The sequence below is a fragment of the Brevibacillus sp. HB1.3 genome (genome assembly GCF_013186635.1).
Lineage (GTDB): Bacteria > Bacillota > Bacilli > Brevibacillales > Brevibacillaceae > Brevibacillus > Brevibacillus brevis_D.
On the sequence record NZ_JABMIT010000008.1, the window covers coordinates 57672 to 171853 of the forward strand.

At 47.2% G+C, this 114182-nt stretch carries 126 protein-coding genes and 1 riboswitch (2 of these 127 cut by a window edge); of the genes, 26 read left to right on the forward strand and 100 right to left on the reverse strand.

From position 1 onward, the window contains the following. The 5 genes from HPY31_RS28875 to HPY31_RS18800 all read right to left on the reverse strand — a co-directional run. Nucleotides 1-707 carry the 5' portion of a hypothetical protein gene (locus HPY31_RS28875; protein ID WP_253901868.1) on the reverse strand. Its footprint begins 166 nt before the window's first position, so only the first 707 of its 873 coding nucleotides appear in the window; it begins with the start codon at nucleotides 705-707; the stop codon falls past the left edge of the window. A gap of 306 nt (nucleotides 708-1013) precedes the next feature. Continuing rightward, nucleotides 1014-1418, reverse strand: a complete 405-nt coding sequence (locus HPY31_RS18785) for a ubiquitin family protein (protein WP_172141958.1) — start codon at nucleotides 1416-1418, stop codon at nucleotides 1014-1016. 13 nt (nucleotides 1419-1431) lie between these two features. Further along, a complete protein-coding gene (locus HPY31_RS18790; protein WP_371811746.1) occupies nucleotides 1432-1752 on the reverse strand; it encodes a deaminase domain-containing protein in 321 nt (106 codons plus the stop codon). Nucleotides 1753-2016: 264 nt separating this feature from the next. After that, complete coding sequence (locus tag HPY31_RS18795; RefSeq protein WP_172141960.1) at nucleotides 2017-3252, reverse strand: IS110 family RNA-guided transposase; 1236 nt, start codon at nucleotides 3250-3252, stop codon at nucleotides 2017-2019. A gap of 186 nt (nucleotides 3253-3438) precedes the next feature. After that, entirely contained in the window at nucleotides 3439-3699 is a 261-nt protein-coding gene (locus HPY31_RS18800; RefSeq protein ID WP_172141961.1) for a hypothetical protein, read from the reverse strand. A gap of 164 nt (nucleotides 3700-3863) precedes the next feature. Between HPY31_RS18800 and HPY31_RS18805 the strand changes: the two genes are divergently transcribed. Continuing rightward, nucleotides 3864-4079 carry a helix-turn-helix domain-containing protein gene (locus HPY31_RS18805; RefSeq protein ID WP_172141962.1) on the forward strand — a complete coding sequence of 72 codons (216 nt, stop codon included), beginning with the start codon at nucleotides 3864-3866 and terminating at the stop codon, nucleotides 4077-4079. Here HPY31_RS18805 and HPY31_RS18810 read toward each other — a convergent pair. The 17 genes from HPY31_RS18810 to HPY31_RS18890 all read right to left on the reverse strand — a co-directional run bounded on the left by HPY31_RS18810 (nucleotide 4076) and on the right by HPY31_RS18890 (nucleotide 20388). Then, on the reverse strand, nucleotides 4076-4369 hold the full coding sequence (locus HPY31_RS18810) for a hypothetical protein (protein ID WP_172141963.1): 294 nt from the start codon (nucleotides 4367-4369) through the stop codon (nucleotides 4076-4078). The genes HPY31_RS18805 and HPY31_RS18810 overlap by 4 nt on opposite strands. A gap of 69 nt (nucleotides 4370-4438) precedes the next feature. Further along, nucleotides 4439-5593 (reverse strand): phage/plasmid replication protein, II/X family, encoded by a 1155-nt coding sequence (locus tag HPY31_RS18815; protein WP_172141964.1) that lies wholly within the window; start codon nucleotides 5591-5593, stop codon nucleotides 4439-4441. 547 nt (nucleotides 5594-6140) lie between these two features. Continuing rightward, nucleotides 6141-6311 (reverse strand): IDEAL domain-containing protein, encoded by a 171-nt coding sequence (locus tag HPY31_RS18820; protein WP_172141965.1) that lies wholly within the window; start codon nucleotides 6309-6311, stop codon nucleotides 6141-6143. A 30-nt stretch (nucleotides 6312-6341) separates the two neighbouring features. Further along, nucleotides 6342-7151, reverse strand: coding sequence for a recombinase family protein (locus tag HPY31_RS18825; RefSeq protein WP_253901869.1), 810 nt, complete (start codon nucleotides 7149-7151; stop codon nucleotides 6342-6344). Between the two features lie 187 nt (nucleotides 7152-7338). Further along, complete coding sequence (locus HPY31_RS18830) at nucleotides 7339-7848, reverse strand: HGGxSTG domain-containing protein (RefSeq protein ID WP_216675717.1); 510 nt, start codon at nucleotides 7846-7848, stop codon at nucleotides 7339-7341. 100 nt (nucleotides 7849-7948) lie between these two features. Continuing rightward, nucleotides 7949-8155, reverse strand: coding sequence for a hypothetical protein (locus HPY31_RS18835; protein ID WP_172141968.1), 207 nt, complete (start codon nucleotides 8153-8155; stop codon nucleotides 7949-7951). Between the two features lie 125 nt (nucleotides 8156-8280). Continuing rightward, nucleotides 8281-8445, reverse strand: a complete 165-nt coding sequence (locus HPY31_RS18840; RefSeq protein WP_172141969.1) for a hypothetical protein — start codon at nucleotides 8443-8445, stop codon at nucleotides 8281-8283. A gap of 4 nt (nucleotides 8446-8449) precedes the next feature. Then, a complete protein-coding gene (locus HPY31_RS18845; RefSeq protein ID WP_172141970.1) occupies nucleotides 8450-8917 on the reverse strand; it encodes a hypothetical protein in 468 nt (155 codons plus the stop codon). A 195-nt stretch (nucleotides 8918-9112) separates the two neighbouring features. Next, on the reverse strand, nucleotides 9113-9622 hold the full coding sequence (locus HPY31_RS18850; RefSeq protein ID WP_172141971.1) for a hypothetical protein: 510 nt from the start codon (nucleotides 9620-9622) through the stop codon (nucleotides 9113-9115). Between the two features lie 4 nt (nucleotides 9623-9626). Beyond that, nucleotides 9627-10184: a nucleic acid/nucleotide deaminase domain-containing protein gene (locus tag HPY31_RS18855; protein ID WP_172141972.1), complete on the reverse strand. Its 558-nt coding sequence runs from the start codon at nucleotides 10182-10184 to the stop codon at nucleotides 9627-9629. An 890-nt stretch (nucleotides 10185-11074) separates the two neighbouring features. Further along, on the reverse strand, nucleotides 11075-11596 hold the full coding sequence (locus HPY31_RS18860) for an SUKH-4 family immunity protein (protein ID WP_172141973.1): 522 nt from the start codon (nucleotides 11594-11596) through the stop codon (nucleotides 11075-11077). 4 nt (nucleotides 11597-11600) lie between these two features. After that, nucleotides 11601-15116: a nucleic acid/nucleotide deaminase domain-containing protein gene (locus HPY31_RS18865; RefSeq protein ID WP_172141974.1), complete on the reverse strand. Its 3516-nt coding sequence runs from the start codon at nucleotides 15114-15116 to the stop codon at nucleotides 11601-11603. A 37-nt stretch (nucleotides 15117-15153) separates the two neighbouring features. Then, entirely contained in the window at nucleotides 15154-15528 is a 375-nt protein-coding gene (locus HPY31_RS18870; protein ID WP_016741794.1) for a DUF4280 domain-containing protein, read from the reverse strand. 208 nt (nucleotides 15529-15736) lie between these two features. Beyond that, the gene (locus tag HPY31_RS18875) at nucleotides 15737-16666 is read right to left on the reverse strand and encodes a S66 peptidase family protein (protein WP_172141975.1); all 930 of its coding nucleotides are present in this window, start codon (nucleotides 16664-16666) and stop codon (nucleotides 15737-15739) included. A gap of 48 nt (nucleotides 16667-16714) precedes the next feature. Then, on the reverse strand, nucleotides 16715-18082 hold the full coding sequence (locus HPY31_RS18880) for a sigma-54 interaction domain-containing protein (RefSeq protein WP_172141976.1): 1368 nt from the start codon (nucleotides 18080-18082) through the stop codon (nucleotides 16715-16717). Continuing rightward, complete coding sequence (locus HPY31_RS18885; RefSeq protein WP_172141977.1) at nucleotides 18069-18830, reverse strand: response regulator; 762 nt, start codon at nucleotides 18828-18830, stop codon at nucleotides 18069-18071. The genes HPY31_RS18880 and HPY31_RS18885 overlap by 14 nt, the downstream gene beginning before the upstream one ends. Further along, the gene (locus HPY31_RS18890; RefSeq protein ID WP_172142159.1) at nucleotides 18817-20388 is read right to left on the reverse strand and encodes an ATP-binding protein; all 1572 of its coding nucleotides are present in this window, start codon (nucleotides 20386-20388) and stop codon (nucleotides 18817-18819) included. Before HPY31_RS18890 ends, HPY31_RS18885 begins: the two co-directional genes overlap by 14 nt. A gap of 102 nt (nucleotides 20389-20490) precedes the next feature. Here HPY31_RS18890 and HPY31_RS18895 point away from each other — a divergent pair, with 102 nt between their 5' ends. After that, complete coding sequence (locus HPY31_RS18895; RefSeq protein ID WP_172141978.1) at nucleotides 20491-21540, forward strand: DctP family TRAP transporter solute-binding subunit; 1050 nt, start codon at nucleotides 20491-20493, stop codon at nucleotides 21538-21540. A gap of 7 nt (nucleotides 21541-21547) precedes the next feature. On the opposite strand, the gene HPY31_RS18900 is transcribed toward HPY31_RS18895, so the two are convergent. The 3 genes from HPY31_RS18900 to HPY31_RS18910 all read right to left on the reverse strand — a co-directional run bounded on the left by HPY31_RS18900 (nucleotide 21548) and on the right by HPY31_RS18910 (nucleotide 24617). Then, the gene (locus HPY31_RS18900) at nucleotides 21548-23002 is read right to left on the reverse strand and encodes a HAMP domain-containing sensor histidine kinase (RefSeq protein ID WP_172141979.1); all 1455 of its coding nucleotides are present in this window, start codon (nucleotides 23000-23002) and stop codon (nucleotides 21548-21550) included. Then, nucleotides 22968-23657: a response regulator transcription factor gene (locus HPY31_RS18905; RefSeq protein ID WP_172141980.1), complete on the reverse strand. Its 690-nt coding sequence runs from the start codon at nucleotides 23655-23657 to the stop codon at nucleotides 22968-22970. Before HPY31_RS18905 ends, HPY31_RS18900 begins: the two co-directional genes overlap by 35 nt. A gap of 213 nt (nucleotides 23658-23870) precedes the next feature. Beyond that, nucleotides 23871-24617, reverse strand: a complete 747-nt coding sequence (locus HPY31_RS18910) for a stalk domain-containing protein (protein WP_172141981.1) — start codon at nucleotides 24615-24617, stop codon at nucleotides 23871-23873. Between the two features lie 248 nt (nucleotides 24618-24865). On the opposite strand from HPY31_RS18910, the gene HPY31_RS18915 reads away from it, so the two are divergent. Then, nucleotides 24866-26158 (forward strand): dicarboxylate/amino acid:cation symporter, encoded by a 1293-nt coding sequence (locus HPY31_RS18915; RefSeq protein ID WP_172141982.1) that lies wholly within the window; start codon nucleotides 24866-24868, stop codon nucleotides 26156-26158. A gap of 48 nt (nucleotides 26159-26206) precedes the next feature. Here the strand turns inward: HPY31_RS18915 and HPY31_RS18920 are convergent, their stop codons facing one another. After that, nucleotides 26207-26461 (reverse strand): hypothetical protein, encoded by a 255-nt coding sequence (locus tag HPY31_RS18920; RefSeq protein WP_012684992.1) that lies wholly within the window; start codon nucleotides 26459-26461, stop codon nucleotides 26207-26209. Nucleotides 26462-26787: 326 nt separating this feature from the next. Here HPY31_RS18920 and HPY31_RS18925 point away from each other — a divergent pair, with 326 nt between their 5' ends. Together HPY31_RS18925 and HPY31_RS18930 are read left to right on the forward strand one after the other, a co-directional pair. Continuing rightward, nucleotides 26788-27285 (forward strand): cation:proton antiporter regulatory subunit, encoded by a 498-nt coding sequence (locus tag HPY31_RS18925; RefSeq protein ID WP_016741783.1) that lies wholly within the window; start codon nucleotides 26788-26790, stop codon nucleotides 27283-27285. A 2-nt stretch (nucleotides 27286-27287) separates the two neighbouring features. Further along, nucleotides 27288-28520: a cation:proton antiporter gene (locus tag HPY31_RS18930; RefSeq protein ID WP_172141983.1), complete on the forward strand. Its 1233-nt coding sequence runs from the start codon at nucleotides 27288-27290 to the stop codon at nucleotides 28518-28520. A gap of 48 nt (nucleotides 28521-28568) precedes the next feature. Here HPY31_RS18930 and HPY31_RS18935 read toward each other — a convergent pair whose 3' ends face one another. Together HPY31_RS18935 and HPY31_RS18940 are read right to left on the reverse strand one after the other, a co-directional pair. After that, the gene (locus tag HPY31_RS18935) at nucleotides 28569-29129 is read right to left on the reverse strand and encodes a peroxiredoxin family protein (RefSeq protein WP_172141984.1); all 561 of its coding nucleotides are present in this window, start codon (nucleotides 29127-29129) and stop codon (nucleotides 28569-28571) included. After that, on the reverse strand, nucleotides 29113-29808 hold the full coding sequence (locus HPY31_RS18940; protein WP_172141985.1) for a hypothetical protein: 696 nt from the start codon (nucleotides 29806-29808) through the stop codon (nucleotides 29113-29115). Before HPY31_RS18940 ends, HPY31_RS18935 begins: the two co-directional genes overlap by 17 nt. Before the next feature lie 75 nt (nucleotides 29809-29883). On the opposite strand from HPY31_RS18940, the gene HPY31_RS18945 reads away from it, so the two are divergent. Continuing rightward, a complete protein-coding gene (locus HPY31_RS18945) occupies nucleotides 29884-30678 on the forward strand; it encodes a GNAT family N-acetyltransferase (protein WP_253901870.1) in 795 nt (264 codons plus the stop codon). Nucleotides 30679-30732: 54 nt separating this feature from the next. On the opposite strand, the gene HPY31_RS18950 is transcribed toward HPY31_RS18945, so the two are convergent. Genes HPY31_RS18950 through HPY31_RS19050 form a run of 21 tightly spaced genes read right to left on the reverse strand, consistent with a single transcriptional unit; the run spans nucleotide 30733 to nucleotide 49954 of the window. Then, the gene (locus HPY31_RS18950; protein ID WP_172141986.1) at nucleotides 30733-31368 is read right to left on the reverse strand and encodes a precorrin-2 dehydrogenase/sirohydrochlorin ferrochelatase family protein; all 636 of its coding nucleotides are present in this window, start codon (nucleotides 31366-31368) and stop codon (nucleotides 30733-30735) included. Nucleotides 31369-31391: 23 nt separating this feature from the next. After that, nucleotides 31392-32177: a uroporphyrinogen-III C-methyltransferase gene (cobA, locus tag HPY31_RS18955; RefSeq protein WP_172141987.1), complete on the reverse strand. Its 786-nt coding sequence runs from the start codon at nucleotides 32175-32177 to the stop codon at nucleotides 31392-31394. Further along, nucleotides 32174-33214, reverse strand: a complete 1041-nt coding sequence (gene cobT, locus HPY31_RS18960; RefSeq protein WP_172141988.1) for a nicotinate-nucleotide--dimethylbenzimidazole phosphoribosyltransferase — start codon at nucleotides 33212-33214, stop codon at nucleotides 32174-32176. The genes cobA and cobT overlap by 4 nt, the downstream gene beginning before the upstream one ends. Next, nucleotides 33214-34731: a cobyric acid synthase gene (locus HPY31_RS18965; protein ID WP_172141989.1), complete on the reverse strand. Its 1518-nt coding sequence runs from the start codon at nucleotides 34729-34731 to the stop codon at nucleotides 33214-33216. Before HPY31_RS18965 ends, cobT begins: the two co-directional genes overlap by 1 nt. Continuing rightward, nucleotides 34724-36100: a cobyrinic acid a,c-diamide synthase CobB gene (locus HPY31_RS18970; protein ID WP_172141990.1), complete on the reverse strand. Its 1377-nt coding sequence runs from the start codon at nucleotides 36098-36100 to the stop codon at nucleotides 34724-34726. The genes HPY31_RS18965 and HPY31_RS18970 overlap by 8 nt, the downstream gene beginning before the upstream one ends. Then, nucleotides 36097-37242 (reverse strand): cobalt-precorrin 5A hydrolase, encoded by a 1146-nt coding sequence (locus HPY31_RS18975; protein ID WP_172141991.1) that lies wholly within the window; start codon nucleotides 37240-37242, stop codon nucleotides 36097-36099. Before HPY31_RS18975 ends, HPY31_RS18970 begins: the two co-directional genes overlap by 4 nt. After that, the gene (gene cobM / locus HPY31_RS18980) at nucleotides 37242-38021 is read right to left on the reverse strand and encodes a precorrin-4 C(11)-methyltransferase (RefSeq protein WP_172141992.1); all 780 of its coding nucleotides are present in this window, start codon (nucleotides 38019-38021) and stop codon (nucleotides 37242-37244) included. The genes HPY31_RS18975 and cobM overlap by 1 nt, the downstream gene beginning before the upstream one ends. Next, nucleotides 38021-38731: a precorrin-2 C(20)-methyltransferase gene (cobI, locus tag HPY31_RS18985; RefSeq protein ID WP_172141993.1), complete on the reverse strand. Its 711-nt coding sequence runs from the start codon at nucleotides 38729-38731 to the stop codon at nucleotides 38021-38023. The genes cobM and cobI overlap by 1 nt, the downstream gene beginning before the upstream one ends. Continuing rightward, the gene (cbiE, locus tag HPY31_RS18990; protein ID WP_172141994.1) at nucleotides 38728-39957 is read right to left on the reverse strand and encodes a precorrin-6y C5,15-methyltransferase (decarboxylating) subunit CbiE; all 1230 of its coding nucleotides are present in this window, start codon (nucleotides 39955-39957) and stop codon (nucleotides 38728-38730) included. Before cbiE ends, cobI begins: the two co-directional genes overlap by 4 nt. Continuing rightward, nucleotides 39920-41056: a cobalt-precorrin-5B (C(1))-methyltransferase gene (locus HPY31_RS18995; RefSeq protein WP_172142161.1), complete on the reverse strand. Its 1137-nt coding sequence runs from the start codon at nucleotides 41054-41056 to the stop codon at nucleotides 39920-39922. Before HPY31_RS18995 ends, cbiE begins: the two co-directional genes overlap by 38 nt. A 4-nt stretch (nucleotides 41057-41060) precedes the next feature. Beyond that, the gene (locus HPY31_RS19000; RefSeq protein WP_012684976.1) at nucleotides 41061-41711 is read right to left on the reverse strand and encodes a precorrin-8X methylmutase; all 651 of its coding nucleotides are present in this window, start codon (nucleotides 41709-41711) and stop codon (nucleotides 41061-41063) included. Nucleotides 41712-41713: 2 nt separating this feature from the next. Then, nucleotides 41714-42487, reverse strand: coding sequence for a precorrin-6A reductase (cobK, locus tag HPY31_RS19005; protein ID WP_016741768.1), 774 nt, complete (start codon nucleotides 42485-42487; stop codon nucleotides 41714-41716). A 12-nt stretch (nucleotides 42488-42499) separates the two neighbouring features. Continuing rightward, the gene (locus tag HPY31_RS19010) at nucleotides 42500-43420 is read right to left on the reverse strand and encodes a sirohydrochlorin chelatase (protein WP_172141995.1); all 921 of its coding nucleotides are present in this window, start codon (nucleotides 43418-43420) and stop codon (nucleotides 42500-42502) included. A 35-nt stretch (nucleotides 43421-43455) separates the two neighbouring features. Further along, a complete protein-coding gene (gene cobJ, locus HPY31_RS19015) occupies nucleotides 43456-45213 on the reverse strand; it encodes a precorrin-3B C(17)-methyltransferase (RefSeq protein WP_172141996.1) in 1758 nt (585 codons plus the stop codon). A gap of 27 nt (nucleotides 45214-45240) precedes the next feature. Continuing rightward, nucleotides 45241-46191, reverse strand: a complete 951-nt coding sequence (cbiB, locus tag HPY31_RS19020; RefSeq protein ID WP_172141997.1) for an adenosylcobinamide-phosphate synthase CbiB — start codon at nucleotides 46189-46191, stop codon at nucleotides 45241-45243. Beyond that, nucleotides 46188-46820: a histidine phosphatase family protein gene (locus HPY31_RS19025; protein WP_172141998.1), complete on the reverse strand. Its 633-nt coding sequence runs from the start codon at nucleotides 46818-46820 to the stop codon at nucleotides 46188-46190. The genes cbiB and HPY31_RS19025 overlap by 4 nt, the downstream gene beginning before the upstream one ends. Then, nucleotides 46817-47557: an adenosylcobinamide-GDP ribazoletransferase gene (cobS, locus tag HPY31_RS19030; RefSeq protein ID WP_012684970.1), complete on the reverse strand. Its 741-nt coding sequence runs from the start codon at nucleotides 47555-47557 to the stop codon at nucleotides 46817-46819. Before cobS ends, HPY31_RS19025 begins: the two co-directional genes overlap by 4 nt. Continuing rightward, a complete protein-coding gene (cobU, locus tag HPY31_RS19035) occupies nucleotides 47554-48093 on the reverse strand; it encodes a bifunctional adenosylcobinamide kinase/adenosylcobinamide-phosphate guanylyltransferase (RefSeq protein WP_172141999.1) in 540 nt (179 codons plus the stop codon). Before cobU ends, cobS begins: the two co-directional genes overlap by 4 nt. Further along, nucleotides 48090-49205 carry a threonine-phosphate decarboxylase CobD gene (gene cobD / locus HPY31_RS19040; protein WP_172142000.1) on the reverse strand — a complete coding sequence of 372 codons (1116 nt, stop codon included), beginning with the start codon at nucleotides 49203-49205 and terminating at the stop codon, nucleotides 48090-48092. The genes cobU and cobD overlap by 4 nt, the downstream gene beginning before the upstream one ends. Then, nucleotides 49202-49750 (reverse strand): cob(I)yrinic acid a,c-diamide adenosyltransferase, encoded by a 549-nt coding sequence (gene cobO / locus HPY31_RS19045; RefSeq protein WP_012684967.1) that lies wholly within the window; start codon nucleotides 49748-49750, stop codon nucleotides 49202-49204. Before cobO ends, cobD begins: the two co-directional genes overlap by 4 nt. Before the next feature lie 27 nt (nucleotides 49751-49777). Then, nucleotides 49778-49954 (reverse strand): hypothetical protein, encoded by a 177-nt coding sequence (locus tag HPY31_RS19050; protein WP_253901871.1) that lies wholly within the window; start codon nucleotides 49952-49954, stop codon nucleotides 49778-49780. A 35-nt stretch (nucleotides 49955-49989) separates the two neighbouring features. Continuing rightward, nucleotides 49990-50205: riboswitch (cobalamin riboswitch) on the reverse strand. 184 nt (nucleotides 50206-50389) lie between these two features. Between HPY31_RS19050 and HPY31_RS19055 the strand changes: the two genes are divergently transcribed. After that, entirely contained in the window at nucleotides 50390-51082 is a 693-nt protein-coding gene (locus tag HPY31_RS19055) for a M15 family metallopeptidase (protein ID WP_172142002.1), read from the forward strand. Nucleotides 51083-51182: 100 nt separating this feature from the next. Here HPY31_RS19055 and HPY31_RS19060 read toward each other — a convergent pair whose 3' ends face one another. The 6 genes from HPY31_RS19060 to HPY31_RS19085 form a co-directional block, all read right to left on the reverse strand. Beyond that, nucleotides 51183-52601, reverse strand: a complete 1419-nt coding sequence (locus HPY31_RS19060; RefSeq protein WP_172142003.1) for a LeuA family protein — start codon at nucleotides 52599-52601, stop codon at nucleotides 51183-51185. A 25-nt stretch (nucleotides 52602-52626) separates the two neighbouring features. Continuing rightward, nucleotides 52627-53718, reverse strand: a complete 1092-nt coding sequence (locus HPY31_RS19065) for an alpha/beta hydrolase (RefSeq protein WP_172142004.1) — start codon at nucleotides 53716-53718, stop codon at nucleotides 52627-52629. Nucleotides 53719-53754: 36 nt separating this feature from the next. Continuing rightward, a complete protein-coding gene (locus tag HPY31_RS19070; protein ID WP_253901872.1) occupies nucleotides 53755-54189 on the reverse strand; it encodes a DUF441 domain-containing protein in 435 nt (144 codons plus the stop codon). A gap of 24 nt (nucleotides 54190-54213) precedes the next feature. Then, nucleotides 54214-55074, reverse strand: coding sequence for a HesA/MoeB/ThiF family protein (locus HPY31_RS19075; RefSeq protein WP_172142006.1), 861 nt, complete (start codon nucleotides 55072-55074; stop codon nucleotides 54214-54216). A gap of 30 nt (nucleotides 55075-55104) precedes the next feature. Further along, nucleotides 55105-55953, reverse strand: a complete 849-nt coding sequence (locus tag HPY31_RS19080; protein ID WP_172142007.1) for a HesA/MoeB/ThiF family protein — start codon at nucleotides 55951-55953, stop codon at nucleotides 55105-55107. 214 nt (nucleotides 55954-56167) lie between these two features. After that, the gene (locus HPY31_RS19085; RefSeq protein WP_172142008.1) at nucleotides 56168-58255 is read right to left on the reverse strand and encodes a TerD family protein; all 2088 of its coding nucleotides are present in this window, start codon (nucleotides 58253-58255) and stop codon (nucleotides 56168-56170) included. 256 nt (nucleotides 58256-58511) lie between these two features. Between HPY31_RS19085 and HPY31_RS19090 the strand changes: the two genes are divergently transcribed. Together HPY31_RS19090 and HPY31_RS19095 are read left to right on the forward strand one after the other, a co-directional pair. After that, entirely contained in the window at nucleotides 58512-59396 is an 885-nt protein-coding gene (locus HPY31_RS19090; protein ID WP_172142009.1) for a hypothetical protein, read from the forward strand. Between the two features lie 75 nt (nucleotides 59397-59471). Continuing rightward, nucleotides 59472-60002, forward strand: a complete 531-nt coding sequence (locus HPY31_RS19095; protein ID WP_012684957.1) for a peroxiredoxin — start codon at nucleotides 59472-59474, stop codon at nucleotides 60000-60002. Nucleotides 60003-60182: 180 nt separating this feature from the next. On the opposite strand, the gene HPY31_RS19100 is transcribed toward HPY31_RS19095, so the two are convergent. Together HPY31_RS19100 and HPY31_RS19105 are read right to left on the reverse strand one after the other, a co-directional pair. After that, nucleotides 60183-61757 carry an FMN-binding glutamate synthase family protein gene (locus tag HPY31_RS19100; RefSeq protein WP_016741749.1) on the reverse strand — a complete coding sequence of 525 codons (1575 nt, stop codon included), beginning with the start codon at nucleotides 61755-61757 and terminating at the stop codon, nucleotides 60183-60185. 73 nt (nucleotides 61758-61830) lie between these two features. Beyond that, complete coding sequence (locus tag HPY31_RS19105) at nucleotides 61831-62142, reverse strand: hypothetical protein (protein ID WP_172142010.1); 312 nt, start codon at nucleotides 62140-62142, stop codon at nucleotides 61831-61833. 360 nt (nucleotides 62143-62502) lie between these two features. On the opposite strand from HPY31_RS19105, the gene HPY31_RS19110 reads away from it, so the two are divergent. Genes HPY31_RS19110 through HPY31_RS19125 form a run of 4 tightly spaced genes read left to right on the forward strand, consistent with a single transcriptional unit; the run spans nucleotide 62503 to nucleotide 65928 of the window. Next, nucleotides 62503-63795: a right-handed parallel beta-helix repeat-containing protein gene (locus HPY31_RS19110; protein WP_172142011.1), complete on the forward strand. Its 1293-nt coding sequence runs from the start codon at nucleotides 62503-62505 to the stop codon at nucleotides 63793-63795. Next, on the forward strand, nucleotides 63792-64373 hold the full coding sequence (locus HPY31_RS19115) for a nitrous oxide reductase accessory protein NosL (RefSeq protein WP_172142012.1): 582 nt from the start codon (nucleotides 63792-63794) through the stop codon (nucleotides 64371-64373). Before HPY31_RS19110 ends, HPY31_RS19115 begins: the two co-directional genes overlap by 4 nt. Before the next feature lie 17 nt (nucleotides 64374-64390). Then, the gene (locus HPY31_RS19120) at nucleotides 64391-65197 is read left to right on the forward strand and encodes an ABC transporter permease (protein ID WP_012684951.1); all 807 of its coding nucleotides are present in this window, start codon (nucleotides 64391-64393) and stop codon (nucleotides 65195-65197) included. A 5-nt stretch (nucleotides 65198-65202) separates the two neighbouring features. Continuing rightward, complete coding sequence (locus tag HPY31_RS19125; RefSeq protein ID WP_172142013.1) at nucleotides 65203-65928, forward strand: ABC transporter ATP-binding protein; 726 nt, start codon at nucleotides 65203-65205, stop codon at nucleotides 65926-65928. Nucleotides 65929-65981: 53 nt separating this feature from the next. Here the strand turns inward: HPY31_RS19125 and HPY31_RS19130 are convergent, their stop codons facing one another. The 6 genes from HPY31_RS19130 to HPY31_RS19155 all read right to left on the reverse strand — a co-directional run bounded on the left by HPY31_RS19130 (nucleotide 65982) and on the right by HPY31_RS19155 (nucleotide 71277). After that, nucleotides 65982-66899: a response regulator gene (locus tag HPY31_RS19130; protein WP_172142014.1), complete on the reverse strand. Its 918-nt coding sequence runs from the start codon at nucleotides 66897-66899 to the stop codon at nucleotides 65982-65984. Nucleotides 66900-66902: 3 nt separating this feature from the next. Continuing rightward, the gene (locus HPY31_RS19135; protein WP_172142015.1) at nucleotides 66903-68171 is read right to left on the reverse strand and encodes a sensor histidine kinase; all 1269 of its coding nucleotides are present in this window, start codon (nucleotides 68169-68171) and stop codon (nucleotides 66903-66905) included. Nucleotides 68172-68247: 76 nt separating this feature from the next. After that, nucleotides 68248-68898: an amino acid ABC transporter permease gene (locus tag HPY31_RS19140; RefSeq protein WP_172142016.1), complete on the reverse strand. Its 651-nt coding sequence runs from the start codon at nucleotides 68896-68898 to the stop codon at nucleotides 68248-68250. Between the two features lie 15 nt (nucleotides 68899-68913). Beyond that, nucleotides 68914-69567: an amino acid ABC transporter permease gene (locus HPY31_RS19145; protein ID WP_172142017.1), complete on the reverse strand. Its 654-nt coding sequence runs from the start codon at nucleotides 69565-69567 to the stop codon at nucleotides 68914-68916. 96 nt (nucleotides 69568-69663) lie between these two features. After that, nucleotides 69664-70515, reverse strand: a complete 852-nt coding sequence (locus HPY31_RS19150) for a transporter substrate-binding domain-containing protein (RefSeq protein WP_012684945.1) — start codon at nucleotides 70513-70515, stop codon at nucleotides 69664-69666. A gap of 33 nt (nucleotides 70516-70548) precedes the next feature. Next, complete coding sequence (locus tag HPY31_RS19155) at nucleotides 70549-71277, reverse strand: amino acid ABC transporter ATP-binding protein (RefSeq protein WP_016741740.1); 729 nt, start codon at nucleotides 71275-71277, stop codon at nucleotides 70549-70551. Between the two features lie 187 nt (nucleotides 71278-71464). On the opposite strand from HPY31_RS19155, the gene HPY31_RS19160 reads away from it, so the two are divergent. From HPY31_RS19160 to HPY31_RS19175, 4 genes are all read left to right on the forward strand, one after another. Further along, nucleotides 71465-72043, forward strand: a complete 579-nt coding sequence (locus tag HPY31_RS19160; protein ID WP_172142018.1) for a sigma-70 family RNA polymerase sigma factor — start codon at nucleotides 71465-71467, stop codon at nucleotides 72041-72043. Beyond that, on the forward strand, nucleotides 72033-73019 hold the full coding sequence (locus HPY31_RS19165) for a hypothetical protein (RefSeq protein ID WP_172142019.1): 987 nt from the start codon (nucleotides 72033-72035) through the stop codon (nucleotides 73017-73019). The genes HPY31_RS19160 and HPY31_RS19165 overlap by 11 nt, the downstream gene beginning before the upstream one ends. 233 nt (nucleotides 73020-73252) lie before the next feature. Continuing rightward, a complete protein-coding gene (locus tag HPY31_RS19170) occupies nucleotides 73253-73609 on the forward strand; it encodes a DUF2512 family protein (protein ID WP_172142020.1) in 357 nt (118 codons plus the stop codon). A 123-nt stretch (nucleotides 73610-73732) separates the two neighbouring features. Further along, on the forward strand, nucleotides 73733-74251 hold the full coding sequence (locus tag HPY31_RS19175) for a DUF3231 family protein (RefSeq protein ID WP_172142021.1): 519 nt from the start codon (nucleotides 73733-73735) through the stop codon (nucleotides 74249-74251). Nucleotides 74252-74323: 72 nt separating this feature from the next. Here HPY31_RS19175 and HPY31_RS19180 read toward each other — a convergent pair whose 3' ends face one another. The 11 genes from HPY31_RS19180 to HPY31_RS19230 all read right to left on the reverse strand — a co-directional run bounded on the left by HPY31_RS19180 (nucleotide 74324) and on the right by HPY31_RS19230 (nucleotide 83834). Further along, a complete protein-coding gene (locus tag HPY31_RS19180; RefSeq protein WP_172142022.1) occupies nucleotides 74324-75250 on the reverse strand; it encodes an ADP-ribosylglycohydrolase family protein in 927 nt (308 codons plus the stop codon). 36 nt (nucleotides 75251-75286) lie between these two features. Continuing rightward, the gene (locus HPY31_RS19185; RefSeq protein ID WP_256973702.1) at nucleotides 75287-75484 is read right to left on the reverse strand and encodes a hypothetical protein; all 198 of its coding nucleotides are present in this window, start codon (nucleotides 75482-75484) and stop codon (nucleotides 75287-75289) included. Between the two features lie 96 nt (nucleotides 75485-75580). Beyond that, nucleotides 75581-75871, reverse strand: a complete 291-nt coding sequence (locus HPY31_RS19190; protein ID WP_172142023.1) for a DUF3817 domain-containing protein — start codon at nucleotides 75869-75871, stop codon at nucleotides 75581-75583. 96 nt (nucleotides 75872-75967) lie between these two features. Then, entirely contained in the window at nucleotides 75968-76495 is a 528-nt protein-coding gene (locus tag HPY31_RS19195) for a PadR family transcriptional regulator (protein WP_172142024.1), read from the reverse strand. A 12-nt stretch (nucleotides 76496-76507) separates the two neighbouring features. Then, the gene (locus HPY31_RS19200; RefSeq protein WP_172142025.1) at nucleotides 76508-78025 is read right to left on the reverse strand and encodes an MDR family MFS transporter; all 1518 of its coding nucleotides are present in this window, start codon (nucleotides 78023-78025) and stop codon (nucleotides 76508-76510) included. A gap of 119 nt (nucleotides 78026-78144) precedes the next feature. Further along, complete coding sequence (locus HPY31_RS19205) at nucleotides 78145-78804, reverse strand: hypothetical protein (protein WP_172142026.1); 660 nt, start codon at nucleotides 78802-78804, stop codon at nucleotides 78145-78147. A 183-nt stretch (nucleotides 78805-78987) separates the two neighbouring features. Beyond that, entirely contained in the window at nucleotides 78988-79671 is a 684-nt protein-coding gene (locus HPY31_RS19210) for an FHA domain-containing protein (RefSeq protein WP_172142027.1), read from the reverse strand. Between the two features lie 28 nt (nucleotides 79672-79699). After that, the gene (gene blaBBI / locus HPY31_RS19215; protein WP_172142028.1) at nucleotides 79700-80614 is read right to left on the reverse strand and encodes a BBI family class A beta-lactamase; all 915 of its coding nucleotides are present in this window, start codon (nucleotides 80612-80614) and stop codon (nucleotides 79700-79702) included. A 213-nt stretch (nucleotides 80615-80827) separates the two neighbouring features. Then, nucleotides 80828-81226: a penicillinase repressor BlaI gene (gene blaI / locus HPY31_RS19220; RefSeq protein WP_012684931.1), complete on the reverse strand. Its 399-nt coding sequence runs from the start codon at nucleotides 81224-81226 to the stop codon at nucleotides 80828-80830. Between the two features lie 43 nt (nucleotides 81227-81269). Next, nucleotides 81270-83039 carry a BlaR1 family beta-lactam sensor/signal transducer gene (locus HPY31_RS19225; protein WP_172142029.1) on the reverse strand — a complete coding sequence of 590 codons (1770 nt, stop codon included), beginning with the start codon at nucleotides 83037-83039 and terminating at the stop codon, nucleotides 81270-81272. A 225-nt stretch (nucleotides 83040-83264) separates the two neighbouring features. Beyond that, nucleotides 83265-83834, reverse strand: coding sequence for an FAD-dependent oxidoreductase (locus HPY31_RS19230; RefSeq protein ID WP_012684929.1), 570 nt, complete (start codon nucleotides 83832-83834; stop codon nucleotides 83265-83267). A gap of 223 nt (nucleotides 83835-84057) precedes the next feature. Between HPY31_RS19230 and HPY31_RS19235 the strand changes: the two genes are divergently transcribed. Both HPY31_RS19235 and HPY31_RS19240 read left to right on the forward strand, forming a co-directional pair. After that, a complete protein-coding gene (locus HPY31_RS19235) occupies nucleotides 84058-84936 on the forward strand; it encodes a YpjP family protein (protein WP_172142030.1) in 879 nt (292 codons plus the stop codon). Between the two features lie 49 nt (nucleotides 84937-84985). After that, a complete protein-coding gene (locus HPY31_RS19240; protein ID WP_172142031.1) occupies nucleotides 84986-85519 on the forward strand; it encodes a hypothetical protein in 534 nt (177 codons plus the stop codon). 59 nt (nucleotides 85520-85578) lie between these two features. Here HPY31_RS19240 and HPY31_RS19245 read toward each other — a convergent pair whose 3' ends face one another. The 6 genes from HPY31_RS19245 to HPY31_RS19270 all read right to left on the reverse strand — a co-directional run bounded on the left by HPY31_RS19245 (nucleotide 85579) and on the right by HPY31_RS19270 (nucleotide 91148). Next, entirely contained in the window at nucleotides 85579-86109 is a 531-nt protein-coding gene (locus HPY31_RS19245; RefSeq protein WP_172142032.1) for a GNAT family N-acetyltransferase, read from the reverse strand. A 401-nt stretch (nucleotides 86110-86510) separates the two neighbouring features. Further along, nucleotides 86511-86828: a cytochrome o ubiquinol oxidase subunit IV gene (gene cyoD / locus HPY31_RS19250; protein ID WP_012684923.1), complete on the reverse strand. Its 318-nt coding sequence runs from the start codon at nucleotides 86826-86828 to the stop codon at nucleotides 86511-86513. 1 nt (nucleotide 86829) lies between these two features. Further along, on the reverse strand, nucleotides 86830-87438 hold the full coding sequence (gene cyoC / locus HPY31_RS19255) for a cytochrome o ubiquinol oxidase subunit III (RefSeq protein WP_012684922.1): 609 nt from the start codon (nucleotides 87436-87438) through the stop codon (nucleotides 86830-86832). Nucleotides 87439-87440: 2 nt separating this feature from the next. Beyond that, the gene (locus HPY31_RS19260; RefSeq protein ID WP_012684921.1) at nucleotides 87441-89411 is read right to left on the reverse strand and encodes a cbb3-type cytochrome c oxidase subunit I; all 1971 of its coding nucleotides are present in this window, start codon (nucleotides 89409-89411) and stop codon (nucleotides 87441-87443) included. A 23-nt stretch (nucleotides 89412-89434) separates the two neighbouring features. After that, nucleotides 89435-90430, reverse strand: coding sequence for a cytochrome aa3 quinol oxidase subunit II (gene qoxA / locus HPY31_RS19265; RefSeq protein ID WP_016741722.1), 996 nt, complete (start codon nucleotides 90428-90430; stop codon nucleotides 89435-89437). A gap of 505 nt (nucleotides 90431-90935) precedes the next feature. Beyond that, entirely contained in the window at nucleotides 90936-91148 is a 213-nt protein-coding gene (locus HPY31_RS19270) for a hypothetical protein (protein WP_172142033.1), read from the reverse strand. Between the two features lie 266 nt (nucleotides 91149-91414). Between HPY31_RS19270 and HPY31_RS19275 the strand changes: the two genes are divergently transcribed. Then, nucleotides 91415-93043 (forward strand): ATP-binding protein, encoded by a 1629-nt coding sequence (locus HPY31_RS19275; protein ID WP_253901874.1) that lies wholly within the window; start codon nucleotides 91415-91417, stop codon nucleotides 93041-93043. Continuing rightward, nucleotides 93036-93755, forward strand: a complete 720-nt coding sequence (locus HPY31_RS19280; protein WP_172142035.1) for a response regulator — start codon at nucleotides 93036-93038, stop codon at nucleotides 93753-93755. Before HPY31_RS19275 ends, HPY31_RS19280 begins: the two co-directional genes overlap by 8 nt. Before the next feature lie 29 nt (nucleotides 93756-93784). Here the strand turns inward: HPY31_RS19280 and HPY31_RS19285 are convergent, their stop codons facing one another. From HPY31_RS19285 to HPY31_RS19335, 11 genes are all read right to left on the reverse strand, one after another. Then, complete coding sequence (locus HPY31_RS19285; RefSeq protein ID WP_172142036.1) at nucleotides 93785-94753, reverse strand: EamA family transporter; 969 nt, start codon at nucleotides 94751-94753, stop codon at nucleotides 93785-93787. Between the two features lie 19 nt (nucleotides 94754-94772). Then, a complete protein-coding gene (locus tag HPY31_RS19290; RefSeq protein WP_016741717.1) occupies nucleotides 94773-95225 on the reverse strand; it encodes an Lrp/AsnC family transcriptional regulator in 453 nt (150 codons plus the stop codon). 235 nt (nucleotides 95226-95460) lie between these two features. Then, entirely contained in the window at nucleotides 95461-96243 is a 783-nt protein-coding gene (locus HPY31_RS19295) for a class I SAM-dependent methyltransferase (protein WP_172142037.1), read from the reverse strand. A 12-nt stretch (nucleotides 96244-96255) separates the two neighbouring features. Further along, a complete protein-coding gene (locus HPY31_RS19300) occupies nucleotides 96256-97779 on the reverse strand; it encodes a tripartite tricarboxylate transporter permease (protein WP_012684914.1) in 1524 nt (507 codons plus the stop codon). 12 nt (nucleotides 97780-97791) lie between these two features. Continuing rightward, the gene (locus tag HPY31_RS19305; RefSeq protein WP_172142038.1) at nucleotides 97792-98253 is read right to left on the reverse strand and encodes a tripartite tricarboxylate transporter TctB family protein; all 462 of its coding nucleotides are present in this window, start codon (nucleotides 98251-98253) and stop codon (nucleotides 97792-97794) included. A gap of 81 nt (nucleotides 98254-98334) precedes the next feature. Next, nucleotides 98335-99369, reverse strand: a complete 1035-nt coding sequence (locus HPY31_RS19310; protein ID WP_172142039.1) for a Bug family tripartite tricarboxylate transporter substrate binding protein — start codon at nucleotides 99367-99369, stop codon at nucleotides 98335-98337. Nucleotides 99370-99570: 201 nt separating this feature from the next. Next, the gene (locus tag HPY31_RS19315) at nucleotides 99571-100638 is read right to left on the reverse strand and encodes an AbrB family transcriptional regulator (RefSeq protein ID WP_172142040.1); all 1068 of its coding nucleotides are present in this window, start codon (nucleotides 100636-100638) and stop codon (nucleotides 99571-99573) included. 182 nt (nucleotides 100639-100820) lie between these two features. Continuing rightward, nucleotides 100821-101693 carry a LysR family transcriptional regulator gene (locus tag HPY31_RS19320; protein WP_172142041.1) on the reverse strand — a complete coding sequence of 291 codons (873 nt, stop codon included), beginning with the start codon at nucleotides 101691-101693 and terminating at the stop codon, nucleotides 100821-100823. A gap of 2 nt (nucleotides 101694-101695) precedes the next feature. Continuing rightward, complete coding sequence (locus HPY31_RS19325; protein WP_172142042.1) at nucleotides 101696-102397, reverse strand: TerC family protein; 702 nt, start codon at nucleotides 102395-102397, stop codon at nucleotides 101696-101698. A gap of 122 nt (nucleotides 102398-102519) precedes the next feature. Next, complete coding sequence (locus HPY31_RS19330; protein WP_235442486.1) at nucleotides 102520-102816, reverse strand: hypothetical protein; 297 nt, start codon at nucleotides 102814-102816, stop codon at nucleotides 102520-102522. Between the two features lie 37 nt (nucleotides 102817-102853). After that, on the reverse strand, nucleotides 102854-103075 hold the full coding sequence (locus tag HPY31_RS19335; RefSeq protein WP_016741710.1) for a hypothetical protein: 222 nt from the start codon (nucleotides 103073-103075) through the stop codon (nucleotides 102854-102856). A 159-nt stretch (nucleotides 103076-103234) separates the two neighbouring features. On the opposite strand from HPY31_RS19335, the gene HPY31_RS19340 reads away from it, so the two are divergent. Next, a complete protein-coding gene (locus HPY31_RS19340) occupies nucleotides 103235-103504 on the forward strand; it encodes a hypothetical protein (protein WP_172142043.1) in 270 nt (89 codons plus the stop codon). A 61-nt stretch (nucleotides 103505-103565) separates the two neighbouring features. Here HPY31_RS19340 and HPY31_RS19345 read toward each other — a convergent pair whose 3' ends face one another. From HPY31_RS19345 to HPY31_RS19355, 3 genes are all read right to left on the reverse strand, one after another. After that, the gene (locus HPY31_RS19345; RefSeq protein WP_172142044.1) at nucleotides 103566-103907 is read right to left on the reverse strand and encodes a GRAM domain-containing protein; all 342 of its coding nucleotides are present in this window, start codon (nucleotides 103905-103907) and stop codon (nucleotides 103566-103568) included. A 157-nt stretch (nucleotides 103908-104064) separates the two neighbouring features. Next, nucleotides 104065-106044 carry a methyl-accepting chemotaxis protein gene (locus HPY31_RS19350; RefSeq protein ID WP_172142045.1) on the reverse strand — a complete coding sequence of 660 codons (1980 nt, stop codon included), beginning with the start codon at nucleotides 106042-106044 and terminating at the stop codon, nucleotides 104065-104067. A 259-nt stretch (nucleotides 106045-106303) separates the two neighbouring features. Beyond that, on the reverse strand, nucleotides 106304-107236 hold the full coding sequence (locus HPY31_RS19355) for a 3-hydroxyacyl-CoA dehydrogenase family protein (RefSeq protein WP_172142046.1): 933 nt from the start codon (nucleotides 107234-107236) through the stop codon (nucleotides 106304-106306). Between the two features lie 200 nt (nucleotides 107237-107436). On the opposite strand from HPY31_RS19355, the gene HPY31_RS19360 reads away from it, so the two are divergent. Beyond that, nucleotides 107437-108138, forward strand: coding sequence for an SDR family oxidoreductase (locus HPY31_RS19360; RefSeq protein ID WP_172142047.1), 702 nt, complete (start codon nucleotides 107437-107439; stop codon nucleotides 108136-108138). 28 nt (nucleotides 108139-108166) lie between these two features. Further along, on the forward strand, nucleotides 108167-108934 hold the full coding sequence (locus HPY31_RS19365) for an SDR family NAD(P)-dependent oxidoreductase (protein ID WP_172142048.1): 768 nt from the start codon (nucleotides 108167-108169) through the stop codon (nucleotides 108932-108934). Between the two features lie 342 nt (nucleotides 108935-109276). Here HPY31_RS19365 and HPY31_RS29235 read toward each other — a convergent pair whose 3' ends face one another. Beyond that, nucleotides 109277-110383 carry an acyltransferase gene (locus HPY31_RS29235; RefSeq protein ID WP_172142163.1) on the reverse strand — a complete coding sequence of 369 codons (1107 nt, stop codon included), beginning with the start codon at nucleotides 110381-110383 and terminating at the stop codon, nucleotides 109277-109279. 291 nt (nucleotides 110384-110674) lie between these two features. On the opposite strand from HPY31_RS29235, the gene HPY31_RS19375 reads away from it, so the two are divergent. Further along, entirely contained in the window at nucleotides 110675-111196 is a 522-nt protein-coding gene (locus HPY31_RS19375; protein ID WP_172142049.1) for a hypothetical protein, read from the forward strand. Here the strand turns inward: HPY31_RS19375 and HPY31_RS19380 are convergent. Further along, the gene (locus HPY31_RS19380; protein WP_216675719.1) at nucleotides 111144-111506 is read right to left on the reverse strand and encodes a hypothetical protein; all 363 of its coding nucleotides are present in this window, start codon (nucleotides 111504-111506) and stop codon (nucleotides 111144-111146) included. The genes HPY31_RS19375 and HPY31_RS19380 overlap by 53 nt on opposite strands. 313 nt (nucleotides 111507-111819) lie before the next feature. On the opposite strand from HPY31_RS19380, the gene HPY31_RS19385 reads away from it, so the two are divergent. Next, nucleotides 111820-112560 carry a hypothetical protein gene (locus HPY31_RS19385; RefSeq protein WP_172142051.1) on the forward strand — a complete coding sequence of 247 codons (741 nt, stop codon included), beginning with the start codon at nucleotides 111820-111822 and terminating at the stop codon, nucleotides 112558-112560. 167 nt (nucleotides 112561-112727) lie between these two features. Here the strand turns inward: HPY31_RS19385 and HPY31_RS19390 are convergent, their stop codons facing one another. The 4 genes from HPY31_RS19390 to HPY31_RS19405 all read right to left on the reverse strand — a co-directional run. After that, complete coding sequence (locus tag HPY31_RS19390; RefSeq protein ID WP_172142052.1) at nucleotides 112728-113129, reverse strand: cell wall hydrolase; 402 nt, start codon at nucleotides 113127-113129, stop codon at nucleotides 112728-112730. A 114-nt stretch (nucleotides 113130-113243) separates the two neighbouring features. Next, nucleotides 113244-113402, reverse strand: a complete 159-nt coding sequence (locus HPY31_RS19395) for a hypothetical protein (protein WP_172142053.1) — start codon at nucleotides 113400-113402, stop codon at nucleotides 113244-113246. Next, the gene (locus tag HPY31_RS19400) at nucleotides 113402-113734 is read right to left on the reverse strand and encodes an RNA polymerase sigma factor (protein ID WP_172142054.1); all 333 of its coding nucleotides are present in this window, start codon (nucleotides 113732-113734) and stop codon (nucleotides 113402-113404) included. The genes HPY31_RS19395 and HPY31_RS19400 overlap by 1 nt, the downstream gene beginning before the upstream one ends. A 304-nt stretch (nucleotides 113735-114038) precedes the next feature. Further along, on the reverse strand, nucleotides 114039-114182 hold the 3' portion of the coding sequence (locus HPY31_RS19405; protein WP_305793572.1) for a YolD-like family protein. Its footprint extends 42 nt past the window's final position; the window shows 144 of its 186 coding nt (coding positions 43-186); its start codon lies off the right edge, out of view — the gene reads right to left on this strand; it ends in the stop codon at nucleotides 114039-114041.

Sequence of the window (114182 nt, forward strand, 5' to 3'; positions counted from 1 at the left end):
CAAACTCCATAGTTATTTTTCGAACTCTTAACACCAACTGCAACTTTACCTGTTTTTATATTTACTCCTCCAACTACTGTTGCAACATCCCGTATCTTAGTTTTACTCCATGTAGCAATTTCAGTGAGTATTTCATCTCGAGCCTTGACTGCTTGTTGAAAATGCAAATCCATGTCGGGTACTCTATCACCTGAATTAGATTCACCCGTCCCCTCATTACCACTATCACTCCGACGATGATTCCCTCCACCACCGCCTCCATTACCAGACAAATCATCATGCCGAACAAAATAAAACCTATATTCACCCGAATAAGCTTCTCTAAAAACAGCAACTCCACCAAGCACGTTCCCCATCTGCTTGAGAAGCTTATCAACCATTTCTTGTAATTCCTCGATCGACTTTGGAAAACTCTTAGCCTGCGTCTTTAGCTTTCCACCCTTTAGGGATGCGCTACTGTTCCGGTTGTTATCAACGCCATCGAGAAGTAATCCCGTTCTATTTCCACCGTCTCGTTTTCCACGTTGGGCATCCCCATCTGGTAAGTCAATTGCCTTTTTTACTCCTTGCTTATAGGCAGACGCAGCCCCACGGCTGAGTAGCAGCTCGGCGATAGCCAAATCTCTCTTGCCTTGATTGCTACCTTTTTCGTAGCTTTCTTCAATCGACCTGGTCCACATGCCGCCTTTTACAGTGTCATCCCACATGTATTCCGCATCTTTTACAAAAGGTTCTACGTAGTCGCTGTATAATTCTTTTGCGCCCGACAATACAGATAGTCAATTCCCATAGTTATACATTTTTAGATATACTCTTACACAAGCAACAAAATATAGTTGTCTTCCTCTGCAGACAGAAAAGGCTCATTCCCACTCACCGTTCAAGTTGGAATAAGCCTTTGAAAGTTTATCAAGTGTTTTAGTGTTTAGTTTGTTAGTTGTATTGTGCGATCTTGTTGCTAGAATTGTAAATGGATTTACACAAAAATTAATTACACCATTAAAGTGTGAGGCTTATAAGTCTTCTTGTTTTAAACTCAAAATATATTCAAGTCTTCCTTTCCAAGTATTATCTGTCTGTACTATTTTATAATCATCTTTTTTTATACGTTCTTTGTACAAACTGATATCATGAAGAAGTTGCTTCACATCATCTACTTTAATATAATCCTCAAATTCTAAATTCATTAAAAATTCGTCTAATTTTAATACTATAAAGTCAGGAATTTCATTCATTTTCAAACTTTCTAAGGCCAGACATGTAAAGAATGCTGTTTTACTGAAATTGCCTTCGTTTAATAACCACCAGTCCTCCTCTAGAATTCTTGCAGAAGCTTGAGCAGTATTGTACTCGTTATTACCAACGTATTCTTCAAACCCAAAATCCACAGAATCTTTAATTTCTTCGTAGGTACTCATAACACACATCCTTTTATCTCATGCTATTAGTATAAACGTTTAATTTTATATTAGGGAATTTACGTCTAAACTCAAATATCAAATTTGTACAACTCTGGCATACGTCAAAATGTGAAAACAAATCAATTTCACCCTTTATAGTCGGGTCTTTAATTTGTGAAGCGATATCCTCTAAAATTTTTGCTTCAGTATCTTGATATCTTGCAAAACCGTCATCTACATATGTTTCAAATATTCTATCGTTTTTTTGATGTGTAAAATTATCAAGTTCTGCAAATAAATCATCCAATGTATTAATTTGACTATGAGAAATATAGTCTTTCTCCAGAAATATCTACTTTAGCGGAAGCTAGATTACCTTTCTCTAATCTTCTTAGTTTTTGCTCTAAATTTCTTCGCTGTTTACTTGAAAGATTTTTAAATGCTTCTGATTTTCTTATTTCATCCGCTTTTTTCTTTATTTGATCTCTTATATCTTTAGTTCTATTGTAAAGGTCATTAATTATCTCTTGTTTGTCAGCATCACCCGTCCCCTATGTTGTAAAGCTAAACTATTAAAAAGGAACGGTGGTTGCTAGAATACTAGCAATACCACCTGTCAGCTCGCTTGTTTTTCTACTTGTTCGGGGAGACGAAACGCTGTCTTGTGCTTCATCATGCCGTAAATAATGTTGACTAGTCTCCGCATCACACATACCAATGCTTGCGTTGGTGTTTTGCCTTCTTCTTTCTTGCGGTTGAAGTATTCGTAAAACAGTGGATTACGTGGTTTCTTGCTACCTTTTGAAACTTGTACCTGCTGGACAGCTAGGTTATAAAACAAACCATGAAGTATCCGATTACCCTGTCTGCTTTTTTGGTTCGTACCTTTGCCGCCGGAACTGAAATTGACAGGGGCTATCCCTGCAAAACGTGCCAGTTTATCTGCGCTGGCAAAACGGCTAATGTCGCCTATTTCTGCCACTAGAGAAGATGCCGTTACCAAATCTATGCCTGGCATCGTTTCTAGTTGGTAGTCTAGCCGTTTCATCATACCTTGCAGTTCGCCTTCTACATATTCGATTTCCTTCTTGTTGAACTGTATATCCCGCATATGGCTCTTGATTAGAAAGTCTCGTTGTTCCTGATAGCTTCTGGTTGTGTCTCCATCTGCATGCACTAGTGCCAGTATTTCTTCTGCCTTCCTTGTCGAACACGCATTGTTACTTGATTTCCGTAAAAACTCCGCAAATTCTTCGACCGAGACACCGTTTAGTACGTGTGGGGCAGGGTACTTCTCCCAAAAAGCCAGCGCACATTTTCCGTCGATGTCGCTAAAGAACTTTTTGTAACTTGGGTAATGGTAACTGAGTTGGGTGTGCAATTGGTTTTTAAGGGAGATCAATCCCTTCACCAAGCCATTCCTTCTCGTCACCAGTTGACCAATCGTCCAGTATACGTCTTGCGGGTTTGCGGCGGGTAAGATGTCCAACTTGTTTAACAGGATTCTTGCTACACACTCCGCATCCCAGCTATCGCTTTTTTGTGTGGTCGGGTAACTTTGGCGCTCGGCATACGACAGAGCAGAATTGACCTCCTTCACCTGCTGTTTATTTTCTAACAGGTACACCGCTAACGAACGACCATACCCGCCTACATCTTCCAGTCCATACACAGGGATCATGCCTCGATTCTTGAATTGCTTGACATACGTGATCAGTTCATCAAAAGCGGCCGGCTTGTTCTCAAACGTAATTTCCCCCAGCTTCTCGTTCCAGCAGTTGATCACCACCGCCGTATGTGTTTTCTTGTGCAGGTCAACTCCAATGTAAATATGCTTCTGTTTGTAGTGCATGCAAGGCATCACCTCTGTCTATGAAGTACGTTAAAAGGTAAAAAATGTCGGCAACCTCAGCTCAAGCGTTAGTCAACAAGTGACCCGCAACGGGACGCCAGCCAGTCCATTTTCTAATCGTTCAACGTCTGATGCTTAACATATGACAAAAATCCTGATTTTTTTAAGCTCAGAGCAAAAATATTTTCACTTTTTCTCCCTTTGCCCCATTTGACAGGACAAGAGCGCTTTAGCTAGTTGTACATGCAAAAGGTCATTTCGCAAGTTGTTGCATACGGTATGCACCGCTATAAAAATTTCTTCCATCGAGATTATGTGGTACTGTGTCCCTTTCTGACACGTATGTTCCAGTAATACCATCAAGTAAGCTTCGCACGTGCGGATACGTGTGAGCAGTCGTTCTTCCTCCTCTACCTTCCGTTCATATTGCGCGGTGATTTCGTCCATCTCCGCTCACCTCTCCTTCATACGAGGTAACAGTTATGTATCGATGCGTAGTATACGACTTCTTCCAAAATCTGCACAACCCTGTATGTTTCCTGTCGTTTTCCTCTGTGGGAAGGTCGTATACTACTAGTAACCGTTACTACTTAGGAGAAAGGAGACTATACATGCCGTCTCTCGTTCATATTCGCCTCGCTGAGATACTAAAAGAAAAACAAATGACTCGACATCAATTTGCCCTGCAAGCAGGCTTGCGCCCTAGTACCGTGAGCGATCTATGCAATCGTCCTGTTCACCGCATTTATCTCAGCACGATTGCTACCTTATGTGAAACGCTTAACGTGTCCATCAGCGATCTACTCGTTGTTGAACCTGCCGATTAAGCCTGATCCTCTTTGTGATGGGATGGGAGATATGCAAACAAGCTTTTCTGCTTTAACCAGGGAGGTATCTTCTCCATACCTCCCAAGTTTTCAGCGGCTTTCTTTAATTGCCGTTCATTCCTTGCCTTTTCTCGTTCTAAATGTGTTAGGTGAAACTCGAATTGATTCATCGTCATATGTTTTGCTAGAAAGTACATTCGTTTCGAGCGAACATACTGAATCATGTCTTCGCACGCTGCAATTCTCTCCTGTGCTTGCATCGCCTTTTTTGCGTAATTGGTTCTTCTCATGGGTTTGTCCTCCTCGGATATGTCTAATGCCTGTAGCTTATTCCCACTGCATAACCGCTTGCTCCCCCTTCAAATGGTCAGCAGGTGGTTTTTCCTTTGATTCGCTTCTGAAAGGTGGAGATAAGGGCATAACTGCTCCTTCACTATGTCCGATTCCTCCGTCCATCGTCGCTCGTCTTCTCTCACCGGGACAAATCCATTCGGAATCAGTCCATGAGTTTTCCCTAGTAGAATATCTGTGCCGCGCCACGAGCATCCTGCCTTCCGCAAATCTCGTAAATGTTCATAATAGGTGGTAGGTTTGTAGTTCTTCTTGACAAATGCTTCGCCAAGCGTAGCCATCAAGTGCCATGTGCTAAACAAGCGACCTGCCCGTCTCTCCCCATACAGTTCCGTCAATCGTTGCTGGACAGCATGAATCGTACACACCAAATTCATGCCACTCTGCCCTCGTCTTACTACTTTTGCCATCTCCGCATCATATACGCCTTTCAGATAATCGTCTGTGACTTCCGAAACCAATGGCTGATGTCCAAAGTCGTCACGTAGTTTCTTGGTGCGTATTTCCACCTCTGCCCGCAGAATTGGATCGGCGAGCTTTTGCAACCGTTCTGCCTCTACTTCCCCGAACACATTGATAATCCGTTTCCTATCGTGCTTACGAAACTCTGAGCCTTTATGATAATATTTCACACATGTCGATTCCCCTTTGAGAAATATTCCGTGTCTCCCATACGTCCTTACTTCTTTTCTCCCACACTTTTCGCCTAGATGAAGCCCTCCTATCCATGCTTTCACAGCCTGTTCCGACTGCAATATAAACACTTCCGCCCAATCGACCCGCCGTACTTCCCACAACAAGGCGGAAGGTAAAGTCACACCTAACCATTCTCCTACTTTCTCTACCAGCCATACCATCGCCGCCTGAAAATGCTCGGGGCCGCCGTACACGTTATGACCCATGAGCTGTTTATGTACGCTACATTCTAGCGTTACAAATGGTTCACACTTGATGTTCCTGCCCCCAAACCCACGTTTTGACCTCTCTACTTTCACTGAGATTCGTGCATCAAACGAACCTTCCAAGCTTTTCGTCGTAAAGGAACGCAAAACTTCTCCAGACGGTTTGTCCACTTTTTGCTGTAGAATACTTTGTTGCTCAATCTTCACTGCTAGTTCTTCACCAATAAACAGTGAACGTAGGGTAACTGTATCAATCGCCATTGTTTAATACTTCCCTTCTCGAATGTTGTTCTTGTAAGCACAAGCGCCAGACGATTGCCTCACATCGTCTTAACGGTTAAGCGTAGTTTTGTTCCGTGATACTACTGGACAACACTTGTTCATCATCTTCTGTATCCATTTTTTCGCTACGCCTTTTCTGTCCATGATGGCTCCTCTTAGAGACATATAATAAAACCAAAGAAAATATTAAATCCTTAGTGCAACTTTTTTACTCCTCCAATCCAACTTAAAAATAAACGCAAAAAAGCACTTGAAATCACCAATAAAAGTGTTTTCCAAGTGCTTGAAGTTTATGTTTTCTAAGATTTCAAAGTTTGGGCAAGTTAGCAGTATCCCCTGAACCACAATGGGATACTGTACGGAGATTATGGCACATGCTTTGTTTGGAGTCAACAATAACGTTTAACCCTGTGAGATGGTTCGCTCTCGTTTGTATCTCCCCTCATCGGTGTCATTTGTGGTACGCCTATATGAGAACGTTGTCTAGCTGGGTTCTCGTTGCTCTGCTGTTTATCCCTCCTGTCCCCTAGTCGAGTACACCTAACTCACGACGCATTTCAATCTCCAGTTCACGTAACCGCCTTTGCTTTTTGACCAGTTCCTCAAACCATTCCTTGTCCTTCATGGCTAGAGCCATGTCAATCATTTCGTCGTAGTCTTCTGAACACATCATCATCCGTTCTTTGAATTCGCTCATTTGTCCAGCCTCCCAATGTCTACGTAATGATTAGCTGATCTGCCTTACCTTGTTCCACAACTGGCGGCTAATGATGCGTGGGAAAACGTCTTTCTGTCTGATGCCGTTCTGCTCTTTTTGCCCGTTGTACATGTTGAACCCTGTGTACGTCTCATTGTTCAAAATGTTTTGTACCTGTACGACTGTCCAAGCCTTTCCTGTCTTGGTATGGATACCAGCGTTGTTCAGCAACTTGGCGATGCGATAAGGGTTTGTTCCTTCTACATATTCCTGAAAGATGTATTTTACGGTGCTGGCTTGCTGGTTATCCAGTTCAATGTTTCCGTTCCACAGCCTGTAGCCATAAGGAATACCTCCGCCAGCGTATTGATTCTTTCTAGCCGTAGCGATTCGTCCGTTTCGGGTACGTTCATTGATGGTTGCACGTTCAAACTCAGCAAAACCGCCAAGCATTTGCAAGAAAATCTTCCCTTGCGGAGTCGAGGTATCCATTCGCTCCGTCACACTAATGAACGCCATGCCGTGTGGTTCCAATTCCTCTTCGATCAAGTCCAGCAGATGATTCAATTGACGATGGATACGGTCTGATTTCGTCACGACAATTCCGCCAACCTCATGTTCGGGCTGCTGAATGTAATGCAGCATCTCTTGATAACCATCTCGTTCTATTGTGCTGCCGCTAACCCCTTCGTCCTTGAAGATCGCTGCCAGTTGCCAGCCCTGACTCACGCAAAACGCTTCAATCTGCCTTACCTGTTCACTAATGGATGTGTTCTCCATCTGACCGTCCGAGGAGATACGCACATAGCCTACCCATTTCTTGACCTTCGTTTCCTTCATGTAAATGCCTCCTGTTTTTTGTAACACCATACGACCTTACGGAAGGCATTTACAACCCTCTTTATCCTTTTCGCCGCTCGTTAACCGTGATCGTGGTAAGACATTTTTACATTCATTTTTAGATGCCACGCCTTCTGCGGTAGTAAAAAGGAGCGAAACAAAGCGTGTGCTCTGTCTGCTCCTGTCTTCATCCTTGAAACTTGCTTCTCGCTTGGTGCAGTATCTCGACCAACTGGTCTAACGAGCCATCGCTTTTCTGCTTCTGCATATCCCTGAGCTTGCCGTTCTCCCGAATAAGTGCCGCAACATTCATCTGCACTTTGGTGATGGCATCTTCAATGGCTCTAATCTCAGCAGGGTCAGGCTTGTCCTTCTGTTCCTCCTGCTGAATACGTTGAAGCATTCGCCTAATGCGTAACGCTGAAAGTCGATACTCGCTATCCACCTGTACATTCGGGTCGGTTGAAACCTGATGGTACAACTCTTGCTCTTCCTCCGTTAGCGTATCTAGCCAGATCGTTTCATACAGTCCATGCTTCAAGGCGTTTTTGTTGCCTTTCAGGCTCTCGCTATGCTTCGCCCTGTCCTTCGGACCCGTGGATTTTCCACCATGCAACTTGCAACGTCCATTCTTTAGAGCCGTTTTTTTACAAGCTTCACCGCTTTTCGTCTTGGCTCCGCATCGTTTCTGTTCCATTTTCACATCCCCTAACCTCATTTCATGGGGTATCGTTTCCCCGACCCGGGAGGTCATCCTGCCTCCAAGCTGTTTATCTATCTGTTTCAATACATGTTCACTATTCTTGTTCATCTTCTTCAAGAAATGACTCCTTTAATGCTTTCCTTCTACTTTCTTCCCTCTGTTTCTTATGCAACCGAAACTCCTCAAGCTGTTCCGTTTTAGCAATAAACGTAAAGCAGTCAAAGTACATACGTGTTAGTTCTGCTTTCGTTTCGATTTCGTGGTGTAACAGTTCCCATAAGAATTCTTCATGTTTCGTCATTGTGCTATTTCCTCCTATGACTTTCGTATTTGGTTGCTCTCGTGGTTTCGTGTCTGTTGCGGTAAAATGTCCTTGGTCGTACATTTGAATGGGTGCGGCTACCTACGAGCGTTTGGCTGCATGTGTTATTCCTTGGATTGCTGTACCTTTCGTTCCCAGTATCTGCGCTCGTACTCCTTCGCTTTCAGCCGATTCTCCGGATTCTGCCTCCATTTGCGCCGATACTCACGTTCGTATTGTTTTCTGTATTCTCGGCGTACTTCCAATGCTTCCGGACTCAATGACTTCATTAGCTTATCCCTCCAGTTCAGCTAACCGTTTCTTTTGAACAGCCAAGCATCTTGATGTTTCCTTCATTTCTTCTTCTGCTCGTCGTATCATTGCTACTGCTTCTTCCTTCACTTTTTCAAGCTCTGTTTGTTGTCGAGCCAACATATTTTCGTTATAGGCACTCTTCTCCTTCAACACACATGCTTCAATTTCAAGTTCATTCATGTTGCGAATCGCTTCTAACCTCTCATGATCGTCTAGCTGATCTGCTAATGAGGTCAATCTTTTTGCTTGGTCAAGCAACTGATTTACTTCTGTCATCACCTGTGCGTCGGTTCGTCCTGACTGTTCCAGCTTATCCGCTTGGTTTCTTAACTCTCTGGCTTGCTGGTAATTCTCCACGATTTGTGCTCTAATCGCTTCATACTCTGCTTGTGCCTGTGCAATTAATCCTGTTCCCTCTGCTGTCGTTACCTGTTCACATTTTGCCATTCGTTTCATCCTCCTTTGATTTTGAACATGCAAAAAAAGCTCATTCCTACTCATAAAAACAAGTTGGAAAGAGCTTTGAAAGTTTATCAAGTGTTTGAATTGTTTAGTGTTTGGTTTGTTGGTTGTATTGTACGATCTTGTTGTTGGAGTTGTAAATGGACTTACACCAAAACCCATTGCTCTATTTACAAGGTTTCATAATCCGGTTTCATAGTCTTCTATTAGATGTGACCAATATCCTTCAACATCCTTCATTGCTACGGGATCAATTTGACCGTACAACCTACGTAGCTCAATTGCATAATTATATGAAGTAAATTCACCTTGTTGCATCATTTTCATTGCCACTTTATTTCTTATTAAATGAAACAAAAAAAATGTTCTCAAGTTTTTATTTAGCATATAAATTTGAGGTTCATGATAGGAAGAGCTAGTAAAAAACTCATTGCTACTTTCTTTCAAGTACAGTCCATATTCGCAAAACGAGAAATGACCAATTTTTATAACTTGCACATCTTCAAATAATAATTTTTGAAAATCATCGAATCCATAAAATACAAAATCAGCAAATTCTTCCGGAACTCCAACATCGATCATAAAGTCAGCATTTTCACGAGTTATTCCAACATTAACCAATTTATCGAAATCATATTCTCGTATTTCTGACCCATAATATTTGCGAATCTCTCGAATATCAAAATCCATGCTCTCACTCCTTTAACTTTTCAAGCTCTTTAGCCAATTCAGCATTCCCTCGATCTCTTGAAGCCTTGTCCCCATACTCAACACTATAGGTTACTTCAGCGTCAGGAAATTCTTTAGCAAGAAGCTTTTTACAATCATGGCCACCAAGAATGCACGGTTCTCTTTCAGTATAAACTCGATGAACTTTATACGTCTGTCCGTTTAGTTCAGCAGCATTTTTTTCCTCTACCAATACCTTTTCGGAATGCACTTTTTTTAATTCTACACTCCCATCCGCCTTTACTACTGGTCGTGATGTGCTTTCAACAACCTTCAAATACCGAACACCATCTATTTCAATCTCTGCCACTACAAGATTTCTTAAATCGTATATTTGATTTTCAATTCGATACTTTTTCGCCATGGCACTTAAATCTGTTTCACCATACCCAACTTTTATTGGAGGTTTTGAATTAGCCCCTATATTACCTGAACTAGGTTTTCCTCCCTCCTTAGTCTCCCATGTAACATTTTCATCTCCATATTTAGATTTAAAATATGCATCCCAATCTTCGCCGAACATGGGATTCTGAGCTTTTCCACTACCACCTTTACCCGTCCCCTCAGTATCCCTCTGCTCTTGTTCTCTTCTCTATCCCGTTCTTCCTTCCCATCCCTAGGACGATGATGCCCTCCACCACCGCCTCCATTACCAGACAAATCATCATGCCGAACAAAACAAAACGTAGCACCGATGGATTTTATGCGGCACTTTGGTAAACCCCTTATGCTGTGACGTAAACTGACTCTCTTGGCTCACCTTGTCCATGTACTCATTTGCGGCTTGGTTATTCTTAATCAACCAGAGGTTACTCATTTTCATTACCATCCTTTTCATAGTTTTATTCCGCTGCATGGCGGCTATGAAGTTGGGAAGGTGGCTAGCCTACACGTTACCTTACCTGTTATATGTCAACTGGTCGTCACCAGATTCATTTCTTCACTGTAACAATCGCGATAACATGCCATTCTGTTGCTGATAAAATCAAAAATATTTTCGATTTAGCCCCCACTACTATTAATTGTCGTGCTACACATCCTTAAAGGTGCGATTGGTTAGTTTCTCATCCTCTCTATCAGGGCGACGTTATTTACAGTTGTGATTGATTTCAAAAAACTGCGAGAAAACGAAGCTAACAAAAAACAGGTCAATCATGGTGGTAACTGACCATAATCGACCTGTTCAAAGTAAGGGAATAGCGATATTTAGGTTATAAAATTAAAGCATTTGATGTGCGTACAAACGATATGGAGAAATCTTCATACTGGTATTACATGCGTTAAGTCTGTAATTGGTAGAATGATGGATTCATTCCCCACCGGGTGCTGTCTATCTCATTAACAGCCGCTCATACTTTCTCGATAGTTATGTACGTTGTTTGTGATATAAGTGATTACCCTATTCGCTCAGTATCATAATCCGATTTCATAATCCTCTATCAGACGTGACCAGAATCCTTCAACGTCCTTCATTGCTTCAGGATCAATTTGTTCAAATAACCCACGTAGCTCAATCGCATATTTATATGAATTAAATTCACCTTCTTTTCTCATTTTCGTTGCCACTTCATTTTTAATTAAATCGAACAAAAAAAATGTTCTCAAGTTTTTATTTAGCATATAAATTAGGGGGGCACGAAGGGAAGAAGTAGTGAAAAAACCATCACTACCTACTTTAAAATAGAGATCTTTTAATTTACGCCCCTTATAATCCGCATAATGACCGATTATAATAAATTGTGCACCGTCAATTAATGTTTTTTGAAAATCATTTGCGTCATAGAATACAAAATTATCGTATTTCTCTGGCACTCCAATACTAACCATAAAATCAGCATTTTCATGACTAATACCAAGTTCAATCAATTCAAAGTAATTATAGTCTCGTAATTCAGTATCATAATAATCGAGAATCTCATGGATATCAAATTCCATACTCTCACTCCTTTAATTTTTCAAGCTCTTTAGCTAATTCAGCATTTCCTCGATCTCTTGAATTCTTGTCTCCATATTCAACACTATAAGTTACTTCAGCATCAGGAAACTCCTCAGCAAGTAGCTTTTTACAGTTTTGAACATCAGCATTACAAGGTTCTCTTTCAGTATAAACACGATGAACTATGTATTTTTTTCCATTTTTTTCGAAATAATCTTTCTCCTCTGCCAAAGCCATTTCAGAATGTATATTTTTTTCCTTTTCTTTTCCACCCGGCTTTACTTCTATTCTCTTTGTACTTTCAAAAACCTTCAAAGTACGAACGCCATCTACTTCAATCTCTGCCACTACGAGATTTCTCAAGTCAAATGCTTTATTATCAATCCGATACTGTTTCGCCATAGCACTTAAGTCTGTTTCACCATACCCAACTTGTTTAGCAGGTTTTAAAATAACCTCTTTATTAACTGAACTATCTTTACTCTTATCACTAGTCTCCCGTAAAACATTTTCATCCCCATACTTAGACTTAAAGTATGCATCCCAATCCTCGCTGAACATTGGCTTCTGAGCTTCCCAATTGGGATTACCATCATTACCCGTTCCCTCAGTATCCGGCTTCTTATCTCCTTGAGGATCATTTTTCTTAGTACTATCACCCTTACCCTTAGGAGGCGTAGAATGATTCGAATTCCCAAAGTCGCCGTTCACTACCTTTGGCAAATCCTTCTCATCAGGAATGTCGAGAGGTTTTTCAGCATGTTGAGCATGTCCTGTCCTCGCCTCAGTATCTGGCTTATTACTTCCTTGAGAATTATTTTTGTTCGGACTATCTGCCTTACTATTCAACGATGGAGAATGATTGGAATGCCCAGAATCTCCGTTCACTACCTTTGGTAAATCCTTCTTATTAGAAGTGTCGAGAGGCTTTTCAGCATGTTGAGCATGTCCTGTCCTTGCCTCATTATCTGGCTTATTACTTCCTTGAGAATTATTTTTGTTCGGACTATCTGCCTTATTATTCAGCGATGGAGAATGATTGGAATGCCCAGAATCTCCGTTCTCTACCTTTGGTAAGCCCTTCTTATTAGAAGTGTCGAGAGGTTTTTCAGCATGACCAGTCCTACCATTCCCTGCATCACTATTGAGATGATTACTGCCACGACTGCCTCCAATGTTACCAGGCAAATCATCATACCGCATCCAATAAACCATAGGCTGACCCGTAACAGCATCTCTGAGAACGACAACTCTTCCATTAAACACACCAGTCATCTGCTTGAGGAACTTATCAACTTTTTCTTGTAATTCAATCATCGACTCTGCAAAACTCTTACCATGCGTCTTTAGCTTTCTATCCTTAAGCATGGCGCTCATTGCGTCATCGATACTGGAATTAGGCAAAAGGACACCTTTCCCATTCCCATCATGGTCACCAGATTTTTTCTTGCCATGAGGCCCATCCGGCCCATCCAGCTTATCGGCCATTTTCACTGTCCGCGTAACAGCTGTACCTGTACCAGCACTTAGAACCGTTAGCCCTACCTCTGCTACCACCATGTCTTTCTTAAACGCATTCTGGCCCTTCGCATAACTCTCTTCTTCCGATCTGGTCCACAAACCGCCGTTAAACAAGTTTTCTTGTTTGTATTTCTCTTCCTTTGCGAATGGATCGATATAGTCATCGTATAGCCCTTGTCCAAGCTTTCCTATATCTGAAAGGATTTCATCGCCCGACTTCTTGCCCGTAACCGTATCTCCCACATAATTGAGCGTATCGTTTACGCCTTTCTCGATACCTTTCACAATGCCATTGCGTTCCCTCAGTGTGCCAACTTCTTCGCCGCTTACAAATTCATATAAATCTTGCGTATTCTCGTCTCCGACAAATCCTGTCAGCAGCATATCTCCGGCATCTACGGCGGTATTCCACAAGCCTAACAAGGTGTCTCCAAAAGCATCTAATTTCCCTTTCGCCTCAGATAATTGGTTGTTGACAGTTCTGCGCAATATGACGGCAGCCAAACCATTTTCCTGAACGTCCTTTTCAAACGCACTTAATATCGTCGGAAACGCATGACGAACAGACGCCTCCAGCTTAATCTCCTCACTGCTGGATTTGTTTTCCTCCAACAGCTCTATCGTATCCGACGCCGTTTTCACGTTCAAGCTCTCAGTCCCGGACAAAGACACCGCTGCCCCTTTCAAGGTCAGGGCACCACTCGCACTGATATTCACATTCGAGGTACTTTTCAGACTGATGCCTACATCCTTGTTCATCGAGATGTAGAGCATCCCTTCCTGGGCCGTCATCGTCAGCTCTTTATCCCCGAGCGTAAACTCTTTCCCCTGCGGATTCCCAAATGTCTTCACACCTGGGTCCTGCATTTGCCGCTCTTGCTTCTCGGCAGCCGCTCCTTTGGGCGCATGGCGCACGGAGTTCATGACCATGCCGTCGTCTTCATCGTCGCTTGGGAAGTATAGCTTTACCTTTGAACCGAGCTCGGGCATGAGGTACAAAATTTGGTTGCCTTCCGCTGCGTACGGGAACCACTGGGCCTTGCTTGGCTCTTGCTTTTTATCCATGTTCAGGTGGAGCTTGACCTGATTGCGTCCGATTTGAATCACTTTCCCGTCGATCGCCGCACCAATGATGGCCTTGTTGTACAGCTTCGTTTGCTTGACGGCTTCTGGCACGGCGCAGACGTAGCTCCACCTCAGGAGTCCCTGCTCCAGCTTCCCAGTCACTTTTGTAATGACAAACGTTTGCCCTTCCCGCCGCACCTCATCTCCGATTTGCAACAGGTCGTCGTAATCGAAGGCGTATGTCGTGTACTGGTACTCGCTGACGGACGAGGAGCCGTTTGCGGCTTTTTTCATGTACGGCGCGATGGCCCGGTTGACCTCGTATGGCGATTCCTCATCCAGCTTGATTTGCTTGCGTCCCTCGGGCATGCCGATCCACAAGCGTACCTTATGCGCACTCAAATCTGGGACGAGAACGGCTCCGACATGGGACGCGATTCGTCTTAAAAAGGTCCAGTCTGTCTCCTCGTACTGCATGATGTATTTGCCCTGCTGGCGGTCGTCGAAGGCTTGATCGATGACATCTCCACCGTGATAGACGGACATGATCTCGTCTACAACATCCCGGTACAACCGATTCACCTGTTGAAACGAACGTGTTTTCACGCTCAGATCCAAGGCATATGTATGCGACACGGCCTTTATCGTGACGTAGTGAATGTCTCGTACGACCTTGATCTCCACATGATCCAGCCGCCCCATGAATATCGGCTGTTTTTCCCCGCCTTCCACCTTGTACAGCTCGATGGGATCGTGGGTGCCGGCACGATTGATGATCTCGTCCTCTTTGTCTTCCGGGACAATTCCTGTGATCGTGAGCTTGGCATGCGTGCCTGTTTGATGGACGAACTCTAGCTGGTCTAGCCGGATCGGTCCATATGGCCAGACGACTTTTATATCCTGATAGGTCATGACGCCACTTGTACGCTGCATGTTCTCTCCCCTCCTTCTCTAGCAAGCGCGGGAAGTGTCAATCCTGACCGTCTTTTTCAATCGTGATGATGCCTGAACGATTGCAAACGAGCTGCGACCTGCTCAGCAAGGCATGCTCGTTGTCGATGAGCACATCGTGTTTTCCATCTGTCCATTTTGAGAACGTCAGTGGTACACACACATCTCCTCCTGCTGCTTTGCAAAACCCAAAGCATCCGATATTCACGCCGGGGACGTGATCGGCGACATTCATGACAGGCTTGTTAAGGCTATAAACGCCATGGCACCAGGGTAAATTCAAAATGCCGGGGTCGGTTCCCTGACTACACTTGAGGGTCGCTCCCCGCACGACATATGAGTACTCGGGGCTGAACAACCCCATTGTAAGTGCTTGAAGTAACGCTAGCATCATTAGACCTATCTCCCCTTCCAAAAAAATCCTCCGCAAGCAACTTCCATATTTCGTCTTATTTTTACATTCCATCTAATAATCGGGATATATTGGAAAATATTTTATGGGTCAAACGTCCTGTTTCCTTATTTTTCTAAGGAACCCAAAAAGGCTCCCACCAACGCTACAAGTGTTGGGGGAAGCCTTCTTGAATTCAAACCTATTCACACTATATGGTTACGCTCTCCTCGATCACCAGTTCACCGTTTGTCGCATCGAGACTGGCCTCTACGCCCAGAGGGAGAGCGATGTTGCACGCGCCATGTCCGATCTGAATGTTCCAGATGGTTGGCTTTCCGTACGGTACGACGATATTTTGAAACACATCCCAGACAGAGAAGCCTTCGCGCTTTTTTGGCTCACAATCGGTCCATGTCCCGATGACGACGCCCGCACAATCATCAAACAAGCCACCCTGGGCAAGCTGTGTCAGCATGCGGTCAATCCGGTACGGCTCTTCGTCGATATCCTCTAGGAACAACAGCTTGCCTCTCGTATCGAGCTGGTAAGGCGTGCCCATCAACGCGGAGACGAGGGCGAGATTCCCACCGACTACGGGTCCAGCTGCCTGACCTTCGACGAGACAGACGACTTCTTCCCCAGGGGGATTCATGATTGCTCCCAATGGCTCGGGGCGAGTCATGGCGCGCAGCAAATATTGCTTGGACCAGTCATCCAGTCCATGCGCGATGTCTGAGGTAGCCATTGGTCCGTGAAGGGTAGCCAGATTCGCACGCTGTCCGAAAACGGTATGCAGCGCCGTAATATCGCTATAGCCGATAAACAGCTTCGGGTTTTGGGCGATGAGGTCATAATCGAGCAAGGGCAGGATTTGCGGGGAACCGTAACCGCCACGCATGCACATGATCCCGTCCACTTCCTCGTCGAAGAACATGGCATTCAGCTCAGCCGCCCGTTGCTCAGGAGTTCCCGCCAAATACCCACCGTACGATTCTCGGCACGTATCCGATATTTTCACCTTGTATCCCAAACCTTGCAGCTCTGCCATTGCTTTGTTCAGCACTTCTTCTGTGGCAGGGCTAGAGGTTGCCACTACTCCGATTGTGTCTCCCGCTCGCAATGCTTTCCCTTTGTTCATCTTCCAGTCTCCTCCTCCGGGTTCTCTCCCCATTATCGTACATCTGTGTCAACTGGTGCATAGCCATTTTCGCAGCTTGCGACTTGCAGACGGCTGGCTGATTCCGAGCGCTTCCGCTACCTTTGTCGTCGTCTTATGCTGCTCATACGCCCGGTGCACAAGCTGGCGCTCCACCTCGTCCATTGCTTCCTGCATCATCATCACACGATTGACCTTGATCCCTTTGTGCTCCCTGTACTCTTGGTTATGTATATAACGCGGGATTTGCGCAGGCGTAATGAGGACATCGTGGGACGTGACGACGAGCCGTTCCACTACATTTTCCAACTCCCGCACATTGCCAGGCCAATCGTATTCACTGAGGATGCGATAGCAGGTGTCTGCGAGCTGTCTCTCCAAGCAGTACTTTTGCGAAAAGACATTGAGAAAATAATGGACGAGCACGGGTATTTCTTCCTGCCGTTCGCGCAGCGGCGGAATTTCCAATGGGACGACGTGAATGCGATAGTACAAATCCTCGCGAAACTTTCCTTCCTTGACCATTTGCCGCAGGTTTTTATTCGTGGCCGTGATCAGCTTTACATCGACTTTTCGCGAGACAGAGCTGCCTACAGGCGTAATCGTTTTTTCTTGCAACACATTCAACAGCTTCACTTGCAAGGATAGTGACATCTCCCCGATCTCGTCCAAAAACAGCGTGCCTCCGTTTGCCTTCTCAATCAACCCTGCCTTGCCATCCTTGAATGCTCCTGTAAAAGCACCCTTTTCATAGCCAAACAGCTCTGACTCCAGCAATGTCTCAGGGATGGCTCCGCAGTTGATGTGCACGAATGGTTTGTCCACTCTCGGACTGCACTCGTGGATGTATTTTGCCAGCACGCCTTTTCCGACACCTGATTCTCCTAGCAGGATCATGGATGATTCTACCTGCGACAGTTTTTTGGCCAACATGGCGACCTGCTCCATGGACTGACTGCGGTAGATCAAGCTGGTCTCTCCTTTTTGTCTGTTGTTCTCCTTGGTCATTTCACTTTGCAAGACCGTCCCGACGTACTTGACTTCATTTAATTCCTGCTGCAGTTGCTCCTGGCTCGTTATATCAATGAAAGTATGAACCACTCCGCTAAAATTCCCGTCCTGATCCCAAATCGGTGTACCTTCCACAAAAAGCTTGCGATTTTTTCGGGTGGTTTGAATCGTGTGTACCTTTTTCTTGTCGCGAATGACCCACATCGTGATCGTTGGCGCAAAATAGCCGAGGTGATAAAACTCCTCGATCGGTTTGCCCACCATCTCCCTTGGATCGATTCCGAAAAATTCCTCATATCGTCCTGAGCCATACGAGGTTCTGCCTTCTGCGTCTGTTACGTGCACGATATCAAACAGCGAGCCTAATAACGCTTCATAATCGACCATGGCGCTCTTTACCTCCCGTGCCCCCCGCCTCTTGTGGAATGACACGTACATAGCGATTCGTCGGCCTGCCTACCCCACCATAGCTGACATCCATTCTGACACTCCCGCTCTTCTCCAAATAGTCCAAATAGCGTCTGGCCGTCACTCTCGCGATCCCAACGCGTTCGGCCACGTCATCTGCTGAGAGCGGTTGACTCTCTTTCTCGATCTGGCGCATGATCTGCTCCATCGTGACAGCGTGCAGTCCCTTCGGTAGCACTGCCCTGGCTGGAGTGGTATCGGCTTGTTCCTTTTCCTGTCTCTTGCGGAATAACAGCTGGTCGACCTCATCCTGTGATGCGGTTCCCTCCCACTCAATCCGTCGGCGAAATTCTCGATAGTTTTCCAATGACTGCTTGATCCGTTCAAACTGAAACGGCTTGATTATATAGTCCATCGCCCCATTGCGCAGCATGGACTGGATCGTGGTTTTGTCCTTGGCAGCTGTTACGACGATGACATCCACAGCATGTTTGGCGGCGCGCAGCTCCATCAGCGCCTTCACCCCGTCCTGGATCGGCATGAATATATCAATGATCACCAAGTCAGGAGTGAGCTCTTTCACTAGCTTGAGTCCATCTGCCCCGTTGGCAGCAATTCCGACCACGACAAAGCCCGGGACGCGCTCAATGAACTGCTTGTTGATTTCCTGGACCATCGGATCGTCTTCCATAATCAGTACGCGAATGTGATCGTTATCCTTCTCCATGACTGTCCACCTCCCCCATCGGAAACGTTATGAGAAAGCTGGCTCCTTCTCCGCGTGCCGAATGGCAAACCAGCTCGCCTCCCCCTTTATTGACCAACTGATGCACCAGATGCAGACCAAGTCCACGGTGCGCACGTTCTTTCGTAGAAAATCCCCTCTCCAGCATATGTCGGCGCGTCTCTTCGTCCATGCCGATTCCATTGTCCTCCACCAAAATGGAGCAAATCTCTTCGTCTTGCTCGATACTGATCATGATCTCCTTCTCGTCACGTTCGATTCGCTCCAGTGAATCAAAGGCATTCTCGATCAGATTTCCCAGTATGAGCACGAAATTATGATGATCCATGTACGGCGGAAAACGTTCCAGATGACTCCTGCGATCAATGACAACACGAATGCCCAGCTCTCTTCCGCGACTTACTTTGCCGATCAAAAGCCCAGATAAGTTCTCATCCATGATCCTTGTTGTTAAAAAGGAGGTGAGCTCCTCCTGCTGCTCGTTGACCTCGAACAAATATGTGAGTGCCTTTTCATACTGATGGAGCTGAAGCAAGCCTGCGATGGTATGCAAATGATTCATGTGCTCGTGATTTTGTACCCGCAGTGCACCCACGAATTCTTTTACGCCTGTCAGCTCCTCCGCCATTCTCGCCACTTCTGTTCTGTCCTGAAAAATCGCAATGGCGCCGACGATCTTTTCCTCGACCTTGATCAGAAAACGGTTGGACCAGAGCAGTGTATTGCCGACGTGAATTTCCGTGTTGGTAAAATTCTGGCGAAGCTCCAACACTTCTGGTAATCTGGTGTCGTGCAGGACAGACCGTATGTGCTTGCCCAGCACCTCTCCTTCTATGCCAAAAATTTGCTTCGCCCTATCGTTAAAGATTGTGATTCGCTCCCGATTATCGATAGCGATTACTCCCTCATGCATGGCATGGAAGGTTGCGGTTCTCTCTACCAGGATTCGCGCGATTTCGTCCGGCTCCAAGTCGAGCATCTGTTTTTTCATGTGACGGGCCAACTGATAGGAGCCCCACACCCCGAACAATAAGGAGAGGAAAAAGGTCAGCGCGATATTGTTTCGCTCGCTGTACAAGATCCCCCAGACATCAGGCATGACACGTCCGACCACGACAACACCCACCTGCTGATGCTGGTCATCCATGATCGGCACGTAGGCCCGCAGAGCCGTTCCCATCTCTCCTACGACTTTTTGAAAATAGGAGTGCTCGGCATAGGCCTCATCAACCGCAGGGTCCATAAACACCGTACCAATCCGCTCATCTAATGGGTCCGAATAACGAACACGCTCCTTATTCAGTACGACGATATACGTCACATCATTGACGACGCGCAGGTTGTTGGCTGTCGGTTGGATCACCTTCCACCCGTCTGGTTCCTGAATGCTTTTTTGTACATTTGGAATCGTCGCAACCGTGCGCGCTGTGGTCATCAGCCGTTGTCCCAGTTGGGTTTCCGTAATCCGAATAATCCCTCCGGCCATGATCAAGTTTCCGATGATCAAGGAAAAAAGAACGATTCCGACGGAGAGCAGCATAATCTTCCATTTAATTGTTAAGCGTTCGAGCAGGTTCGTTCTTTCCTTTCCATTGGGTTTGCAACTCACTCACATTCATTCGACATAAGCAGGTGTTTAATAATGAAATCATTGGTAACCAGTACATTCATAGTCATACTCGGACTTGTGAGCGCTGTCATTATCGGCTTCGGTCCAGATCTCCTGATGGACAACAGAGGATACGACGAAGAACAGGCAGGGCTGTCCGATCAAATTATCATCAAGTTCAGCCACGTGATCGCGGAAAACACGCCGAAGGGTCTGACTATCGAACGTTTTTCCCAGCTCGTGAAGGAAAAGACAAACGGACGTGTAGAGGTGCAAGTCTTTCCCAACAGTATCCTTCACACTGAGAAAACCGAAATGACTGCTTTGCAAAACGGCGAAATCCAGATGATCGCCCCTGCATTCTCCTATGTGTCGAACACGATTCCCGAGTGGGCTGTCCTTGATCTGCCCTATCTGTTTCGATCGCAAGAGGACGTCGAAACTGTATTCAATGGGGAAATCGGCCAAATACTATTCGATAAGCTTGAAGATTCCGACATGAAAGGGCTGGCCTTTTGGGCAAGCGGCTTTAAGCAAGTGACAGCCAACCGCCCGTTGATTATGCCTTCCGATTTTGTCGGCCAACGTTTGCGCATCATTCCAGGCAACGTGATCGAATCCCAGTTTCGCACGCTCCAGGCAATCCCTGTAGGCTCTTCCTTCAATGAATTATACAGCATGCTGGCTGCCGGAAAAGTAGACGGCGAAGAAAATACGATCTCCAATGTGTACACCAAACGGCTTTACCACGTTCAAAAGCACATGACGATCAGCAATCACAGCTATTTGGGCTACGCCGTCGTGATTAATAAAACGTTTTGGAACAATCTCCCCGCCGATATTCAGCAGGCGATATCAGAAGCGATGCAGGAAGCGACAGCTTACAATAATCAGTTGGCTGTTTCGATGAATGACAAACAACTACGCTTGCTCCAAGAAAATGGGGGGATGAACATCCACGTACAGACAGCAGAAGAACGTGCGGCCTGGATCGAAGCATTGCAGCCAGTCTACGATCAATTCGCTCCGAGTATCGGAGAACCCTTGATGCAGAAAATCAGAGAGCTCCACCAACGCCGGTGAAGCTCTCTCAAGCAATCTCCTCGCTCTGCTCCCTACGCATGGGCAAAATGAGCGTAAACACAGATCCCTCTGACGTGCTATTTGCGAGGAGGAGATCTCCACCAAGCGCCTTCGCCATCATGCGAGAATAGGACAGCCCCAAACCGAGTCCACGTACTTTGTCTTTTTTATTGCTTCCCCGGAAAAAGCGCTCAAACACAAGAGACTGTTCCTTTGCGGGTATTCCTGGTCCATCGTCTTTGACGTCGATTCGTAAATCGGTGTCCGTTTCGTAGAGAGTCAGTGCTATGCTTCCCTTCCCACCAACAGCCTGTTTCGCGTTGTTCAAAAGGTTAATCAGGATTTGCTGGACACGGCCCGGATCGACATAGATCATTGTCTGCTTGTCCAGAACCCCAACGGTAAACGTAACGTGACCGAGGTCGTTAACAATCTGCCATTGTGAGGCGATCTCGCGGACCAGCTTGTTCACGTTTTGCTCTTCCTGACAAACGGTGATCGCTCCTACAGCAAATGAATTGAAGTCTAGCAAATCCTCTACCATTTTTTGCAGACGCTTGGTCTCCTTCAAGCAGATTTCCAAGAACTCCTTCTGCTCCTCACCGGAAACCACCTCGTCGTTAATTGCCTGGATCAATCCGCTAATCGACGTAACGGGGGTTTTCAACTCATGTGTCACCCCAGCCAAAAGCTCTGTTCGCATGCTTTCCAACTGCCGAAGACGGTCGGCCATTTCTGCAAACGTATGCACCAGCTCGTGAATTTCCTTTTCCTTGATCGTTTTATTGAGCAAGACGTCGTAGTTTCCTTCAACGATCTGTCGTGCTGACATTACCACATTTTGAATCGGTTCAGACAGCTTCCGCGCATGAAAATAAATAACCGCCCAGCCAAGCACACCCAAACTCCCCAGCATGATGACCAAATATTGGATTTCTTCTTTCCCTACCTTGATATCCGTTTCTGGAAAAAGCAAGATCACCTCGCCAATGATTCGGTTATTGAACTCCAAATTCTTCCTGATTACATACAGGGTCTCCCCTGACGGATGCCTCACTTTATCCCGCTTATCTGCCTGCTTCAACAACTCAGGTGCTGCCTGCTGCAAAAGAGGCGGAAGCTTGGTTGGCCGACTGTATACGACCTTTCCATTTACATCTTCAATGAACAAAATCAGGTTGCGATCCACACCCATAAACTTGCGCCGATTATCCAATACCTGATGAAGCTTTTCCCCCACCAAAATATTCCCAACATCATCGACGACTCGATCAGCTACTTCCTCCGCAAACAGTCGCGTGACCTCGATCTGCTTTTCAATCGCAGCGTACTTGATCCAATAGGCAGAAACAGCCCCAATGATGATTAATCCGATCACGAGGGTGAGTAGATAGCGTGTGGTCCAATAGCGCAGCAGCGATACGGGCTCATTGTTTTTTATAAACACAGAATTGATACCCAACCCCTCTTTGCGTCTTGATCTCGCCTTCCTGAACTGGCCAATTCTCCAGCGTCTTTCTGACCCGCTTGATCGCCAGGTCTACAGCACGGTCACTCCCACCATAGTCCATTCCCCATACTTGTTCGATCAATTGCTCCCGGGTAAAGGTCTGATTCGGATTTTGTGCCAGAAAAAGCAGCAAGGACAAATCGCGCGGGTGAAACGTCAGCTCGAGACCGTGCAGCGTCACGTGGTGGGACTGAAAGTTTATTTTTAAGCTTCCAAATAATCGGGTTTCCTGATCTTTCACCAAAATAACGGAGCGGCGCAGCACCGCATTGACTCGTGCAACTACTTCATCCGCGACAAAAGGCTTCGTTATGTAGTCATCTGCCCCTTGATTCAGTCCTTTGAGCTTTTGGTCTGTTTGACCGAGCGCCGTCATGATAATGACCGGACAGGAGCTCTTTTCGCGAATGTACTGGAGAATCTCCCAGCCGTTGCGTTCAGGGAGCATGACATCCAACAGAACCAGATCGGGCTTTTTTTCGTCGAAAAGCTCCATCGCTTCGAGTCCGTCGTTCGCTAGCCAGACCTCATACCCTGCCTTTTGCAAGTAAGCCTTTATCACGCGCGCTATCACCAGTTCATCTTCTACCAATAATATGCTTTTCATCTCTTCCCTACCTGATTTACAGACATATGATCATTCCTAATCGAGAATTCTCGCAATGGTCTCTCTAATCGTCTACGTACTTCTATTCTATCAGTTTACAACCTTGTATTTAAATTTGGCTGTGATGTTTTTGGAAAATAGGAAAAAAGCCTTGCATCCTGTAAAAAGGAGCAAAGCTTTTTTTGTGAGAGACGTCCTCACTTTTCGTTGATTTTACACGTCAAAATTGATGTCTTGATCGCTAGCATCGCCTTCGAACTCATAAATCGTATCGTCAGTATCGCTGTCGATGATTTCACCTTTAATGTCGGCATCTTCGAAATCCTTGTCGTCCCAGATATCTTTGATAATATCTTCAACGAGAGCTTCTACATCGCCATCGTCATCCAGATCCTCGAATTCATCTTGGTATTTATCCAGATTGATCTCGATTTCTACATCGATATCATCCTCATCGCCCTTCAGGGAGATACTCCATTTGAGGTCTTTGTAGTCATCGTAATCAGAGTTCAGATCATCTTCCAGATCATCCAGGGCATCCTGAATATCATCATCTTTTTTGTTACTGTTGTTTTTCTTGCTGTTTTTCAAATCAGAGATCTCTTTGTTCAGGCTATCGATGGTGTTTTGCAGGCTTCTGATTTGAGCATCACGTGCAGCCAACTCGTTTGCGTGTTGGGAGTTAGGCAAGTCTTTTACCGTAATGGTGTACTTCGCGCCATCCCATGCTACATCCTTGCTGAATACTCCAGCCATCATGCGAAGTGGAATGTACGTGGTTCCGTTTACGATGAATGGTTCGATTGTTGTTGGAACAGCTGCACCGTTATAAATAACTTTAATGTTGTTGTACTTAGCTTGCAGATTCTTCGTTCCAGTCGCCGCTTGAGAGCTCGTCGGAATAAGTGTGGTAGTCAGAATCAACGCTGAGGCAATCGCCAGATATTGCTTCTTGAACATAGAAAATCCTCCATTCTCCCGGTTGTCTATTTCTTTCGTGTCACTATGTACCTCTCTTACTTTACCTATCGTTCGTGTCGAGAGTATGTCAATCACTGATTTTCCCTTTCCAATTTAAGGGGATTTCTATGACCAAAATGACCAAAACAACCAATATGACCGCATCATTTTCAATTTTTCTCACCATCTATACAATGCGAAAGAGAGGGAATAAAGCGCTTTCAATTCTTGGAGGAGGAATGGATTCGATGCGGATCAATTTTAAAAATCTGACCGTACAGGTCGTTATTGCCATCATTCTCGGTATCGTAGTTGGTCATTTTGCACCCAAATTCGGCGCAGAGCTGAAAGTGTTGGCCGATATTTTTGTCAAACTGATCAAAATGGTCATTCCACCGATTGTCTTCTTCACCGTAGTGAATGGAATCGCCAGTATGGGGGACATGAAAAAGGTCGGTAAGATCGGCGGTAAAGCGCTACTCTATTTTGAAATCGTTACCACAATCGCATTGGCGATCGGACTGTTGGTTGTCAACTTGATCAAGCCTGGAGCAGGCTTTGACAAAACAGGACTGACCAGTGGGGACGTCTCCAAGTATACGGAGGCTGCTGCTCAGAGTAACAACGGTTTTATTGATTTTATTACGGGGATTATCCCGGAAAACGTCGTCGGGGCTATGGCAAAGGGAGAGCTGTTACCCATTCTGTTCTTCGCTGTCCTGTTTGGTCTCTCACTCGCTGCCATGGGGCAAGCGTCCCAGCCTGTCATCAAGCTGTTTGACAAGCTGACACACGGTTTTTTTGGTGTCGTCAACATGATCATGAAGGTTTCTCCAATCGCTGCATTTGGAGCGATGGCGTACACGATTGGCAAATTCGGCATCGGGTCGCTGACCAGACTGGGCCTTTTGATGACGGCTGTCTACATCACGATGTTTTTGTTCATTATTCTCGTACTGGGCGGGATCGCGCGCTACTACAAATTCAGCATCTTCTCGTTTATCAAATACATTCGGGAGGAAATCCTGCTCGTGCTCGGAACATCCTCCTCAGAGTCCGCACTTCCGAGAATGATGGACCGGCTGGAGAAGTACGGGTGCTCCAAATCCGTTGTCGGTCTGGTCGTACCGACGGGCTACTCGTTTAATCTGGATGGCACCTCCATCTATTTATCTATGGCTGCCATTTTTATCGCCCAGGCATATGGCATCGAGCTTAGCTTTTGGGAACAGATCACGCTTTTAGGAATCCTGATGATTACGTCAAAAGGGGCTGCCGGTGTCACTGGTTCTGGTTTCATTACACTCGCCGCTACCTTGGCCGCCTTCCCTGTCATTCCGGTCGAAGGCATTGCCCTCTTGCTCGGCGTTGATCGATTCATGTCAGAAGCTCGTGCCATCACGAATCTGATCGGAAATGGCGTAGCTGCCGTAGTCATAGCCAAGCATGAAAATGAGTTCCATCCGGGACGCGTCCAGCAAACAGATGAAACGGCCATCGAGTCGGACAACGAGTCAGAAGCAAAACCGATCATGGCCTAGTCCCTACAAAAAAGAGGTTCTCCGATTGGGAGAGAACCTCTTTTTGCTTTAGTCATTCGGCCATGTTTTGCGAAGCTCAACCTCAAATTGGCGCAGGTGATTAATTCGCTTCTGTGCTGCCTGATATTCCTCCTGCCAGCCGTCTTTCTCGCGTTCTCTGATCAGCTCCGCCTTTTTCTCCAGCTCCCTTACCTCATTGCGCAATGCGATCACGATGTCCAATAGCTCATCCATCTCCATGGACCGCATGTCTTGAATAAAGACCCATTCCGCTTCTGTTAATCGATACTGTTTGTTCGCCATGATTCATCATCCTTACAATAACCTCTATCGAAGCCCACTCCTAGAGGAGCAACGGCGTTTTAGAGGATAGTTAATATTCGCACCCATTTATAAGTGTGTCATTTTTGAATAAAAATGTTTCATTTTAAAGAAAAACGATGTCGTTTCGTGTATAATTGTTGTTGTAGGTATGAATGTCGACAATAATCCGCACAACAGGGGGGATTATTACTAAAATATCACCGGGATGGAGATAATTCCAAATAATTATTGACGACTTGTTGCTCACTGGGAAAAAGAGCAGCTATCTATGCCAATACAATGTTTTGCGTGAAGGAGGATTTTACATGTTCTCTATTAGAGAATCAGATTTGCCTGGAATCGGCAGGAAGTACCAGGTCGAGACCAGGAGTGGCGACAAGCTGGTTATCGTCATTCACGATGACGGCCGCCGGGAAATGTACCACTTTGACCGTGATGATATAGACGAAACACTCTCCATGGTTACCCTTGACGATGATGAGGCGAGACAAATTGCTGCCATCGTAGGCGGCTTGACGTACAAACCATCTGCACTGGAAACAGTCGAGGTTGCGTTAGACAAACTCATGATCGAGTGGTACAAGATGGAATCGAACGCTCCTGCCATTGGCAAGACGATCGGGGAACTCAATATTCGTCAAGAAACAGGCGCTACGATCATCGCCGTTATCGAAAAAGACCATAATCAAACGATTAATCCCGGCCCCGAGTATGTCCTTTGTACAGGATCTACATTGGTCGTTGCAGGTGAACGGAAGCAGGTGAAGGCTCTCAAGACTATTCTCAGCAACGGAGGTGAGTGATATTGGAGCACATCGTTTTTGAAGTCGGTCTTGCCCTCGCACTCATAGCAATCGCGGGGTTTCTCTCCATGAAGTTAAAATTCTCCATCGTACCCTTCTACATTCTTGTCGGGATGATCGTGGGTCCACACGCTCCCGACATCGGTTTGTTTGATCTCCGCTTTATTTCAAGCGCCCCGCTCATCGAATTTATGGGCAGACTTGGCGTACTCTTCCTGTTGTTTTACCTCGGACTTGAATTTTCAGTAGGCCGCCTGATCAAGGCTGGTCGATCTATTGCCATTGGCGGTACCATTTACATTGTGATCAACTTTACCCTCGGCCTCTTGTTTGGTTGGGCCGCTGGATTTCCACTTAAAGAAGTTTTGATTATCGCAGGTATTACCACTATTTCCTCCAGTGCCATTGTGGCAAAAGTACTGGTGGATCTCAAACGTACAGCAAATCGCGAAACAGAGATGATCTTGGGGATCATCATGTTCGAAGACATATTCTTGGCCGTCTATATCTCGATTGTGTCCGGCTTGGTGTTAAGTGGTGCAACTTCTCTTGCTGGCGTACTCTCATCCGCATTGATTGCACTCGGCTACATGCTCCTCCTCATTATCGTAGGCCGCAAGCTCGTTCCTTTCCTGAATCGGGCATTGAACATCAAATCAAACGAAGTGTTTATGATTACAGTGTTTGCCGCTTTGTTTCTGATTGCGGGTTTTTCCGAAACGATCCATGTTGCCGAAGCCATCGGAGCATTACTCGTGGGTCTCGTCTTGGCAGAAACACAACACATGAAGCGCATCGAGCATCTCATCCTGCCGTTTCGTGACTTCTTCGGGGCCATGTTCTTCTTCAGCTTTGGTTTGACAATTGATCCATTGTCATTAGGTGGAGCCGTATGGTTGTCCATTGGCGCAGTTGCCCTTACCCTTTTCGGTAACGTTGTCGCCGGGCTTTTGGCTGGGCGAAGTGCCGGGTTGCCTCCGAAGGCTTCTACGAATATTGGACTGACCATCGTATCTCGCGGTGAGTTCTCCATCATCATGGCTAATCTCGGAAAAGCGGGCGCACTCATGGAAATTTTGCAACCATTTGCGGCTCTTTACGTTTTGATACTCGCGATTTTAGGTCCTTTGCTGACCAAGGAATCCAAGCATATTTACAAGCTGCTCAATGCTGTGTTTCGTCTGGATCGAAAGACACCCGTCAAAGAACCAGCAAACAAAGCAGACGCTGGATAATCAGAGAGACATGACTACCGACAGCAAAAATACCTGCTGTCGGTTTTTCTATTGGATCGCAGACAGCATGTTCTCCATGATTTCTTCACTCATCGGGCCGATGTATTTATTCTGGACCACGCCGTTCGAATCAATGATGTAGCTGGTCGGAATCGAAATGGCTTTGGACACATTCGCTACTTTGTTATCAGGATCAAGCAAGATCGGGAAGCTGATGCCGTACAACTTCGCGAAATCCGCCACTACTTCCGGGCTGGTCTCCGTATCGGTCAGATTGACCCCGAGAATAACCACACCTTTTTCCTTGTTCTCTTCGTAGTAACGCTGCATGTCCGGGATTTCTGCGCGGCAAGGAGGACACCACGTCGCCCACAGATTGAGAATGACCTTTTTCCCGCGAAAATCGGACAGCTTGACTGTACCGCCACCTATTTGCTGCAATTCAAAATCCGGAGCGGTATTTCCTTTTTCCATTCCAATCTGCCCGTTGCCTCGCTCTCCAGATGAAGCGATGGGCTCCTGCCTGTTCAAAATTTCCGCATCGAAAATTCCCCATCCCAAAAGCCCCAGGAGTACGACAATCGCCCAAACATTATGATGCTTCTTCATCGGTCGCTCCCCCTAACGGCTTCACTCGTCTGGACAAAAAGAGCAGCAAGAGAGCAAAAGCATAGTACATGAGCTGATCGCTGGAAAGTCCTGCAAACACAGCTTCTCGATTCGGAACAAAAAAGTGCACATAGACTTGGCTAATGGCAAACCACATTACGGGTGCAAGCCAAGCGGCCAGATGAATGAGTCCTTCCTTTGCCCGATGCAGCCACCAAAGAAAGCAGGCGCATATGGCTATCTGCTGTACGTGATACCACATACTGCTCTGCTCGAACACGACCGTGAGCAGCTGGTAAACGCCCGTTGCAGCAAGAAAGCCTGTCGCCGTTGCTAAGGCGACAAAATGAACAGGAATTGCTTTTTTTCGTACTGTCTTGGTGAGGTAGACGACAACTGCCACGACTGCCAGCATGGCTCCGTTTTCTCCCCCAGAAAAATAAAGAATGGATGAGGGATTCTCCAGCGCTTTGGAAAAATCAAACAAGATGTAGCTGAATTTCCAAACGAGAAAAGCCAGCACCAGTGCATGACTTAACAGCTCAATCACCGCTGATTTCATTTCTCTGTTATTTTTAATCTGAGCGGATATAGCCAAAAAGCCGAGCGAAAGCGAAACGACGACCGCCAGCATGCTCATTTTCAACAAAAAGGGGCCTATTTGAAAAGCATCCGACATTTTCGTTTCCTCCTTTAGGAAAATGGCTTACTCTAGGGAAGACAAGTATTCAAACAACTATCACCATATCAGGAAATGGGGAATAAAGGAATGCTCACGAATATTTTTACTTTGCAGGAGCGCTATGCCCTTGCTTTTTCTACGCGAACCGAGCATCCACAAGTGCGCGTATATCGGGATGAATCGGTCCCGGACATGTATAGCCATAATTATACAGAAGTCATGTCGGTGCCCACGCAGGACTGGCTACAAGCTTACATCGAGCAAGAGCTTCGGCGTGCCAAAGAGCAGCTGCTCGACCACTTCAAGCTGGAGCTGCACCCGTCGCTACCTTTTTCAGAAGAGTTCGTGTCTTTTGCGAACCAGCTTGGGTTTGAAGTGAATACGATGCTGTACATGCTCGCTCCGCTGGAGGTTGCCGATAAACTGGCGCCGAATCCACAATGCTCCGTTTTACGAGGGGATTCAACTGATGTCATGGAAGCAGGCATTCGCTGCCTTACTGCTTATGATTCGGTTATGATCAATCCTGATTTTGCTGTCCGTAAAGCGAACCGGAAAAGAGAGGTCTATGAAACCGGTGAGATCCTCCCGTATGTGTGCTTTGTCGATCAGGAGCCCGTCGGCGCATGTGAATGGCATCTTTATAAGGAGCTCGTTCGTATGGAGGAATTTTTTATACTGGACGCCTGGCAGCGTAGGGGACTCGGTACGGAAATCATTCGGGTCATGATGCAAGACGCCAAAAAGCTCGGCGCCACCCATATGTACTTGACCACCTATGCAGATGATACGCCACAGGAAATGTACAGAAAGCTCGGCTTTCAGGAGGTCGGGAGGCATTTGGAAATGATCTGGCGAAAAAACTAGAAAAAAGCTCCCACCAAGTCGCTTAGTGGGAGCCATCCAATTTTTTGCGTTGAGCTACTCTTTTCTCTTGGTAAGTAGCGCTTCGGCCTCCCGATCTCTTCGGTCGGTTTCGCCATTTTTGGTCCATTGTAAAAATCGGTCGTCCAAAAGCTCTGCCAAGATTACCCGTTTGTCCGCTTCGCTCACCGCCAGCGAGAGTACTTGTCTTCTCATGCTGCCGAGAAAAAGCGTGTAGTCCTCGTATTCCGGTCCCACCCACTCTTCGAGCTGGCGGCGCATTTTCTTTGCCAGACCCGGGTTGTTCCCACCCGTAGAGATTGCAATCTGCAAGTCTCCACGCGCAACGACAGATGGAACGGTAAAGGAACAGAGGTCTGGGCGATCAACGATATTGATCCACTGATGCGGACGACACGCTCCGTATACCGCCAGATTGACGGCGGGATCACTCGTCGCTGCGATGATGAGCACTGCCTCTTCGACGTCTTGTGTGGTAAAGAGGCGCAGTGCTACCGTCAGCTTCTTGGTGTGTGCCCATTCAAGAATAGTTGCCGTACAGGAGGGACTCACAACGGTGACATCTGCACCAGCAGCAAGCAGACTGCCGATTTTCCGCTCGGCTACTTGCCCGCCACCAACCACCAAGCAACGCTTGTTTTGTAGATTGACCATCATGGCATAGTGCGTCACCAGCGTTCCCTCCCCTCGGTTTCCTATTGTTGCACCTGCTCGATTCCAAGCGTAGCTTCAAACCAGTTGATTTTCTCACGCATCTTCACGACTTCACCGACCAGAATGATAGCTGGATTCGTGATGTGACTGTTTTGGGCCAAACGTTCCTCAATATCAGCCAAGGTACCCGTTACTACCGCTTGCTGCGGGAGTGTTCCCCACGAGATGACGGCTACTGGCGTATGTGGATCTCGTCCGTGCTTGATTAATTGGGTGCGGATCAACGGCAGGTTGGCGACTCCCATGTAAAAAGCAACCGTGTCGATGCCATTCGCGAGAGCACTCCATTTTTCTACCGCCAGCTCCGGCTTGTCTTCGCGCAAATGTCCCGTCACGACAGCAAATGACGAGCCGTGATCGCGGTGTGTCACTGGAATACCCGCATACGCCGAGGCTGCAATTCCAGCTGTTACTCCCGGGACGATTTCAAAGGCAATTCCTCGCTCAGCCAAAAGCTGCGCTTCTTCTCCGGCACGACCAAACACACAAGGATCGCCGCCTTTTAGCCGTACGACGACTTTTCCTTCCAGCGCTTTTTCCGCTAACAGCTCGTTAATCGATTCCTGTCTCATCGTATGATGATCCGGCAGCTTGCCGCAGTAGATGCGTTCGGCCGTCTGTGGCGCGTACTCCAGCAAGGCTGGGTTTGCCAGACGATCATACACAACCACCTCTGCCTTTTGCAGGCATTCCATTCCTTTTACGGTAATCAGCTTTGGATCGCCAGGGCCAGCTCCTACGAGATAGACTTTCCCCGCGCCGCTCATCGGTCACTTACTCCTGCTGATGCAAATGTCGCCATCTCACGAACCATCCGTGTCGCTGCTTCCACGATTGGAAACGCCAATGTTGCTCCGCTTCCTTCGCCCAGTCGCAAATTCAGGCTGAGCAGTGGCTCCTTACCTAAGGCTTGCAGGACAAAATCATGCCCCGGCTCCTCAGAACGGTGACCCGCGATCAAGTAGTCAGCAACGAGTGGCTCCAATCGAACAGCAAGCAAAGCCGCTACCGTAGCGATAAAGCCGTCCAGCAGCACAGGGACACGGCGAGAGGCTGCTCCCATGATCGCTCCAGCCATTGCCCCGATTTCCAGTCCGCCGACTTTTGCCAAAACGTCCAACGGATTGGTTGCATCCGGTCGATGCAAGGCAAGTGCTTCACGAACAACTGTCTTTTTACGCTGCCAGCCTGCATCATCCAGCCCTGTTCCACGTCCGACGATTTGCTCAGGATCAGCTCCGGTTAAAGCTGACAGAATCGCACTGCTGGCTGTCGTGTTGCCAATACCCACTTCACCGACGATCAGGACTTTGGCGCCTTCCCCAATCATTGCTTCTGCCATCTCGAGGCCAACTGCGATGGAGCGTTGCGCTTCGTCTGCTGTCATCGCAGCCTCTTTCAGCATATTGCCCGAGCCTGCTCTAATTCGCTTATGATATACACCCGGTGTTTCCACCTCGACCGCTACACCGACATCTACGATTTTTTGAATGGCTCCGATTTGTCTGGCGAAGACGTTGACCCCTGCTCCGCCATGAACCATATTCAGCACCATTTGCGCTGTCACTTCCTGCGGATAGGCAGAGACACCTTCCCGTGCCACACCGTGATCGGCCGCAAAAACAAGCACGCCCGGCGGTGTTACAACAGGCATGGTCTCACCTGTCATCCCAGCCAGCTCAATAGCCAATTGCTCCAGGCGACCAAGGCTGCCAAGCGGCTTGGTCAACTGATCCACATGCTGTCTCGTTTGCTCACTTGCTTCCTGATTTCGTGGCTCAATCGCCGGATAAATGACTGCCATTATATTTGCACCTCTTTTTCTTGAAAAGCCTTCATGTACTCTTCGATCGTATCCAACCTCACATGGCGACGAACGGTATCCGCCAACAGATCGTACCCCTGCTCTCGTAGAGCGACAAAAGATGGGCGATCCGTAATGGGTGGGAGTCCTTTTTGCTCACGGATGGCATTCAGCAACAGTGTGCGGAAGTGGTCATTGTGGAACAGGCCATGGAAATACGTGCCGATCAACTGCCGCTCCTCCTGACAATAGCCCTCCGTACGCCCCTCCATCTGGATAAAAGGAAAATCATTGCGCGAATAAGCGGATTGCCCCATGTGAATCTCGTAGCCTTCAACCGTTAGTTTTTCCTTCGCAAATACTGCTTCTCCACGGGACAAAACAGTCGTTTTCTTCTGCTCCATCGTCGTAATCATCGGGATTAGACCCAGCCCATCAAGCTGCTGCAATGGAGATTCGACCCCAGCAGGATCATGAATGGCTTCTCCCAGCATTTGATAACCGCCGCACAAACCGACGATATACGTTTTCCCTTTATGATGAAGGTCTTTGACTGCCGCGGCAAGACCTGTCTCTCGTAAGAACTGCAAATCCTCGAGTGTATTCTTGCTGCCCGGCAAGACAATCAGGTCAGGTTCACCCAGCTCTTCCAACCGTGTCACAAAACGCATCCGGCAATCCGGCTCTACAAAAAACGGGTCCACGTCGGTAAAGTTGGAAATTCGCGGGTAGCGCAAAACCGCAATGTCAAGCTCCCGCGGTGTCTCACGCTGACCTTGATAACGGTGCAAAATCAACGAGTCCTCCGCATCGATCCACAAGTCTGGAATAAATGGCACGACACCAAGGACTGGCTTGCCTGTATATTCCTCGAACCAGTCGAGTCCCGGCTGCAAAAGCGTCAAATCACCACGAAAACGATTGATGATGACGCCGATCACGCGGTCCCGATCTTCGGGCTCGAGCAGTTGAAGGGTACCGACCAAGCTGGCAAACACTCCCCCTCGCTCGATATCTGCCACCAAAATGACGGGCGCGTTCGTGAGACGAGCGACTCGCATATTGACGAGCTCGCGGTCATTCAGATTGACCTCTGCCGGACTGCCAGCCCCTTCAATGACGATCCGCTCATAGGAGCTGGCGAGTCGTTGATACGCTTCCTCAATGATCCGCAAGCCCTTGTCATAAAACTCCGTCCGATAGGCAAAAGCCTTCATGTTGCCGTATGGCTCGCCGTTAACGACAATTTGCGATTCGGAATCCCGTGTCGGCTTGATCAAAATGGGGTTCATGTCAGTCGTCGCCAGAATTCCTGCTGCCTCTGCCTGAACGCCCTGTGCCCGCCCGATTTCTTTTCCATCCAGCGTCACGTAGGAATTCAGGGCCATATTTTGCGATTTGAACGGAGCTGTCTTGTAGCCATCCTGGGCAAAAATCCGGCACAGCGCTGTTGCAATCGCACTTTTTCCTGCATCCGAGCTGGTACCTTGCACCATCAACGGGAGGGTTTTAGGCACGCTCGGCCACCTCCGCGCAACGGCTCAGCCAACGTTCGACCAGGTCAGGATTGGAGCCGAAATGCAAATGTGTATAGCCTGCGACCAGATTTTCTTGGACATAGCCCTCCGGTTTCGTACCGCGGAGCCCTTTCGTCTCATATGCTGCTGGCAGCTCTTGATCCGAAGCATACGTAGAGTAATGGAATTCATGACCTTTTGCCTGTTCCTCGGTACCGATCAAGAAATTGCCTTCCTTGCCGCGCACTTCCCGATAGCCAAGCGCTGCGAGCTTTTTCTGCATGGTCACCTTGCCTGGGATGAGCCCCACCATTGGATAGCTGTCGCCATCAGTTGTGACGATCGCCTCTGTCAAAAACATGTAGCCGCCGCACTCAGCCAAGGTAGGCAAGCCTTTTGTAATCACAGATCGGATCGATTGTTTCACCGCTTCATTTTGCGATAGCTCTGCTGCAAATTCCTCCGGGAAGCCTCCCCCGATGTACAAGCCATCTGCGTCCGCTGGCACTCCCTCACCAGCCAGTGGGGAAAAGAACGCGAGCTTCGCGCCATATGCTTCGAGCAGCTCCAAATTTTCCGGATAGTAAAAATGAAAAGCAGGGTCCTTCGCTACAGCAATGGTGACATTGGCAGACGCTTTTCGCGGAGCAAACAGCGTAGGTTCTACTTGCAGCGGCTCTGCCTTTGCCAGTTCCCAGATTTGCTCCAAATCGACTGTCTCTGCGATCAAGTCAGCCAGCTTTTCAAACAGCGGTGTCAACTCTCCACGCTCGACAGATGGCACCAACCCGAGATGACGTTCCGGTATTTCCAGCTCATTCTCCCGTTTTAGATAGCCTACGACCGGAATTCCGCACTCCTGCTCGATCGCTGCCTTCACGATTTTATGATGCCCTTCACTCCCGACCTTGTTCGCGATGACACCGACGATTCTCGCCTGTGGATTGAGCAGTTGAAAGCCTTTGACAATCGCAGCTGCACTGCGCGCCATGCTCTGGCAATTGACCACCAACAGAACCGGAGAGCCAGTCAGGATGCTGATTTCTGCCGTGCTGCCTTTATCGCTGGTCGCTTCCTTGCCATCGTACATGCCCATGACACCCTCGATAATCGAGATGTCTGCACCCTCGCTGCCGCGGACAAAAATCTCCTTCACGATCTCGTGCTCCAGCATGAAGCTGTCCAGATTACGCGAGGCTCTGCCGGTCACAGCCGTATGATACGTAGGATCGATGTAATCAGGTCCGCACTTGAAGCCCTGTACGGTATGCCCTTTTCTTTTCAGAGCAGCCATCAGTCCGATGGTAACGGTTGTCTTACCCGCTCCGCTGCCCGTTCCTGCAATCACAATACGGCGGCTGTCCGTCATGCGCGCTCCTCCTCATGATAGGGCATCAATCCGACCGAAATGGTGGTGTTGCCCGACTTCTTCTTGGTCAAAACGAGTTCGCCCGCACCAGCATACAGCTTCGCGGCAGGCTCGCTCACTCCGTACGCTCCCGTGAACTTGAAGACGGTATCAGACGGATCGCTGATCTCTACCTGATTCAACTCTTCAGGCGAATACCAGACGAATGGCCAGCCGTATTTTTCGCAAACGGCGATCAGACCTGCTTCATCCTTTTTCAGCTCGATGGTCGCCAGTGCTTTTACACTTTTGATCGAAAATTGCAGTTCATCCAGCGTTTCCTTGATGACTGCCTCGATCTCCTCTGCGGAGGTTCCCCGGTTGCAACCCATCCCGAGCACGATTACCTTCGGACGATAAAGGACGCCATTGTCCAAAATCGATTGTTCCTCCGGTGTGAGCAAGCGATGAGAGACGACGAGAGCAGCTTGCGGCTGATCGGCTTGTGCCTCAGCGATTGTCGCGTATTCCTTGATAGATGGTGGCATCGGTGTCTCATGCATCCACCAGTCGCGTTCACCGGATTCATTGATGACAGCTACGCGCTCCTCGTTTACGACAGAAGCGCTGACAGGGGTCAGCTTTTCAGCGGAATCCCACTCCCAGCCAAAACGTCTACCGAATAGATCGACGGGAATCGTCTTTTGGACATCAGATGCTGTCGTAATAATTGGACGAGCACCCATGACTGCCGCTACCTCGCGAGCCAGCTCATTGGCACCGCCCAAATGGCCAGACAGCACACTGATGACATTCTCCCCACGGTCATCGACGACGACGACACCCGGGTCTTTCTTTTTGTCTTCCAGCAAAGGTGCGATCATCCGAATAACCGCACCCAGTGAAATAATGATGATTAAGCCTTTATAAGCAGGCCAGAGAGCGGGAAACAGCATCCGGACACTGTTGGAAAACAGCTGGATGCCGCGCGCTTCCTCATCTCCGCGCTCGAACTTGCTCATGTAGTACAGGTCTGTCCCAGGGAATTTCTGTGCCAGATCGCGCGCCATCTCTACTCCGTGCTTCGTGATCGCAACGATCGCATAGTCTCCGCGCTGCTCGATAGCAGGGATTTCTCCCTCGATCAGTTCGATGATCTTCATTATTCCTTCACACCTTTTCTGAACCCGTGTGTAAAGGTTTTATCGTACAGCTTGGAACGGTATTGCTCGCTCTTGTCGTGGATGTTCGGGTCCAATGCCCAGCCAGCCAAAATCATCGCATGCTTGCGAATACCATTTTTGCCCATGTCTTCGTCCAAATTTTTCAGCGTGGTGCGAACGATCAATTGATCCGGCCAGCTTGCACGTTGTACGACTGCTACTGGTGTATCCTCGCTCCAGCCTGCATCGACCAGCTCACGGACTACTTTTTTCGTCAAAGTCGCGCTAAGGTACAGAGCCAACGTACAATGATGCTCAGCGAGCGCACGCAGCTTTTCTCTTTCAGGCACCGGTGTGCGACCTTCCGCGCGGGTGAGGATGATCGTCTGTGTCAGATCAGGAATCGTCAGCTCGGCTCCTACTGCTGCCGCTGCCGCAAATACTGAGCTCACACCTGGAACGATTTCTACCTCGATGCCTTTTTCTTTTAATAGGGCAATCTGTTCCATGATCGCGCCATAAATGGACGGATCACCTGTATGCAGACGTACAACTGTTTTTCCGCTGCTAATCCGTTCTACCAATTGTTCTACCATTTCTTCCAATGCCATCCCCGAGCTTTGCAGTACTTCTGCATTCGGATTGCCGAGCGCAACCAACTCCTCGTTCACGAGGGAATCGGTATACATAATGACGTCTGCCTTTTGCAGCAGCTTCAAGCCTTTTACCGTAATCAAATCAGGGTCGCCAGGACCCGCTCCCACTATGTACAGTTTCATTACTTTTTCACCACCATCAGTGTAAGATAGCTAAGCTCTGCCCGCTCCAGTTCACGCATATCAGTCCAAACCATTTCCTCGGAGGAAGTGACCTTGGTCGCTACTGCTGCCTTTTCAGCCAGCCCCATTTCCTTCAGCAAGCCAATGATCATTGGCAGTACCTTTGCTACCTTCAGGAACACGACGGTATCGTGGCTCTCCAGCGCTTTGCGCATGGCTTCCTTGTCTTCTGTTGCCGGGATGATGCCGATCTGCTCGTCGCCGTCCGCCAGCGGCAGATTGAAGCGGGAAGCTGCTCCCAGAAACGAAGAGACGCCTGGTACGGTCACGATTGGCACTTCCGGGTGCTCCTCATGCATGACGCGCATCATGTGGATGAACGTGCTGTAAAACATCGGATCGCCTTCCGTTACAAAAGCAACGTCCTTGCCTTCCGACAAACGCTCCCAAACGATCTCCACTGTGTTGTTCCACTCGCGCTCCAAAATTTCTTTGTCCCGCGTCATCGGGAATACGAGTCCAAGCATTTCCTTGTCTGGGGTCTGCACATACAGCTCTGCGATTTGATGCGCGTAGCTTTTGCTGCCCATCCGTTTTTTCGGATACGCAACCACTGGTGATTGCTGTAATAGACGAAATGCCTTGACGGTAATCAATTCAGGGTCGCCGGGACCTACTCCCAGTCCGTACAATGTTCCGATCTTAGTCACTTGCTGTCTCCTCCTTGTTCTTCTGCCTGCTTGGCCCAGGCCGTAATGATGTAGATCGGATTCAATGCTTCAAAGCGCGTCAGGGACAAAATCGGCTTGCTGCGCGATAGCTGCGCCAGTGTTACCGATGTCTCGAATCCTTCCTGCGCGAATGCTTGTGTCGCTTCGTACAATGTCTCAATGGTCGCTGCATTCACCACGATCCGGCCATTCGGGCGCAGTCGTGTGCAGCAGATGTTCAACAGCTCGCGCAATTCTCCACCGCTGCCACCAATAAATACGGCATCCGGGTCAGGGAACTCATCTAAGCCATGTGGGGCGCGTGCGTTAATCACTGTCAAATCCGTGCGAAACTTCGCCATGTTCTGGCGGCAGTTTTCCAGATCGTCCACGTTCTTCTCTACGCCGTACACTTCACCCTCACGCGCTATTCGTGCCGCTTCAATGGCGACAGAGCCTGTGCAGGTGCCGATGTCCCAAACGATGCTTTTCGCATGCAATTGCAGCTGCGCAATGCTTAAAATGCGGACTTCCTTTTTCGTAATAAGTCCCTTGTCCGGCTTGCGCTGGGAGAACTCCTCGTCTGCGATTCCGAACGGCCACACCGGGCTTGGACGGCGTTTTTTCAAAATCACGACATTCAAATCAGAGAAGCTACCATCAGCCATTTCCTCAAGGGAATACCAGCCTGAATGCTCTTCGGCACTGCCGAGATTCTCTGCCACAAACGCATCGTACTCATTCATTTGGAACGAAAGGAGATAGCGGGCGATTGCTGCTGGCGAGTTTTCCCGATCCGTCAAAAGAGCGACCTTTTCCTTCCCGTCGATCCGCTGTGCCAGACCTTTGATACTGCGTCCGTGCACACTTGCCAATGTTGCATCCTGCCATGCTTCGCCCATTTTGGCAAAAGCGAGCTGAATGGAGCTGAGGTGCGGGTAAATCTCTACGTTCAGCTTTTTGGAAAGTAAGCCACCTATCCCGTAAAAGAGCGGGTCACCTGACGCCAGAATGACCGTCTTGCGTGTCTCTGTGCGTAGCTCTTCTACCATCGCGGTCAGTCCGCCCTTTAGTACACGCTTTTCCCCTGTATACTCCGGAAAAAAGCTGAGGTGCCGCTCTCCTCCAACCAACAGCTCACTTTCCTCTATCCAAGTCCGGTACAACGGCAGCAGGCTCTGCTGTCCATCATCCCCGATTCCAATTACTTTCATCGCCTGTGTCATTGATCGTCACCCTTCCCAACAGGGACCCTTTCATTGTGATGATGATGGTTTCGACCTCGATGCCGCCGCCCACTTCCTTTAGTGCAGCGCGACAGCAGTTTTCGCACATGATCTCGAAAAAGGCTGGCGTGTCCACCATCATATCGCCTACCTGCGAAGCGGTGTTGGCTCCCAAAATTTCGTCAACACGCTCCTGCGGTGCTCCTGCATCTGCTGCCATTTGAGCGAGGAAGCCGAAATCGACGGGTGCGCTTTTGGAATGAACCATCATGACTCCCTGCGCTACCTTGGAAAACTTGCCCATCATCCCGACCAAGGTCACTTTGCGCATCTTTTTGTTCTTGCACTGCTTGAGAGAAAAACCGACGAAATCGCCCATCTCCACGAATGCTTCTTCCGACAGCTCTGGATAAGTAGCGACCCCGTAGGATTCACTCTTTCCGCCCGTCGACAACACAATATGATCGCAGCCGGCTTCCTTGGCGACATTGACCGCTTGTGCCACGCTTGCCTTGTAGGCAGAAGTGGAAAACGGCACCACGATTCCACGCGTCCCCAAAATGGAGATGCCGCCGAGTATGCCGAGTCGTCCATTCAAGGTTTTTTTGGCGATTTCCTCACCCGCAGGCACGGAGATGACGATTTTGATCCCGCGCTGGGTCCCGTACTCATCCAGAACAGCCTGCGCGGTTTCCCTGATCATTTTACGCGGGACGGGATTGATCGCTGCCTCGCCAATCGGAACGGGCAACCCTGGCTTGGTCACCCGTCCCACACCGAGTCCGCCATCCAAAATAATCCCGGGCTCATCCGACCATTCCACCGTAGAGAGAATGAGGGCACCGTGTGTCGCGTCTGGGTCGTCTCCCCCATCCTTGATCGTGCTTGCGGTCGCCTTCTCCAATGAAAACTCGCAGCTCTCCATCTGAAAGGTGACGTCCTCACCGATTGGCAGGCGAATCGTCGCTTGGCTTTGCTCTTCCTGAGTAATCAGCGCGATCAAAGCAGCCTTGGTCGTCGCCGTTGCACATGATCCAGTCGTATATCCGTGGCGGAGGGGCTTTGCCTCTTTTTCGTCCGTTGCTGCTTTGGCTGCCATCTGCTTAGCCCAACCGTTCCGCCATGATCGAAATGGCATTCAATGCTGCTACGGTTACTGGGCTTCCGCCTTTACGTCCCATGTTCGTGATGAATGGGATATCGAGCTTCGCCAGCTCTTCCTTGGATTCTGCCGCAGATACGAAACCAACTGGCATCCCGATCACCAGGCCTGGCTTTGCTTCGCCTTCCTTCACCATACGGATCAGCTCCAGAAGTGCCGTAGGTGCGTTTCCGATGCAAAAGATTCCGCCATCTGCTTCCTTGATCGCTTTGCGCATGGAAATGATCGCACGGGTCGTGTTCAGACGCTTCGCCTCTTCCATTACATCGCGGTCGGAGATGTACACCTTTACTTCTCCTCCGAATTTTTCAATACGGTTTTTGCTGATGCCGACTTGCACCATCTGTACATCTGCTACGACGATTTTGCCGCTGCGGATCGCTTCGATTCCCGATTTTACTGCGTCCGGGTGGAAAACAAGGCTGCGTCCAAGGTCAAAGTCTGCGGATGCGTGGATGACGCGTTGTACTACCGGATATTGTTCTTCTGTAAAGGAATGCTCGCCCAGTTCATCTGTAATGATTTGAAAGCTCAAGTCCTCAATCTCTTGCGGTTGTACGGTCATCGGTTTAAATTCCGTTTTGAAATCCATGGTTAGTTTCCTCCAGTCACTTGTTTGAGTTGAGTCAATACGCTTTCGAAATCCGAAAACTTCGTTCCATAATCGATCTTTGGACGACCGATGACGATTGTTTCGATGCCCATTTCCAGTGCCGCTTCCACCTTTTCATCAAAAGCGCCTACCTTGCCGCTCTCCTTGGTGATCATCAGCGTGACACCATAATGCTCGTAGAGCGCTTTATTCAGCTCCTTGGAAAAAGGGCCTTGCATCGCGACGATGTTTTTTTGCTCGACACCGAGCTCTTCGCATTTCTGCATATTGTCAAGACGCGGCAGCATGCGGGCTACCAGCGTCGTATCCGGTAGGCCCAACAGCTGATCTGTGAACGTCTTCAGCGTCTTGCTGCCCGTCGTCAGCATGATGACACCGCGCTTTTTTGCCGCCAGTTCAGCCGCTTGTACATAATCTTCTACTACAATCAGCTTTTCACTGCCCGGTGAGGAGAGGCTTTCCCGCTCGTAACGAATGTATGGGACTCCCGCTCCTTGCGCACCTGCCATGGCGTTCTTGGAGGCTTCCTCTGCGAAGGGGTGACTCGCGTCGACTACGCATTGGACGGCTCTGTCTTGGATCAGCTGCTGAATATCGTCAGCAGTCAGGCGTCCGACCTGAACGGGCACACCCGCTTCCTCCATACTTTTCGCCGCATTGTCCGTGACAACGGTCGTTAACAGATCGTAGCCCTTGTCCTTGATTTGCAAAGCCAACTCGCGCGCGTCGCTCGTTCCAGCCAGTACCAGAATCATGCTGTCTTCCTCCTACTTGGTAACATGGTCGTGCTTGTGATCATGCTTGTGGTCATGGTCATGGTCGTGATGATGATGGTGACCATGGTGGTGGTGATGTCCATGCTCGTCATCGTGGTGGTGATGGTCGATGTGCTCCATCGCCGCCAGCCTGTACTGACAGGTATCACAGTTCAGCTTCACTTCACCATGCAACGCTTCCACCACACGATCCTTGAGCACTTCCTTCAACAACGGATGGAAGCCAAAATACTCGGCCATTTCGAACTTGGCTTCTGGATATTGCTCACGGAACTTCTCCAGCTGGTCGCTCATCCGTTTGATCAACACACCCGTGAACAAGAAGTACGGCAAGAGTACGATGCGCTTCGCACCCAGCTTCAGGCAACGCTCAACGCCCTCATCGTACAAGGGATATGTCACACCCATGAAGGCGGTCTCTACCCACTTGGCTTTGTAGCGCTCCCAGAACAGTCGGGACATTTTGTAAATATCGCTATTGGCATCTGCATCGCTGCTGCCGCGTCCGATTACAAGTACAGCCAGGTCATCGTTGTCTTCCCCGGAGGCAAAGCCTGCCTCTTCCATGCGAGCGGTCAAAATATTGATGACTTCGTCGTGAATACCGATCGGGCGTCCGTAGATGAACTGAACGTGTGGGTGTAGCTCCTTCGCCTCGTCGATGGCAGCTGGAATATGGATTTTCGCATGTCCGGCAGAGAACAGGATGATTGGAATCACCGCCACGCGGGTTGCCCCCCGAGCCACGCAGGTATTCAAGCCTTGCAGCATGTCAGGACGGGCAAACTCCAGAAAGCACGTCTCGATAATCGGTACATCCAAGTCCGGTGTTAGCGTCGCCACAAACTGGCGAATCTCTTCATTGCCTTCCGGGTCCTTGCTTCCATGACCTACAAATAATACTGCGTCCATTTTATGTCCCCCTCGTTTTTAGTGGTGTTCTTGCATTAATCTCCGCATGCAGCATTCTCGATTTCAGCTTTGGCTGGCTCGTACCATGCAAAGCCCTCCAGCTCACCTACACGTTGGAAAAACTTGTGAAACCTTTCGTTCGGAAATGCGTCTTTTTTGAATCGGTTCACGATTCGCTCCACGAGTGGAACAATCTCTTCTTTTTCGATGCCTTCTGCTACCGGAATACCGGAGTGTGCATTGCGTCCCACCGTTTTGGCTCCCAGGAATAAATCGAACTTTCCTTTGCGGAATACGATTCCGATATCTTCTTGAACCGCTCCATAGCATGCCATCCCGCAGCCGTTGAAGCCGATCTTCAGCTCCTTCGGCATTTCTTTTCCACCCAGCTTTTGGTGCAGCTCCTCGGCATATGGGATGCTGTCTTTTTTCTCGCCGTCGCAGAAATCACACGCTTTTACCTGCAAAACGTCTCCGATCGGGCTGAGAATCAAACCAAGCTCTCTCAAGCGGCTAGTAATGCTTTCAGGGTTGGCAGTCGGCACGCGCAAAATCATTTGGTGGTGTGGGGTGTATTCGATCTCGCCTTTTTCTCCAGCCACCTCGGCAATCGCCATCATTTGCAGCGGTGTGATTTTTTTGTTGGCAACGCCCGGACTTACCGCGCATTCAAAAATCATCTCTGGCGTAAAGGTAGACACCGGACGATTGAATTGACCTACAGCTGGCTTGGTTTCAATGCCTTTCGCCGTATTGATAGCCGTCAATGCCTCCATGGCCCAGGCGAAAGGAGCTTTTGGTGCGGCTTCTTCTGTTACAGGCGGTGCTTCCAGTACTGCCGTGCTTGTTGCTACACGATTTGCTGGGTCTGTAGCAGGTACTCTATCCTCGGTAACGGCTACTGGTCTTTCTGTGTTCGGTGTTACTGGTGTTGCCGGAGCTGACGCGAGGCTCTCCTCGGAGGCCTCGAGCGACCAAGGCTCATTTTCTACACGCAGACGCTGATGCGGCTTCAGTGGCTGCTCATCGGCAGACAGCGTGTATTTACGCTGGTAACCGCGCGGCGTAATCATTTTGCCGTCGTATACAAATGTCGATGTATTTCCGATAATCACGGTGGTCAACATGCCGATATCATGCTCCAGCATTTGGGCCAGGGTCGTCACGACAACCGTTTCGCGTTCGCGATATGCACTTTTCACGATACCGACCGGCGTATCTGGTGAGCGGTACTGCAAAAGAATGCGTTGCGCTTCAACAATCTGGCGTGTACGTCGTCCGCTGCGCGGGTTATACAACGCGATCACAAAGTCAGCCATCCCTGCTGCGTCAATCCGTTTGGCAATCAGTTCCCACGGCGTCAAGTGATCGCTCAGACTGATCGTACATGCGTCGTGCATGATAGGTGCACCGAGGATCGCCCCACAGGAATTGATCGCCGAGATGCCCGGTACGATTTCGATGGGTACGCCGGTAGCTTCTGTCCAGCCTTTTTCCACCAACACCTCGTATACGAGACCTGCCATCCCGTAAACACCAGAGTCTCCACTGGAAATAACCGCTACCTTTTTGCCTTCCTCTTCCGCCTGACGCACGGCTTCCCGTGCACGCGCCACTTCTTCGGTCATCCCTGTGCTGACGATTTGCTGATTCGTCAAAAGTCCACGGATCAAATCTACGTAGGTGGAATAGCCGATAATGACATCGGACTCCTGCAGGGCTTCCCGCGCCCGCTTGGTGATATGCTCAAAACTCCCTGGACCAAACCCGATCACAAACAACTTGCCGCTCATAAGGCCCCTCCCCTTTTCGCTTCCTGTTTATAATAAAATCGATATCATCACACTAACGAGCAGACATAAGAGTGAAACGAGATACATTAAACGAATCGTCGCGACAATGTCACTTGCCTGCAATGGTCGTTTCGCATCTCCCATTTTTGCCCGGTTCGATGCAACACCTTGGTAATAATTCAGTCCCCCGAGCTGCACGCCTAATGCGCCAGCGACTCCGGCTTCCGGCAAACCGCTGTTTGGACTCGGATGCAAGTGCGCATCTCTTCTGATCATTGCCCAGCACTGCTTCCCATCCAATCGCTGCAGCCAGCTTGCGACGACAAGCAACAAAGCTGTCAAACGGGCGGGTATGTAGTTTAGTACATCGTCAAAGCGGGCAGACGCCCAGCCGAGATTCAGATACTTCTCGTTTTTATAGCCAACCATGGAATCGAGAGTGTTGGCGGCACGGTACGCCATTGCCAACGGTGCTCCCCCAATCGCTGCGAAAATCAGCGGAGAGACGATCGCATCGACGATGTTTTCCGCCACAGTTTCCACTGCTCCTCGACATACTTCCGGTTCATCTAGTCGCTCTGTATCACGTCCGACTACCATGGACAAGGAGCGTCTCGCCGCTTCCATATCCCCAGCCACAAGATGACGGGCAATCTCCATCCCGGCATCGGCCAAGCCTTTTGTCGCGATCGTCGTAGAAATCAACCAGGCACCCAAGATCCAGGCAAGCACCGGATGGATAAACGTCGCTCCCCACAAAATCAGCCAAACGACAGCGTAGCTACCGCCAACGATCACGACCGGAAACAGAACTCCTGCCAACTTCAAATGCGACTCCTCTTTGACGAGAGAACGTATGACCCGTTCCAATCGTGTAATCCACCAGCCCATGATGATCACTGGATGCGGCAAGCACCGGGGGTCTCCTACCACCCGATCAATCAAGTAGGCCGCGCATAATATCCATACTTCTGTCATGTTGTCCCTCTCTTACTCTTCAGGGGTTGTGCCATCCAACTCTTCTCTTCCGCATCCAAGCATTCCGCTACCAGCACCTCTCCATGCTTCAAGCCCTCGACCTGCCAATATCGGTCAGGATTGTTTTCGAGCCAGGCGGCCTGGAACCAGCGGATCACGCCGCCATGTGTGACGATGACGACTGTATCAGATGTCTCCTCCTTGCCCGCTCTCTCCAACAAGGAGCGAAGCCAACGATCCACGCGCATCCCTAGCTCTTCCAGACCCTCCCCTTGTGGAGGTCGATTTCGAAAAGGATCGTCGTACCACCTCGTGGCCCGCACAGGGTCCGACTGCATTAGCTCATCGTAGGTCATCAGCTCCCACTCACCAAAAGACAGCTCTCTCAAAGCTGGCTCCGAAATAATCGATAGCCCCCAAGCAGCTGCGAGTGGTTCGGCAGTCTGCATGCATCTGAGCAGGTCACTCGAGTAAATCGCAGCGGGTCGCCCGATCAGCACTGGTAATTCCTTGGTCAAATCACTCGCGTGCAGATAACCGCGCTCATTCAAAGGAACGTCGCTATGCCCCAAATATCGATGCTCTCGATTGCTGTCTGTCTCCCCGTGACGTATCCAAACCAGTTTCATAACCACCAGCTCCCGACTAACACCAACAGAACGACCGCTTCACTGCTTTCGATAACAGCCCCGTAGCAGTCTCCGTTTAAACCGCCCAGTTTTTTTGCAACCGAGCGTGAAAACCATAGAGCGAACAACAGCGACAGGAAAATAGCTGTCATGACCTGCAAGCCCCCAAGATACCATCCTGCTGCAAACACGATGATGTAGCTCACGATGATAGAGGAAACGGAAAGCCCGGAACTGATGCCTTTTCCGATTCCTTTGTCCGCCGAAAGATACGGCCAGAGCTTGATCGACAAAAGCACATGCGTCCGCGCTGCCACTGGCGCTACGATCAAAAAGCTGCCCCATCCCGGATGTGCGAGCTCTGCGACCGCACCCGCCTTGATCAGCAACAGCATAATCGCAGCAAGAACGCCCATCGCACCTACGCGGCTGTCCTTCATAATTGCAAGGATTTGCTCTCGCGGCCTGCTGCTGCCAAGACCGTCCGCGAGGTCCATCCACCCATCCATATGAAGACCACCGGTCACGTAGACCCATGCGATCAGCGTTAAAATTGCGGCGATCCATGGACTGAACAACACCAGTCCTGCTTGATGCACACCCCATAGCAATAAACCGATGACCAAACCAACCGCGGGATACCAGTTGACGCTTTTTCTCCACGCCTCCTCAGAAGGACGAAGCCACGGGACCGGAATACGCGTAAAAAACGAGATCGCGTGTAAAAATGCATTCATCCTTTGATCCTCCACGGTATCCCCGACAAAACCGCGTAGACGGCGTCCGCTTGTCGCGCACTTCTCTGATTGACATCGCCCAGAACATCCGCGAACCATCTGCCCAAACAACTCAAGGCTACACCGCCCAATCCGACCTCGCTTGTGACAGCAATGACTTTTTGCGGGGAATTCTGAACGAGGGTCAGCCACGCCTCTGCCTCCTGCAGCAGGGCTTGCGTGTGTGAAGTACTTCTCCATTCCGACTCATCCACGCTCATCAATCGATTACTCACCCAAGTGGACAGACAATCGATCAACACCACATCATACTGCTCACGAAATGCGTGGTAATCCGTTAATCGCTCTCCTATCTCCACACAGCCCCATTCCAGCGGACGACGTGCCTGATGCTGCTCGATTCTCTGCTTCATTTCATCATCCCAAGCCTTGCCTGTCGCCACGTACAGGACTCGACTGCCCAACTTCATCGCGAGCTCTTCCGCGTAGCGGCTTTTTCCTGAACGGACACCACCTGTTACCAGCACCAAGCTCATCGCTGTTCACTTCCTTCCGCATGGACCTCGCGAAGCGCTGCCAAAAGTCGATCATTTTCCTCTCGTCCACGCACCGCGATTCTCACATCATGGGCCGTCAAACCGGGATACATCGCACAGTTGCGGATCAGAACGCCTTTTTTGCCGAGTCGTGCCTGCAATTGCTCGGCTGGCAATCCTTCTGGTGAGCGCAGTAGCAAAAAGTTTGCCTCCCCCGGCCATACCTGCCAGCCCAACTCACTACGGATGGAATCAGTCAAATATGCACGTTCTGTTTTGATAAACCTGCGCGTCTGTTCCTCGTATGCCTGCTCCTGCAAGCACAGTTCGCCTGCCAAAAGGGCTAGGGCATTCACACTCCAGCTCACTTGCTTTTGGCGCATTTTCGCAATGACATCCGGGTGCGCAATCGCATAGCCCAGGCGTAATCCCGGGATCGCGTACATTTTCGTCATCGAGCGCATCAAAATCACACGGGGAAAGTGCTCCAGCTGCGTCGCCAATGTATACTGCCGCTCTTCCTCCACAAAATCGAGGAAAGCCTCGTCCACGATGAGCCACGTATTGGTCTTTTGCGTCCATTCCGCCATTTGGCGCAGCTCATCCGGTTGATACAGGATTCCGGTCGGATTATTAGGTGACCCGACAAATACGAGATCCGTCTGCGTAAAAAGTGTATACAGCTCTTCAGGATCGGGCTTGTACCCGTTCGCTTCCTTCCCGAAGCAGCCGATGACACGAGCTCCATACTGCTCGGAAAGTTGCGCGTATTCCGAAAAGCAAGGATACACCACACCAACTGTTTGTGGGGAAAGACCGAGGATGGCTAGTGCCATTGCCTCCGCGGCACCATTCGCAGGCAGCAGCCATTCCTCCGACAATTGCAGCCGTTTCGCCAGCGCACGACGAAACACACGATGTCCAGGGTCTGGGTAATGCGCTACAGCAGCCAACGAAGCCAGTAGCATCTCACGGACGCTCGCTGGCATCCCCAGCGGATTAATATTGGCACTGTAATCCAGAAACTGCCCGGGTTCCCGACCAAAGCGCTGCGCTGCGGTCAGCAGGTCGCCACCATGACCGTACGTCTCTATTACACCTACGCTTGTCAAAACTCTACCCCCAGCACAGCTGGAATCCCTTCATCGTAGTAATGCTTGATTGGCTTCATCTCTGTCACCAGATCTGCAATGTCTAGGATCTCCTGCTTTGCTGCCCGTCCCGTAATCACGAGGTGGATATGACTTGGTCTGTTTTGAATCGCTTCCAAAACAGCAGACAATGGCAACACATCGTCAATCGGGAAGCGGTCAATCGCCAATGCATTATTCAGCTCATCCAGAATGACGACATCGTACGCTCCGGAAGAGAGCTTTTCGCTCGCAAACGCCCAAGCTTCCTTCAATGCCTCACGATGCTCCTCCGGTGTCTTTGTCCAGGTGAAGCCGACGCCCATTTGCACGATTTCAATGCCCAATTTATCAAAAATAATCTTTTCTCCGTATGTTCGCTCCGGCGACTTGATGAATTGAACCATCAGCACCTTTTTTCCGCGCCCTGTCGCCCGCACAGCCAATCCGACTGCTGCCGTCGTTTTTCCTTTGCCGTCTCCTGTGTAGACGAGGGTCAAGCCCCGCTTCTTATCGTTTTTCTCCATCGTGACCACCTCAAAAAGTGACGTATTTTACTCCGCTGTTCCATCCATACTTTCCGAAGCAATAAAACGGTCATGACCGTTTTGTTGACCGCAAGCGGTCGCATCCACTTTTGTGAAAAACGTCGAGACGTTTTTCACAGAAAAAAAGCGCTCTGTTTCCCCCAGTACGTAAGGAAAAACAAAGCGCGGATAGCTGAAAAGCAACAATCCTCACCTCTTCCTTTGACCCGAAGGAAATCAGTGTAAACATAAAACAGGCAGGTCTCCTGGCTTGAGGATCATCGCTCTTCTTCTCCTTCCCGCTCCCGGATGGGCAGTGGATGGCATGATGCCTTGAAGAATAGCTACTCTCTTACAGTGGCGGGACCGCGTTGGCTTTTCACCAAACTTCCCTTTTAACCTTGCTCCTGCGAATCGGTTTCGCAAAAACAAGGACCTGTTTCTCTTCCATATGTAAATGTCATTCGTTTCGTTGACAAGCACTTGCTATTAATAATAGCAAAAGCTACCGAGGATTCAAGCAAAAGCTGCCGATTCGTCGCAGGTGGCTATTGGCAGAAAATTTAAGATAGTCCCCATTTACTTACTTGAAAATTTTCGTTACCCTATTGGCAAAACTATCGAAAGTGGTGTGCAGTCATGCCATATCCTCCGATTCCAAAAATAACAGACATGGTCCTGCCCAGCCCACTGCCGATCAAAGAATGCGGCGAACCGATGATCCCTCTCTCTTCCCTTTGTGAACAAATCACAGTCTATCCAGCCTACTACCACGAAGGCTATGCCGGAACACAGCCAGAAGCCTTTTTGCGAGAAGGGGCAGCTCGCAAGCTCGCCACGGCAGCCGCGCAACTGCCTGTTGGCTACAAACTCGTCGTACTGGACGGCTGGCGCTCGTTCGAGGTACAGGCATCGTTGTATGAGCGTTTCCGTGAATCCTTGCTTTTACAAGGCTGGCAGGAAGGACCCGCCCTCACGGAAGAATTAAGCAAATTCGTTGCTTATCCAACAACAGACCTCTCCAAACCGTCCCCTCACCTATCCGGCGGAGCAGTCGATCTGACTATCGCAGGGCCTGATGGCTGGCTGGAGATGGGGACAGGCTTCGATGATTTCAGGGAACTGGCTTCCACTCGCTATTATGAAGAGTTGGAAGAGTCTAAGCAAAAAGACATCGAAATTCGAAACAATCGACGACTGCTCTATCATTTGATGACTGCTGCAGGCTTCGTCAACTATCCGAAGGAGTGGTGGCATTTTGAGTATGGTACCCGTACTTGGGGACAAAAAACGCAGCAAGAGCCGATCTATGGCGGGGTTTTGTCGATGTAACCACAAATACTCAAGTATTCAGCCATAAAAGGCATGAGCCCGGTCGATACCGTACTCATGCCCAGATGGCTGCCCACTCCTCAATAATTTCCTGTACCTTTTAGGTCACTGGTATTTCAGAAGAAGCTGCTGAAACCAAAAGGCTTTTGTTGTATTCAGGTGACAATACAATATTTGTATAAGTTCCGCGACCTGACACATAGTGATAGGAATGCTCGATGCCTGCTGGGATAAAAATAGCCGCTGGACTCTCAACAGTCTTCTCTTCTTCACCGAGTTGAACATGACACACCAGCCCAGTGCCATCAGGTGCATCTCCCCAAAAGAGGAAGGCACTGTCACAATGATGCGCATGTCTGTCTACATGCTTTTCAGGAATACCGGACAAATCGCATAGTCCAAATATCCTTTGGATCACATAGAATGAGGCTCGCTCATCAACACGCGAATCCATCATAACCCAGCGTATCCCTGGACCGTCACGATGATACTGCAGCTCTGAAGCACCTTTGGGAAACGGCTTTCCTACCTGTAAGGAAACAGGTAGCTTTGGACTTCCTATTGGAGGACGCTTTTCTTCGAGAAGCCGTGTTCTTCCAATTGTTTCGGGAGGTAATGGCTCATACGCTTTGGAATTTCTCTTTACGGCTTGGACATGGTAAGCCGATGTATGCGTAAAGGCATTTTGTCCGGTGATAGGGCGCAGTTCGTCCGGCCTATACCCTGTCGTCAGACGTATCGCTTGGACAAGCTCGGGAATTCTATCCAAAGAATAGCGATGATCATTTCGCAGCTTTTGCAACGCAACAGTAAGCTGGATCAAGTCAGTAATGCCTGCTCTTTCACCGATCCCTAAAATTGTCGTATCAATGACAGAGGCTCCTGCATCAATAGCCGCCAGCGCATTCGCTTGAGCAAGACCGAAATCATTATGAAGATGAACTTCAATTTCGCATCCAAACTCCTCAATGGCACGAGTTACGATTTTTTTGCATGTATCAGGCTCCCAAATCCCGACAGTATCTGCCAAACTAATGCGATCTGCACCTGCCTGCAAAGCAGCATGACCTAAGCTGGATATCTTTTCCCACTCTGTCCGGGAAGCGTCTTCAATCGTGAATCTAACCTGTAATCCAAGCTTTTTTGCTTCGATAACTGCTTGTTGGACTTTCTCAAGTATATAGCTTTCCTCGTGATGTCTGAATTTGGTTTGGATAGACACATCATTAATGGAAGCCCATATCCCCACCCAGTCTGCTTTGGCGCGCTTTGCAGCATGTACTTCTTCAACAGTAGCTCTCGCATGCATTAGTATTTGCGCTCGTCTTGCCGATTGAGCCACTTTTCGGCAGATTTCTTCATCCAGAGCAGAAATTCCAGGATGGCCCACTTCTATGAGGTTTATTTGATAGCTTTCCAAGAGATGCAGTATGCGAATCTTGTCTTCGCATGTGAAGCGAACGCCTGCTTGCTGCTCTCCTTCTCGCAATGTTGCATCCAAAATTTGAAACGGCTTCATTTCCAGCACATCCTTACGAGTTTACTTACTTTTTCAGGAATTCGTCTGTTTCACGCAAGAGCTGATCACGATTTTTTTCATACAACACCCAATGTGTGGCATCTTTGATAACCACTTCTTCTTTTGCCGATGCATTGGTCAGCTTATGGAAGAGGGACTTATCGGCAAAAAAGTCCAGATCTCCTCGAATGATCAACACTGGCGTCGTAATTTTCGCCGCATCAAAAATGGGTCTGTCCGTCCAGATGTAATACAGATCTACCAAAGGTCCCATTGGACGGCGGATGGACTGTTCAGATTGCTTGCTGCTGTTAGGATCAGCGTTGACGAAGACCTTGGATACAGCCTTCATTGCCTCATCAGAAACCAGATCACGCTTATCTAACATCATGTGCCAATGGTGCATGGCCTTGTCAAACTGGACAACCTGATACGCTGGTAATTGGGGATTAATTTCACCTGGCTTCCCTTTTGCTTCAAATGGAGTTGCCATCAAAGGCAAAGAAAAACCATGCATAACACCATAAAGCACGAGTTTTTCAATATCATCAGAATGTTCAGTCGCGTACATCCCTGCAACAACTCCACCCCATGACCATCCTACGATACTGATTTTATCCACTTGTCGGGTTTTCTTTATGTGCTGGACGACAGCCTCCAGATCTTTTACCGCCTCAGTAGCACGGACGACAGGAGGATTCTTTACAGGGGGTTGATCCATTACAACTGGTCGGGTAGAATGCCCAAACCCTCGGAAGTCCATCGCCCAAGTGTCGTAGCCTTGCTTTGCGTATTCCTCCATCCAGGAGAATCCCGGAACATCGAAAGCTTCGGCAGTAGGTACGCTAAACGGTTCAAGAAACAACACAACCTCTTTGCTGGCGAACTTTTCCTTGTTTTTGGCACTCATATGCCTCACATACAAGGAGACGTTCTGATCGATGCTTGGCACTTTCAGTTCTTCCGTTACGATCTCACTGGTTGATTCCACTACTGATTGAGCTTGTGTTGTACTATTTTGATGGGGGGAATCAGGAGTTGAACACCCTTGAACAAGCAGGCCTAAAGATATGACTAGCATAAGAAAATGATTTTTCATTTGATGATTGAAATTCATAGTTTGGCACTTCTTTCAAAGTAGATTTAGAGGGTCCTAGAAATTGAAGATTCTCGACAGCAACGCAATGCATCCAGCTGCAATGATTAAGCCTGCGGGCAGCCCATTTGACAGTAGCACGGCCAAAAGTGTTCCAATTGTTACGCCTATGAAAACAACCGGTTGATCTGGCAAAATACTTAAGCCTTTTCCCCCGACATAAGAGATGATAAAACCTGCTAAAATGGCTATCGTTGCTTTCCAACTGACCATTTCCTTACCAAGGGAGATGAAATCATGTTTTCCTTTGGCAATCGGAATCAACAAGAATACCATTAGACAAAACAGACCCACATGGAACATTGGTTTTTGGATTGCATCCATGACAGGCACTGCTTTTAACAAAGATAATCCGAGCAGCAAGAGGGAAGCGTAGACGAGAACCAGATCCTTTGCCACTAATGACAAGAGGGCGATTACTAGTAAGATCATGGTGGTATGCAACATTAGGAGTCCTTATAGTAGCGTGTTATCCCAGCTTCCCTCTGCCGGGGCTTCCACCTGTACCATTTGGACGGAAGCTAAATTGACTTTGACTAGATTGGGAGCAACGACTGGCAATAGGTTTGGTCTCTGAATGATTAGTTTGAATGCCTCAAAGCTAGCCAATACGCCGACGATATTCGCTACCGGAGCAAGCACTGCCCATGGAGCCTCTCCTTTTACATAGGCATCTGCCCATTCAGGTAAAGCGCCTTGCGATACGGAATACTTTGCACGCTCGTCTTTGATCTGACTAATTTTTTCACGCATCTCTGGTGTGAGAGGCTGTTTGTAAGAAGGGTGTCTCATGGCGACCTCATAGGGCAAGGAGTCGGGTGTCATGCACATGACTCCTCCACGGAAGGGTGGTGTTACCGCAATCCAGATGGAGGGAATTCCCATATCAGCTGCTGTTCTATGGATGATTACCCGTGCAACCAGATTATCTGTAGCATCTACAATCACATCTGTATCACCCAGCAGATCATGTGCATTTTCTTCGGTAACAAACTCCCTTGTTACCTTTACTTCCAGCTCTGGATTGATATCGTGAAGGATTTCCTTCGCTACTTCCGCCTTGGGAGCGTTGATTTTGCTGACAAAGCTGAGCATTTGGCGATTGAGATTACTTTCCTCAAACGAGTCTTGATCGATGACATGAAGCTTCCCTACACCCATCCGGGCGAGTTGAATCAATGTGATTCCTCCCACGCCGCCTGCACCTACCACCGTTACTCTAGCATTTCGCAGTTTGGCTTGCTCCTCACTCGTAATGATTCCGAAATTGCGGGTAAAACTATTGTTATATAATTGGCTATTTTCTATCAATGACACACGATCATCTCCTTTGTTCTTTCAAAATCGTTATAGTGTTGCATAGTTCCACGTTCCATCAGGGGGAGTTGTCACTTTTACCGGTGTGTCCGTATCTAGATTAATGAGAACTCCTTTGGGTGCACGTGCCAACGGTTCTCTGCCCGTCAAGATTTGCACGGCTTCATGAAAACTGAAAAGCGATATGAGATGAGCGCGAACTGGTGTAATAATCCAACCAGCCTTTCCCTCACAAAAGTCCTCTGCCCATTCCTTTGGAGCTCCTTCTTTGACAGAGTGCCAAGCCCTGGCTTTTTTTATGTCAGCAATCTCTTGGCGTAACGCTTCATTGGTCAACTTTTCCCCTGCTCCTGGGATGTTCAATGCTGTTTCGTACGAAATGCCGTCTGGAAAAAAGGAAGAGACAAATCCTCGGGTTGGGGGGCTCCCTGACATGCCCACGCTTGGTATGCCCAGCTCACGCGCGGTCCGGTGGATGATGACGCGGGAGGGTATATCGTCCACTGCTTCAATCACCAGATCATGCCCTTTCATCAGTTCAAGCACATTGTCTTCATCAACATTTGCTTGGACGCATCGAACAGATATGTATGGGTTAATGGATTGAAGAACTTCTTCAGCCGTCGCCGCTTTTGATTTACCCAATGAATGTACCGTAGCCAGCATCTGACGATTGATGTTAGAAACCTCGAATTCATCAGGATCTACTCCGGTGACATGCCCGATTCCCATGCGGGCGCAAAGAATCGCTTCCATTCCCCCGACCCCACCGAGTCCAAATATGATGACCTTTCCGTCCTTTAGGCGTTTTTGTTCCTCAGTGGTATACACGCCAATATTTTTCTTGACCATTTCCCAATAAAAGGAATTCATTTCCAATTCTTTTTCCTCCTCTTTCCAAATTGAATTGTCCATTTACATTTGACATTATAGAGTTCCAGTTACTAGCAAAAAAATAGCTCGTTATGACTATTAATTGGGTTTTATTTGAAATTTTCATGAACATAGGAGAAAAATTTTTAGCTAGAATAGACAAAATGAAAAGGCTTGAGTCCGGTACAATACCGAACCCAAGCCTTACATTCCCCTAACCTTACTGCATAAAATCCGCCATGATGATCTCCGTATCAAACGGCGTAATCCCTTCCTCCAAGGAAAATACCGTATCTGCCTCTTCTGCTTGATCAGTCAACGTTCCTCTCGCTTGTGCATGAAGCATGAACAACTCATGCAAGGTAGGCTTCACCAACGAGGTGAGCGCTCTTCCCATCAGCTCCACCCCTCCGGCATTGGACTCCACATTGTTGGCAAAACGCGGATCGGAATTCAGGGCAATATCCGTCCAAATCACTTTTCTCTCCATGAGATCCAGAATGACCGGGATACAAATCTGCGTGTTTGCGGCGAGATCAATCTTGTCCTGTACTGTCTGCGGCTCGAAAATTTCTCCTGTCTGTGGCGCCGACCGAATCATCCAGCCTGCGTAGCATTCAGGCAAATCGCAATAAGGATGACTCGTATACGAATACAGGTTCATGACGACGTACCGACCACCATAGCGGATGACAGAATCAATGCCGATGTCGATGAATTCGCACGCACCTTTGGGAGCCTCCACGATATCCCCGCTATGGTACGCTTGATACTTGTCGGAACGCAGATTGGTATAAGAAATATGCTCCATGTACTTCCAGTCTTCGTTATAGAGCACGGCAGACAAATCGATATCGACTCTGCCTGTAGGCACATCGTTGACGATTCCTTCCTTCCACCACAGGAAAAAGCGAATCGTTTCTCCATCCGGGATCGCTAGTCGGGAGCCGCGTGCAATCGTGCGCAATGCCTTGCTGGCGGATCGCATCGAAAACGGAACGAGATGCTCCTGTAGCTGTGGATCGATATAGACGTTGCCCAGCGACGGCAATTGGGCAAAACGGTTCAACAACGCTGTCCGGCAAATATCCGCTGCCTTCTGTCTGATGTCCTCTTGCAAGCCTGGCACTCGGTTTTCGATTGCCTGTACTTTCGCCACTTGCCCTTTCGGAAAAAAGGTCCGCCATTCCCCGTAGCTGTCCCGTTTGTCGAAGTGATTCATGACTTGCAAAAGAACTGGAGTCGATACACCATCTGCAATTTTATCGAAGGCAGTAAGGACTGGACTCCCCTGCTCCGTCAAACGCAACAAATGATCCAGCCGACGGGCAAATTCCCCTGGGCGCTGTTCGAGCAGCTTGATCGCCGTATTCACATCCGCACGGACCAGCGCCTGCTCTACTTGGCTATTGAACGTCTCGATCTTGTGATTGTTGCGCAAAATATCGAATGCTTCTGCTGCTTTCGGATAGCGATCCTTATATTCAAATGGATGCAAGATTTCCCCAAGACGAATCCATCTGTTTTTGTAACGATTCATGTCTTCTACGATATTCGAGCTGGCTTCCAGCAGGCTAAGGAGCAGTCTTCTTTCCCCGCGTTTGAACTTGCGAAATTTTGCAGGCTCTGCCAAGCTCACATCCCCGTCAGACAGCGCCACCGCCAGACGCAGTACATCTGTTGCGGTCTTGAAATAATTAGAAAAGAAGGTTGCAGGAAGCTTGTCATACTTGAGCAGCAGGCTAGCAGCGATCGCCACGTTTTCCTTTTGAGGAATTTCTGCTGGCAGAGCTTCTGAAACCCTTTCATAAGCCTGAATCAAGCCCTCCAAGTCTTCCTTGTCAGTAGCGGACAGCGAGCTATTGGCGCGCAGCAAGTTCATTCCTATCTGAAGCAGCTCTTCATCTGTGCCCAAATGAATTAGCTTCAGGCGAGATTCTCTTAGCAAAGGCAAACGTTTTTTCACTTCGTGCACAGGAAGGTCCAATGTCAAATAATGAATGATCGCATTTACAAACAGCTCACCCTCGCTAGCCTCCATGACTTGCTTAGGAAAATTCGGATACATCGGCTTGTACTGGCGGGATGCCCCGATCTTTACTTTTAGCACAGCTACCACATCCGAATAGAGCGCAAAAAACTCTCCTTCCGACAGCGTCCGGATTCTTTCTAGCAATTCCAGTGAAAAGGTATAGCCCAAGCTCTCTATGTTGCGCAAAGCCGCAGCTAAATAAGAGGTAGGCAGTTCATGCTGCCCCTGATGTACGATGACTTTATTTTTACGACGAAGGTAGATTTGATTTTTCATTGGCATCACGAAAAAAATCAGGAACCCTTTCGCTTAGAAGAAAGGTGTACAATAGCCTGATTTTTTATTCCTTTTTGTAATTTTTATCCATCTTACTTCAATTCTCCCTGATGGTAAAGCTCTCCCTCAGGAACGAGACATAAATCCGTCCCCAGTCCTAATTCGATTTCATTCCGCTGCCCGTTATTCCGCATTCTTCATCCCTGTAAAGTGAGTAGCAGAGTACCAAAACTTTACTGGAGGGAGAACTCGATTCATGAAGCAATCTGTTATGAAAAGTCATACAGCACCCCCTTTCTTTCAAGGGGAGAAATGGTTAGTGTATACCGGCTTGCTCGGCTTCTTACTCGCTGCCATATGCGCAATCTGGGTTATGCTGTACGGGGGACCCGTCGCTCCTAATGGCGATGTTTCGAAGGCGTTTTCCTTTAATGCCGCACTCGGAATATTTTTATTAACGACAGCCGCAATCATTCCGTTATCTGCACTGGGCACGCGAAGTAGAGCTTGCTTTCGCTGGTCTTATATCCTGCTTGCTCTCTATTCTTACGGAGCTGAAACCGTGCAAAACTTCCGCGGCGTGGACCCGAGGTTCGTCAAAAATGGCACACCCTTCGACGTCGCTGTTGGTTCCATTTTTACTTTTGTAGCTCTTCTCCTGGTCCTCTTTTATGTATTCATTGCCATTCAGTTTTTCCGCAGAAAAGCATATTCCCTACACCCAGAGCTGGCCGTTGGCATCCGCTATGCAATGATTGCGATTATACTCTCGTTTGCGGCTGGCCTCTGGATTTCATTCAACCATGGTCGAGTGGTCGGAGAGGCAGGGAATATCATTTGGCTCCACGGTATTGGTTTTCATGCTCTGCAAGCAGTACCTTTTGTCGCTTGGTTAGCGGAACGTAAAAAGCATGTGCCCACTGCTCGTACTGGATTCATCCATCTCACAGGTATCGCCTACTTGCTCGGTTTAGCTGCAATCGGCTGGCAAACCTATCTCGGTCGCGCTGTTTTGGAAATGTCCGCATTTCCGATTATCGCCGCCTGTTGTTTCTTGGTTTCCTTTATTCCAATCGTTTTCTTCCTTCTCCAAAAGAAAGATGCAAAAAAGCTCCACTACACTTCTGATATTCCGAACTAATTGATTCTCCTTATCATTCGTGATACTTTGTTACCAGTACCTGACATACGGTATCAGAAACGAGGAGATTGATCTATGACAGCACGTATTGGACTTCCTGCACCTGATTTTACGATGGACACCGTGACATTTGACAACGGATTTCCTCTGCCAAAGAGCTTGGTAGACTATCGTGGAAAATGGCTTCTTTTGTTCTTTTATCCGTTTGACTTTTCGAAAGTATGCCCGACCGAAATCCTCAGCCTCAATCGCCGGATCAAGGAGTTCACGGATTTAAATGTCGAGGTGCTGGGCATTAGCGGCGACAGCATACATACACACAAAGCATGGATGAGAGCGAGTGAAGGCATCGGTCCACTCTCCTTCCCTCTCGCTTCGGATTACAGCAAAGAAGCGACCATGGCATACGGTGTGCTGGACGAAGCAACCAAAGCTCCGCTGCGCGGCAGCTTCATCATCGATCCAGAAGGCATCCTGCAATACGCAGTGATCTCCAACTCCAAGGTCGGCAGAAGCGTAGACGAGACGCTCCGTGTGATCGAAGCTCTGCAATCAGGCGGATTGTGCCCAATGGACTGGAAGCCTGGGCAAAACACGATTTCCTAATCGATAGACATAAACAAAGGCCGCATGATCACTTGCACAGGATCATACGGCCTTTTTCATTTTAATAATAGGCATAAAAAAATCAGGAAAGCAGTACCCCTAATCTCAGTTGGGTTAGAAGGAAGGTGTACTATAGCCTGATTTGTTCACCATACCATTATTTATCTTCTTTGTAAATACTTATCTAGACGCGGCCGGGTACGGAAACAAGTCAACCACACGCACGGTCTCCCCGCTTTCGTTGGTAAACACGACATGCTCTCTCCGAAGCTCGGTCGGACTCTCCAAGCCACATGCTGCCGCCAGCGAGAACAAGCCTTCCCTCAACTGTAAAATATAGTTCATGACCCGCCACTGCTTTTCTGCTGGAACCAGCGCCTCCTGGTATTTAGAATCCGTCGTAGTGACTCCTGTCGGACATTTACCTGTATGGCATTGCATCGCCATGATGCAGCCAGTTGCAATCATGAAGCCTCGCGCGGAGTTGACGCAATCCGCTCCCAATGCCATGGCGATCGCTACTTTGTCAGGGGTAACCAGCTTGCCGGAAGCAAAAATCCTGATGCGATCCCGTACGCCGAATTTCCGCATCGTATCATCGAGAATGATGAGCGCGGCGAACAGCGGCAAGCCCATGCCATCTGCCATTGCCTTGAACATTGCGCCTGAACCGCCCTCAGAGCCGTCAACCGTCATAAAATCCGGGTAAATGGACAGCTCCAGCATTTTCTCAAAAAAATGCTCCAACCGCTTCGGATCGCCGACGACGATTTTTACTCCCACCGGCTTGCCTCCCGCCTCCTGCAAACTACCGATGAAACGCAAGGCTTCATCCGGATTGCTGAGGAACTCGAAGCGGTTCGGTGAATTGACTGTTTGTCCCACAGGTACCAGCCTTGCTGCCGCGACTTTTTCTGTGACCTTGGCGCCCTCGAGATGCCCTCCGCGTATTTTGGCCCCTTGATGAAATTTCAGTTCGAAAGCTTTGATGTTCGGGATGCTTGCCTTTTTCTTGAATTCTTCGATGGAAAACTTGCCCTTGTCATCACGGAAGCCAAACATCCCAGGCCCGATTTGCGAAATAATATCTACACCTGTAGAGAGGTGAACTTCTGCAACGCCACCCTCTCCTGTATTGATCCAAGAGCCCCCTGCCATACGTGCCCCATACCCAGCGGACATGATATAGTTTTCTCCCACTGCCCCAAAGGAGGTAGCTGAGGCACCGAACATCCCTTTTAGCCGCCAGGGCTGCCTTCTGTTTTCGCCCACGACAATGACATCCTCGTCATGCAGCATCCACGGCTTAACCTCTAGTTCCTCGATAAGCTTTTCTCTTCTTGTAAACAGTCCCTCATGGGTAATCTCATACTTTTTTCCAGGAACCACTTTCTCGTTATCTACCCGCAACTCACTCGTCAGCCTCGGGAACATCGCATTGGACAAATAAAATCCGGGCTCCTCGTAATCGCGTTTTCCACCAAACGAGATCAGGTCGGTCCTATATTTGGCCGCATAAACCATACCGACAAAGTCAGAACGGGAGAACGGCTTCCCTTCTGTATCCGATTCAAACCAATACTGGCGAAACTCAGGCCCGAGCTTTTCCAGCAAATAACGCATCCACCCCAAAAAAGGATGGGAACGAATAATGGAGTGCTTCGGTTGCTTAGACAAGGCGTACATATAACCGAAAAATACAATGGGTGGCAGAAGAAGGATGATGATAATGACGCATAACAGAGTAGGTACCACTTGTGCTTATCCTCCCCAAACACAATATTCTAGTAAATCATGTCAAGGATAGGATGCAACAAGTTCTCTGTTTTTAATCGTATTTCTCATCATCCTCCCGAATTAGTCCATCTACGATTAATTCCAGCTCCGTTTCAAAATTCAGCATGATCTCTACAGGCAGCTGCTCTGCAACCTCTGCCATGTCTGGAAGAAGCAGTGCATCCTCTACCGTATCAGGCTTCATCTCCAACTGATCGTACCACTCGCGAATGCAATCTATCATACGGTAAAACGAAGCCTCAAACTGATTCGCGTCGTCCTCCGCGTCGTCTTCGTGGCTCTTTTTCATCCGATCCCAATATTCCAGCGTCGTACGCAGTGCTTTTTCTATGTTTGTATCCATTTATCGTCTCTCCTTTTCGTCTCTACCATTTAGTATGACCGCTTCGATTGTACAATGCCACCTCAGGTGTAAACCTCTCAATCCTTCCATTTTTTCATAATCGTTGCGTTTTTTGACACGTTTTATAGCCCGGTTGAGTCATACGAAAATGAAAAGAGGCTGTTATCCTAAATGTAGCTAGCAGCCGATGATCCGGCAATAAACAAGAGAGCTCTCTAGTGGAATAGGGGAGGATGCACCCTGTCATTACGATGGAACAATCGAAAATTATCTCTCCCGCTACTTTTCGTCTCCGTCATTTGTATCGTTGCTCTACAGCTGCCTATCGCAGCAAAGGCGGCGCCTGCGGATACTGACTCCTTGCAGGCGATGATTGATCAAGCACGCCCTAACGATACCGTTATCATCCCGTATGGTTTGTACAAAGGTCCGATCCGCATTACCAAGCCGATTCAATTGGTAGCCAATGATCCAGTGAAGATCATCAATCCGACCGAGGAAGAGGCAACGCTCACGATTGAAAGCGACAATGTGAGCGTGCAAGGAATCCATATCGTGGACAAGCGAATCAACAGTGACGTAGCCGCTCTTGTCATCCGTGGCGATCAAAACTTCCTGGAGAATGTCATCGTTGAAACGAAAGGGATCGGTATTCAATTACGGCAAGCAGACTACAACACGCTGTATAACGTTCAAGTCATCGGAAAAATCAAAGGTGATGGCAGCCCAACGACCAGTTCTGGACATAATCACGGAGCACAGCCTGAAGTAAAGCCAAAGCAAACGGAAAAAGCGAGACGAGGAAACGGAATTGACGTGCGTGAATCGGATCATAACCGTTTCATTAAAAATCAGGTGACGAATGTCGAAGATGGCTTTTACGTCGAAAATAGCGATCGAAACCATCTGGAACAAAATCTGGTGACGAGCTCGCGGTACGGCTATCATTTCATGGGCACCTCTGATACGACCGTCATCAACAACATTGGAATGGAAAATGTGACAGGCTCCCAGCTTATGGAGTCGCGCAAATTGACGGTTACCGGGAATCAATTTTTGAAACAGCAAAAAAATCCTGGTTCGCAAGGAATTCTTCTCATTACCGTACAGGATACGCTGATTGCAAACAACACGATTGAGGGGAACCGCGTTGGACTATATTTAGAGCAATCATCCGGAATTACAGTCAAAAACAATTTACTCAGTCTCAACTTTATCGGCATGCAGTTTTTGTCCTCTTCTGACAACGTATTAACCGATAATCAATTCGTCTCCAACGTCATCCAAGCGCAAGCCCAGGATAGTCAGAACAACAACTTAAACAAAAACTACTGGGACAATCTGCAAGGACTCGATGTGAACGGGGATTCCCGCAGTGATTTGCCGTACGAGATGAATCCTTTTTACCTAGGTTTGACCGATGCGGTTCCTGCCTACCAGTTGTTTTTCCAAGCCCCGGGATTCGTGTTTCTGGAAGGCTTGTTTACAAGTGGGGCCGGTTCAGCAATCAAAGACGCATCTCCTTTAATGCAACCCTCGGACACCGTGTTACTTGAATCCGGGGAAACGAGCAGTTGGGGTGCAGGCATTCTTGGACTTATTTTGTTAGTAGGAAGCTGTTCCATCATTTATATAGGAGTGAGAAAATCATGAACAAAATGAAAAAATGGGGTACAACAATCGGAGCAATTATCGGTATTAGCCTGCTTATGGTCGGCTGCGGAAGCGAAGAGCCGAAACCTGTGGATGTCGCTGAAGGCGTAGACAAATGCGACCTTTGCAAAATGCATGTCCCTAACGATCACAATGCTACTGAAATCGTCTTAAAAGATGGAAAAGCACTGAAGTTCGATGATCTCGGCTGCATGAACAACTGGATGAAAGAGAATGGAACCGATAACGTAGCTGTACAATTTGTCCGCGATTACTACACAGCAGAATGGACAAAAGCAGAGAAAGCTACCTACGCTTACGACAAAGACTTCAAAACGCCAATGACATATGGCATCTACTCTTTCAAAGAGAAGTCTGCTGCAGACAGCTTCGTTGCGGAACAAAAGAAAGGTATTGTCATGAGTGCGGATCAGTTGAAAAATCATAGCTGGGAAAATAGCATGAGCAAGCACATGAACAAAGACGGTCAGTCTTCCGAAGGTCAGCATCATGGCGGTCACGAAAGCAAGCCAGCCGATCACGGCAGCAATAGTACTACCCCAACCACACATAACTAACAGAGGGAGTGGAGTCTTTGCACATCAATCTGATTGCCAAACGAGAAGTGAAGGTAGGCTTTCGCAATCCATGGTCCTACTCGTTTATGGCTCTGTTCTCCCTGTTTAGTTTGGGGCTCTTGATTATCCAATCGCAGTCCTACATGAAGGGTTATACGTATACGACAGGTACCATGCTGAATCTGATTTTGTATTTGCTGCCACTGATGACGATGCTTCTCTCCTCTTTTTCCTTGACGGCGGAAAAAGAAGAGGGAAGCTGGCAGCTCCTCTCTACCTACTCCATGACGACCTTTTCGTTTTTGGTGGGGAAATATTTGGGACAAGCACTCGTGTTGGTTGCGATCGTCAGCTTCGGGTATGGGTTGTCTGGTGTAGCTGGTATGCTGTTAGGAAAAAGCTTTGCATTCTCGACACTTTTGTTTTTGCTTGCCTTTTCCATCTGTCTCATTCTTTTATTTTTGGGAATTGCCATGCTGATTGGCGCCATTAGTAAAAACCGCTGGCAGGCTTTGACGATGGGGGTCAGCATCTGGTTCTTCTATATTCTGGCATGGCCTACTCTTCTCATCTCTGTGCTCAGCTTCGTCCCGTATACATGGATCAAGCCTCTGCTTCAGCTCGCAACGTTTCTCAACCCAGCGGAGTTTGTACGAATCTTTTCCGTTGCCAGATTAGGCGGTGGCTCGATCTTTGGACCTGAGTACTACAAATGGGTGTACTGGGCTGATTCTCCGCTTGGTGATCTCATCTTTGTCACACTCAGTCTACTCTGGATCAGTGCGACCTTGTTCATAGCCATCCGGGTATGGGAAAGAAGGTAATGTTAATGAATACGTTAGGACTTACCATCGACCAGGTTACCAAGGAAATCAATGGGAAAACAATCGTCCACCCATTCAGTATGAACATTCCACCCGGTCAGGTCGTCGCCCTATGCGGCGGGAACGGCGCAGGGAAAAGTACGATTCTGCGGATGCTGGTCGGTATTCTCCCGCCTTCTTCGGGAACCATTCAGCTCAACGGGTTAAACTGGAACGATAATCGCGTAGAGTATCTTCAAGAAATCGGTTATATGCCGGATCACTTTACGTTTTCTGCCGGACTAACCGCGAGAGAAACGCTCGAGTTTTACGCTTCCCTGCGCAATCGCACCGCCGAAGAGGCGCATCGGCTGCTGAAAATGGTGGGACTGCATGAAGTGAGAAACAAACGGGTGTCTCAGTTCTCCAAAGGCATGCAGCAGCGTCTCTTGTTTGCCCAAGCGATATTGGCAAAGCCTGCACTCGTTGTTCTCGATGAACCGACCAACGGACTCGATCCGTATTGGATGGATGCATTTGTCGATCTCGTGCGGGAAGTAAAGCTAGCGGGTCAATCCGTTCTCTTTACGACACACCAATTGCAGGTGGCAGATGCGGTAGCGGATCGGGCAATTTTCTTGATGAATGGGAAAATCGTGCGTGATGGGTCGATAAAGGAGTATCAGCAGCAGTACGGGGCAATTGGTTTGTATGGTGCCTTTTCCGAGCTTGTGAATCAGGCAAGGGCATGAATAAAAAACGCGGGAGATTTGATCGTTTAGATCGACTCCCGCGTTTTTGCTATTTATAGCGCCTTCGCTTCCATATAAAAGACCGATAAAAACTTTTTCACACTAATCCGGCACTTCGTCGTTTTTTCGCCCGCCTCCAGCTCTTGCATCCGTTGGCGAATTTCTTGAAAGTCAAACAGTCGTGGTGCAAAGTGTTCAAAGGTCGGGTTGGCATAGTCGGTCAACCCCAATGAGGAAAGATGCGTAAAGGCTTGTAGGACCATCCGGCGAATCCGTTGTTCCATGGCACGCACCTCTTTGGTAATGCCATGCTCATTCAAGCTAGCATGCACCTTCAGCAGAATTTGTGTGTACAGTTCCTTGAGCTGCAATTCGTGTAGCTTGTCTCCTTGCCGCTCATCCTGTACGAGCCATTCCATGATCAATAGCAGATCGGGGGCCCCGGCTTCACCTGCGATCCCTAGCTGCAACAGCAGCTTTCTCGCTTTTTGTGCCAAAATATCCTGATCGGATGACTGACTTTTCAAGCCGCTGGTATGTGGTTCTTTTGCTTTGACATCGAGGATTTGTAAGGATTTGCGGATGGTTTGCAGAGAGGCCTCCAGCGTCAAGTAATCCGATACCCGCTTTAACACAGCCATGACTTCGAGGCGGTTGATCGGCTTTTGAATAAAGGTATCAATTCCTTGCAAATAAGCCTCTCCGATCATTTCCTTGTTCTCCACCTGTGACACCATAATGAAGCGGCCCGCGAAACCATCTGCCTGCAACTTTTTGATCGTTTGGATGCCATCGAGTCCCGGCATTAACAAGTCGATCAAAATGACATCGACCCCATACAGCTGATCAATCGATACGTGACTGCCGTCGCTGGCTTGTCCTACAATTTCACCCAACCCGCTGTCTTGAATAATCCGTTCGAGCATGCGGCGCACTACGGCATCATCTTCAATTAAAAAGAAACGTATCATTACTTACACTCCCTCCTTTCCGAGCAATTGGTCAGTCGGAATTTGCACTTCTAAGTGCGTCATTTGCTTCTGATCAGGTAAAATCCGCAGGCTTCCTTGTAGGCTTTGGACAATTCCTCGGGCATGCGTCAGTCCAATTCCGGTAGATGCATTTCCCTTTTCATCGTATTTCGTCGTATACCCGGGCTGAAACACCCATTCCTGCTCTTCCAGCGGGATTCCCGGACCACTGTCAAGTACACTGAATACCAGATGACGATGAATCAGCTTCACATTCAGCTCAATCCGTCCCGACGTGGGAATCGCCTCTACTGCATTGGCAACCAGGTTGTTTAGCACGGAGAGCAGCGCATAGATTTGGCTGGTAGACAGGTTGATGTGACAGCTCCACTCGATTTGAATTTCCTTTCCCAACATCTCGGCGTACTTCTGATTCGCCCGAGCAACCAGCTCACACAGCTCTTTGATCGGCAGCTGTGGTGCTAGTCCCTCCTGATTGATTAGCTTGGAAATGCCCGCCAGCATCCGTTGCGAATCTTTTTTCACTTCATGTACATTCTCGGCAATCGCCAAGGCCGTCGGGGATTCTGCATGCTCCGAGGTGAGCAGACGTCTGTAAAGCTGGTAGCTCTCGCGCGTGATTTCCTCCAAATGCGTCATCGATTTGCGCAAGTAAAAGGCTTCTTCATACAGCTCCGTATTGATCATCCGCAGACGCTCCAACTCTTGCTGACGCACCTCTCCCACTGCCCGCAACTGCCTGATCGAAAAGCTGTTGTACAGACCAACAGCAAAAAAGCTACGCAAGACCCCAAAGAAGAGAAGCATCAAAAAGCTCTGCCAAGTGATCGGCGGAAAATCAGTGAAATACTGTCGCACTTGGATCTCTACCACATTGGAAATGAAATCAATAGATGCACCTATCAGCCCTAACCATAGAGGAAACTCGCGATACCTTCGCGCACGGAGCAAATAAAACAGAACCGTAAAGCTGAAATAGAAAAAGGCGGAGGGAAGATGCGCAGCCACACTCTCCATGTATGGACGGTACGCAAAAAAGACATCCATTCCGACGCGAAATCCGAAGATAAACGTCCCTGTAAAAAAACCTGTCAACAATACAGGTACGGACGAAAACCACAGCAATCCGAAAAAGAAAGCAGCGATGCCCAAAGAAAAACGAAAAGACCCTCCTACCGGGTTTACCTTCATCTCTCCAAAAAAAGCAGTTGCCAGCATGATAATAAACAGGATCAAAAGGCGTTCTCGCATAGCTGCTCCTTTCACACGGAAAAAGATCTCCTATTCTTATTTTACTAAGAATCGGAGATCTGCAAAGATAAAACGCTTACGCGTGCTTGTTTTCCAGTCGCTTGGAGACGACTGACAGCGCGTAGTTGACAACAAAATACATCACTGCCACCATTAGGAAGGTCGGGATGACGTAGTTGACATTGCGTCCGTTAATGATTTGCGCATGGTTCATCAGCTCTGGCAAAGCGATTACGACAGCCAGCGACGTATCCTTCAGGAGCGAAATGAATTGGCTCACAATCGGCGGAACCATCCTTCTGAGAGCCTGTGGAAGGACAACATGCCACAGTGTCTGGACATAATTCAGACCAGAGGAACGTGCAGCTTCAATCTGTCCTTTTTCGACCGAATTTAAACCACTTCGCACGATTTCCGATAACATCGCTGCTTCGAAAATAACCAACGCCAGAACAGCGGCCCAAAACTTGTCCAGCTTGATTCCCACTTCCGGGAGAGCAAAATACGTAAAGAAAATAATTAACAAGAGCGGCAAATTGCGAATCAGCTCTACAATTGTCCCGAGAACTTGTGAGACTCCGGGAATTTTTGCGTAACGCACAACCCCTACGATAATCGCAATCGTAAAGCTGAAGACAATTGACAAGAAAGCGACCTGCAAAGTGACCAAAAAGCCTTCGAGCAGGAAGGTCAAATGACTGGGCGCATATGCTCCGGTAAAGTCCATGATGTCCCCTCCTCCTTAGCGGCTTCCAGCCAAGCGTCGCTCCAAATAACTGACGAACGCGCTCAACGGAAGGGTCAGAATCAGATAAAAAACAGCTACAAAGATGTACACATCAAAGGTAACAAACATATCAGCGGCAATTAGGTCTCCAAAGTACATCAGGTCAAGACCTGCAATCACACCTAATACCGAGGAGTTTTTTACGAGATTGATAAACTGGTTGCCCATCGGCGGGATCACGACCTTGATCGCTTGCGGCAAAATGATATAGCGCATCGTTTGTCCGTACGTCAATCCCGAGGAACGAGCGGCTTCTGTCTGTCCTTTTGGAATTGCCTGAATGCCTGCACGTATCGTCTCCGCGATAAATGCTGCGGTATACACTGTCAAGCCAAGCGTACCTGCAATAAAAGGCTCCAGTACGATACCAATGGCCGGCAAGCCCACAAAAAAGAGGAAAACGACGAGAATCAACGGGATATTACGCACAAACTCGATGTAGGCCGTAGCGATCCACTTGAGTGGACGAATCGGAGAAATCCGAAAGATCGCAAAGAGCGTCCCTAGTACAAAGCTCCCAACGAGAGCAAGCAGGCTCGCTTGCAAGGTGTTCCAAAAGCCTTTGAGATACATATCCATGTGATCAAACAAGATAGAAAAATCGATCATCTCTTATGCGATCCTCCTTGTGTGCAAAATTCTGTTGGGGATATAAGGGAATGAGCGGCAGAGTAAACCGCTCATTCTTTATGGAGTCGAACCGCATTATTTTTTAGGTTTTGTTCCGATCCATTTTTCGTAAATCTTGTCGTATTCACCGTTTTCTTTCATTTCTTTCAGCAGATCGTTCACGGTTTTCACGAATTCAGCGTCACCCTTGCTGATTGCAATACCGTATGGCTCTTCCGTGAAGGTCTCTTCTGTTACACGGTAGTTCGGGTCTTGCTTCGCCATACCGTATAGAAGAGCGTTATCAGTTGTCAGCGCGTCACCTTGACCAGCTTTGAGTGCTGTGAAGGCTTCCGCGTAGTTTTCGAATTCAAGTACTTCTACATCAGGAGCACTCGCTCTGATATTTTTCGCAGAAGTAGAACCTTTTGCGGTCACGATTTTCATGCCTTTTTGCATGTCTTTCAGACCGTTGATTGGGCTGTCCTTTTTCACCAAGAAAGATTGACCTGCCAGGAAGTACACATCAGAGAAGTCTACTTCTTTTTTACGGTCTTCTGTAATGGTCATCGTTGCGATGATCGCGTCAATTTCTCCGTTTTTCAGCATCGGAATACGCGTTTTAGAGGTTACTTCCTTCAGCTCAATTTTGTTTTCGTCCCCGAGTACTTTCTTTGCGATCGCTTTCGCAATATCGATATCGAAGCCTTCTACATTTCCGGTTGCCGGATCTTTCAAGCCGAACAAATTCAGGTCGTACTTCACGCCGACTACGAATTTGTCTCTTTCTTTGATTTTTGCCAATGTGCCTGTACCTGCTGCAGCTGGTGTACCTTTTGCGCCGCCTTCTGTTGTACTACCCCCACCACAGCCTGCCAACGCAGTTGCGCTCAGCATCAGAACGAGACCCATACCTGCTACCTTTTTCCACAGCTTGTTTGCTTTCATCTGAATACCCCTTTTCTCTATCGTTTTCTTTTTTTAGTGATTCAAAATCCGACTCAAGAACAAACGTGCACGTTCTTCACGCGGACTTGCGAAAAACTCCTCTGGTGTCGAATCTTCGAGAATCGTGCCCTGATCCATAAACACGATGCGATCTGCCACTTCGCGGGCGAAGCCCATTTCATGCGTCACGACCACCATCGTCATGCCTTCCTTCGCCAGCTTCTTCATGACATCGAGCACTTCTCCGATTGTCTCGGGGTCCAGTGCAGAGGTCGGTTCGTCAAACAGCATGATTTTTGGTCGCATAGCCAGTCCGCGCGCAATGGCTACGCGTTGCTGTTGCCCGCCAGATAGTTGCGTTGGGAACATTTCTGCCTTTTCCGGAATCCCTACCTTTTCCAAATAGTAGAGAGCCGTTTCTTCGGCTTCCTTCTGCGATACGCCCAGTACCTTAGTTGGTGCCAGCGTAATGTTTTGCAGTACGGTCTTGTGCGGGTATAGATTGAAGTGCTGGAACACCATGCCGATGTCCCGACGCAGCTTGTTGATATCGGTGTTTTTATCGTTCACTTTCACCCCGTCTACCACTAGCTCTCCGTCTGTAACCGTTTCCAATCTGTTGATGCAGCGAACCATCGTGCTTTTACCCGATCCTGACGGGCCAATGACCACGACGACTTCTCCCTGGTTGATATGCAGGTTGATGTTCTTGAGGACATGAAAGCTTCCGTAATGTTTATTGACTTGATGAAAACTAATCAACCTTAAATCCCCCTTGCTCTATGTCTTATTTTGTATACTAATGTCGAACTACTCAAAACTACTGAAAAAGACAAAGAAAAGTTTTTCTGTTTAAAATTTTCTAATAACACACAATAAAAAAACGAAGTGAACCTCCCAAGCAAATGGGAGCCAATATATTATGTAAGACCTGAATGGAGGCCGGCCTATGAAAGAGGAAAATGTAAAGCCTTGGCTCATCCGGATGCGCCAAGGAGAGGAAGAAGCTTTTCAAGAAGTCTATCGAGCAACTCGCACGTACGCCTACAATCTGATCTATTTTCTGGCGCCACACAAACAGGATGTAGACGACATGATGAGTGAAGTGTACGTAGAGTTGATTCGAAGCATCGACAGGTACGATGTCGAGCAGCCCTTTATCCCATGGTTCAACGGATTGATTGTGCGGCAGGTTCGCAACTGGAATCGGAGTATTTGGCGAAGATTCCGCCTGCTGGAGCGGGTAAAGGAAAAAGGCTACGAAGCACCTGTTGCAGGTATGGAGGATAAGCTGGGGACGATCAGTGATGAGCTGGAAGTCATTCCTGCCGTAGAGAAATTATCCTTCAAGCTCAAGGAAATCGTCGTACTGCGTTACTATCAGAACTGTTCCTTGGAGGAGATTGCCGCGATTCTTCAAATCCCGCTCGGAACGGTGAAATCGAGACATCACTTGGCAATGAAAAAGTTGAGAGAGCATTTTGAGCATCGAATCAATCCTGAGGAGGCATCTTTTCATGTTCATTGAAAAAAAGCTGAGAAATGAGTATGAGTTGGCAGCAGAGAAGGTCCACATTGATCCTGCATTGGATAGCAAAATCGAACGATTAGCCAAAAAGGAGTTCGCTGGCAAGCGGCGTTTGCACACAGGGATGCGCTTTCGTCCAAAGCTGGTACATGTTGCAGCAGCATTCGCCCTGACTACTGGTTTTGGTTATGCGACACACAGCTTGTTGTACAAAATGGATGAAGGCTCTGTCCGTATGGAAGTTCAAGCACGTAAGGATTTTACATTGACGCAAATAACCCCTAAAGAAATACGTCTGGAATTGGCAAACGTTGAGAACAAGCTGGCAACAGGCGAAACCGCTCTCGTCTATTTCGCAGCGCTTGCAAAAGAGAATCACCCTCTCTTTCAACAAAACCCCATGATCGGCATCGAAAAGCCGGATGTGGTGAAAGATTGGAAGGCATGGACGACCGTCCTTAGTGAAGAAGCCTCTCTCTCACACGCCATGCCACAACAGCTTCCTGACAGCTTTTCCTTCCTTGAAGGCAAACAGGGTACCCCCTACGGTGTCATGATGGGTCAAGAAGGACAGCAGTGGCTGCATGAGCTTCAAGAAGAAAGCAAGGAAACAGGTAAAAATGTCGTATGGAAGGTCGTTCCACAAGCGGCTTCTCCTATCAAGGCGTATACCAGTCTGTATGAGAACGAGCAAAAAGAACGTATCTTTGTTACGGTAGAGAAATTCCCGAAAGAACAGCTAGATGTACAAGTGAGCACACCAGAAACAACGAAATACGACGCAGTAACTGTCAGCGGAAAAAAAGCGCATTACACGAAAAATGACCAGTTCTTGTTTAGTGAATCCGGTCAGTATCAAGAGCTGTCTTGGTTGGATCAAGATGGAGAGCAACCGATTATGTATCGTATCGCTACCGATTCGCCAACCGTTTCCAAAGAAATGCTGCTCCAGGCTGCAAAAGCAAGCCAGCAGTAACAAACGAAAAGCCAGTCCTCTCTTGCTTTGTCTTCGCAAAAGAGGACTGGCTGCTTTTTTGTTTTCGTCACAAGAGATTATCCCCGCAGGCGCAACATAACCGGATGGTCAGACAGCATTCGCATAAACCTTGTTGTTTTGTAAAACAGTAAGCATTGACCACACTTATTTTCACATAGGAAAGCTGGCTGAAAATCTCTTGGTTTTAAACTGGAAGTAGAGGAGAGTAAAAAATGACTCGATTTTTAATCAAAACTGCTGTAAACGGCATTATTGTTGTCGCCTGTTTATGGTTGTTTACAAATGCCTCCTGGACATCCGCTATTTTAACAGCACTCGGCTTGACCGTCATTGCTTATCTGATTGGCGATCAATTGATATTGCGTGCAACCAATAATGTTACGGCCACGATTGCAGATGCAGTGATCGCTGCTATTTACTTATGGGCAGTTGCCAGATGGATGAATTGGCCACTAAGTCTTGGCGAGTTGATCATTACGGTAGCCCTTTTAGGTGTGGCAGAATTTGTGTACCATCGCTTTTTGGGGATATACGATCATAATCGTATCCAGAAAGAGCCCGGAAAATAATTCTCCTCTTCCTTTGAGGGGATAGATCCCATCCCCCTTGTAAACCTTATCTTTGGGTTACATCACAAAGTAAGGAGAACCCGAATGGATATCAAAACTCTACTGAGTACTGGGAGGACATTAATGGGTATTTTATCAGGCAATCCGCAAAATGAACCGATGCATTATGGCGAGGTTTTTGGAGTGTGGATGTATCTGTCAACGACAAAGGGCTTGCTCGCGGGTTATCAAACAGCGCTCAACCATACTGGTGATCATGATCTGAAAAGCTTCCTCGAAGACATTACGCGAGGCATGAAACAAGAAGTGGAACAGCTGGATGAATTGCTCAAAGTGAATGGGATTGGATTGCCACCATCGCCACCGGACCGCCCTGTAGCGAATCTGGAAAGCATTCCGGCTGGTGCTCGCATGAATGACCCAGAGATCGCTGCCGGTGTTACAAGGGACATTGCAGCCGGATTGGTGGCCTGCAGTCAAATCATGGCTCAATCCATCCGGGAAGATATCGGGATGCTTTTTGGTCAGTACCATGCTGCAAAAGCCCAATTTGGTCTCAGATTGCTCCGCATTTCAAAAGAAAAAGGCTGGTTGGTTCCGCCGCCTCTTCATATGCAAACTCCAGAACTAGTCCATGCCTAAACTGGAGGATAAGCACTGCCTGATGGTAGTGCTTATCGTTTTTTATTTATGTTCGCCTGAGAAATCAGGCCGTTAACGGGTAGCGTGCTCGTACAATTTTTGCGCGAACTCCTCCATCAATTCCCGCTTTGCCAACAGCTTAACCATTCGTTGAGGCAAGCCCTCTACTCCGTAAAAAGCACCTGCCAATTGACCGTAGACAGCTCCCGTCGTATCCGCATCATCCCCGAGATTTACCGCTAGGAACAGGCCTTCTTCGAAAGAACTACTGGAATAAAATGCCCAAAGCGCCGCTTCAAGCGAATCGACGACATACCCCGATCCTTTGATCTCTTTTTTCGTTTTCCCTTTATAAGAACCATTCGCGACTCGGGCGATATCAGGACCAAGCGGTTGCTTTTCCCATAGACCCGCTACTGGAGAAAAAGAATCAGTGAGCAACTCCTCTTTCGAAATACCCTGTAGAGCCCCCAGAAGCAATGCCCCGAAAAACCGACAGCCGTCTACTGCCTTTGCCGTCGCGTGTGTGGTGCGAGAACTTTGCGCACAGTAATCAATGGCGAGCTCTGGTTGATTGGCATAATAGAGTGCGACAGGTGCTAGCCTCATAATCGAGCCATTCCCTGCCGACATCGGATGATCCGATCCGCTGAATGGATTTTTTGTCTGCTCAAAACGCCACAGCGCTTCTTTGGTGATATTCCCGATATCGAAGCAGTGATCCTTGCAGCTCATATAACCCTCTCGAAACCAGGCTACATATCGGTTCATCTGGTCAACCGGATCGAAGCCGTTCTGCGTAATCAAGCTCTCAGCCAGACACAGCGCCATCGACGTATCATCCGTCCATTCTCCCGGCTTTAAATCGAACGGTCCTCCCCCGACCATTTCTGTAAGTGGCTGGAAGGTACCCGGTTTGCGAAATTCTAACGTAGTACCGAGTGCATCTCCAACGGCTAATCCTAGCAAACTCCCAGCAAAACGATCACGCAGTTCCACAGCTATCCACACCTTTTTCAGAATTATCTGTATCTATCAAACAAAGCATCTGGCAATAACATTTTGACCGACAAATTGTTCGCCCAATTCATCTGTCGCTACCTTTTCTTCTGTGCTCGCAAGCGTGATAATCTGCGGCAAAACCAGCTTGTAACGGTCCTCCATCACGGTTTCAAGAACGTACTGTTCCTCTTCGTCCCACAAAAGAATTCCTGCTAAAATTCTGGTCTCCACACAGATCCCCTCCATTTTTTTCTCTTTTGAATATGTACGAAAGACGGGTACAATGACCCGCCTTCTAGTGCCTTACATAATGTGTAATGTGTATACTTACTGCTCTTTTTTCAGGCGTGCATCCAGAACAAAGTTGCCGAATGGCAGTAATGAAGCGATAAAAGCCCCAATCACTTTCAAGAAAGACCACTTATTGGTTATTGTAACATGTGCCAGCGCCAAAATATACAGGACAAAAAACAATCCATGAAGCGAACCGGCAATTTTAACTGCGGCCGGGAAATCCAAAAAATACTTAAGCGGCATAGCAATCCCGAGAAGTACCAAATACGAGACACCTTCGATCAGGCCGATGAGACGGAAGCGTCCGAGGGCAGAGTTCATCATGTGCGGGTACCATCCTTGCCATTGAAATTACCACTATTATAAACGAAAAACTATCATAATGTTGAAAATAGTCCAATGTTCATAATAAATTCAAAATCAACGGCCCCAAGCTTCTTCTCGGATGCGTTCCATCCAGCGCATCTCTGCGTGCAAATGCTCAACAGCACCGATTAGAATCGCTCGTGCTCCCCAGCTAAGCCTCTCTCTTTTTTCCTCCTGGATCGATTCCAACAATCCAGCTAACCGTCTTACCTCCTGGATATTAACTTCCAAGGCCTCATCCATTTTTTGTGGATCACCATACGAAGCAAAAGTCAGAGCCGCGTAGATCGGATTGGTCAGCTGCATCGGTTTTTGCAGTTCTTCCAAGAGAAGCTGTTGGAATTGCTCTTCGCCTTTTGGCGTGATCCCATACATCTTCTTATCTGGGCGGCTAGTCTCACGAATGACTTCTTTGACCTCAATCATCCCGCTCTTTTCCAGTTGGTCGAAAGCATAGTAGAGGGAGCCCTTGGCATATTTCATGTAACAATCCATTCCCCTAGCCTTCACCTGCTGCTGAACCTCATAGGGATGCTTCTCCCCTTCCATCAGCAATCCCAGAACAAGCAATCTTAGACTCATGACGATTCTCCTCTATCCGCGTTCCGGTTTCGGTGCGGCAGGCGATTTCCCCAATGCCCGATCATTTCCCATCAGCAAAATGCATACGAGAGCAAGTACAGCAGGAACGAGCGCCCACATAAACGTATTCGCAATCGAAGAAGCGAGAATATCAATCATTTTATCCAAAACAGGAGCCGGAATGGATTCGCGCGCTTCTGGTGTCAAAATCGCTCGCGGGTCTGTAATGGCATTCGTCATCCCTTGACCCCCGAAGGCAGAGAACAAGCCGTTTTCAAACGAGTTGCGTTGCAAGATCCCAAATACGGTGATACCCAATGTCATCCCCAATGAACGGGAGAAAGAGTTCGTCGAGCTGGCCGAGCCTCTTTGACGCATATCAAAGCCATGAATGGCTGAAATTCCCAAGGTGGAGAAAGAGAAGCCCACGCCAAACCCTGCAATCACCATATAAAGTGTAACGATTGAACGAGAAATCTCAGGCGTCAGTGTACTCAAAAGGAAAATACCTGGGATGAAAAAGACTGCGGACAGAAGCATAATATTGCGGAAGCTGGTCTTCGTCGTCAGAAATCCACCTAGCTGGCTACCAGCAACCGAGCCGAGCATCATCGGTGTCAACAGTAATCCGGCATTCGTCGCTGACCCGCCATATACCCCTTGGATAAAAATCGGCAGGTAAACTGTAGCGATAATGAAAGCAGCTCCATACAACAATGCAATCGCATTTGTCGTGGCAAATAACCGCTTCTTGAACATGGAGAACGAAATAATCGGATCAGATGCCCGCTTCTCGACAAATAGAAAAATCACAAACAACAAGAAAAAGGAAGAGAACAATCCAATAATCTGCATCGAATTCCACGCATATTGATTGCCGCCCAGCTCAAGTGCAAACATCAGACTCACTACCGCACCGACCAGCGTAATCGCTCCCCACCAGTCAATGCTCTGCTTGCGGTATTCCAGTGACTCCTTGTAATACATCGAGATCAACCAGAGGGAAACAGCACCAATCGGTACATTGATGTAAAAGATCCAATGCCAGCTGACATATTCGGTAATATACGCTCCAAGCAAAGGTCCCAATACGCTGGACGTACCAAATACAGCTCCGAAAAGTCCCGTCATCTTTCCACGCTTCTCCGGCGGGAATACGTCAAAAATAATCGTGAAGGCAATTGGCATCAGCGCTCCGCCGCCAATCCCTTGAATCGCCCGATAAATGCTCAACTCAACGATGCTGTTTGCCGTCCCACATAAAATAGACCCTAACAAAAATACGATGAGACCAAATACGTAAAAACGTTTTCGCCCATACATATCGGAGAGTTTACCGAATATCGGCATCCCCGCCATCGTAGCGACCATGTACGCTGATGTCACCCAAACAAACTTATCCATGCCGCCCATCTCACCGACAATCGTACCCATAGCTGTCGCGACAATGGTATTGTCCATGGAAGCCATCAGGAGACCTAGCAGTAGCCCCGCTAACACCATATTCACTTTACTTTCTCTTGCAATCATTGCTTCGCCCTCCTGGGTGGTTAAATCAAAGTACTATACGTTATTATATTCAAATTTGACTACATATCAAAAAGAAATGCTCCTTTTTCTCGGAGCATTGGAGCATTTTTTTCGGTTTATTATCGCCCGAACGGTGACGGGCTAAAGGGGGATGGCTGCTGGGCTTGATTGCCTTGCCACATTTTATACGCCGCTTCCGACATCGGTTCTACAGTCGGCTTGATCTCTCCAGTGAATGGATTCTTATTATAGGGCAGGTTAAACGTCCGTGTCCCGTCGCTCTTACGCATCAAAGAACCATCCGACAGCTCCACCCAACCACTTCCTGGTCCTCCATCGTCTACGACATAGAGGCCGTTATCATCCCAAGCCGGATACGTTGGCACATTTTTTACCGGGGGGCGCGTAGTCTGTTTCTTGACTGGTTTTGTTGAGGCTTTCTTCTTTTGTGTTTTCTTCTTCGGTGTGCTCGTCTTAGCAACTGCTACCGCTTTTGTTTTTGGCTTCCCTTCGCTTTGTTTTTGCGCCGATGCTGGCGCTGGTGCAGGTGCTGATACAGCTACAGGCTTTTCAACCGGATAGGCGGAAACGTTAGCAGCGCGCGGGCCTTGATTAGCCAAGTCCATAGCAGGCTTGGCAGTACCTGCTTTTTGTGAGACAGATGCTGTTTTTGTATCCGTTCGTCCATCTGTTTTTACCGCGTGAATCAATGTCGGCCACAAATAGGCGTTGAAACCTAGTAAAGCGACCATCGAAGCAATACCTACGATTTTTTTCATAATAAGGGCTCCTATGACTGAATGATTAGGAAATAGAGCAATGACTTCTGGCCTATATCAAAATTTTAGTCGATTGGAAGAAAAAAGAAAACACCTTACATAAACAAACTCCTTCTCTTGTTGGTTTTGAGAAGGAGTTTGTTTTGCAGGAGTTTCTCTCATCTGGATTTTACTTTCCCTCATTCAAACATCTAAACGATATCCATATCGTGGAATCGTCGTGATTTGCTGCCCGTAGTTCCGAAGCTTTTTCCTTAATCGATACACCAGCGCATTGACTTCCACCTGTCCGACATCTGGGACATTTTCCTCATTCAGCATTCGCTCTGGCCAGACGGTCAACATAATTTCTTCAAAACTAACGGCCTTGTTCGCCTTTTGGTATAGAAGCTTCAGCAGATCCATGTCTTTTCCGGTTAAAGGAAGTCTTGTTCCGTCGATACGAACTTCTCGTCTCTCCAAATGAATTTCCAAACCTGGCAAAAGCGACGCATTCTTCGGCTGCGTGAAAGGGAGCTCTACTGTATCATCCAGTTTATTGACCTCTCGTAAAAAGACGAGCTCAGCTACCCCTTTTGACAAGCTTATTTGATCCCCGTGACGAAGAATGTGAGAGGAGAAATGAAGCGGCGTCCCGTTTACCTCTGTGCCATGCTTGCTTTCCAAATCGACAATTTTGTAATCGTTGCCGATCCTTTGAAAGGCTGCATGTATTCTCGAAATGTACGGACTGGAAAATGTAATGTCCAGGTGAAAACTAGTCCCCCTCCGCCCGATTGTACAGCGATCCTTCGTGAGATATTTACGCGTGGCAACTTGGCTGGGGTCTCCTTTTTTGACGAGTAAGTATGCACCGTTATCTATCATCTGGCGATCACCTCATGTTGTTGATCTATTACGGTTTTGCAGCCGTCAGTGCGTCAACAGCAATCTTGGTAGCTTCAGCAATGAGCGTATCATCATAAGTAGCGTCCTGCTTATCTCTGCTAGACAACACGGCAATGACAATCGGCTTTTTATTCGGTGGCCATATGATCCCTATATCGTTTCGCGTTCCGTAGCTTGCCGCTCCCGTCTTATCTCCGACAATCCAGTCTTTAGGAACGCCTGCTCGAATCAGCTTGGCTCCCGTCGTGTTGCCTTGCAGCCACTCGATAAGAATCTTCTGCTTGTCAGACGACAGCACATTCTCTACCGTATAGGCTCGGAGGCTCGTTGCAAGTGCTTTCGGTGTGCTTGTATCGCGGGTATCTTCTGGCTTTGCCTCATTCAATTCCGTCTCATAGCGCTCGGATGTCGTCACACTATCACCTATCTGTCTCAGAGCTGATTCAAAGCCTTTCGGGCCACCCAATTCTTTGAACAACAGATTTCCGGCTGTGTTGTCGCTATAGCGAACTGCGGCGTCTGCAACCTCGCGAAGAGTCATCCCAGTCGCTACGTGCTTTTCAGTAATCGGTGAATAAGTAACGAGGTCGTCCTTGGTGTAGGTGATGACTTTGTCGAGCTCTTCCAATGGTTTCTGATGCAAGACTGCACCTGCGGCTAAAGCCTTGTACGTAGAGGCAAAAGCGAACCGTTCATCTTCGCGATAAACAACTGCCAAATCTGTTTCGGTGTCGATTGCATATACGCCGAGCCTCGCACCAAACTGATTTTCCAGTGCAGCGAACTTTAGATCCATTGCAGATGCGGACGTTTCCGTTTTTTCGACAGGCGTTTCAGCAGAAGAGCAACCAGCAAGCGTGAGAAGCGTGAGAAATATTGTTTTCACTGTGAATCCAAACAGTCTCGATGTGTGAACTTTCATGGATGACAAACCTCTTTCTTTGAAAATACAGCTGTAATATTACGTATGTAATACCGTACTACAATTGTAATCAAGTGAATTCACGATAATATTACACGCGTAATCCACTAGTGTCAATCTCCTTTTTCTTGCAAAGCTTTTGAAAAAAAACGCCCTTTCAAGCAAATTGGATACCGGAAATGGTTTTTCCAAGTCAGCTTGAAAGGGCGCACTTTATTTTTGGTGAGGATCGGTCGATGATTGTTTCGCATCCAATATGGAACGCAGCTCCTGAATCTCCTCGTCCGATAAGGATTCCTTCTGAATGAACTGAACAAGCATTGATTTTAGAGCCCCGCTGTAAATCCGCTGTAGAAATGACTGTGCCTCAGCGTGCTGGCATTCATTTTGGGAGTACAACGGATAAAATGTATAGACTCTTTGGTTTTGATTGACGCCAACAGCATTTTTCTGAACCAAACGATTCAAAAGAGTACGTACTGTTTTTGGGTTCCAGTCTGTTTGACCTTGCAAGGAGGAAATGATTTCGTTGGCCGTCAGCGGCGACTTTTCCCATAGTACGTTCATGACTCGCCACTCCGCTTCTGAAATACTTGGCATGGATGTAGACACTGAATTCTCCCCCTTTCGAAAATAATGACTGTAGGCGCAAAGGCTAGTAGAGACCTTTGGCTTTCAAAATAGACAAGGTTATTTCTGCTGCTTTAGATCCATTCGCGTCATCTTCGTTTTGTATATTGGTTGCAAAGAAGTAGGTGCCTTCCTCGTTCTCTACATACCCGACAAACCAACCGTTCACATCTTTTTGATTGACGGTGCCCGTACCTGTTTTCCCGGAAAGAATCGAGCCCGCCTTTTTCGATAACCGAATGGAGTCTTTCACTGTCTGGATATTGTTTTCTTGAAAGCCAAACTGGTTCGTATAGAACGCTTTTAATAATTGTACCTGCTCCACCGGAGAAATCTTCAAGGAAGATTCTATCCAATATTCGCCGATTCCACCAGATATATTGGAATTCCCGTAGTTCAATTGTTCCAGAAAAGCTTGAATCATATCCGGAGAGAGGCTCTTATCCACCTCTTTAAAATACCAGTTCGTGGAGTTTCGCATCGCTGTAAATAAATCTTGATCCCGGTTCCACTGCTCATATGGATAGTGGATTCCATCCCATTTTAACAGGGAATCTTCTCTCGAAATCACACCCGCCTCCAAACCAAACAAAGAGAGAAAAATCTTGTAGGTGGAGTTAGGAGAAACTCGTTGTGTACTTCCTGCCTCGTTATAAATCCGATACTGGTCTGCTTTCAAATCATATAAGACAAAACTGCCTTCAAAGCCACGGAAATAGTTGTTCAAATCCTCGTAAATGGTTCGATCATCTTGAAAATGATAGCGGCTGCGATCGTCGGCTAAAGCGGAGCCAACAAGAACCTGACTGGCAACCAATACGACCACCATGGAAAAAATGACTGTGCTTTTCAACTGCAACAGCTTTGTTTCAGTCTTGTGAGACGCGATTTTCTCGATTCGTTTTTTAACTGCCTTCTTGGAACCGTCTAGCTGATTGGCCAAAGCGACATTCCCGGCTCCACTTTCTTGATCCAAAAATTTAATGATGGTATGACCATATTCCAAGTAATTTCGCTTGTCTAAAAAGTTCATTACAGCTACATCACAAGCAATTTCACGGTCCACCCTCATTTCCCGAAAAGCCAGCCAAACCAATGGATGGAACCAATACAAAAGCTGATACACGACAGTCACATAGTTCATGAAGATATCATGGTTTTTTTGGTGCATGAGTTCATGCAAAAAGATATACTTCATTTCATTGATCGACAGCCATTCATCAAAATGACTGGGGAGGACAACATACGTCTTAAAAACGCCAAACGTCATCGGAGATTTGACCTGATTGGATTCAGCTAGCACGATATGCCGCGTTATTTTAACATCCTTCTTGCATTGTTCAAACAGATTGATGACTTCTTGATTGGTGATCACAGATGCTGTCCGCTTGATCTGCTGGATTTTTAACCAGGCTGATATGGTGAAGGAAGCACAAACGATCATCCCGACTACCCATATGCTGACGAAAATCGTAGAAAGGGAGTCTGGTGTATAGCGACTTACCGACAACGATAAATCCTGTACCCAGTTCGCATTTTCAAACATAGGAGCTTGCGCAGCGAACGAAGAGCTGCCAGCTTCATTACGCTGAATCATCCCCGAAGCAAACAGATTTCCAAAATCAAAAAAGGATTTCGGGATGAAAACTGGTGTCAAAGCGACCAACAAGAGAAACCACAAATTGTACTTCCATTTAGCTGACAAGTGGGAGCGAAATACTTTTCGAATCAAGAAAATGAGCGCGATCGTGCAGGAAGAAACGATCAAGCTTATCACAACATGATTGACAAACATGCTTCTTGTCTCCCTCCTTACTTATCCAGGATCATCTAGATAAAAATAGAATCCGTATCAATTCTGAGCAGCAGGAACGCTCTGCAACCTGACAGGATTCTTCACGTCGATTCGCACAATTAGCTTCATTATGTCAAAAACGCGATCACGATACAAGCTATCGTCAATTGTAGAAAAAGGAAAACACCTTCTCTACAAAGGGAAGAAGGTGTTTCCTAACCTGATTTAGTTTGTCTTCAAAACATCGTGATCGACGTAACGTTCGCCATTCATTTCGCTGATAACATTGATTGCAACCTTGGCGCCATCACCAGATGTAATAATCGTATGTACGCTTACTCCCGCGCACGTACCTGCTGCCCAAATACCTTCGATGTTCGTCTTCCCTTGTGCATCGACATCGACAACCGTTTTGATCCGTGGCTCTGAGCCTTCTTTGGTTTTTACCCCAATCGCTTCTGCCAAAGTCACCAGCGCTCCAGTTGCAAGTATCACATGCTTAGCCTCAAAGCTGCCTTTTTCCGCTGTCTCTACGAGCAAGCCTTGCTCTGTTTTGGTAATGTTGCTCACTTGATCGGCTACCAGCTCCGCACCGAATTTCGCTGCTTGCTTTTTACCGATCTCAATGAGATCTGGGCCGGAGATTTCCATGATGCCGTAGTGATTTTCCATCCACGCGCGCTTGGTCATGCTTTTGTCATTATCAATCAGCAACGTCTTCTTCCCTGCTTTTGCAGCAAACAACGCTGCACTACCTCCTGCCGGGCCTGCTCCAATAATTACGATATCAAACAAAGAAATCTCTCCCTTCCAAAATAACTTTCATAACATAATTATATACTAAGTATGATAAGGGTGGCAATACTATTAACTAGTTTATCCAGTGATTTATATTAGCTTCGAACGGAATACACCTTTATTTATTTTCAATGCAATACAATATTCAAAAAACAATTGATATAAGCAAAAAATTATATTATCCTATTAATTGGTAAATATTTGAAACAGGAGGATTAAGATGATTGATTTTATCAAAAAAGGAAAAAGATTGCTTTTAACCTCTCTTGCCTCAATGATGCTATTCAGCACTGTTCTTACCTCTAGTTTTGCTGCTGAGACAGATGTATTAACCAAATCATCCGTGAATGAAATGCTTCAATACGAGTTTTCGAAGGAGGTCATGTCAGAAGACAAAGATGATCTTGAAAAATCACTTACCGATACTTTCGACAACCTAGACCTTGTTCTAAAAGGTATGAAGTCCGATAGGGATCTTCAAGAAGCATTTTTGGAACAGACTTCACTTGAAGATGATGTGAAAAGGAATTTGGAGGAGTATTTTTCCACCAGTCAAGATGATGAAAATGATCTCAACAAATTGGTTAATGACGTAAAAGGGCAAATAGCAGAAAATCATTTAGTATTACCTGAAATAACAGAAACTCTACTATTAAAAAGTAGCTCAAGTATTAGAAGCGAAGAAAAAGTTCAACCTACCATATTACCCATTTTACTAAGATTTGCGCTTAAAGAAGCAGTCAAGAAAAAAATGGGGAAAAGAATACAAAGAATGGCTTATGATGAATTTGAAGAAAGAATAGAGTCTGAAATATGGGCAGAAGTTGAAGCCTTGCACGAACAATATGATGGGGATATTGATTATGACGGGCCGGAGTCCAAAAGCGCTAGAAATGGCATTATCCAAGGAGAAAAAGTTTTCGATATAATAAACAAGAGGACGGGAAAAGACTTATTGAGATTTCATATGAAAAGAGTAGATGAAGGTTTAAGCATAGACTTCCATTGGCATAAAAGAGATGATAATTTTAAGTGGCATCATGGTCAAACTAAAATTACGAGAAAAAATCAATTTCCAGAACATTGGGGAGAAGATTAATGTATAGATAATTGGGGTACCTGGATTTTCTCTTCTCAATAAGGAGTGTATGACAATCGAACTTAGAATAGGTTTTGTGATTGGCAAAAAAATTGATTGCAACAAAGTCCGGGAGATTTTATACACCCATGAAAACAAACAAGCTGCATCTTGCAAGGTAGTATTAGACTATATGGAAATGGACCCAGAGATTTTTTTAGATCGTTCCTTCTCTTCCACATGTCCAGTCCCTATTAAAGATCCCGATCTCCTTGAAGCTGAACTTTCCCAGTTGTATGATTTTGTATGGGTTGAAGTATTAGGCAGTATTGAGCGGCATGGCCACCCTTGCGTTACGATCTCAGATACAAAATATGAAGGAAAGCTAATCCATACGTTAGACAAAAGAATGTTCATCTTTTTACGAGACATCCTCAGTGACGATCAAGGAATACAACTTCTTGAGAAAATCTGCCACGTCCCAAAACCATTACAATGGCTCGCTCTACCTAAAAAAGACGGTAAAACCCCACCCCCAGACTATATTCTTGACGAGATGGAGCGATGGGTTCGCAAGTTGATTGCATACAAGATAGATGAATAAACAGGGAACGGGGCTATCTCAACCGTCTTGTAAACGGACAATGAGATAGCCCTCTTCTTTTACGAAGGTCGCGTAATCCAGAAGCGACGAATGAGCAATCCATCGTCGTCTGTACATTCTGACTCAAAAACGCCCCCGTTCTTCCGAATCGTTTTCTCCGATGCAACATTATCATAATCGCAAATCACCAATACTTCGTTTATACCCAACTCGCTCGTAATAGTTAGGGCTTGCGCTAAAATTTCCGTCGCATATCCTTTGCGTCTCTCAGATGGCCGGATTCCATATCCGATGTGCCCGCTGTTTTTTCGTAGACGCTCGTTGAGACGATGCCGAATATTCACCGCCCCCACTATGCGTCGCTCCTCATTCACAAGCCAATACGTCGAATGAGGAACATAGCCATCCGGAAGATTTTCCTCGCTGCTCTCACCCTCCAGAAATTCCAGATACGCAGGAAAATCATAAGGCTCCCGATCCACCACCCACGGTACGATAGGCTCTCCGCTTTCTTTCCACTCTTCGTAGAAGGAAATATACTCTGCTTGAAGTTCTGCACAAGGCTTCGTTATATACAGTTGCCCAGCCATCACCTTCACTCCCCTTGTACATTTTGGCGTAAAATTCTTTCTATTATATCTGCATAAAGAAAGGTTTACTAGCCAATCAATCTTTTACTTCTTGAATCACTTCCATTGTATGACGAAAAGCCACGTAGGAAGAAGCGCATTTCCAGTCAAGCGCCTCTGGAGCCCAACTCAGCTTCGGAAAAAATGGCGGGGAATTTCAGCTTCACTTATGGAATCCTTCATCGAAACTACAACTTTTGAAGCGCTCCCGCCATTTTTTCCGAAGCGGACAGTCAATCCCCCTTGCGGGGCGTAGGCTGAAGCGTAGACTGGAAATGCGCTTCTTCCCTCCACTACCGCCACTTCAAAAACAAAAAAACGCGGCACAAGCAACGAATCGCCTGTGCCACGCTCTTACCTGATTAATATTTGTTAAACAACATGATCCAGAGGGAACCTGCAACGATTGTAATTACAATCACAAGTCCAAGAATCAATGTCTGTACGTTGTAGCGTGGTTTTTCTCCTTCGCGGATGTGCATGAAGAAGACCAACTGAATGACGAACTGCAAGACCGCCATTACCAAGATCGCGATCATGGTCGCTGTTTTACTCAAAATCGAGTTCATGACCAACACGAGTGGGATAATGGTGAGCACGATCGACAGGATAAAACCGATTACGTACTCTTTCATCGATCCGTGACTATGATGTCCGCCATGGTTTTGATGTTGTGCCAACTTACATCACCCCCATCAAGTAAACGACTGTGAAGAGGAAGATCCACACAACGTCAAGGAAGTGCCAGTACAAGCTAAAGTTAGTAATTTTGCGGCGAGTAACCGCAGAGATTCCACGACGCTTCAGCTGGATCATCAACGCAGTCATCCAGAACAGACCAACCGTTACGTGCACTCCGTGTGTACCAACCAGTGTGTAGAAAGCGGACCAGTAGCCGCTAGTCGCCATGGTTGCGCCTTCGCTCATCAAGTGCATAAACTCAGTAACTTCCAACACTACGAAAGACAGTCCCAAAAGACCAGTTACAGCCAGCCAACCAATCAGCTGCTTAACATTGCCTTTGTTCATCGCCAGAACAGCGAGACCGCTGGTAAAGCTACTTGTCAACAAGATAAAGGTTGAAGCAATAACGCCTGGCAGCTGGAACAATTCCTGTCCAGTTGGTCCACCAGCAAAGCTATTCATCATTACCGCATAGGTTGCAAACAACGTACCGAACAACACGCAGTCTGTTACAACGAAAATCCAAAAACCGAGAACCTTTAGTTGCTCATGCTCTTCATGATGGTCGTGGTCGTGGCCGTGACCATGGTCATGATTCGTAGCCATCGTTACACCACCCTCCCCAGTGAAGCCTCAGTGCGACGCACTTCCTCCACCGGTACATAATAATCCGTGTCGTATTGGAAGGAGCGTGCCCACATGCATGCGAATACGCCAATGAATCCAATAACGGCCATCCAAACCCATCCAAATGTGAAACCAAAACCTACCAAGAACCAGAAGTTCGCCATGATAAACGGAATTCCAGAGTTCTTCGGCATATGAATCGGCTCCAGTTTGGCCGGTTGTTCTTTATAGGTGCCATTTGCTTTTGCTTCTTTCGTTGCCCACCAGTCGTCCATTTCTTTCACTTGTGGAACAACAGCAAAGTTGTAGAACGGTGCAGGTGACGGAATCGACCACTCCAGTGTACGACCATTCCATGGATCGCCTGTCGTGTCGCGCTCACCATGCTTGATGCTGTAAGCGATTTGCCATACTTGGAAGATGAAACCGATACCCATCATGAATGCCCCAACAGTGGATACCAGGTTCAGGTCTGCCCAACCGCGATCCCAACCGTACGTGTAGTAACGGCGAGTCATACCCATGAAACCGAGCGCGTATTGTGGCATAAAGCACACGTAGAAACCAATATTCCAGAACCAGAAGCCCCATTTGCCCAGTTTCTCGTCGAGCTTGAAACCGAACAGTTTTGGCCACCAGTAGTAAATACCAGCCAGGTAACCGAACACTACCCCACCGATCAATACTTGGTGGAAGTGGGCAACCAAGAAGTAACTGTTGTGATACTGATAGTCTGCCGGAGCTACTGCCAGCATTACCCCTGTCGCTCCACCAATTACGAAGCAAGGGATAAAGGCAATGGTCCACAGCATTGGTTGTTTAAAGGATATCCGACCACGGTACATTGTAAACAGCCAGTTAAAGACCTTAACCCCGGTCGGGATACCAACAATCATCGTTGATATCGCAAAGAAGGCGATAACACTTGCGCTCGTACCCATTGTGAAGAAGTGGTGAGCCCATGTAAAGAACGATACAACGGCAATGATCATCATCGCCCAAACCATTGATTTGTAGCCGAAAATCTTTTTACGTGAGAACGTAGCCACGATTTCAGAGAAAATACCGAAAGCTGGTACTACTACGATATATACCTCAGGGTGACCCCACATCCAGATGAGGTTGAGGTACATCATCGGATTACCGCCGCCGTCCATTGTGAAGAAATGGGCACCTGCGAAACGGTCAAGGAACAACAGAGCCAATGTTACAGTCAAAATTGGGAAAGCGAAGATAATCATAATGCAGCTGGACAATACGGACCAGCTAAACAATGGCATTTTGGAAAGCTTCATGCCAGGTGCACGCATTTTGAGAATCGTTACGATAAAGTTAATCCCTGTCGCCAAACTACCGATACCGGAGATTTGAATCCCCCAAATATAGAAGTTCTGACCTGGTCCAGGGCTGAAATCATTTTGTGACAGTGGCGGGTAAGACAACCAACCAGCGTCTGGGGAGCCCCCGATTACGAACGAAAGGTTAAACAGCATCGCACCGAGCATAAACAGCCAGAAGCTGAGTGCGTTCAAGAACGGATACGCTACATCTCGAGCACCGAGTTGAAGCGGCACTACCATGTTAAACAAGGCAAACATCATCGGCATCGCCATGAACAAAATCATGATCGTACCGTGAGTCGTAAAGATGGCATTATAGTGATCCGAGTGCAGGAACTCTACGTTCGGGAATGCCAGCTGCACACGCATCAGCAGGGCGTCAACCCCACCGCGGAACAGCATCAGAAGCGATGCGATCAAATACATAATACCAATACGCTTATGGTCAACTGTAGTCAGCCATTCGCGCCACAGCCAACCCCATTTTTTATACTTAGTCAGAACGAATACGATTGCAACCATGGTAAGTACAATCGATACGTCCGCGCCGTAAATCAGTGGGTCACCTGTTACAAAGAACGTGGATGCAAAATCCTTAATGTTCTCCCACACGTGGTATTCCTCCTCCCTCTCGCCTAGTGGTTCATACTGGAATGATTCATTCCAGGCATGTTGTGCGATTCAGTCTTATGCTGCATATGCTGCATATTTAGCGAAGTCTCATTAGAAGACTTGTCACCTGCAGGCGCAGGAAGTTTCTCCATCACATAGTCCATATCGTGACCATGGCCATATTTCGCAACGATCTCTTCAAACATACCTTCTGGGAATGCAGAGTACGTAAACTTATCTGTTACGCCAGGCTTGCGAAGTTCTTCATAATCTGCCTTCGTCATAGCTGGAGTCGTACCTTTTACTTCTTTTACCCATTTATCGAACTCATCTTTTGGTTTTGCCACTACATCGAACTGCATTTTGGCGAAACCTTCACCTGAGAAGTTGGAACTAAATCCAGCGAATGTACCTGGTTCATCTGCTTGCAGATAAAGTTCGGTAGCCATTCCCGCCATCGCATAAATCTGTCCACCCAATTCTGGAACCCAGAAAGAGTTCATCGGTGCATCAGCAGATACCTGGAAGCGAATCGGTACGCCTGCTGGAATCTCCAGATGGTTAACAGTTGCGATATTTTGTTCTGGATACGTAAACATCCATTTCCAGTCCAAAGCCGTAACCTGAATGGTCATAGGAGCAACTTCTTTATTCGGGTTCTCTTTTAACACATAAACATCACGGACAGTAAAGTAACCCAGCAATGCAACGATAACGATAGGAATAATCCACCAAATTACCTCTAGGGTTGTACTGTGTGCCCACTCCGGCTTGTAACTTGCTTTATTGCCCGGTGTATCCCGATAGCGGTATACAATGAAAGCGGTAAGCGCAATAACCGGAACGATAATGATAGCGACCAATATCGTGGAAATAATAATGAGATTGTACTGCGTTTCTGCTACAGGTCCTTTTGGATTCAAGACGAGGTATTCGCTACCACAGCCTGTCAGCAGAACGGTGCCCAACACTGCCAAGATCCAAAACTGGATATGCCTCAGCATTTTTCCTCCGCTCATTCTCCTAATCCCTCCTAGTCACAAACAACGAGCATGTAATACTTTGGATGTCGATAGTGCAGTCACTCTCTATGGAGAGGTCTCGAACGAGGTTTTGGAAAACCTTCTTTCTTTAATGTGCATTCACACTTTTCGAGAGTTCCTCACAATAGGTTTTTCAACACAAGTGAACTTCACTATTTGCCGCATATACATACTATCAGAGTCTGCGAGATTTTGTACTTGTTTTTAACGACGTTCAATATTTCGTAGCTTTTCTGTTACAAAGTGTTCACATTGCAGTCACGAGTTGATCATATTCTTGTTAGGATTCCCCTCTAATGATTCTCGTCACCCATTTTTGGTCATTCCACCCAATTGAGATTGTCAAGATTTCTTTTTCACTTTTAATAAAAAAACAAAAAAACGCCAGCTTATTTCGCTGACGGCAAATTTCCGTATAAATAAAAAACCTCTCATTATAATGAAGAAAATGAGAGGTACTATAGGACTATTTTTAACTAACTTAGGCGTCAGTTCTTTTTAGTGTCATCAAGCGAAACACCGTGCTCATAATGAAGATATTCATGCCAGCGATCAAAAATCCGATCGACACCATCAACGGCAAGTTCTCCGATCTGAAATCGCTTGCAGTGAGAGCCATAATAACAGCACCGACGAATAATACCGTCCAAGCCATCCATCTTAACACATCTGCTGCTTTTCGATCGTTATTCATAACACAAAACCCCTATCATCATAGATTTTTTGCGTGACCGTTTCTGTTTTATGCTCTTATTGTAACATAATATTCACTTGTTGTTCATATTTTGTTCATTTTTTTATAAAAAATTTGTCAAAACTTTTTTCATAAACCTATTGGCTATCGTATTGTAACAAATTTACTTTGTGTCACAAATGTGAAAGCGTTATTGTTATAATGAATACAGTAAACGTTTTCATACATGTATAGCATCTTGATCTGTCATCGAAGGTGGTTTGCCCATGGTTCATACTCCAAAAAAAGCCCGCATCAGCCTCTTGACCCAAATGGTTCTGCTCATTTCCATCGTTGTCCTGATCAGCATGGGGATAGGAACTGCCTTATTTTCCTTCATATTAGATGACATTTTGGATCGCTATATTGGGCAGCAAGCCATGACGGTCGCCAAGCTATCTGCCATGAACGAACGCATCATCGCAGCCTTTGAGACCGACCATCCTTCCAAGGTGATTCAACCAATAGCCGAAACCATTCGGAAGGAAACGGGCGCCAGCTATGTAGTGATTGGAAACAAGGACGGTATTCGGTACTCTCACTACGACCCAAAGCAAATTGGATTACCGATGGGAACCAGCAATGACCCCGTCTTTTTAGAAAACCGCTCTGTCATTTATCGGGGGACAGGCATTTCTGGTCCAGCCATCAAAGCAAAAACACCGATCGTCAACAAGAAAGGCGAAACAATCGGAGTCTCCTCTGTCGGCTATGTCATGAGTGATGTAGAGAAAAAGGTCTCGGAATACAAGGAAAGGGTCGTCGCCTTATCTCTAGTGCTGCTGGTTATCGGAATTATTGGTGCGATTATTATTGCCAGACGAGTCAAGCGGTTGATCTTTGGTCTGGAGCCGGAAGAAATCTCATTTTTGTTTACGGAAAAAGCAGCTATTCTTGAATCGATTCACGATGCTACGGTAGCAGTCGATATGCAAGGGCGTGTCGTCTCGATGAATAAACGAGCACGTTCCCTTCTCCAAGAGGATTTGGCCGTAGGGAAATCGATCGCTAGCCCGCAATTGCGCGACATCATTCATTCTGTCAATCGAAATACGCAAGAAATGAACTACAAAATTTTGCTGGGGCACGAGATTTTTATAACCGACTACTCTCCTATTTTGAGCAACAATGAAATCAGAGGCGTGGTCTTCACATTTCGTCCAGAGTCTGAAATCGAGCAACTCACCGAAGAAATTACGAAGATCAGTTCCTTTTCGGACAATATGCGTGCACAAAATCACGAATATTTAAATCGTTTGAACACCATTTACGGTCTCCTCAAGCTAAAGGAGTACGACAAAGCAATCGAACTCATCACCGATGAAGTAAAGGAACGGCAGGATATTCTCGCCTTCATTATGAGTTCAGTCAAAGAGCCCTTCCTCGCTGCTTGTCTGCTAGGGAAAATCAATCGCTCCAAAGAACTGAAGGTATTACTCGAAATTGATCAGGACAGCTATTTAGGAAATGTACCTGACAGCTTGGATACAAAGGTATTGGTCACTATTCTCGGCAATTTAATCGACAACGCAATGGAAGCTGCACTCGAATACAAAGGCACTGATGCATTGGTTCATGTATCCTTCACTGATTTAGGTGGCGATATCATTTTTGACATCGAAGACAATGGACATGGGGTATTAAAAGAATTGGAACCCCGCATCTTTGAGAGCGGTGTCACTACGAAATCAGGTGAAAATCGAGGACTCGGTTTGGCTATCGTGAAAAACGCCATCGAGCTATTAGAGGGGCAAATCTCACTCGGAAAAAGTGATCTAGGCGGAGCGCGTTTCACCGTAGTCGCCCCCAAGCAATGGGACAAAGCAAGTAGTGAGGAGGCAATCCACAATGTCTGAGAAACTTATTACCGTCATGATCGTGGAAGATGACGAAATTGCAGCTAGAATCTATGAACAATTCACAAGTAAACTGGAAGGATTCCAGATTATTGCCACGGCCACGACAGGAAAACAGGCACTGGAGATGCTTCACGTCGTTACGCCAGATGTGCTGCTTTTGGACATTTATTTGCCGGATATGAACGGAATTGACTTGTTGCGTGAAGTACGGAAGCATTTTCGCGGGATCGATGTCGTTATGATCACAGCCGCAAACGATGTGGAAACGGTGAGAGAAGCGATACGTGGCGGTGCATACAGCTACATCATCAAGCCGATCATGATCGATAAATTCATGTCTACCTTGGAGCAATATGCAAATACGAGACATCAGCTTCAGCAGCATACAACCATTGATCAAACTGCGGTGGACAAGCTGTTCACGAAAGCCGCACACACTCCTGCTGCCAAAACCGTTGGGACTGTCACCTCGCTCCCAAAAGGCATCGACAAGTTGACATTAAAGCTGATCCGGGACAAGATGCAGGAGACCACCCAAAGCATGAATGCCGATGATCTGGCTGCACTGGCTGGCATGAGTCATTCAACCGTGCGCAGATACCTCGAATTTCTTGTCTCTATTAACGAAGTAACTGTCGAGACGTTCTATGGAACCGTCGGACGTCCGGAAAGAAAATATCGCTGGGTTTCGCAAAAAACAACCAAATAAAGCCTGATGGCAAAAAGAAGAGGGAAGCTTCATTTATGAACCTGAAGCTTCCCTTTTTCTTTTCTTGCTATCGTTTGTGTCGCACCTGTACCCTTCTTTTCCCGAAACATCGTGATGATGGCAACGGCTGCGATGATCATGACAGCAGCAATCAAGGTTTGGCTTGTCAATTGTTCATCAGCGATTAGCCAGCCTAGAAATACTGCGACAATCGGGTTCACATAGGCGTACGTGGAGACCAGGGAAGGCTCTGCATTTTTCAAAAGCCAAATGTATGCTGTGTAGGCGACAATGGAACCAAATCCAACTAAATAGCCAAAAGCAATCCAGGAACGCAGGGTGATCTCCGATAGGTGCAGCTTCGTCCAATCGTCGAGAAACAGCGAAGTGATCCCCAGCAAGCTCCCTCCGATGATCATTTGCAAGGCCGTCGCCATTACCGGTGATGCAGGGAGCTTTGCCTTTCGCGAATACAACGATCCCACTGCCCAACTGATTGAGGCAAACAGAAGCGCAAAGATTCCGACGGTATCGATCCCTTGATTGCCTGTGCTCTCGGGATGGACAACCAGCACTGCGATCCCCGCCAAGCCAAACAGGATGCCTCCCATGACTCCAACCGTTGGCTTCTTCTTGCTGCCACCGATCCAGTTGAAAACGAGAATCCACAATGGAACGGTAGCGATCAGCAAGGATGCGATTGCTGACGGTACCTTGAGTTGCGCCCATGCAACTACACCGTTACCTCCGAGAAGCAACAACGCCCCAACAATTCCGGCCCCTCTCCATTCTGCTGCACTGGGCAGCTCTGCCCCTTTCCAACGCCCGATCAAAAACAGGATCGATCCCGCCAGAAAAAATCGCGCCCCCGCCATAATAAAAGGTGGCATCGATTCAATGGCGATCTTCATTCCGAGATAAGTGCCTCCCCAAAACAGGTAGACCGCTAGCAACGCAATCGTAACGCCTAATAATTTCGAATCTTTTTTTCCTGTCATTGTGTTTCCACCTTGGTTGTCAAATTTCTTTCCGTCCATCCTCGTAGATCGTCGACAAGATGAAAGTCGTAGAGGTTTCCAGTATTTCGTCATACTGGACCATTTCATCGATCAGATTGGTGATATCTTCTGGGGCCGTTGCACGTACTTTTAGCATCATGCACCACTCTCCCGCGAGCCGCTGGCATTCGATGATGGTCACGTTCGGTACCTGAACGTTCATAATCTTTGCTGTGATTTCTTTGAAGTCCTGACATCTTGCTTTGACGAAAATCAATACCTTCAGCCTTTGCTCTAATTTTCGCCAGTCAATGATGCCACGGTATCCCTTGATCACACCATTTTTTTCAAGCTTGGCAACCCGTTGGTGAACAGCTGGTCGCGAGATGTGCAGCAGCTTGCTGATTTCCTCATGAGATATCCTTCCGTTTTCCTCGAGCAATTGAACAATTTTCAGGTCAACCTCATCCATCACATACCTCCTGTGGTTATAGTAGCATATTTTCCTTCATATAGACTATTTGTACTCTATATTGACCGAATTCAAACGAATAGTAAATACAAAACAAGAAATCCGAAAAAAATCATGCCAAAAACCGTCGTGAAAGCCCTCTTCTCATTACGAATCGTTACTTAGGTACCCATACAAAAAAGAACAAGCCCCCGCTTGATTGTAAGCGGGGACCAGCTTAGAAGCATCGTCCTTATCATTCTGGTTTCTCAAACAATGCCATCCACTCATCAACTTGGATGGAAACGACTTGCTCTCCAACTTTTTCAACCGCGAAGTAGGCTTTAGTTTCATCATCAGCATTTGTGATATGCGCGGTTACTTGCTCAACTTGCTCCTCAGTCTCAGTCGTACGTTTGACCCAAGTCGCATATGGGAACGTCTTTTTACGGATGCGCGAATGACTCTCCACCAGCCCCTCTTGCTCGATCCACGTTACCCATTCGGAGCGTGAGTAGCTTCGCACATGACTGTGATCCCGAAGTTTCTCCAGCGTATTCACAAATTGATCGAGCTTTTCATCCTCTGCTGCGATATTGTCGATCAGCACGAATTTTCCACCCGGCTTCAGGACACGGGCCACTTCTTTTACAAACGCCTCCGGGTTCGGGAAATGATGAGCCGCGATTCTGCACCCGACTGCATCAAAGGATTCACTCAAAAACGGGAGTGCCTCCGCATCCGCAACCACATAAAAGACATTGCTTGTGTGAGATTTCAGATGGTTTCGCGCCGCTGTAAGCATCGGCTGTGTCAAATCAGTCGCAAAGACGTGACCGACATGTGGAGCGATTGCCTTGGTAAGATGACCGCCGCCCGTTGCCACATCGAGAAACACCCAATCCGGCGATGGATTCAGCCAAGGCGTGAGGAGAGCGAGATCCTCTCCCGTAGCATGCGTCTGGCTATTCACATACTTTTCAGCATTCGCGCCGAACTGCTGTTTGACTTCCTCTTTGATCCTTTTGTCATCGCGCATGAGAATCGCCCCCTATTCTTCGTTCACGATTACTTTCTTCCCTCTCATTTTCATGATCAAGGGAACGGTGATCCAGAGAACCGCAATGATGAGGAACACCAGCGATACTGGCTTTTCAATAAAAATAGAAAAGTCACCATTGGACGTCGTCAGCGCTCGTCGTAAATTGTTTTCAATCATCGGACCCAAGACCAAGCCAAGAACGAGTGGAGCCATTGGAAAATCATTTTTCGCCAAAAAGTAACCCACGAGTCCACAGAGCAGCAACAAGACCAGATCAAAAACAGAGACACGGACCGCGTATACACCAAACACCGAAATAGCAACAATCATCGGGATCAAATATTTAGGCGGTGTCTCAATCAGCTTCGCAAACACCTTTACGAGCGGCATATTGAGGATCAAGAGCATCACGTTTCCGATGAACATACTAGCGATCAAGCCCCAAGCAATGGTCGGATGATCCTCAAATAAGAGCGGACCTGGCTGCACGTTGTACATAATCAGTGCGCCCATTAATACCGCTGTCGTCCCTGTCCCCGGAATGCCCAAGGTCAAAAGTGGAATCATCGCCCCGCCAGATGCCGCGTTGTTTGCCGACTCTGGAGCCGCTACCCCGGCAATCGCTCCTTTGCCGAATTTTTCAGGCGTTTTACTGATTTTCTTTTCCAGCAAATAAGCGAGGAAGGAGGCCAGTGTTGCACCAGAACCAGGAACAATTCCTTTAAAGAATCCAACCAGTGATCCCCGGAGAATCGGTCCAGCACTTTCCTTCAAGTCTTCCTTGGTCGGTATGATTCGGGAAATTTTGGCGATCTCTCCCTCATTCACATCCCGTTCGAGGATCGTCTTGAACACTTCTCCAAGCGCAAATACCCCTACGGCGATCGTCAAAAATTCCAAACCGGAATAAAGCTCGGGCATATCAAAGGTAAAACGCGCCACGCCGGATACATTGTCCAGCCCGATCGTCGCGATCAATAAGCCAAAAACCGTCATCATCAATGCTTTGGTCACAGACTTGCCTGCCAGCCCACTGAGTGCACATAACCCCAGGATCATCAGCGAAAATTCATCTGCCGGACTGAGCTTGAGAGCTACTTCAGAGAGTGGCTCTGCCAAAAATACTAGACCGATAAGCGAGACAAGTCCTGCAAAAAATGAACCAATCGCTGCGATGGAGAGAGCAACTCCGGCTCTTCCCTGCTTCGCCATCGGGTATCCGTCCAGAACGGTAACGACAGAAGATGACTCACCCGGTGTATTCAACAAAATCGAAGTGGTAGAGCCTCCGTACATCGCCCCGTAGTAAACCCCTGCCAACAAAATAATGGCGCTGGTAGCCGCTGCTTCTGGTGGCAGTCCGCTCGTCAACGAGGCTGTCACCGGAATCAACAAGGCCACGCCGCTGATTGGCCCAATCCCGGGCAATACCCCAACTACTGTCCCGATCAAGACACCTACAAATGCAAAAATGATATTTTGCCATTGCAGGGCAGTGGCAAATCCGTTCAGCAAATAATCAAATGCACTCATTTCATCCACCTCCTACAAGCCTAACCATGTTGGTAAACCGGGCAATGTGCCATCGAGAACTTCCACGTACAACAAGTAGACACCGAACGAAAACGCACCGGAAATGATTACGCTGTTGAGCCACTTCCCTTTCTGCATCGTCTGGAACCCAACGAAAAGGAACAGGAAGGTACTGATCACGTAGCCGATTTCCTCTAAAAGCAATACGTACAATAATGCCCCGACCAGAATGATGAGGAACCGTTTGTAATCGAGCTTTTCCTTCTCTTTCTTGCCCTCTTGCTTGTATTTGAATGTCTCATAAAATAATCGCAGGCTGAGCAGGATCAGAAGACTACCAAGTCCCATCGGAAAAATGTTTGGTCCTACATGGCTGCCGTAAGCACTCGCCGAGATGCTTTGGCTCCCGACCACAAAGGCTACGCCCAACACGAGAAAAATCAGACTGGCGAAGCGGTCAAATGTTTTGCTCACGTATGTTCCCTCCTGTTCGTTCCAGAATCCAGAATGAAGGAGGAGAAGAATTGCTCCTCCTCCATCCCCCAGCAAACCTTTTTATTTCGCCATTCCAAGCAAGCCCAGGATTTCCTTGAACATTTTTTCTTGCTCACCCAGATAGCTCTTGAAGTCTGCACCGTTTTTGTAGCCATCGTCCCAGCCGTTTGCTTCCAGCTCTGCTTTCCACTCAGGAGTCTCTGTCATCGCTTTCAATTTTTGCTCCCAGTAAGCAACAGCATCTGGCGTCATATCTTTTGGCCCAAATACACCACGCCAGTTGATCAGCTCCGTTTCATAACCGGATTCTTTGTACGTCGGGATATCCTTGAACATTCCTTTCAAGCGCTCAGGGGAAGAAACACCCAGAATTCTGACCTTCCCGGATTTCAAGTATTCTCCCGAACCGGAGACATCTGTTGCCAGTACGTCAGCATTGCCACCCAAGAGAGAGGCGATCGCTTCTCCGCCACCATCGTAAGAGATGTATTTCACTGATTTCGGATCAATTCCCGCTTTGACAGCTGGCATCAAGAAGGTCAGGTGATCAAGCGAGCCAGGGGCAGAACCGCCTGCAACCGTTACTTTGGTTGGATCAGCTTTGATTGCGTCCATTAACGATTTCAGATCCTTGTATGGAGAATCAGCTGCTACTACGATCGCACCGTAATCTTTCGTCAATTGTGCCAACGGAGTCATATCCTTGTAGGAATGCGGGCTGTTTCCTTCTTTTTTCACATTGTTAATGACGATTGGGGTAGAGGGAAGCAGGAGCTTATAGTTGTTTTTCTTGTCCTGCGTTACAAAATCAGCCAAGCCTACTGCTTGTCCGCCACCTGGCTTGTTTTCGACCGAAATGGTCTTGTCTACCAGCTTCGTTGCTGACATCACCTTTGCGAGGGAACGCGCTGTTTTATCCAAGCCTCCACCTGCGCCCGATGGTGCGATAACCGAGATAGGCTTTTCCGGGTAGGTAGAAGCTCCGCCAGAGGATGCTGTCTGCCCATCGCCGCCTCCACAGGCTGCGAGGCTAAGTGCCATTGCCGTAGTGAGGAGTACTCCGCTCCACTTTGTCCATATGTTTGATTTTTTCATCTTTATGACCCCCTCTGTTGATAGCGTTTTCAATTAAGGTAAGGAGATCATAGCATCCGATGAAAGCGCTTCCTAGTTTATTCAGATAATTTGGATAAAAACCATATTTACGATTATTTTCATTTTTTTCACGTCAAAAAGACCTGCCGTTCCGATCTGGGAACGTGCAGGCCTTGCTATTTATTTGACTGTAAAACTGCGTCAAGCACTGGTCTCCTTTGGCTGTTTGATCCTGCTGTGGTAGTTCGTCCATGCACGTGCGCCGAAGGAAAACAGTGTAAGGACAAGGACCAAGCGAAACAGATGAAACGCCGTCACTAGGAGCGGATCGGCTCCTGTCGCCAAGGCAGTTAAGCTCATTTCGGCAAGTCCACCTGGCACCGTAGCCAAAATTGCTGTCACGATATCGGTAGCAGTGACATAAGAAATGCCGATGGCAAGCACAATTACCATGACGAACAAGAACAAGGAATGCATGAGACCAAACAGAAAGAATCGGCGGTTTTTCACGATGTCCTCTCGTTTGAAGCCAAGACCGATGCTGACCCCGATGAATATTTGGGCCCCTTGGACCAAGATGCTTGGCAACGCAGGACTCTCTCCCATAAGCGATGTATTCATCGAAATCAAAGCGGTCACGAGCAAGGCACCTAGCAAGAACGGAGCGGGTATATAACAGCGTGACGCAATCAACGCTCCCATGAGACCAGCCACTAAAATCATGACTGTCTGCCCAATCCCCAGCACGTGTTCTGTCGTAGCCGTCTGTATGGTAGCATGCGTAGGTAGAAATGCCACGAGATAAGGGGTACAAAGCACGACACTGATCGCACGGATCGAGTGGAAAATCGTAATGACTTGTTGATTTCCTCCCGCCATTTGCCCCACCGACACCATTTCCGATAATCCGCCGGGAATATTGCTGAATATCGCCGTTATCCCGTCTACTCTGCAGATCTTATAAAAGATCCACGCGTTCACCAAACTGATCAAGATGGTCAAAATCGTGGTGATGAGCATCAAACCGACGTGCCCCGTCATCGTATCGACGATTTCAGATGTCATTCGCAGACCGAGGGTAATCCCGATCACGGTCAATCCTGCTTGACGAAACCAGCGGGGAATCCAAAGATTTTTGACCCCAAGCATATTACAGATAACTGTCGTAACTAGCGCTCCGAGTAGCCAAGGAAGCGGGCTGTGAATGGTAGCAAACAGCCAGCCCCCCAATGATCCGAGCAGCAATGTAAACAGAATGCGCAGCAGCATAAGCGTTCCCTCTCCTACTATCCGACGTTGTATGAAGCTTCTAGGGTGGGGGTACACCTAGTGTAAATCAATTGTTCTCGCAGAAAAAATACAAAATGGTTATCGTTAGCGATTCCTTGTGTGAATAATAAAAAACTGCTGGCTCCCCTTTCAGGGAATTCGCAGCAGTTCTTTTTCCTTGCTTAATCGATAAATGCAATCTCACCCTGCTCTATAAAGCGCACAAATGCCTTGACCATTTGCAATTCCATCGAGTCGGCATGATAAAACATCCAGGTACTTCGCTTGATTGGCTCTCCCTCAGCTGTAGTCAACTCAATCATGTGTAGATCGTCTTTGCCATTCAGCACGCCTCGTGGAAGGATGGCGTACCCCAAACCGTTTGCTACCATTTCACTACATGTATCCGCCTTGTCGACCTCCATGCCGATCAACGGTGGTTGGGAAAATCGTTCCGTCCACCAACTGTCCACTAATGCCAGCAGCATGGGATCCGTCTCATAGTCGATTCGCGGCAGGGTAGGCAGGTCGTCGATCTGAATGGGTTCCGTGGAAACGACATAGACCGATTCCTCGAACAATAAGTGCTTTTGGTCGGACCAGTTGTAGCTTCCCCGGACGAAGCCTACGTGCACGTCCTGATTATACACGGACTTGTAGACGTCTTTGCTCCATCCGGTCATTACCTTGTACTCGACGTTTGGATAGGCTTCTTTGAACTTTTTCAAGATCATCGGGAGCTTGTACCGTGCAAAATAGTTGGAAACCCCCAGCCGGAGCGTACCATTGACCTCGCCGCCCATGTTCAAGACATGCTCCTTGATATTGCGCAGTCTGAGGAGCATTTCATCTGCACATTTGGCCAAGTACTCGCCTTGAGGAGTGAAATGAACGCCTCTACTCCCCCGTTGCACGATCTGTACGCCAAATTCTTTCTCAATCTGCCGCAGTCTTTTCGTCAGCGCAGGCTGGGACAAATACAAGCTTTCGGCTGTCTTTGTAATGTTTTGTTCCTGGTACAAGGTTTGGAGAATGTACCAATCGCGATATTCCATAGCTATAGTGTCTCCGCATGGTTATTTGTCACTTCTTTATTTAACGCATTTTTCTCCTTCCTTTTCAAATAGTTTCCAATCACAATGACCAGAAGTGCCAATGCTACTGGCAATATCATATGCAGCGAAGGCATTACCCCCTCCAGGAAGCTGCCAACTGCTTTGTCTCCTACAATCATTTCTCCTGCTGTATATCCGAGCAAAGCCGCCCCCAACAATACGATGATGGGAAAACGGTTCATCAGCTTCATCAGTAACTGGCTTCCCCAAATGATGAGCGGAATGCTGATGGTAAGACCGATGATGACCAAAATCAGGTTCCCGTTCGCTGCTCCAGCTACGGCGATGACATTGTCCAGGCTCATAATCAGATCGGCAAAAATAATGGTTTTGAGTGCCTCAACAAAACTCGCTCCCCCACCTATGTGACTGTCCTCATCTTCACCTTTTAACAGCTTGACCGCAATCCAGATGAGCAAAAGCCCTCCGACGACTTGGACAAACGGAATTTTCAACAGCCAGATAGCAATGAAGGTCAGGATGATCCGAAGTCCGATTGCACCGAAGCTCCCCCAAAAAGTAGCTTTCTTCTGCAGCTCTGGACTCAGGTTGCGACAGGCAAGAGCAATTACGACTGCATTGTCTCCGCTCAAGACCAGGTTGATCATAATAATTTGAAGTAAGCTAAGTAAGTATTCTGTCATGATGTCCCTCCAAAATTTCTGATACTGACAATAATAGACCTATCTTTTCCTTCGTGCAGTATTATTTCTATTATTTGCATATATTTTTTTGGAATAGAAAAAACCTGTCATTCGAAGACAGGCTACTTCTTGTATCCATACACTGAATAATCCGCCCGCACTTTTCGAATCGCTAGCCAAACTGGCAATCCTCTCGCTACCCAACGCAGGGCGGACATAATATTTTGTTCATTTTCAAACTGCTCGACAATGATGACGGTCTTTTCATTGATGTACGTCTGTAGCTCCTCCCACCCCATTGCCGAATAGCGATCATTTCCGTACGTTTTCAACGCCAAAAAGTCTTCGCGTTTTGGGTCCTTCAGTTGGATGAGATGCTGAATGGCTCTCGCGCATTCGGGATGAATAGTATTATTCATGATGTCATGCCTCACTTTGGTACGGGATGATTTTATGTTAAACGATTGCAGCAAGCTTCGCACGCAAATAAAAAAGGCCATCATCACTTTGGTAGGATAACGACCTTTTGTGCTTCTGTTGATTCAGTTTTTCTGCTCTCGTCTTCGTCGTCCGTTGTCTCATGTCAGCGAATGCAAAGATGCTTCTGTTGAGCTCTGGGTTTCTTTTGCCTTCACGAGCCAGTTTTTCCCGCTGCTTGCGTGCTGCGCTTTTTGCCATTGTCTTTCACTCCTTTTTTACGTTGAATACCGTCCTTGGTGTTATCATAGAACGCTTCCTGCATTGTTGCAACGAAAATAGTAAAATTGCCTACAACTCTTGTCCACTCCTTTTTCTCTCCCATGAATAGGATAGATTGACAGGAGGTGTTGAGACTCGATGAAAAACAAAAGAATCACCGCGAGCCGCGCGGAAAACCAAGTGTATTCCAATCGGGTTCTGCGCTCTGAATTCGACCGCAACTGGCGTACGATAATCTCCAGAAGTGGTTACGTTATTTATATTGCAAAAACGAATCGGGCAAAAGTCACTGTACTGCTCTCAGATGGATCTAGGAAATTGCTCATCTTCAGACAAGGTGGAAGAGTATTGGTTGGCGGTGGGGGTACCAGTCATTATAGCAAACCGCACATTGCAAGAAATTTGTAAAATGTGGGAAGCGCCCTGCTCAGTATTGCTTGTGGCAGAGCGCTTTTCATTGAACGGATCACTACCTCGTCTTAATAATCACCGTCATTTTTTGCTTCATTTTTGTATCTTGAATCATTCCAATGATCTCCGCTCGTTTCCATACAACAAATTTATACTCTTGCCCGTTATGCATCTTGATTTTCATTCCATTTGGGATCACGAATAGCGTATTCCGCTTTTCAACTGCCGCAATATCATTCAGGTTTAATTCGAGAGGTTCGGTTTGAATATTGAGACTGTGTGGTTGAAAATAGAGTCTGTCACTCGTAAGCGTTAACTTCCCACCTACTCCTTCCATTCCTCTGAATAGGTTTGCCGCTATATTCTCTTGCACGATCGATTCGTTTCGCTTGAGTTTCATTGCTTCCTTTTCCCCTCCGACATGCGATTCCGTTTTTACTCAAATGATTAGATATTATATTACCATAATTAGGAATACACGTGACCACATCTATATAGCAAAGCGCCCTGCTCGTATGGCCTGGAGACAGGACGCTTCGTTTGTTTAAGAATACAGGTTAATAGGTAAACTTATTGAGCAATACTTTCAGCTCTTCCGCCAATGACGACAAGGATTGAGCGGAGGATGAGATCTCTTGCATGGAGGCGAGTTGCTCCTCCGTAGAAGCTGCTACTTCCTCGGCTGTTTCGGCATTGCTTTTCGCGATGGTAACGAGCACATTGGCTGTCGCGGTTACTTCCTGGACAGCAGCCAAGATTTGCTGTGCGATCATGGAAACCTCTGCGATATGTGGATTGGTCAGTCTGGTGCTTTCCATAATGCCTTCAAACTTGTGAATCGTCTCCTCGGAAACTTCCAAGCCTGCTTCAACATCCAGTCTGACTGTTTCCATGTTGTCGACGGATTGCTTGGTTTCCCGTTGAATCTCTGTGATCAATTCAGAAATTTGCTTAGCCGACAATTGTGATTGCTCTGCCAACAGTCGCACCTCTGTAGCTACAACCGCAAAGCCTTTGCCATGCTCACCAGCCCGCGCCGCTTCAATCGCTGCATTCAATGCCAACAAATTCGTCTGCTGGGCAATCCCGCTGATGACATCCGAGATCGTGCCGATTTCTTTCGAACGGTCATAGAGTGATTTGGTCATGCGATCAGACTGTTCTACGGATTCATGAATCGACTTCATTTGACTCATGACCTGAGCGACAAAGTTGCCACCTTCTTCTGCCTGAACCGTCGTTTGCTGAGCCGTATCCGACAACACATTGACACTCTCTACAATCCGTGTGACCCCTTCCGCAATGTCCTGCAATGAGCGAACATTTTGGTCGATTCCGCTCGTTTGTTGTTCCGCGCTGCCAGCTACCTCTTGAACCGCAGTCGTTACATGCTCGGTTGCAATACTCGTCTGCTGCGCACTCGCAGTCAATTGCTCCGAAGACGCTGCTACTTGCTCCGCTCTAGTCTCGACATCTGAAATGAGCGCCCGCAGGTTATCCTGCATCGTATTAAACGCATGGCCGAGCTCACCGATTTCATCGGTTGACCGTACTTTAATCGGGTCAGTCAAATTCCCTTGGCTCACTCTAACGGCATGTACCTTCACTTCCTGGATGGACTGGAGAAGGGAACGCAGTACAGCTGCTACAATGAGTCCTCCCAACACCAAGCAGATCGCAATCGTCCAAAACGTTTGCTCGAAAATCGGCTCTGCAGCATCCTCAACCTCTGACAAGTACATCGAACCTGCAATTTTCCAGCCAGTTGTTGGATTCGTCACATAGTAAATCTGTTTCGGGATGCTTTGCTCCTCGTAATTGAATTGTCCTGTTTCTCCTTGGTACAAGTTGTCGTAAAAACTCTCTTGTGCCACTGTTCCTGCCTGATTTTCCGGGTGGACGACATACTTCTTATTGCTGTCCACTACGATGACATCTCCATCCGAACCGATGCTGACTGAGTTTGCCAGTTGTTTGATCTTTTCAATCCCAACTGTAATGCAGATAACCCCAGCGCCATCCTCTGTCGTTCTTGCTACCGCTACTAAAACTTCACCTGATACCGCCGAAATATATGGCTCTGTAACGACGACCGTCCCCTTGTTCTCCATCGCTCGCTTGTACCAGTCTCTCGTCCGGGGATCAAACCCTGCCTGTACTTCTTGCTTCGGAGCGCGGAAATACTGACCGTCAGCCGTTCCCAAACTGATGCTGGACACATCTGCATGCATACCCATATACATATCCAAGTGATGCATGATTTCTTCTTGAACATCAGCTGATTTCACGCCAGGTGTGATATCTTTTGCCAAATAATCAGCATCCTTCTTTTTGCCCTCAAACGTACTGCTTACGATGGAGTTGACCAAATCGACGTTTTCGTCGGCGCTGTCCATGATCTGTTTTTCAATTTCTTGTCTCGCTTGATTGTAAGCCAAGCTTCCAACGACAAGGGAAGGGACTAACAGAATCAAGAGAAATGTGATGATGAGTTTGGTTCGATAGCTTCGAAGCCAATTCCTGAGGTTAACTTTCACTTCATTTCATCCTCTTTCTAAGTTGTATTTGGATAAACGTTTCCTGTTGGTGAAATCCTAATTTTTTTATATCGGTAACGAAGGAGTGTTCATTAAGTAAAAAAATATATAGAACTGTAATAGGTATAAAAAAGTGGGGATTATACCGCCCTCGCAGCCATAGAAAAACCGTCCTGATCATGAATGAAAGACAGGACGGTCGGTATGGGTTGACTTTGCAACAGTTGCCACGATTTGTTGAGCCAATCTGTAAGTCACTTCAACCGCGCTTCATTTTCCCCAAGCGGATAAACTGTTCGTCACGTACATGCAGCTTTTCTGAAACAGCCGTATCCGTATACGAGTAAATACCTGCTCCGGTCTTGGTACCGAGATTGCCTTCTGCTACCCGTTCCTCCATGATGGCGGGTGCTTTTATCGAGCCATTCAGTTCTGGCGCCAAGTTATCCATCACGCGCTTCCATGTATCGAGACCACCAAAATCTGCCGTCTCAATAGGCCCTACAAAAGCCCAGCGAAAGCCAATTCCGTTCTTCATCACCGTATCGATCTGGGCTGCATCTGCCACACCTTCTGCAAGCAAATGAAAAGCTTCTCTCATCAAGGCTGTTTGTAGCCGATTGGCGATAAAGCCCGGTACATCCTTTTTCAACAGAACAGGGCACTTCCCGATCTCTTCCATCAGCTGCATGGTTTTTTGAACCACTTCTAGCGCGGTCTTCTCATGCTTGACTACCTCGACCAACGGAACTAATTGGGCTGGATTGAAAAAATGTGTAATGATAAAGCGTTGGGGCGTGGTAGTTTTTTCAATCAGTCGCGCAATCGAAAACGTAGACGTATTGGAAGCAATAATCGCATCTGGCTTCGCGTAATGCTCCAGCTTTTCAAACAGCTCCCACTTTCGCTCGATGACTTCCGGGATTGCTTCTGTGATGATTTCAGCTGCCGATACTGCCGCTTGCAAATCCGTGGTCAGGACAATATGCTCGAGCGCCGCTACTCTAGATTGGTCTGCGATCACTCCCTCTGCAACCAAAAGAGAAAGGCTGTGCTCGATGCTAGCTCTCGCTTTCAGCAAAAGCTCTTCCTGCAAGTCGTAAAGAGAAACACGAAATCCAGCCAATGCGAATAACTGCGCGATTCCATGTCCCATAACACCTGATCCGATAACAGCCGCATGCTTTTCCATAGAAAGATCCTCCTAGGGTGAATTCGGTTTACTAGCAAAGCTTTCCACGATGAAATACCTAGTTCCTGCCCACAAATTCCTACTACTTTTACCGAAATTCATTCCTATGACGCTTGTTGGTAGAGTCAAAGTTTTGTACCATTAAAAATCGTTTCCTAAAACCAGCTATTAGAATGAACGTTTCATATACGGAGGTACACATGAAACTACTGAATAAAGTCGTGGTCATCACAGGAGCCAGTCGGGGATTGGGCCTTGAAATGACAAATGTTTTGGCAAAAGAAGGAGCGATCGTTTGGGCAACCTCTCGAACCGCGCCTCATCCGAACGAAATCGCACACGCTGAACCAGGAAGTGTGACGAATGTACAGCTAGACGTGACCGACGAGCAAAGTGTCCTTGCCTTATTTGCGCAAGTACAAAGTTTATACGGACGTCTAGATGTCCTCGTGAACAATGCAGGCGTCGGCGTGTTTAAGCCTGTTGAACAAACAAGCTTAGATGAATGGGAGAATGTTTTTCGCACCAATGTAACCGGACTCTTTCTTTGCAGCCGCGAAGGATACAAGGTAATGAAAGCTCACGGAGGCCGTATCATCAATATCTCTAGTGTCTCAGGGTATATTCCCATTGCGGAAAACGGCGTTTATGGTGCTTCGAAATTTGCTGTCCAAGGCTTTTCTCAAATTTGCAATGAAGAATGGAAAAACGACAATGTAAGAGTCTCCACCATTTTTCCTGGCGCCGTTCATACAAATATGACGGAGGACCGACATTTTTTTGATCCGAGTGCGATGCTCGTACCAAAGGATGTGGCAGATACCGTGTTAGATATCGCTTCCCGTCCCCTCCACGTTCGAATCGATGAAGTCAAAATCCTTCCGCCTAAAGGCGTCCTCTAAATCACAGATGAATAAGGAGCGTATACAAATGCAGCAAGTAGCAATCATCACAGGAGCAGGCAATGGAATCGGGGCAGCAGCCGCAAAGCTGTTGGCTCAACATGGAGTACGCGTCGCTGTTCTTGATGTACACGAAGAAAAGGCTCGGTTAGTCGCCCAAGAAATCAATCAGGCAGGCGGTCAAGCCTTGTCCATTCGCTGTGATGTCGGTCAACGAGCCCAAGTAGAAGAAGCCATCCAGCTAGTAGAATCGCATTTCGGAGATATCACCATCTTGGTCAACAACGCCGGAGTTGGCGGTCCATTCCACCGAGTTGACGAAGTCTCCGATGAAGAGTGGGATTGGATCATGAATACCAACTTGAAGAGTGTATTCCTATTTTGCAGAAACCTGTTGCCCAAGATGAAAGAAAGGAACTACGGGCGGATCGTCAACATCGCTTCTATTCAGGGCTTGCTCGGCTCAGCACACTCGTCCACCTACGTCGCTTCCAAGCACGGCATGATCGGCTATACGAAAACAATTGCTGCGGAGTGGGGTGAGCACGGGATTACTTGCAATGCCATCTGTCCCGGATATGTGGATACCGCGATGGGCGTACGTCCGGAGGATATTTCGGATTACATGAATCGGGTCATCGCCAAAAGCCCGGTCAAACGCGTAGCTCAACCGGTGGAAATCGCCCAGATGATTGATCATCTAGTTGGACCGCATAGCGGATACATCAACGGAGCGAGCATCACCATGGACGGCGGGATCAGCAGTCACATCGGAATTACGGATCAGTTGTCCTAGTTCGTTACACATAAAAAAAGCCGCACGCTCGGTCAGTTTCCACCGGTCGTGCGGCCTTTTTTTCCTCTACCCTTATAGTCCAAATAAGTCATCCAGAAAACCAACGCAACTGTGAGGCCTACAGAAATCTTTTTACTTATTCCCAGGCTAACGTCAAGATCGAAAAAACTGAATGCTAACAGTCCAAACACAATAACCAATAGAATTTTTCTGATAATATCACCTCAAATCAATGTTCCCTTCATCATAATAATGGTAATTGTTTGAAAATGTTGTAAAACAATGTCGACACAAAATGTAATGTCCAGGAAAGGATTATTCCCAATAATCTACAACGGCTTCTCAATTTGGACAATCTACCTTTTTATCAATTTCTTTCTTCAACTTTGGTCTGATGTAGACTCCCCCGAACAAATGGACGAATTTAAACCGACTACTTATATAGGCAAGGACACAGGAACATGCAATCGTAAGTATAAATAACATTACCATTCCTGAATCTCCTACTCTCAATTCTTTGAAGCGAAGCAATTGACTGATGATCAAAGGATGGATCAGGTAAAAGAAAAAGGAATGGGTAGAGAACCAACAGACCGAGTGTAATACCTTCCTCGGCCAACCAGTCATGCTTGTTGACAGCCTGTACATAAACACCGCGCTTACAACCGTGTACAACAAAGTGCTCGGCTTAGTTGAGGAGTCAAAAGTGTCCGTCCATTTACTATCGACCACCAATACGATCAGAGAGGCAAACCATGGTACAAAAGTTTGCCAGAGCGTCAGCTTTCCGACAAATGCTGAGATTTCATTAAATCTCATTGCCACGAACATTCCCAAAACGAAGTAAAACACCCATACAGGAAAAAGAATAACATAAGGTACCTTGATGCTAGGGAGTACGATGAGTTGGTTGGCATGTAAATAAATTGCCATGTGCATGACCAAGGTCGATATAAACGAAACTGTTAGCGTCCAACTCGTCTTCGTCCGTAGAAGACTACTCAAGAACGGATATATTAGATAGAGTTGGCAAATGATCACCAAGAAATATAGGTGAACGTAAGCCGTACCTTTCACCATATGCTTCCCTAGCGTTGTTAAAAGAACCCAGGGTTCGGCTGATCCAAAATCATATTGCTGGGCATAGGTAAAGTAAAGGATGCTCCAGATCAAATACGGTAGCAAGATCTTATTAAACCTCCTTTTAAAAAACTCTCTTTTCCCTATACTCCCCCGGTCACTTAAGGCAAGACTTAACCCTGAAAGCAGAATAAACATTGGTACAGCGAAACGCGCTACCTGATTCCAAGCAAACGCCATAACACTAGTTTCTACATAACCCGCTGTTACATGGATTGAGATTACTGCAATAGCACTGATAGCCCTTAGATAATCAATCTCTTTAATTCTCGTGTGAATGCACCTTCTCTTTTCTCTATGTTGTGGTATATCTGCAACAGTTTTCCATTAATGATAATACCATTCTTTTGTAAATATCGGAAAGTGTGGCTATTTTGCCCTGCCAAAAATAAACAAAAGATCAGTCTCTTTTTTTTACAGATACGGGTCATAGTTTTTCGAAGACATTCAATTTGTGCTTTCACTGTTCCACCTTTCATCTAATGTGAGCCAATTGCGTGGTTGGAAAGATAAAATGAAACAAACCCGTCTCCAAATCACTCAAGAAATTACAAGGAAAAAGAATACTATCTCCGTAATCTCACTTTCCAATTAAGTAATGTGGACAATGATTCAGAATTAGAAGTAATTGCTACGATTGAAGGCGGCGCTCATCTGGGTCACTTTTTTATTTTTGACAAACAATCAGCAGAACAATATAAGTTGGTCACCGAACAGCCGTGGCGAGTAGCTGATAGTAGACTTGATGAGTCTGTTCCTGATATCGGAGTTAAAGAACCTGTTGCTGAAATAGATGGTAAAGTGCTGTACCAAACAATAGTCGCTGATGGCGGGTCAGGCACCTCTTCTCGTACAGCATATTTGTGGTATCTAGAAAACGGAAAATTTACTGTAGCTTGGAATGGAGAAATCAGACTTACATCTACTTTCCAAAATAACGATGTCGTAGAAATTGGAACTTACGATATAGACGAAGATAATTTGTTTTACTTTTCTAATTCCTACAAAATAAATACGGAGGATAAAAAAGCTCAACCCGAAATTAAACAGACAGCAGCTATATTCAAATTCAACGGACAAACTTTTGTTCCTCAACCATCTTACAAAAAGACAGGCCAGTAGTTTTCAGGCAATTACCAATTGAGTTCGGTGTATCCTTCAAGTTTCGAGCGATATCGAGTGCTTCCTGCCATGATTCCGATTCCAAGTCAGGCTTACGTACTTTCGCTAGGTTCATTCCATCGAATGCTCCCTCTTTAAGAATAACACCTTCAATCGATTGATTTTCCGCTTCAGAGTGAATAAAGCGCGCTAAAAGGTCAATGCTATTTCTTCCTTTAAACTCTCTAAAATCCCAATCGTCTTTTCCGATGTTTTCCAATGGTTCTCCATAAGGGTATGCTATTTTACATTTCTCCTTTAAAGTTCTCATTTGGATACCTTATTCAAATTAAAGCTCCTATTACAATTGCCAGAAACAGCTTGTAGTGTTTCACAAAATGATTACATTTTCCACGAAACACAACATCTCCAAGCGCTTGGGATGTACCGTCCTTTTCTCGTATCATTTTGATATCAGAAGTGTTACAAACAAAAATTCCCTCCCCGGATTGCTCCAAAGGAGGGATTCTCTACTATTTTTATGATTCGTGGTATCCCTCTAATTCCTCAAAGAACAGGAAACTTTTTCCGTTTTTGTACGTCTAACAGTGGAGTTAAATAGAATTCTATGAGGTGACGAATCCGTGATAAAAAAAGGGATCACACTTGGACTAATCCTATCTCTTGCGAGCATACTTTCAGTTCCATCTCAAGCAATAAATGCTTCGAATCAACCTCAAGCCATAGCCATCCCTCCTGTCAAAAACAACGTAAGTCCGAATATTACTACCGACAAAGTTAAGCAGTGGATCAAGGAACAAAGTAAAAACAAAGCCACTTCTCAAAATGAGCTTTATTTGGACTTTCTATACTACAAAACACTCAATCTAGATGACGACAAAGAAATGGAACTTGTAGTCACAGCGCCAGGAGGGGCTCACACAGGGTCTTTCTTTGTTTTTGATCAACAAAACGAACAATATCAACTGATATTTGAGGAAGAGTGGCATGTGCCAAAAGATGGTCTAGTGCAACCTGATGAACTGGATGATTTCATCCCTTATTGTACCAGCAATGGCAAACGACTCTATAAAACGATTGATTATTCTGGCGGAACAGGTATACATGTCGAAACCGCGCACCTATGGTACATCGAAAATGGAAAAGTAGTAATCGCTTGGGAAGGAGAAATGAAAAAAGTCACCTCCTTTCAAGGCATCCTAACCGTGACATTGGGCACTTACCACATAGAAAATGATACCCTACACTACTTCGCAAACTCCTATAAACAAGATATAGAGCAAAAGCAAATCAAAAAACCTGACTCGCAAACTGAAGCAAAGATGTTCCAATTTAACGGGAAGATTTTTGAAGAGAAATTGTAATTTCACAAAGAAACAGGCCGTACACATGTAACCATCTTGCACAGTGTACAGCCTTGTCCAATTACTTCGTGACGGAGTAACCTTCTACTCGGAAAAACACATGGTCACCAATATTTTCTCGTTCTACGATCTTGGCCTTGCCACCCCAACCTGTGTAATACTTTTCGTTAGACGTTGTATTTTTTTTGGAATACTTTAACACCATTAAACCATAGGCAGGTTCCGATTGGATTATCTTGATCACTCAGATTTTGCGCAATATCCAATGAGTCTTTCCAAGCTTTACTTTTAAGAACTGGCTTCAGCATCTGATCGGATTCCGCACCATTAAACTGACCAGGATGGAGAATCACAGACTCAAAAGTGGCTTTTTTCCCAAATTCTTTATGATGCGGAGCCTTATTTCTCACTAATTCTTTACGATTCTGAATTACGAAAGCAACTCCTCGTTTTCCTTCCTTTGATTCTGTACTCGCTTCAGCGTAAATAATGCGTGCTAGTAAATCTACACTATCACGTCCTTCTAACTCATCGTAATTTTCCAATGGTTCACCGTATGGATATGCCATGTCTCATTTCTCCCTTATTGTGTGATAAGCAACTTTTTTTGACCGGTCATCGTCGCTTTCACCTATCTAGGAACAAAACGGAACAGCTTTTCTAAAAAATTTAAAAAAAGATTTTCAACCCCTGATCTCCTCAATAAATTGCGCCATAATTTCTTGAATCCCCTCTTCTTTCGGAAGCTTGAGAAAACCAGCTAGAGAGGTAATTTCAGGTTGCATTTCTTCCAAAACACTTTGAAACGACTCGTTATCACCATTTTTTGCTTGCTCGATCATTAGACTGAATTCGTGATTAGATAATTGTGTAGTTTCTTTAGGCTCCGATTTTTGCATTGATTCACGCCTCTTTCTCCAATGTGTAGGACTTCTCCGACTTCTCTTGCCGTAAAGCCTTCCAATACGACCTTGCGGATGACGTGCCTTTCCTTTTCATTGGGTAGTTGCTGTAACAGTTCCTCCACATATAGGCTATTGTCGTTATCGAACGTTCTTTGCTGCCTGCCAAAGTCGTCCAGAATCGGGCATTCATTACGCAGCCTCTTTCTCTCTCGGTAGTTCAGGTTCCAAGCAATGCGTCTCAGAATTGTCCTGCATTCCTCTTTCGTCAAACGCTCACTTACTTTCCGATAAGTTGAAAATCACAACCTCAAAAGCGCCACCAAACAAGAGCGTACGTTCGTTTTTTAGGCAAAAAAATGAACGTGCCTTTGAATTGGCACGTTCCGATTTGCTCTATCCATTATACTAAATAACTCCGTTCACTCGCTGAAAACGCCCTTTGTGTAACTTTTGTAAGTAAATGTATTTGCCTTTTTGGGTCAAACCTACTTTCTTATTGAAGTACCGATTCAATCGCTTTTAAAATATCCATCTGTGCTTCCTCACTGATACCAACATAAGTACCCGCAACAGCTAATACTCCCGTAATAAGTAGTCAAATGTTTCAAACTCATCCTGCTCAAGTATAGGCATCGGTACGAGTTTGTCGTCTTCCTTCATTTGCAGATAGAGCTCGCACTGTTCCGGTAATACAAACCGAGTTGAGCCGAATAAATT

Coding starts and splice junctions, on each gene's coding strand:
- HPY31_RS18785 (WP_172141958.1), bottom strand. CDS start 1,418: ATGAGTACCTACGAAGAAATTAAAGATTCTGTGGATTTTGGGTTTGAA.
- HPY31_RS18795 (WP_172141960.1), bottom strand. CDS start 3,252: ATGCACTACAAACAGAAGCATATTTACATTGGAGTTGACCTGCACAAG.
- HPY31_RS18800 (WP_172141961.1), bottom strand. CDS start 3,699: ATGGACGAAATCACCGCGCAATATGAACGGAAGGTAGAGGAGGAAGAA.
- HPY31_RS18805 (WP_172141962.1), top strand. CDS start 3,864: ATGCCGTCTCTCGTTCATATTCGCCTCGCTGAGATACTAAAAGAAAAA.
- HPY31_RS18810 (WP_172141963.1), bottom strand. CDS start 4,369: ATGAGAAGAACCAATTACGCAAAAAAGGCGATGCAAGCACAGGAGAGA.
- HPY31_RS18815 (WP_172141964.1), bottom strand. CDS start 5,593: ATGGCGATTGATACAGTTACCCTACGTTCACTGTTTATTGGTGAAGAA.
- HPY31_RS18820 (WP_172141965.1), bottom strand. CDS start 6,311: ATGAGCGAATTCAAAGAACGGATGATGATGTGTTCAGAAGACTACGAC.
- HPY31_RS18825 (WP_253901869.1), bottom strand. CDS start 7,151: ATGAAGGAAACGAAGGTCAAGAAATGGGTAGGCTATGTGCGTATCTCC.
- HPY31_RS18830 (WP_216675717.1), bottom strand. CDS start 7,848: ATGGAACAGAAACGATGCGGAGCCAAGACGAAAAGCGGTGAAGCTTGT.
- HPY31_RS18835 (WP_172141968.1), bottom strand. CDS start 8,155: ATGACGAAACATGAAGAATTCTTATGGGAACTGTTACACCACGAAATC.
- HPY31_RS18840 (WP_172141969.1), bottom strand. CDS start 8,445: ATGAAGTCATTGAGTCCGGAAGCATTGGAAGTACGCCGAGAATACAGA.
- HPY31_RS18845 (WP_172141970.1), bottom strand. CDS start 8,917: ATGGCAAAATGTGAACAGGTAACGACAGCAGAGGGAACAGGATTAATT.
- HPY31_RS18850 (WP_172141971.1), bottom strand. CDS start 9,622: ATGGATTTTGATATTCGAGAGATTCGCAAATATTATGGGTCAGAAATA.
- HPY31_RS18855 (WP_172141972.1), bottom strand. CDS start 10,184: ATGTTCGGCGAAGATTGGGATGCATATTTTAAATCTAAATATGGAGAT.
- HPY31_RS18860 (WP_172141973.1), bottom strand. CDS start 11,596: ATGGAATTTGATATCCATGAGATTCTCGATTATTATGATACTGAATTA.
- HPY31_RS18865 (WP_172141974.1), bottom strand. CDS start 15,116: ATGCAGCGTACAAGTGGCGTCATGACCTATCAGGATATAAAAGTCGTC.
- HPY31_RS18870 (WP_016741794.1), bottom strand. CDS start 15,528: ATGATGCTAGCGTTACTTCAAGCACTTACAATGGGGTTGTTCAGCCCC.
- HPY31_RS18875 (WP_172141975.1), bottom strand. CDS start 16,666: ATGAACAAAGGGAAAGCATTGCGAGCGGGAGACACAATCGGAGTAGTG.
- HPY31_RS18880 (WP_172141976.1), bottom strand. CDS start 18,082: ATGGTCGATTATGAAGCGTTATTAGGCTCGCTGTTTGATATCGTGCAC.
- HPY31_RS18885 (WP_172141977.1), bottom strand. CDS start 18,830: ATGGAGAAGGATAACGATCACATTCGCGTACTGATTATGGAAGACGAT.
- HPY31_RS18890 (WP_172142159.1), bottom strand. CDS start 20,388: ATGCTGCTCTCCGTCGGAATCGTTCTTTTTTCCTTGATCATCGGAAAC.
- HPY31_RS18895 (WP_172141978.1), top strand. CDS start 20,491: ATGAAATCATTGGTAACCAGTACATTCATAGTCATACTCGGACTTGTG.
- HPY31_RS18905 (WP_172141980.1), bottom strand. CDS start 23,657: ATGAAAAGCATATTATTGGTAGAAGATGAACTGGTGATAGCGCGCGTG.
- HPY31_RS18910 (WP_172141981.1), bottom strand. CDS start 24,617: ATGTTCAAGAAGCAATATCTGGCGATTGCCTCAGCGTTGATTCTGACT.
- HPY31_RS18915 (WP_172141982.1), top strand. CDS start 24,866: ATGCGGATCAATTTTAAAAATCTGACCGTACAGGTCGTTATTGCCATC.
- HPY31_RS18920 (WP_012684992.1), bottom strand. CDS start 26,461: ATGGCGAACAAACAGTATCGATTAACAGAAGCGGAATGGGTCTTTATT.
- HPY31_RS18925 (WP_016741783.1), top strand. CDS start 26,788: ATGTTCTCTATTAGAGAATCAGATTTGCCTGGAATCGGCAGGAAGTAC.
- HPY31_RS18935 (WP_172141984.1), bottom strand. CDS start 29,129: ATGAAGAAGCATCATAATGTTTGGGCGATTGTCGTACTCCTGGGGCTT.
- HPY31_RS18940 (WP_172141985.1), bottom strand. CDS start 29,808: ATGTCGGATGCTTTTCAAATAGGCCCCTTTTTGTTGAAAATGAGCATG.
- HPY31_RS18945 (WP_253901870.1), top strand. CDS start 29,884: ATGGGGAATAAAGGAATGCTCACGAATATTTTTACTTTGCAGGAGCGC.
- cobA (WP_172141987.1), bottom strand. CDS start 32,177: ATGAGCGGCGCGGGGAAAGTCTATCTCGTAGGAGCTGGCCCTGGCGAT.
- cobT (WP_172141988.1), bottom strand. CDS start 33,214: ATGGCAGTCATTTATCCGGCGATTGAGCCACGAAATCAGGAAGCAAGT.
- HPY31_RS18970 (WP_172141990.1), bottom strand. CDS start 36,100: ATGACGGACAGCCGCCGTATTGTGATTGCAGGAACGGGCAGCGGAGCG.
- HPY31_RS18975 (WP_172141991.1), bottom strand. CDS start 37,242: ATGAAGATCATCGAACTGATCGAGGGAGAAATCCCTGCTATCGAGCAG.
- cobM (WP_172141992.1), bottom strand. CDS start 38,021: ATGAAACTGTACATAGTGGGAGCGGGTCCTGGCGACCCTGATTTGATT.
- cbiE (WP_172141994.1), bottom strand. CDS start 39,957: ATGACACAGGCGATGAAAGTAATTGGAATCGGGGATGATGGACAGCAG.
- HPY31_RS18995 (WP_172142161.1), bottom strand. CDS start 41,056: ATGGCAGCCAAAGCAGCAACGGACGAAAAAGAGGCAAAGCCCCTCCGC.
- HPY31_RS19000 (WP_012684976.1), bottom strand. CDS start 41,711: ATGGATTTCAAAACGGAATTTAAACCGATGACCGTACAACCGCAAGAG.
- cobK (WP_016741768.1), bottom strand. CDS start 42,487: ATGATTCTGGTACTGGCTGGAACGAGCGACGCGCGCGAGTTGGCTTTG.
- HPY31_RS19010 (WP_172141995.1), bottom strand. CDS start 43,420: ATGGACGCAGTATTATTTGTAGGTCATGGAAGCAAGGACCCGGAAGGC.
- cobJ (WP_172141996.1), bottom strand. CDS start 45,213: ATGAGCGGCAAGTTGTTTGTGATCGGGTTTGGTCCAGGGAGTTTTGAG.
- cbiB (WP_172141997.1), bottom strand. CDS start 46,191: ATGACAGAAGTATGGATATTATGCGCGGCCTACTTGATTGATCGGGTG.
- HPY31_RS19025 (WP_172141998.1), bottom strand. CDS start 46,820: ATGAAACTGGTTTGGATACGTCACGGGGAGACAGACAGCAATCGAGAG.
- cobS (WP_012684970.1), bottom strand. CDS start 47,557: ATGAATGCATTTTTACACGCGATCTCGTTTTTTACGCGTATTCCGGTC.
- cobU (WP_172141999.1), bottom strand. CDS start 48,093: ATGAGCTTGGTGCTGGTAACAGGTGGTGTCCGTTCAGGAAAAAGCCGC.
- cobO (WP_012684967.1), bottom strand. CDS start 49,750: ATGGAGAAAAACGATAAGAAGCGGGGCTTGACCCTCGTCTACACAGGA.
- HPY31_RS19055 (WP_172142002.1), top strand. CDS start 50,390: ATGCCATATCCTCCGATTCCAAAAATAACAGACATGGTCCTGCCCAGC.
- HPY31_RS19060 (WP_172142003.1), bottom strand. CDS start 52,601: ATGAAGCCGTTTCAAATTTTGGATGCAACATTGCGAGAAGGAGAGCAG.
- HPY31_RS19065 (WP_172142004.1), bottom strand. CDS start 53,718: ATGAATTTCAATCATCAAATGAAAAATCATTTTCTTATGCTAGTCATA.
- HPY31_RS19070 (WP_253901872.1), bottom strand. CDS start 54,189: ATGATCTTACTAGTAATCGCCCTCTTGTCATTAGTGGCAAAGGATCTG.
- HPY31_RS19085 (WP_172142008.1), bottom strand. CDS start 58,255: ATGAAAAATCAAATCTACCTTCGTCGTAAAAATAAAGTCATCGTACAT.
- HPY31_RS19090 (WP_172142009.1), top strand. CDS start 58,512: ATGAAGCAATCTGTTATGAAAAGTCATACAGCACCCCCTTTCTTTCAA.
- HPY31_RS19095 (WP_012684957.1), top strand. CDS start 59,472: ATGACAGCACGTATTGGACTTCCTGCACCTGATTTTACGATGGACACC.
- HPY31_RS19105 (WP_172142010.1), bottom strand. CDS start 62,142: ATGGATACAAACATAGAAAAAGCACTGCGTACGACGCTGGAATATTGG.
- HPY31_RS19115 (WP_172142012.1), top strand. CDS start 63,792: ATGAACAAAATGAAAAAATGGGGTACAACAATCGGAGCAATTATCGGT.
- HPY31_RS19125 (WP_172142013.1), top strand. CDS start 65,203: ATGAATACGTTAGGACTTACCATCGACCAGGTTACCAAGGAAATCAAT.
- HPY31_RS19130 (WP_172142014.1), bottom strand. CDS start 66,899: ATGATACGTTTCTTTTTAATTGAAGATGATGCCGTAGTGCGCCGCATG.
- HPY31_RS19135 (WP_172142015.1), bottom strand. CDS start 68,171: ATGCGAGAACGCCTTTTGATCCTGTTTATTATCATGCTGGCAACTGCT.
- HPY31_RS19140 (WP_172142016.1), bottom strand. CDS start 68,898: ATGGACTTTACCGGAGCATATGCGCCCAGTCATTTGACCTTCCTGCTC.
- HPY31_RS19145 (WP_172142017.1), bottom strand. CDS start 69,567: ATGATCGATTTTTCTATCTTGTTTGATCACATGGATATGTATCTCAAA.
- HPY31_RS19150 (WP_012684945.1), bottom strand. CDS start 70,515: ATGAAAGCAAACAAGCTGTGGAAAAAGGTAGCAGGTATGGGTCTCGTT.
- HPY31_RS19160 (WP_172142018.1), top strand. CDS start 71,465: ATGAAAGAGGAAAATGTAAAGCCTTGGCTCATCCGGATGCGCCAAGGA.
- HPY31_RS19165 (WP_172142019.1), top strand. CDS start 72,033: ATGTTCATTGAAAAAAAGCTGAGAAATGAGTATGAGTTGGCAGCAGAG.
- HPY31_RS19170 (WP_172142020.1), top strand. CDS start 73,253: ATGACTCGATTTTTAATCAAAACTGCTGTAAACGGCATTATTGTTGTC.
- HPY31_RS19175 (WP_172142021.1), top strand. CDS start 73,733: ATGGGTATTTTATCAGGCAATCCGCAAAATGAACCGATGCATTATGGC.
- HPY31_RS19190 (WP_172142023.1), bottom strand. CDS start 75,871: ATGATGAACTCTGCCCTCGGACGCTTCCGTCTCATCGGCCTGATCGAA.
- HPY31_RS19195 (WP_172142024.1), bottom strand. CDS start 76,495: ATGAGTCTAAGATTGCTTGTTCTGGGATTGCTGATGGAAGGGGAGAAG.
- HPY31_RS19200 (WP_172142025.1), bottom strand. CDS start 78,025: ATGATTGCAAGAGAAAGTAAAGTGAATATGGTGTTAGCGGGGCTACTG.
- HPY31_RS19205 (WP_172142026.1), bottom strand. CDS start 78,804: ATGAAAAAAATCGTAGGTATTGCTTCGATGGTCGCTTTACTAGGTTTC.
- HPY31_RS19210 (WP_172142027.1), bottom strand. CDS start 79,671: ATGATAGATAACGGTGCATACTTACTCGTCAAAAAAGGAGACCCCAGC.
- blaBBI (WP_172142028.1), bottom strand. CDS start 80,614: ATGAAAGTTCACACATCGAGACTGTTTGGATTCACAGTGAAAACAATA.
- HPY31_RS19225 (WP_172142029.1), bottom strand. CDS start 83,039: ATGTTTGTCAATCATGTTGTGATAAGCTTGATCGTTTCTTCCTGCACG.
- HPY31_RS19235 (WP_172142030.1), top strand. CDS start 84,058: ATGATTGATTTTATCAAAAAAGGAAAAAGATTGCTTTTAACCTCTCTT.
- HPY31_RS19240 (WP_172142031.1), top strand. CDS start 84,986: ATGACAATCGAACTTAGAATAGGTTTTGTGATTGGCAAAAAAATTGAT.
- HPY31_RS19245 (WP_172142032.1), bottom strand. CDS start 86,109: ATGGCTGGGCAACTGTATATAACGAAGCCTTGTGCAGAACTTCAAGCA.
- cyoC (WP_012684922.1), bottom strand. CDS start 87,438: ATGGCTACGAATCATGACCATGGTCACGGCCACGACCACGACCATCAT.
- qoxA (WP_016741722.1), bottom strand. CDS start 90,430: ATGAGCGGAGGAAAAATGCTGAGGCATATCCAGTTTTGGATCTTGGCA.
- HPY31_RS19270 (WP_172142033.1), bottom strand. CDS start 91,148: ATGAATAACGATCGAAAAGCAGCAGATGTGTTAAGATGGATGGCTTGG.
- HPY31_RS19275 (WP_253901874.1), top strand. CDS start 91,415: ATGGTTCATACTCCAAAAAAAGCCCGCATCAGCCTCTTGACCCAAATG.
- HPY31_RS19280 (WP_172142035.1), top strand. CDS start 93,036: ATGTCTGAGAAACTTATTACCGTCATGATCGTGGAAGATGACGAAATT.
- HPY31_RS19285 (WP_172142036.1), bottom strand. CDS start 94,753: ATGACAGGAAAAAAAGATTCGAAATTATTAGGCGTTACGATTGCGTTG.
- HPY31_RS19290 (WP_016741717.1), bottom strand. CDS start 95,225: ATGGATGAGGTTGACCTGAAAATTGTTCAATTGCTCGAGGAAAACGGA.
- HPY31_RS19295 (WP_172142037.1), bottom strand. CDS start 96,243: ATGCGCGATGACAAAAGGATCAAAGAGGAAGTCAAACAGCAGTTCGGC.
- HPY31_RS19300 (WP_012684914.1), bottom strand. CDS start 97,779: ATGAGTGCATTTGATTATTTGCTGAACGGATTTGCCACTGCCCTGCAA.
- HPY31_RS19310 (WP_172142039.1), bottom strand. CDS start 99,369: ATGAAAAAATCAAACATATGGACAAAGTGGAGCGGAGTACTCCTCACT.
- HPY31_RS19315 (WP_172142040.1), bottom strand. CDS start 100,638: ATGCTGCTGCGCATTCTGTTTACATTGCTGCTCGGATCATTGGGGGGC.
- HPY31_RS19320 (WP_172142041.1), bottom strand. CDS start 101,693: ATGGAATATCGCGATTGGTACATTCTCCAAACCTTGTACCAGGAACAA.
- HPY31_RS19325 (WP_172142042.1), bottom strand. CDS start 102,397: ATGACAGAATACTTACTTAGCTTACTTCAAATTATTATGATCAACCTG.
- HPY31_RS19330 (WP_235442486.1), bottom strand. CDS start 102,816: ATGAATAATACTATTCATCCCGAATGCGCGAGAGCCATTCAGCATCTC.
- HPY31_RS19335 (WP_016741710.1), bottom strand. CDS start 103,075: ATGGCAAAAAGCGCAGCACGCAAGCAGCGGGAAAAACTGGCTCGTGAA.
- HPY31_RS19340 (WP_172142043.1), top strand. CDS start 103,235: ATGAAAAACAAAAGAATCACCGCGAGCCGCGCGGAAAACCAAGTGTAT.
- HPY31_RS19345 (WP_172142044.1), bottom strand. CDS start 103,907: ATGAAACTCAAGCGAAACGAATCGATCGTGCAAGAGAATATAGCGGCA.
- HPY31_RS19355 (WP_172142046.1), bottom strand. CDS start 107,236: ATGGAAAAGCATGCGGCTGTTATCGGATCAGGTGTTATGGGACATGGA.
- HPY31_RS19360 (WP_172142047.1), top strand. CDS start 107,437: ATGAAACTACTGAATAAAGTCGTGGTCATCACAGGAGCCAGTCGGGGA.
- HPY31_RS19365 (WP_172142048.1), top strand. CDS start 108,167: ATGCAGCAAGTAGCAATCATCACAGGAGCAGGCAATGGAATCGGGGCA.
- HPY31_RS19380 (WP_216675719.1), bottom strand. CDS start 111,506: ATGAGAACTTTAAAGGAGAAATGTAAAATAGCATACCCTTATGGAGAA.
- HPY31_RS19390 (WP_172142052.1), bottom strand. CDS start 113,129: ATGGCATATCCATACGGTGAACCATTGGAAAATTACGATGAGTTAGAA.
- HPY31_RS19395 (WP_172142053.1), bottom strand. CDS start 113,402: ATGATCGAGCAAGCAAAAAATGGTGATAACGAGTCGTTTCAAAGTGTT.